This is a genomic window from Streptomyces sp. NPDC058001, assembly GCF_042886315.1.
In the GTDB taxonomy this organism is placed as follows: Bacteria; Actinomycetota; Actinomycetes; order Streptomycetales; family Streptomycetaceae; genus Streptomyces.
In genome coordinates this window covers 227,893-340,461 of record NZ_JBHVQT010000001.1, presented here as the reverse complement: position 1 = coordinate 340,461, position 112,569 = coordinate 227,893, and the positions used below count along the sequence as shown (strand labels likewise).

The window sequence follows — 112,569 nt, the reverse complement described above, 5'->3', positions numbered from 1 at the left end:
AACGTGACTCCGCTGTCACAAGGGAGGCGTACACGGTGACCGGCACGCGGCATGTCCGTCTCGCAGGTTATCGCCGCGGGCCCGGCGACCCTAAATCACGGGTGGCACGGGAGCGGTGATAACAGTCACAAACCCACCGTGCCCTGGCGGGCAGCCCAACCAGAACACTCCCGCACCCGGAACGAACCCCTGGCGGGGAGCTTGCCCCGGGGTACCCCGGAACCCCGGAGGGACCCCCTGGCGGTGAGCTTGACAGGGCTGCCCCCGCACCCCTGAGGGAGACCCTGGCGGGGAACTTCACCGGTGGCCCGGGGCGGGCCCCTGGCGGGGAACGTGACGGGGGTGCCTGTGTGCCCCGGGCGGGCCCCCGGGCGGGGAAGCCTCACCGGTAGACCCGGAACGGACCCCTGGCGGTCTGTCCCGCGGGCTCTCCGTGTCCCGGACGGACCCCTGGGCGGGGAGCCCCACCCGGCGCTCCGGGCGGCACCCTGACGGGGCGCTTGGCCGGGTGCCCCCGTGGCCCTGAGGGCTCCCCGGCGGGAGGCACGACCCGAAGAGCTTTGTGCCCCGGACGGACCCCCTGAGCTGGGAGGGCGTCCACCCAGCGGGGAGCTTCACCGGTGGCCCGGGGCGGAACCCTGGCGGGGAGCCTGACGGGGGTGCCCATGTGCCCCGGACGGGCCCCAGCGCGGGGAGCCCCACCAGCGCACCGGGCGAACCCCCGGCGGGGAGCCGCCCTCCGGGGTACCCCCGCACCCCAGAGGGATCCCCTGGCCGAGAGCTTGACCGGGGTGCCCCCGCGCCCCTGAGGGACCCCCCCTGGCCGGGAGTTTCACCGGTGGCCCGGGACGGACCCCCCGGCGGAGCTTCACTCGGGGGTTCTCCCTGCCCCGGACGGACCCCCGGCCAGGGAGGGGCACCGGCGATCCGGCGACGGTTCCGGCGGACGGGCTGGGCGTGAGCAGGGGTGTCGGGGCGGCTGGGGGCGGTGATCAGCGCCTCGTACCTACCCACCTCGGCAGCCCCGGCAGGGGCTGTCAGCGGCCTCTGGAGCCGTCGGTCTGTTCGCGGAGGATGTCCGCGTGGCCTGCGTGGCGGGCGGTTTCTTCGATCATGTGGGTCAGGACCCATCGCATGGAGGGTGCCGACCCCCGGCGCGGGGCGCGTGGGGCGGGAAGGGTCAGGTCCGGGCAGGCGTCGATGACCTGGTTCGCCCGGTCGACCGTCGTCCGGTAGTCGGCGAGTACGCCGTCGACGGTGTCGGTCGCGGTCGGCCGCATCGTCGTACGCCAGTCGCCGGGTTCCTCGCCGAGGAAGTAGAACCGTTCGACGAACGCCAGATGCTTGAGCAGCCCCAGCAGGTTCGTGCCCGAGGGCACTCCGCCCGTGCGGACCTGCGGTTCCGACACTCCCGTGACCTTGTCCGCGATCGCGTTCCGCAGATAGTCCAGGAAGCCCCGCAGAGTCGCCTTCTCGTCCGCGCCGGTCTGCGGCGGCCCGGTGTCCCGCACACGATTTCCTCGCATCGATTCGCTCCGTTCAGGCGGTCATACGGCTGTTCGCTGGACCAGCAGGACGTTGTCGATGACCGTGGCGGTCTCGCCGGTGGGTCCGGTGGCCCGGCGGTGGGGCATGTCGGCGCGCAGGACGGACCAGTGCGCGGGGTCGAGATCGAGTTCGGCCGCGACCTCGGTGGGCGTGGGGTAGTGGATGTCGGGGTCCTGGTCCCATGACCAGGGCGCGGTGGAACCGTGATCGACGATCAGCAGGAGCCCGCCGCGCCGCAGGGCCCCCGCGGCCGTACGCAGGACTCGGCCACGGAGCAGTGGGAACGGCGTCTGGAAGTACTGCGCGGAGATGAGATCGAACTCGCCGGCCGGGAAGCTGTCGGCCAGATCGTGCCGTTCTGTGACGACCCGGTCCGCGAGGCCGAGTTCGCCGGCGCGTTCCCGTACCCGTTCGACGGCTGTGGTGGAGATGTCCACGGCGGTGACGTGCCAACCCTGTTGCGCGAGCCACAGGGTGTCGCCGCCGGTGCCGCAGCCCAGATCCAGGGCGGCACCGGGCCGCAGCGGTGCGGCGGTCTCGGCGAGCAGCGGATTGACGCGTGCGTCCCAGGCGCGCCGGGTGCGGTAGTGCTGCTCCCAGAACTGCTCCGCGTCCGCGGCGGCCGGTCGTCGGCCTCGGGTGGAATCCATCTGAGCTGCCCCTTCGTCGGTCGCCGTGCCTCGTCGCCGGTGATGTACCGACAGCATCGCCACCGCCGTTTCACCCTTGCAAGAAAAGTTGCGGATCCGCATGATCGAGGCCATGGGCAACCCCACGGACAACCGCACCGGCATTCCCACCGGCAACCCCACGGACAATCCCGCAGGAGACGTGCTGGCCGGCGTCGGGCCCCGTCTGCGCTCCCTGCGCCGCGCACGGAGCGCCACGCTGGCGGCGCTGGCAGCCGAAACCGGCCTCACCGCCAGCACCCTGTCCCGTCTTGAGAACGGCAAGCTCCGCCCCACGCTGGAACAGCTACTGCCCCTGGCCCGCGCGCACGGCGTCCCGCTCGACGACCTCGTCGCAGCGCCACCCACCGGCGACCCCCGCGTCCATCTGCGGCCGGTACGGCGATCCGGCCTGGTGATGGTGCCGCTGACCACACGGGCCGGCGGTATTCAGGCGTACAAGGTGATCTATCCGCCCGCCGGCCGATCACCCTCGATGAAGCTCCGGACCCATGAGGGATACGAGTGGTTCTACGTCCTCGACGGACACGTCAGGTTCGTGCTCGGCGAGCGGGAGTTCCAGCTCGGCGTCGGCGAGGCCGCCGAGTTCGACACCCGCGTACCGCACTGGATCGGCAGCGCCGACAGCCGGCCCGCGGAGCTGCTCGCCCTGTTCGGCGCACAGGGCGAGCGCGCCCATCTGGAACCGTCCGGGCACTGACCGTCCCGGGGAACCTCGACCACGAGCCGACCAGGTTTCCCGGCCAGGTTCCCCGGTCGCGCCGGGTCAGGTCAGCGTGGGGTGTCCGGGTCCGGTATCGGCAGGGGACGGCGTTCTATCGCCGCTGCCATGACCTCCGGGAACAGATCCGGTGTGCAGGCGAACGCCGGGGCGTCCAGGGCAGCGAGGGCCGCCGCGTGCTCCCGGTCGTACGCCGGCGCCCCCTCGTCCGACAGCGCGAGCAGCGTCACGAACTGCACCCCGGACGCCTTCATCGCGGCCACCCGCTTCAGCATCTCGTCCCGTATCCCCCCTTCGTACAGGTCCGAGATGAGGACCACGACCGTGTCCGCGGGGCGGGTGATCTGGGACTGGCAGTACGCCAGGGCGCGGTTGATGTCCGTGCCGCCGCCGAGCTGGGTGCCGAAGAGGACGTCGACCGGGTCGTCCAGCTGGTCGGTGAGGTCGACCACGGCCGTGTCGAAGACGACGAGCCGGGTCGAGATCGACCGCATCGACGCCAGCACGGCCCCGAACACCGACGCGTACACGACCGACGCCGCCATCGAACCCGACTGGTCGATGCAGAGGATCACGTCCTTCTTCACCGACTGCGACGCCCTGCCGTACCCGATCAGCCGTTCCGGGACGACCGTCCGGTGCTCTGGGAGATAGTTCTTCAGGTTGGCCGCGATGGTGCGGTTCCAGTCGATGTCGCGGTGGCGCGGCCGGTTGATCCGGGCGCTGCGGTCCAGGGCGCCGGTCAGGGTGGCCCGGGTCCGGGTCGCGAGCCGCTTCTCCAGGTCGTCGACCACCTTGCGGACGACGGCCCGCGCGGTCTCCTTCGTCGTCTCCGGCATCGCCTTGTTGAGCGAGAGCAGGGTGCCCACGAGGTGTACGTCCGCCTCGACGGCCTCCAGCATCTCCGGCTCCAGGAGCAGCGCGGAAAGACCGAGCCGGTCGATCGCGTCCCGCTGCATGACCTGGACGACGGAGGACGGGAAGTAGGTACGGATGTCGCCGAGCCAGCGCGCCACCGAGGGCGCCGAGGCGCCGAGCCCCGCCGACCGGTCGCGCCCCCGTCCGGCCCGGTCCCCCTTCCCGTACAGCGCGGTCAACGCCCCGTCCATGGCGCCGTCCTGCCCCTGAAGGCCGTACCCGGTACCGTCCGCCTCGCCGCCGCCCAGGACCAGCCGCCACCGCCGGACCCGCTCATCGGCGACCCGCTCATCGGCCACCCGTCCGTCGGTCACCGGTCCGCCGGCCACCCCCCGCCCGTCACCGTCACGCGTACTCATGCGACCCCTCCCTCGGCTTCTCAAGGTGTTCCTCAAGGCCCAACAGCGCAGCCAGTACCGGCAGTACGGCGTCCGCACGGGGCGCGTCCGGGCGCGGTGCGAAACCGGGGGGCGCGGCGGACCCGGTCGGCGTCACGCGTGCGGTCGCGGCGGGGCCCCGCCTGATCAGTTCGCCCAGGGTGCGCCGTACGCCCGTCTCGTACGCCGAGAAGGTGCGGCGCAGCAGCGGCAGTACGTCCGTGAAGGCGTCCGCCGGGACCCCGCTCAGCCAGCCGTCGACCAGCGCGAGCAGCCGCTCGTCGTGCACCAGGAGCATCCCGCCGCCCGATCCGCCGCCGACGAACCCCTCGATCCACGCCGCCGCTTCGGCCGGTGGCGTCCCTGGTGACAGCGCGAGCCCCATGAGTCGTGCCGCCTCCTCCTCGCTCAACTCGCCGTCGTCCAGCAGCAGACGCGCGCACCGCCCCTGGATGACACCGGGCACGGTGTCCCGCGCGGACAGCACCCGCAGCACCCGGTGCCAGCGGCCCCGTATCCCCTCCGGCCCGGAACCGGCTCCGGCCCCAGCTCCGGCTCCAGCTCCGGCTCCAGCTCGGGAGTCCGTGCCCTCCTTGCCTCCCGACAGCGACTCGGCGAGCAGGCCCACCGCGCCGTGCACCGCGTCGACATGGCCGCGCATCTCCGCCGCCGCGTCCGCGTCCAACCGCGCGCAGGCGGGCGGAAGTCCGACGAAGACCCGCTCCGCGAGGCCCGCCGCGACGCCGGTCAGCGCCCGGGTGTCCGTACCGCGCACGTCTCCGTACCGCAGGGAGCGGACCAGGGCGGGGAGCGCCTGCGCGAGGTGGCCGACCTCGGTGGACAGGGCCGCGCGGTCGGCGAGGATCCGCATCACCACCGGGAGGGCGTCGGTGAGTTCGGCGAGGAGGCACCGCTCGGCGAGGCCCGTCACCTCGGCGAGTGCCCGCGCGCCGGCCGCGTCCGCCTCGGCCTTCGCGGTCGCCGCGGCGAGCACGGTGGTGCCCCACACACCGGCCTCGGCGACCCGCACGGACAGCTCCGGCTCCCACCGCACCCGCCAGGTCTCGCGGAACGTACCGGTACTCCCCCGGGCCGAGCGTGCCGGCTCGCCCCAGTCGACGCCGAGCAGCCGCAGCCGGTGCAGCAGCCTGCCGCGCGCGGCGTCGGTGTCCTTGCGCAGATCCAGCTCGACCTCACGCTCCAGGGCCTCCGGCTTGAACCGGAGTGTCCGCTGCAACCGGGTGAGATCCCGCTGCAACGGCACCGCCGGCGCCGACTCCGGCACGTCCCCGAGCACATCACCGACGACCAGCCGGTCCCGTACGAGAGCGAGCGGTACGTCCGATCCGTCGCACATCACCGCCCGTACGGCGTCGGTCGTCTCGGTGAGTCCGGGCAGCGGGCGCCCGCGCATCGCGGCTAGTGACCCGGCGAGCCGGACCGCCTCGATGACATGCGCCGACGACACGATCCGGTCCTCCTCGCGGAAGAGTCCGGCGACCTTCGTCATCCACCGCTCTACGGGACGGTCCACGGCGTGGAAAAGGTGTCCGTACCACCCGGGGGACTCGATGCCCGCGCCGTACCCGCTCGCGCGGGACAGGCGGCGGTGGGTCCACGGCACCCAGGTCATGTCGGCCTTGGCCTTGGGCAGGCCCTTGAGCAGGGCCCGGTCGGCCGTCACGGTGGTCCGGCGCCGCAGCGCGGGCACATGCCAGGCACCGCAGACCACAGCGATGTCGTCCCCGAACTCCCGCTGTGCGGCGCGCAGTTGGAGCCGCATATGGGCTTCGCGTACGAGATCACGGTCGTGGCCCCCGTCGCCGTATGTCTCGCGGAGCGCCTCCATCGCCTCGCCCAGCGCGTCGAACGGCGCGAACACGTCGCCCGCCGTGGCGCGGTGCTCGATCACGTCCTCCCACCAGCGCTCCGGATCGTCGTACCCGGCGGTCTCCGCCAGGACGGCCAGCGGGTCGATCCGCAGCCGCCGCGACGCCTCTTCGGGGTCGTCGCCCCCGGTGTCCTGAGGGTCGGTGTCGTTCGGGGCGCCGTCCTGTGGGGCGGTGTCGTGTGGGGCGCCGTCCCGCTCGGCCGTGTCGCGCTGCCAGGCCAGGGTGTGCGCCGCCGGAATGTCGATGAACCGCGCCGGTACGCCCTGGCGCAGGGCCCAGCGGAGCGCCACCCACTCCGGCGAGAACGCGGCGAAGGGCCAGAACGCGGACCGGCCCGGCTCGTCCACGACATGGGCGAGCAGCGCGACGGGCGGTCGCATCTCCGGGTCCGCGACCAACGGAATCAACGCGTCCGCCTCCGGTGGGCCCTCGATCAGGACCACGCGGGGCGCGGCGGCGTCCAGCGCGGCGGCCACCGCCCGCGCCGAGCCCGGTCCGTGGTGCCGCACGCCGAGCAGCAACGGCCCGCGGCGCGCGGTCTCCTTCGGCGTCACGCGCTCACCTCCCGGCACGCGCGGTAGAAGTCCTTCCACCCGTCGCGCTCACGGACGACGGCCTCCAGATACTCCTGCCAGACCACCCGGTCGGCCGCCGGGTCCCGGACGACGGCACCCAGGATGCCGGCGGCGACATCGCCGGGCCGCAGCACCCCGTCGCCGAAGTGTGCGGCGAGGGCCAGGCCGCTGGTGACGACCGAGATCGCCTCGGCCGTGGACAGGGTGCCGCTCGGGGACTTGATCTTCGTACGGCCGTCGGTCGTGACGCCGTCGCGCAGTTCGCGGAAGACCGTGACGACGCGCCGGATCTCCTCGATGCCCTCGGGCACGGCCGGCAGGTCCAGGGAGCGGCCGATCTGGTCGACGCGGCGGGACACGATCTCCACCTCGGCGTCGGCGCTCTCCGGGAGCGGCAGCACCACCGTGTTGAAGCGGCGGCGCAGGGCGCTCGACAGGTCGTTCACCCCCCGGTCGCGGTCATTGGCCGTGGCGATCAGGTTGAACCCGCGCACGGCCTGTGCCTCAGAGCCCAACTCCGGGATGGGCAGGGTCTTTTCGGACAGGATCGTGATCAGGCTGTCCTGTACGTCCGCCGGGATACGGGTCAGTTCCTCGACGCGCGCCGTCATTCCCTCGGCCATCGCCCGCATCACGGGACTCGGCACCAGCGCGGCCCGGCTCGGGCCGTTGGCCAGCAACTCCGCGTAGTTCCAGCCGTACCGGACGGCCTCCTCCGGGGTGCCCGCCGTGCCCTGCACGAGCAGCGTCGAGTCCCCGCTGACGGCCGCCGCGAGGTGCTCGGACACCCAGGTCTTCGCGGTGCCGGGCACCCCGAGCAGCAGCAGCGCCCGGTCGGTCGCGAGCGTGGTGACGGCGACCTCGACGATGCGGCGCGGACCCACGTACTTCGGGGAGATCACCGTGCCGTCCGGCAGTGTGCCGCCGAGGAGATACGTGGCGACCGCCCAGGGTGAGAGGCGCCAGCGGGCCGGCCTCGGGCGGTCGTCCTGGGCGGCCAGCGCGGCGAGTTCACCGGCGAACGCCTCCTCGGCGTGCGGCCTCAGCGCCTCCGCCTCCGCCCCCGTCTCCGCTTCCCGCGCAGGGCTCGTGGTCGGTGCGACGGACGCCGTGGCGGCGTGCGTCGGGTCGATGGACGCCGGGTCGACGGACGTCGGATCGATGGACACGGACATGAGGCTTCCCCCTCCAGCTGAGCCGGTTCTGATCTGGTGTCCACCGTGCACCACGCCACTGACAATCCGGCCTGACCTGTGCAAACGCCGACGCGACGGCCGATTGTCAGTGGGGGGATCTACCTTCGAAGCATGACTCAGCAGGGGGTGCGCTGGACGGCGGATCAGGTGCTGGCACTGGCTCCTGACCCCGCGTCACGCAAAGCGGGAAGCAGGCTCGGCGGTGCCGGGCCGTGGTCGGACGCGGGCTGTTCGGGAGAGGGGGCGGTGTGGGGCCTGTGCAAGGGCAGCGGGAGCAGGCCGTATCAGACGGTGGTGGACATCGCGGATGTCACGGGCCCGGCGTACAAGTGCAGTTGTCCGAGCCGGAAGTTCCCGTGCAAGCACGCGCTCGGGCTGCTGCTGCTCTGGGCGGGCGGGGACGGCGCGGTGCCGGACGGGCCGACTCCGGAGTGGGCCGACGAGTGGGTGGCGGGACGCAGAAAGCGGAGCGAGGAGAAGAAGCAGCCGGCCGCGGCGCCGGCGGCGGGCGCCGATCCGGAGGCGGCGCGGCGGCGCGCGGAAAGACGGGCCGAGCGGGTCACGGCGGGTGCGACCGAGCTGGAGCAGCGGCTCACGGACCTGCTGCGGAGCGGCCTGGCCACGGCGGAGCAGGCGGGGTACGGACTGTGGGAGGAGACGGCGGCCCGCATGGTGGACGCCCAGGCGCCCGGACTGGCCGCGCGGGTGCGGGAGTTGGGGGCGATACCGGGATCGGGGCCCGGCTGGCCGGTGCGGTTGCTTGAGGAGTGCGCGCTGCTCCATCTCCTCGACCAGGGGTGGTTGCGGCGGGACGCGCTGCCGGGCGGCCTGGCGGCGACGGTCCGCTCCCGGGTCGGCCTGCCCGCGTCTGCGGACGGGCCGCCGCTGCGGGACCGTTGGCTGGTTCTCGCCCAGTACGACACGGCGGACGGCCATCTGACGACCCGCCGGATATGGCTGTACGGGACGGAGTCGGGGCGTACGGCGCTGCTGCTGTCGTTCGGGGCGGCGGGCAGGGCCCCCGCGCTGGCCCTGCCGGTGGGGCTCGCGCTGGACGCCGAGCTGTCCGCGTATCCCGGTGCCGGGCAGCCGCGGGCCGATCTGCGGGAGCAGTTCGCGGCGCCGGTGCCGTCGACGGCGCGCCCGCCCGGGACGAGTACGGAGGGGGCGGCGGCGCGGTACGGGGAGGCGCTGCGCGACGACCCGTGGCTGGACGCCTGGCCGGTCACGCTGGCCCGGGTGGTGCCGACACCGGCGGATGGCACCTGGCAGTTGGCCGAGGCGGACGGGACGACGGCGCTGCCGCTCGCTCCCTCGGCCCTGTCGTCGCCGGGTCTGTGGCGTCTCGTGGCGCTGTCGGGCGGTGCCCCGGTGACGGTGTTCGGGGAGTGCGGTCACCGGGGCTTCACGCCGCTCACGGCCTGGGCGGAGGGGGCGTCGGCGGAGGCGGTAACGCTGACTTAACGGGGCGGCGGAGAAGGTAAGGCGGCGTGAGCGCGTGACGCGTATGCGGATGCGCGCCCTGGAGATGGCCAGGGCGCGGGACCGGCGCCTTGACTGACGGACATGACGGCACACGGCAGGAGAGTGACGAGGACGACGGGCACGGCGGGGCCGACGAGAACGATGAGAACGGCAGGACCGACCACTTCGGAACCGGACGAACGGCGGTGGACGATGCGACGGATACGACGGACACGACGGACCGGAACAGGGACCAACGGCGGCACCACGGGCGACGAGGACACCGGCTGGGGTCGGACCCGACCGGGACCACGCGGTACGCGACGGGCGGAGGCGGCATGACGGGGGCGGAACCGGCGAGGGACATCGCCACGGACATGGGGCTGGGGGGACCTGCGGCGGTGGGCACGATGGCTGAACTGACGGACGCCTCCTGGGACGAGCTGGTGACGGCGGCGTTGCTCGGGACCGAGCGGCGGCGGCCCGATGTGGCGGTCGAGGGGCGGAGCGCGCCGGCGGCGCTGCTGGACGCGGCGGCCGTCCAGACGGTGCGGCGCAGGGCCGGGTCGCGGCCCGCGCCGGCCGCGCCGCTCCTGGAGCGGGCCGCACCGGATCCGCGGCCCGCGCTGCCGCCCGCCGCCGGGCGACGCCTCGCCCGGCTCCTCGCCGACCGGCACGGCACGGGCGGCGGCAACAGACGCGGGACGGCACCCGATCTGACGGAACTGCTGCCCCAGTGGCTGACCACGGCCAACTCCCTCGGTTACGCGGCCCCGTCGGAGCAGTTGCCCGCGCTGCTCGACGCGGCCCGGGGGCGAACGGATCTGCGTCCGCAGGTACTGGCGTTCGCGGGTGCGCGCGCGCTGTGGCTGGCGCGGCTGAATCCGGACTGGCGGTTCGCACTGCGGGCGACGCCCGGCGGCGGCGCGGCGCTGCCCGCGCCTGACGAGACCGCCGATGTCGAACGGCTATGGCAGGAGGGGCTGTTCGCGGAGCGGATCGCGCTGCTCGGGGCGGTCCGGGCGCGGGACGCGGAGGCCGCGCGGGATCTGCTCGCCACGACCTGGTCGACGGAGCGGGCCGAGGACCGGCTGATGTTCCTGGACTCGTTGCGTACGGGGCTCGGCGCGGCGGACGAGCCGTTCCTGGAGCGGGCGTTGGCGGACCGCAGTCGGAATGTACGGGCGACCGCGGCGGAGTTGCTGTCGGCGCTGCCCGGTTCGGCGCTGGCCGGGCGGATGGCGGAGCGGGCGGCTTCGTGCGTGGCGCTGGACCGTACGCGGGGGGTGCCGACGATCGTGGTGGAGGCGCCGCACGAGTGCGATCCGGGAATGGAGCGGGACGGGGTGGTACCGAAGCCGCCGGCCGGTCGGGGTGAACGGTCGTGGTGGCTGGGTCAGTTGGTGGAGGCGGCGCCGCTCGGGCGGTGGTCGGAACGGTTCGGGGGGCGGACGCCGGAGGAGATGATCGCGCTGCCCGTCACGGACGACTGGCAGGGCGAGGTCCACGCGGCGTGGTGCCGGGCCGCCGTCCGGCAGCGGGACGTGGCGTGGTCGCGGGCCCTGCTCGGGCAGCCCGCCGCGCCCGGGGCCGGGGGGCCGGGGGCCGTGTCGCTGGCGGAACGGGCGAAGCTGCTCGCGGCGCTGCCCGGGGACGAACGGGCCGTGTGGGTCGCCGGGTTCATAGCGGCACACGGTCTGTCGGAGGCGTTCCAGCTGCTCGGCGGCTGCGCGGTGCCCTGGGCCGAGCCGCTCGGAGGGGCGGTGGTCGACGCATTGAACATCGCGCGGGACGCCGGGAGTTACCCGTGGAGCTTCAGTGGCGTGATGGGGCTGGCGGAGCGCTGCCTCGACCCTGTGGCAGCCGACCGCCTGGAGTCACTGACAGGAACCCCGGACGAGCCGGAGGACGCGGCGCCGGGTGCCGGCGGCTATTGGGCAGAGGCGTTCCAACGCCTCCTCACCACGTTGCGGCTACGAGCCGCGATGACCCAAGAACTGACCGCCCCGTAGGGGGCGACCCCCCACCGGGCCGGGGTGGCACCGCCGGGCCCCCGGCGGGGGGCGGGTCGGAGGAGGGAATCCGGCCCTACGGGCCAGCACCGCCCACCGGGCCGGATGGCACCGCCGAACACCCCGGCCGGGGGCGGAGCGCCGCGGCGGCGGAAGGAAGGACACGGCCCTGCGGGCCAGCATCGCCCACTGGGCCGGGATGGCACCGCCGGACACCCCGGCGAGGGCGGCGCGCCGCTGCGGCGGAAGGAGGATCCCGCCCTGCGGGCCAGCACCGCCGGAGGCCGGGCGCCGCAGCGGCGAAAGGAAGAACCCGGCCCAGCGGGTCAACACCGCCCACCAAGCCCAGATGACACCGCCGAACACCCCGGCCGGGGCGATGCACCGCAGCGGCGGAAAGAGAATCCGGCCTTGGCGGCCAACACCGCCGGAGGCTAAGCGCCGCTGCGACGGAACGAAGAGCCTGGCCCTGCGGGCCAGCACCGCCGGAGGCTAAGCGCCGCTGCGGCGAAAGGAAGAACCCGGCCCAGCAGGCCAGCACCACCCACCGGGCCCGGATGGCACCGCCAAACACCCCAGCGAGGGCGGAGCGCCGCAGCGGCGGAAAAGGCGGGTCGTGCCCTGTCACTGGGTCGGCATGTCGAGGCTGTATTCCGTCGGCAGCCGGACTGTCTCACTCGCGGCCGGGCGGGCGACTGGCTGGCCGAGCCGGTCGTCGTTGATCACTGCGGGCCCCGGGCCGCCGCGCATACCCCGGGGCCCGGTTTCGCCCGCGGCGCGTCCCGCTCGAAAAAGCCCCTGTAACCCAGCGCACCAAAGCGCCCAGAAAGCCCCCACGTGCCACCCTCCGGGATTTTCCTGCCACGTGAGCAGGGGGGATTGACTGGCAGGCGGATCGGCCGCCAGGTGGGCGTCTGAGCGGCTTCTTGGCCTAGGTTCGCGTTGGGCTTTCGGTATTCTGGAAACGTCTCGTCGCCTTCCTGGGCGTCGAGATCTGCGGGCCCAGAGGGTCTTCTTTGGTTTGTCCGCGACACGTTTTCCGTCCAGCGATCCGACCGCTCTCGCGCCGTGGTGTGCGGGAGCGCGGTTTGCCGTGCCCGAAAAGAGAGTATTTTGACTACTTCCGGCACTCACGCCGCCTCCGACATCTCCGGCGCCGAGCAGAACGGCCACGTCGGCTCTGCCACGTATGACGCCACCGCGATCACCGTCCTGGACGGGCTGGACGCCGTACGCAAGCGGCCCGGCATGTACATCGGCTCCACGGGCGAGCGGGGTCTGCACCATCTGGTACAGGAGATCGTGGACAACTCCGTCGACGAGGCGCTGGCCGGGGTGGCCGACCGGATCGACGTGACGATCCTGGCGGACGGCGGCGTACGGGTGATCGACAACGGGCGCGGCATCCCGGTCGACATGCATCCAACGAAGAAGAGGCCGGCCGTCGAGGTGGTGCTGACGGTGCTGCACGCGGGCGGCAAGTTCGGGGGCGGCGGGTACGCGGTCTCCGGCGGTCTGCACGGTGTGGGCCTGTCGGTGGTCAACGCACTCTCGACCAGGCTGTCGGCGGAGATCTGGACCGACGGCTACCGGTGGACCCAGGAGTACAAGGATGGGGCGCCGGCCGCGCCGCTGGCCCGGCACGAGGCCACCTCGCGGACGGGCACGTCGCTGACGTTCTGGGCGGACGGCGGCATTTTCGAGACCACCGAGTACTCCTTCGAGACGCTGGCCCGGCGGTTCCAGGAGATGGCCTTCCTCAACCGCGGGTTGACCCTGACCCTCACCGATGAGCGTGCGTCGGCCCGTGCGACGGCCGCGGCCGACGAAACGGGTCCGGACACCGCCGGGGAGCAGGCGGCGAAGACGGTCTCCTACCGCTACGACGGCGGCATCACCGACTTCGTCGCCTACCTCAATGCCCGTAAGGGGGAGCCGGTCCACCCCTCCGTCGTCTCCATCGCCGCCGAGGAGACCGAGCGGCTGCTGTCGGTGGAGGTCGCACTGCAGTGGAACAGCCAGTTCGCCGACAGCGTCTACTCCTACGCCAACACCATCCACACCCACGAGGGCGGCACCCACGAGGAGGGCTTCCGCACGGCGTTGACCACGGTCGTCAACCGGTACGCGCGCGAGAAGAAGCTGCTGCGTGAGAAGGACGGCAACCTCACGGGTGAGGACATTCGCGAGGGTCTGACGGCGATCATCTCGGTCAAGCTGGGGGAGCCGCAGTTCGAGGGCCAGACCAAGACCAAGCTGGGCAACAGCGAGGCCAGGACGTTCGTACTGAAGGTCGTGCACGAGCATCTGACGGACTGGTTCGACAGCAACCCCAACGAGGCGGCGGACATCGTCCGCAAGGCGACGCAGGCTGCCACCGCCCGGCTGGCGGCCCGCAAGGCTCGGGACCTGACCCGCCGCAAGGGCCTGCTGGAGCCAGCGGCCCTGCCGGGCAAGCTGTCCGACTGCCAGTCCAACGATCCGGCGAAGAGCGAGATCTTCATCGTCGAGGGCGACTCCGCCGGCGGCTCGGCCAAGTCCGGCCGCAACCCCCAGTACCAGGCGATCCTTCCCATCCGAGGCAAGATCCTCAACGTCGAGAAGGCCCGTATCGACAAGATCCTGCACAACCAGGAGATCCAGGCGCTGATCTCGGCCTTCGGCACCGGTGTGCACGAGGACTTCGACATCGAGAAGCTCCGTTATCACAAGATCATCCTGATGGCGGACGCCGACGTCGACGGCCAGCACATCAACACCCTGCTGCTGACCTTCCTGTTCCGCTTCATGCGGCCACTGATCGAGCACGGGCACGTCTACCTCTCCCGCCCGCCCCTCTACAAGATCAAGTGGAGCCGGGACCACGTGGAGTACGCCTACTCCGACCGCGAACGCGACGTACTGCTGGAACGGGGCCGGCAGGACGGCCGCCGGGTCAGGGACGACTCCATCCAGCGGTTCAAGGGCCTGGGTGAGATGAACGCCGAGGAGCTGCGCATCACGACCATGGACCAGGAGCACCGCGTACTCGGCCAGGTCACCCTCGATGACGCGGCCGTTGCCGACGCCCTCTTCTCCGTCCTGATGGGTGAGGACGTCGAGGCCCGGCGCTCCTTCATCCAACGCAACGCCAAGGACGTCCGCTTCCTCGACATCTGATCGCGCCCCCTCGCCCTGGCCACGCCCCCTCGCCCTGGCCGCGCGCCTCCTCGCCCAGGCCGCGCGCTCCCTCGCCCAGGCCGCGCCCGCGCCTGGGTGATCCGCCCTTGCCCGTCCGCAGCCGAAGAGAGCACTGCGTGAGCACGTTCCCCGTCCCGTCCCTCGGCAGCCGCGTCCAGGACGGCTCCGACTACACCGCGCGGCACCTGATGGTCCTCGAAGGACTTGAGGCCGTGCGTAAACGCCCCGGCATGTACATCGGCTCCAGCGACAGCCGCGGCCTGATGCACTGCCTGTGGGAGATCATCGACAACGCCGTCGACGAGGCTCTGGTCGGCGTCTGCACCCGTATCGAGGTCATCCTCCACAACGACGGGTCGGTGGAGGTGAGCGACAACGGCCGCGGCATCCCCGTGGACACCGAGCCCCGCACCGGTCTGTCCGGCGTCGAGGTCGCCTACACCAAACTCCACGCCGGCGGAAAGTTCGGCGGCGGCTCCTACGCCGCTTCCGGCGGTCTGCACGGCGTCGGCGCCACTGTGGTCAACGCTCTCTCCGCCCGGCTCGACATCGAGGTCGACCACCACGGCCACACCCACGCCATCAGCTTCCGCCGCGGCGTCCCCGGCACCTACACCGCCCCCGGACCCGATGCCCCCTTCACCCCCGCCCAGGGCCTGCGCCGAACGGCCGAGATCCCCACGTCGCGTACCGGCACGCGCGTGCGCTACTGGGCCGACCGCCAGATCTTCCTCAGGGAGGCCAGGCTCTCCCTGGACACGTTGCACCAGCGCGCTCGCCAGACCGCGTTCCTGGTACCCGGGCTGACCATCGTCGTCCGCGACGAGTACGGTCTCGGCGCAGGCGGCAGCAAGGGCGAAGAGGTCTTCCGCTTCGACGGCGGCATCAGTGAGTTCTGCGCGTACCTGGCCGGCGACAGAGGCATCTGCGACGTCCTGCGCTTCAGCGGGCAGGGCAGCTTCAAGGAAACCGTCCCGGTACTCGACGGGCACGGCCAGATGTCCCCCACCGACGTCACCCGGGAACTCGACGTCGACGTCGCGATGCGCTGGGGCACCGGCTACGACACCACCGTCAAGTCCTTCGTCAACATCATCGCCACCCCCAAGGGCGGCACCCATCTCGCCGGCTTCGAACGGTCGGTGGCCAAGACCGTCAACGAGGCCCTGCGCGCCACCAAGCTGCTGCGGGTCGCCGAGGACGACGTCGTCAAGGACGACGCGATGGAGGGCCTGACCGCGGTCGTCACCGTCCGGCTCGCGGAACCGCAGTTCGAGGGGCAGACCAAGGAGGTGCTGGGCACCTCGGCCGCCTCCCGCATCGTCGCGCAGGTCGTGGCCAAGGAGCTCAGGGCGTTTCTGACCTCCACCAAGCGCGACGCCAAACAGCAGGCCCGCGCCGTCCTCGACAAGATCGTGGCGGCGGCCCGCACCCGCATCGCGGCCCGCCGGCACAAGGAGGCCCAGCGCCGTAAGACGGCCCTGGAATCGTCCTCGCTGCCCGCCAAGCTGGCCGACTGCCGCAGCGACGACGTCGAGCGCGGCGAACTGTTCATCGTCGAGGGCGACTCCGCGCTGGGCACCGCCAAGCTGGCGCGCGACTCCGAGTTCCAGGCGCTGCTGCCGATCCGCGGCAAGATCCTCAACGTCCAGAAGGCTTCGGTGACCGACATGCTCAAGAACGCCGAGTGCGGCGCGATCATCCAGGTCGTGGGGGCCGGGTCCGGCCGTACCTTCGACCTCGGCCAGGCCCGCTACGGCAAGATCATCATGATGACCGACGCCGATGTGGACGGCTCCCACATCCGCACCCTGCTGTTGACCCTGTTCCACCGTTACCTGCGGCCCATGGTCGAGGCCGGCCGGGTCTTCAGCGCGGTGCCACCACTCCACCGGATCGAGCTGGTCCAGCCCAAGAAGGGCGAGGACAAGTACGTCTATACCTACTCCGACCGCGAACTGCGCGACACGCTCGCGGAGTTCCGGAGTACGGGCGTCCGGTACAAGGACTCCATCCAGCGCTACAAGGGCCTTGGCGAGATGGACGCCGACCAGCTTGCCGAGACCACGATGGTCCCGCGGCGCCGCACCCTGCGCCGCATCAACCTCACCGACCTGGAGGCCGCCGAGCGGGTCTTCGACCTCCTGATGGGCAACGACGTCGCGCCCCGCAAGAAGTTCATCTCACGCTCCGCCGCGGCACTCGACCGCTCCCGACTCGACCTCTGAACCACCGCCACACCCGACCCTGCGGGCCAGGACGCCCTCGGCGTGGGGGGTGGGATCCGGTTGCGGTAAGGGGCAGGGGGGAACTGACCTCACGGCCGGTTGTTTTCGCCCCGTGCCTTATGGGGGTCTGGCCCGAGGGGCCGGTTGTTCTTCCGCCCCAGCGGTGCTCAGCCGGTTCGGCGGGGCCATACGCCCGGCAGGGATGCCGGTCTTCCGCCGCAGCGGGCGCTCCACCCCGACAGGTGGTCCGGCCCGCAAGGCCGGTTGCTTCTTCCCGCCGCAGCGCCGCAACACCCCCGGCAGGTGGTCCGGCGGCGGCACCCGCGCCCGGTACGGAACCCGGGCCCGCAGAGCCGGTAGCTTCTTCCCGCCGCAGCCACGCCCCGCCCCCGGCTGACGCTCCGGCGATGCCACCCGCGCCCGGCAGGGAGCCTGGCCCGCAGAGCCGACCGTTTCTTTCCGCCGCAGCCGCGCCCCGCCCCGGCAGGCAGTCCGGCGGGACCATCCGCACCCGGTACGGAGCCCGGCCCGCGGAGCCAGCCTTCCGGCGCAGCGGCGCTCCACCCCCCGACAGGGGGTCCGGCCCGCAGAGCCGATTGTTTCTTCCGCCCGCGGCGGCGGACCACCCTCGGCGGATGGTCCGGCGGTGCCATCCGCGTCCCGCAGGGAGCCTGGCCCGCAGAGCCGACGGTTTCTTCCCGCCGCAGCCACGCTCCACCCCCGGCAGGTAGACCGGCGGGACCACCCGCGCCGCCAATGGGGAGCCTGGCCCGCAGGGCCGATTGTTTCTTTCCGCCGCAGCCCCGCCCCCGGCAAGGGGTGCCCGCAGGGGCAATCCTGTGCTGAAGGGGCGTTCAACCAGTGTTCTGTTGCGCCCGGGGCACCACGTTTGTGCGGACCCACGTCACGATCGATGCCGTCGTCGCTCCAGGGGTGAAGATTTCTGCCACGCCCTGGTCCTTGAGCGGAGCGATGTCCGAGTCGGGGATGATGCCGCCGCCGAAGACCTTGATGTCCTCGGCGTCGCGTTCCTTGAGGAGTTCCAGGACCCGGGCGAACAGGGTGTTGTGGGCGCCCGACAGGATGGACATGCCGATCGCGTCCGCGTCCTCCTGGATCGCCGTGTCCACGATCTGCTCGGGCGTCTGGTGCAGACCGGTGTAGATGACCTCCATACCGGCGTCCCGCAGCGCCCGCGCGATCACCTTGGCCCCACGGTCGTGCCCGTCGAGCCCCGGCTTGGCGACCACCACACGGATCGGTCCGGCTGACACACCCATCACTGCCTCCCTGCACCGACCTGTACCGACCTGTACCGGCCTGTACCCGCTCCATCTACTCAACGTGACGATGCCATTGTCCGCCCGGCCGCGCCCCTCAAACCGCACCCAGAAGTGAACGGACGTTACCGCCGGCATCCCGCAACCAGGCAGTTTCGCGTCGTTGACCATGGGGGAAAATCACCTATAGCGCAAGGGAGCCGCGACGAGGTCGCCGCACCACCGGGTCGCTGGGCGAGCGGCAGGGTGGGGCGGTGCGTCGGTGACGGTTCCGGCCGCACCGACCCAGGTGCTGACCGGACTCTTCCCCGGACCGACCCCACCACGACTTCCATGAGGGCACGCGGGGGACAGAGACGTCCTCCGGTGTGCCGACGAGGAGGTCGGCCGCATGAAGGTCCCGAGGGTCCTGCCCGTCCTGCCCCTTCTACAGCTGTGGGAGCGCCTGCTCCCGACCCGGCTGTCCGACCTGCCGGCGCTGGCCGCCGGACGGGCCGTCGGACTCTCCGCCGCACTGTTCAAGGCGACGATCCTGGAGTGCGCGATCCTCGCCGGGCATGTCGTCCTCTACCCCACCGGGATGATCCAGGAGCGCCACCCCACCCCGCGCCCCCGTACCCCCGACGACGACACGGCACCCGCGTCAGCACCCGGTTCGGCATCCGCGTCCGACGGCCACCCCACCCCCGTACCGGACCCCACTCGGCTACCGACCGCGACATTATCGCTACCACCCGTAATGCTGCTGCACGGCTTCATCGACAACCGTTCCGTGTTCGTGCTGCTGCGGCGTGCGCTGGCCCAGGGCGGGCGGGAGCACATCGAGTCGTTGAACTACTCCCCGCTGACCGGCGACATCCGCGCCGCCGCCGAGCTGCTCGGACGGCACATCGAGGAGCTGTGCGAGCGGACGGGCCGTGACGAGGTGGACATCGTCGGACACAGCCTCGGCGGACTGATCGCCCGGTACTACGTGCAGCGACTGGGCGGTGACCTGCGGGTACGGACACTCGTCACGCTCGGCACCCCGCATGCCGGCACCCGCGTCGCCCCGCTGCTGAACGCCCACCCGATCGTCCGGCAGATGCGCCCCGGCTCGGACGTGATCAAGGAGCTGGCCGAGCCCGCGCCGGAGTGCCGGACGCGTTTCGTCAGCTTCTGGAGCGACCTCGACCATTGGATGGAACCGCTGGAGACGGCATCCCTGGAGCACCCGGACCTGGTCGCGGAGAACGTCCGGGTCACCGGCATCGGCCATCTCGCGCTCCCCGTGCACCCGGCGGTCGCCGCCGGAATCCGCCAGGCACTGGACCACGACCTCCACCACACCGAAGTCGCCCGGACAGCCGCCACCGCCAACACCAGGACACGCGCGGGACGCGGAAGGCAGGGCCCGGTAAAGAGTTCGAGTTCCAGCGGCCTGACCGTCGCCTGATCCCCCCACCTTTTCTCGAACGACTCTCGAACACACGGCCAAGGCTCTGCCCATAGTCCGCCGAAAGACGGCCGAATGCCCGTTTCCCGAGAGCGCGAAACCAGCGGAAGATTGTCGCGCCCGCATACCGCCGGGTACAGTCGCCGCACTGCTCCGCCCCCTGGGACCGCAACTTCAGCGGCAGCCGCCGTCAGGACCCAGACCCAGCTCCTGCTGTCGAGGCGAAAGAGAAGTTGGTGAACGACCCTCACCCGTCGGGGACCGCGACTCCCCCGGCACCCACTCCGGACACCGCCTCCGCGCACTACGCGCAGTACGACCACAGCACGCAGCACGGCGGTTACACGGGGTACGAGGGCTATGACGCCTACGGCACCGGCTCGTTCACGACGACGACCGCGACGGCCACCGGCTCCTTCGAGTCGGACCCCCTCTTCGGTGACATGCCCGGCAACGCCACAGCGGCGCCGAACACCCCGTACGACAGCGGACAGTGGCCCACCGCGGGGGCGCAGTACACGACCGGTACGCACCAGACCCTGAACTACGACGGGTACGCCGCCCAGCATCACGCCGCGTACGACACCGGGGCCTACGACACCACCGGGGTCTGGGAGTCGACCGGGTATCAACACCTCGGCGGGATCCCCGCGCAGGGGCATCCGTCGGACGTCTCCGGGCAGTGGGACGCGCAGCAATTCGCGGCGCCGAACGCCTTCGACGCGCAGGCTTTCCAGACGCAGCCGCAGACGCAGACGTTCCAGGGCCAGACCTTCGAGACCCAGACCTTCGAAGCGCAGAGTTTCGAGGCCCAGACCTTCGAGACGCAGACCTTCGACACCGGCGCCTATGACGCCACCGCGTGGAACTCCGACGGCAGTTCACCGTCGTACGAGACCCCGGCGGCGACGTACGAGAACGGGACACCGTACGAAGAGGCCGCGCCCTACGAGGAGTCGGCCCCGTACGACGAACCGGCGTCCTACGCCGAGGACGAACCCGACGGCGAGCCGGACGCCCAGCACGAGTACGAGTACGACCGCGCATACGACCAGGACCACGAGCACGAGCACGACCACCCGGACGAAACCGTCGTCCCGTTGCATCACCCGGCGCCCCGATCCCGCTCCCGCGCCCGTCGCCGCTCCCCCGCGAAGCGTTCCGCGCTGCTCACCGTCGCGGTGCCGTCCGCGTGTGTGATGGGCGTCGCCGGAATCGCCGCCGCGTCCGTCGGGATGACCGACAACGGGGACAAGGACACCTCGGCGGCGGCGCCGGATCCGACCGCCGTGGAGCCGTCCGTCGCGAACAGCAAGTTGGACACCCAACTGGCGAACCTGTCGGCGGACGCCGGTGACTTCGCGGATCGCGCCAGCCGTACGCAGGAGCGCATCGACCTCAAGGCCAAGCAGGAACAGGCCCGCAAGGAGGCGGCGGAGGAAGCGGCGCGCAAGGAGCGGCTGCGGCCCAAGTTCATGCTGCCGGTCAAACAGCAGGGTCTCAGCGCCTACTTCGGGCAGGCCGGCGCCAACTGGATGTCCCTGCACACCGGTATCGACTTCCCCGTCTCCTACGGCACCCCCGTGATGGCGGCGACCGACGGCACCGTACGCACCCAACTGAACAGCGCCTACGGCACGATGGCGATCGTGACCGCCGCGGACGGTACCGAGACGTGGTACTGCCATCTCTCCACGTACAAGATCATGAGCGGCACCGTGAAGGCGGGCGACGTCATCGCCTACTCCGGGGACTCCGGCAAGTCCACGGGGCCGCACCTGCACTTCGAGGTCCGCCCCGGGGGCGGTGCCGCGATTGATCCCTTGCCGTGGTTGCGCAGCCACGGGATCGACCCGACCTAGCGGTTGCCCGGCGGCGCCTTACGGTGGCCTCAAACGCCGGCCGGGCTGAATAAGGTTTCCCTTACAACTTCTCCACCGGCGCATACCGCAGCAGCAACCGCTTCGGCTTCGGTTCGCCGAAGTCGACCGTCGCCTCGGCGTTCGCCCCCGTGCCCTTGACTCCGACCACCGTGCCCAGGCCGAACTGGTCATGTGTCACGCGGTCACCCACCGCGAGGGCGACGACCGGCTTCTCCATCGCTCGGCGCGTGGCGAAGCCCGAGGAACCCGAAGCGGCCGTGCGCGACCGGGTCGAGGAGAGCGAGCCCGCGATACCGGCGGCCGGACCCGACGCGGACATCGGGGCCGAGCCACCCTTCCGCTTCCATCGCAGATGGGTGTCCGGGATCTCTTCGAGGAACCGTGACGGCGGGTTGTACGAGGGCTGGCCCCAGGCGCTGCGCAGCGCGGAACGGGTGAGGTAGAGCCGTTCACGGGCGCGGGTGATGCCGACGTACGCGAGGCGGCGTTCCTCTTCCAGTTCCTTGGTCTGGCCGAGGGCACGCATGTGCGGGAAGACGCCGTCCTCCATGCCGGTGAGGAAGACCACCGGGAATTCGAGGCCCTTGGCGGTGTGCAGGGTCATCAGGGTGATGACCCCGGAGCCGTCGTCCTCGTCGGGGATCTGGTCCGAGTCCGCTACAAGCGCGACCCGTTCGAGGAAGTCGGAGAGCGTGCCCGCGATACCGGCGGCTGCCGCTCCCTCGGCCTCCCCGCGCTCCTGCTCGAACTCCAGTGCCACGGCGGCGAGTTCCTGAAGGTTTTCGATGCGGGTCTCGTCCTGCGGGTCGGTCGAGGACTGCAACTCGGCCAGATACCCGGTGCGTTCGAGTACGGCCTCCAGGACCGTCGCAGGACCGGCGCCGGACTCCACGATGGTGCGCAGGTCCTCCATGAGGGTGTTGAACCGCTGCACGGCGTTGGTGGAGCGGGCCGCCATGCCGTACGCCTCGTCCACGCGGCGCAGTGCCTGCGGGAAGCTGATCTTCTCGCGCTGCGCGAGGGCGTCGATCATCGCCTCGGCGCGCTCGCCGATGCCCCGCTTGGGCACGTTGAGGATACGGCGCAGCGGAACGGAGTCCTCCGGGTTGGCCAGGACACGCAGATACGCGAGGACGTCCCGGACCTCCTTGCGCTCGTAGAACCGGACGCCGCCGACGACCTTGTACGGAAGGCCGACCCGGATGAAGATCTCCTCGAAGACACGGGACTGGGCGTTGGTGCGGTAGAAGACGGCGACGTCGCCCGCCTTCGCCTCGCTCGCGTCCGTGAGCCGGTCGATCTCGTCGGCGACGAACTGTGCCTCGTCGTGCTCGGTGTCGGCGACATAGCCGGTGATCTGGGCGCCCGCGCCGGCGTTGGTCCAGAGGTTCTTGGGGCGACGGCCCTCATTGCGCTCGATGACGGCGTTGGCCGCGCTGAGGATCGTCTGCGTGGAGCGGTAGTTCTGCTCCAGGAGGATCGTGGTCGCGTCCGGGTAGTCCTCCTCGAACTGGAGGATGTTGCGGATGGTGGCGCCACGGAACGCATAGATGGACTGGTCCGCGTCACCGACGACGCACAGCTCGGCGGGCGGCAGGTCGTCCGGGCCCGGCGGTACATCCACCGGGTGCGCGGCGGTGCCGACCAGTTCGCGTACGAGCGAGTACTGGGCGTGGTTCGTGTCCTGGTACTCATCGACCAGGACGTGCCGGAAGCGGCGGCGGTAGTGCTCGGCGACGTCCGGGAAGGCGCGCAGCAGATTGACCGTCGTCATGATCAGGTCGTCGAAGTCGAGGGCGTTGGCCTCGCGGAGCCGGGACTGGTACATCGCGTACGCCTGCGCGACGGTCTTCTCGAAGCCGTCGCTGGCCTGACCGGCGAAGTCCTCTTCGTCGATCAGCTCGTTCTTCAGGTTGGAGATCTTCGCGCTGAACGACTTCGGCGGATAGCGCTTGGGGTCCAGGTCGAGATCGCGGCAGACCAGGGCCATCAGGCGCTTGGAGTCCGCCGCGTCATAGATCGAGAACGACGAGGTGAACCCGAGCTTCTTGGATTCGCGGCGCAGTATCCGTACACACGCGCTGTGGAAGGTCATCACCCACATCGCGTTGGCGCGCGGTCCCACCAGGTGCTCGACGCGCTCCTTCATCTCGCCGGCGGCCTTGTTCGTGAAGGTGATCGCGAGGATCTGGCCCGGGTGGACCCCGCGCTCGGCGAGCAGATGCGCGATGCGGTGCGTGAGGACCCGGGTCTTGCCGGAGCCGGCGCCGGCCACGATGAGCAGCGGTGAACCGGCGTGGGTTACGGCGGCCCTCTGCTGTTCGTTCAGCCCGTCGAGCAGCGCCGCCGGGTCCAGGACGGGGCGCGGGGCGCCGTCCCGGTAGTACGCGTCCCGGGGCGGCGGTGTGTCGAACTTCCCGCCGAACAGATCGTCCGGAATCTCCTCCGGGGCCTGGTGCTCGGGGTCCTCATGGGCCCCCGGGTCCTCATGGGGCGCCAGGTCGTCGGAGCGGGGCGGGTGGTCCTCATGGGCGGCGCGGGGCGCCTTGAGGTTCGCCAGGAAGCTGTCGTCAAAGAGGCTGCTCATCGCCTCCCGAGTCTAGGCCGCCCCACCGACAACCGGTCCCGGTTCCCCCTCCTTGGGCCCCGAACCATAAACGGAGCGAATCCGTCCGCTCACCCAGTGAGAAAGTCACGAAAATGTATCGGGCATATCGCACATCAACCTTCACAGGCTTCACAGGAGTTGGCTAGCGTGCCGGGCAGGCGACCCGACCCCCGCCGGCGAACGACGCCGGGACGGGTGGCCTCCGCTCAATCCGGTGCGCCGCGAGGCAGCCGGAGCCGGGGACCCACTCAGTACCTGGGGTGAATCGGTCCCGTACCCGTGACAGGCGTACGGAGCCGTAGGGCAGCCTTCCGAACCACCCGCCCGAACCCGACAGCTAACCCGGTAGGCGGTCCACGGAAGGAGCGCGTCCGTTGGCGTCGCACCGCAGAGAACGGCAGCCGGGCACACGTGTCGCCGGGCTCCGTACATCCCCCGCCCTCGGGATCACGACGGCGGCCCTGACCTCCGTCGCCCTCCTGTCGCAGAGCGCGCAGGCCGCGCCCGTGAACGACAAGCCGAGCCTCGAAGAGGTCCAGCGCAAGGTGGACGACCTCTACCACGAGGCCGGCGTGGCCACCGAGAAGTACAACGGGGCCAAGGAGCGCACCACCCAGCAGAAGAGGAAGGTCGACGGCCTGCTCGACCAGGTGGCGCGCGGCACCGAGAAACTGAACGAGGCACGGCGGGCCATGGGGTCCTTCGCCGCCGCGCAGTACCGCACCGGCGCGGTCTCGGACACGGCGACCCTGCTGCTCGCGGACAATCCGCAGGACTACTTCGACCAGCGCCAACTGTCGTCACGGCTCACCGAGCGGCAGAAGGAGGTCGTCGACGAGTACCAGACGCAGCAGGTCGCGACGGCCAAGAAGCGGGAGCAGGCGGCGAAGAGCCTGACGAAGCTGACGACCTCGCAGACGGCGCTGCGCAGCAGCAAGCAGGATGTGCAGACGAAGCTGGGCGAGGCGCGTGATCTGCTGTCGAAGCTGACCGCCGAGGAGAAGGCGCGGCTGGCGGCGATCGAGAAGAAGAAGCAGGAGGAGGCGCGCCGCAAGGCGGAGGAACTGGCGCGGAAGCAGGCGGCGGAGGAGAAGAAGCGGCAGGAGGCGGCGGCGCAGGACTCTTCGTCGGGTACGGGGTCCGGCACGGGCACCGGCTCCGGCTCCGGTTCTGGCACTGGCTCTGGCTCTGGCACTGGCTCTGGCTCTGGCTCCGGCACATCGGCGGGTGCGTCCACGCAGACCGCCAAGGTGATCGCCTTCGCCGAGGCCCAGTTGGGCAAGCCGTATGTGTGGGGGGCCACGGGGCCCGGTTCGTACGACTGCTCGGGTCTCACGCAGGCCGCGTGGAAGGCGGCCGGTGTGACACTGCCGCGGACCACCTGGGACCAGGTGAAGGTGGGTACGACGGTGTCGACGGCCGACGCCCGCCCCGGTGACCTGGTCTTCTTCTACGACGACATCAGCCATGTCGGCATCTACACGGGCGACGGCAAGATGATCCACGCCCCGAAGCCGGGTGCGAACGTACGCGTCGAGTCGATCTACTACATGCCCATCCACAGCGTGGTGCGCCCGGCGTAACGGCCCCTCTCATGGGCACCGATATCGACGGCGCGATCGAGATCCGTACGGCGCGCGGGCGGTGGGAGGTCGCGAACGACCTGGCCGACTTCGGTCTCGGCCGGGACCACGACGCGTGGGACTGCCTCTTCGGGGTCAGCGGGGCGTGGGGCGTGGACCGGCCGCTCTTCCCCTACCGGGGTCTACCCGACGACGTCTCGGCCCCGGTACGGGAGACCGGTACCGGCGACTGGACGCACAGCCATACCTACGCCACCTGGGCCGAGGTCGCCGCCGTCGACTGGGACGCGCCGCTCGCCGACGCGCCCGCCTGGTCCTGGGTGGGCGCCTGGCGACCCGGGCGGGACGGGACGTTGGTCCTGGACGAGGTCGTGGCGGTGACGCCCGAGCTGTCCGAGGCGGCGGCGGACATCTTCGGCGGGTCGGTGCTTCCGGCGCCGCCGGAGTGGCCCGCGGGTGGCGAGGTACGGCGGGACGGCGCGGTGTACCGGCCGGTGGTCCTCACGGCACGGATGCTCGCGCCACCGGACGGGGGCCGCTGGGGGCCGGTGTGGACGGCGATGCGGGGGCTTGCCGCCGGGCACGGGGACGAACGGGTACGGCTGGTGGCCTGGTTCGGCTGACGCGCCCGGTTCGGCTGAGGCCCTCGGGACTCAGGTCCAGAGGACCGCGATGAAGATGTTCGCCGTCGTCAGGCCGCCCACGGTGGCGAACAGGCCCTTGTCGACGGTCTCTTCGTCACGCTTCACGTAGACGAGGCCCAGGATCACGATCAGCAGGGCGAGCTTCACGCCGATCTTGATGTTGTTGACGGTGTTGTCGTCGGCCTGGTTGAGACCGACCAGGGCGACGCCGGTGACCAGCATGGTCAGGGCGCCGTGCAGCATCGCGGGGCTGAACCGGGCGGTGCCGGAGCCCATGGCCTTCATCTGGGTGAGAAATCCACCCAGAAGGGAGGCTATGCCGATGATGTGAAGACCGACGAAGAGATGGATGACTACGTCCATACCCCGGACCTTAGCCCGGCCCCTTCCCCGTGCCGGCGCCCGGGGTCCCGTCGGAGCACACCTCTTCAGGGGAGCCGTCGCAGTCACGGTCCTCCAGGAACTCCAAGACCCGACGAACGAAGGGGTAGCAAAGAGACCCGCTGTGCGTGCGGGGAACGTGGGGATCGGTCGGAGTGGGGAGCGAAGAGGGCCCCCGTGGGTTACGGGTGGTCCCATGTGATCGCCCTGGGGTGAGTGGGCGGGCAGTTTCTTGCATGGGGGCACCAACCCGTCGCCTTGCCGCATAGCGTCCTGCGTCAGGTGACCGGCACCCGCCGGTACCGGATCAGGAAAGGACGTGACTCCGTGGCCGCGCATCGGAGACCCCGGCAGCGTTCCCTCGGTGGGCGCACCGTCCGCGGCGCCGCGACGCTCGCCCTCGCCGGCGCCGCCACGGCAACCGCCTTCGACGGCACCGGCCACGCCGAACCCGGACTCACCCCGGCCCAGGTGAAGGCCAAGGTCGACAAGCTGTACCACGAGGCCGAGGTCGCCACCGAGAAGTACAACGGCGCCAAGGAGAGGGCGGACGCGGCCGGAAAGGCGTACGCCGCGTTGCAGGACGAGGCCGCCCGCAGGACGGAGAAGCTCAACACGGCACGCGACGCGCTGGGTTCGGTCGCCAAGGACCAGTACCGCACCGGCGGCCTCGACCCCTCCGTGCAACTCGCGCTCTCCGCCGACCCGGACCAGTACCTGGAGGGCGCGGCACTCGCCGAACGCATCGGCGACCGCCAGGCGCACGCCGTCACCGGTGTCCGCCAGGACCTCGCCGAGATCGAACGGCTACGCGCCAGGGCCGCCGACGAACGCACCCACCTCGCCGAACGTCAGGCCCAACTCCGGGCCCACAAGAAGACCGTCACCGGCAAGCTCGCCGACGCCAAGCGGCTCCTCGATCAACTCACCGCCGACCAGCGCACCCGTGTCATCGACACAGCGGACAGCACTCCCCGCGCCTCCCGGTCCAGCGAGCGCGGCGCCTCCGCCCCCAACTCCCGTGCCGCCGCAGCCGTCTCCTACGCCTACGCCGCCCTCGGCAGCCCCTACGTCTGGGGCGCCGCCGGGCCGAACGCCTTCGACTGTTCCGGCCTCACCCAGGCCGCGTACCGCGCGGCGGGCGTCGCGCTGCCGCGCACCACGTACGCCCAGATCAACGCAGGACCACGGGTCTCACGCGCCCAACTCCAGCCCGGCGACCTGGTGTTCTTCTACTCCGGCATCAGCCACGTCGGCATCTACGTCGGCAACGGGCAGATGATCCACGCCCCCAACCCGAGCGCGCCCGTGCGCCTCGCGCCGGTCGACCAGATGCCCTTCGCCGGAGCGGCCCGCGTCGCCTAGGCCAAGCAAAGGCGCCCTCAGACCAGTCGCCGTGCCGTCGCCCACCGGGTCAGTTCATGGCGGTTCGAGAGCTGGAGTTTGCGCAGGACCGCCGAGACATGGGACTCGACCGTCTTGACGGAGATGAAGAGCTGCTTGGCGATCTCCTTGTACGCGTACCCGCGCGCGATGAGCCGCAGTACCTCCCGCTCCCGCTGGGTGAGCCGGTCCAGGTCCTCGTCCACCGGCGGCGCGTCCGTCGAGGCGAAGGCGTCGAGCACGAATCCGGCGAGGCGGGGCGAGAACACCGCGTCGCCGTCCTGCACCCGGAAGATCGAGTCGACGAGATCCGTACCGGTGATCGTCTTGGTGACATAGCCCCGGGCCCCGCCCCGGATCACCCCGATGACATCCTCGGCGGCGTCCGACACGGACAGCGCGAGGAACCGTACGGGCTGCTCGGGGTCCGCCATCAGCGGCGCGCACCGGCGCAGCACCTCGACGCCACCGCCACCGGGCAGGTGTACGTCGAGGAGGACGACCTCGGGCCGGGTGGCGGTGATGACGGTGACGGCCTGGTCGACGTCGGCGGCCTCGCCGACCACCTCCACACCGGTACGGTCGGTCTGTCCGATCTCGGCCTGGACCCCGGTACGGAACATGCGGTGGTCGTCCACCAGGACGACCCGCGCCCGCCGCCCCACCGGCTCGCTCGCGCCTGTCGTGTCGGTCACGCCGGTCGCGTCGCTCATGACGTTGTCTCCGCCCTCTCCATGGTCAGCTCGACCTCCGTACCGCCGTCGGGCACCGCGCGCAGCCGGGCCGTGCCGCCGTTGCGCTGCATACGGCCGATGATCGATTCTCGTACGCCCATGCGGTCGGCGGGTACCGCGTCCAGATCGAAGCCGGGGCCTCGGTCGCGTACCGACACGAAGACGGTGTCCGACTCGACCTCGGCGAAGACCTGTACGGCGCCGCCCTCGCCACCGTACTTGGCGGCGTTCACCATCGCTTCCCTCGCGGCCTGCATCTGTGCGCCCAGGCGGTCGTCGAGCGGGCAGTCGCCGACGACGACGACCTCGATCGGGACGCCGTGCTTGTCCTCGACCTCGGCCGCGTGCAGCCGTACCGCCTCGGCGACCGTTTCCGGGCCCTCGTCGCCGTCCTCGGTGGACTTGCCGGTGCCGTCCGGCTTGTACAGCCAGGCCCGCAGGTCGCGCTCCTGGGCGCGGGCGAGCCTGCGCACCTCGCCCGCGTTCTCCGCGTTGCGCTGGATCAGGGTGAGGGTGTGCAGGACGGAGTCATGGACGTGGGCGGCGACCTCGGCGCGTTCCTGGGCGCGGATCCGCATCAGCCGTTCCTCGGACAGGTCCTGCGTCATCCGCACGAGATAGGGGCCGGCGAGCAGCGCGATCCCGACGATGACGGCGAGCGCGGCCTGAAGGATCGAGCCGAGGTGGGCGGCCGAACCCTGGAGTACGAAGATGCCGGTGACGCCCGCGCCGACCAGGACGACACCGGCCGCGGACCGCAGCAGCGTCAGGGTCCGGCGGCGCCGCCCGACCTCCATCCAGCGGGCCCGCCGAGCGTTGTCCGCCTGCCGCCACACCAGGGCGACACCCGCGGCGACCAGCAGCGTCGGCCAGAGGTACGCCTGGGCCGCGCCGCCGACGTTCACATTGCCGACGAACACCATGGCGACGACGACCATGGCGAGCAGCGCGACGATCTGTCCCTTGTCCGGTTTACGGGCCACCAGGCGGCGCCGTCCGTCGGGCGCGGTCTCACTGGTGAGCACGGAGTGCCGCTCGCCGCCGACACCGCCGACGCCGAGGGGTACGAAGAACCAGAACGCCGCGTAGAGCAGGGCGCCGAGCCCGTCCGCCATGAAGAGCCCGACGAACACCAGCCGCACCCACACCACCGGCAGCCCGAGATGCCCGGCGAGTCCGCGCGCCACTCCGCCGAGCCAGCGACCGTCGCTGCTCCGGTAGAGCTTGCGCGGAGCCCAGGTCTGGTCAACAGGTGCGGCGAAGGCTTCCGGCATGCCCCGATGGTCACACGCCGACCCCGGTACCCACATCAGGGTCGGACCCGGAACTACCCCTGACGGCACCACCCCCAAGGCACCCCCAAGGGCCACCTCGCCCCGAATTCAGGGTCGGACCAGGGTCGTCCCCGGTCCCGCCGACGCGCGCGCCCCGTCACCATGGACCCATGACAGACCAGCAGCCGCAGCCGCCGCCGGCCGCCGAGCGGACCGACGGTGGCCTCCCTCCGGCACCGGAGCCGAGCGCATCCCCGCCGGAGAAGCCCCGCAGGGACCGGCACCACAAGGTCCTCGGCGGGGTCTGCTCCGGGCTTGGCCGGCACTGCGACATGGACCCGGTGATCTTCCGGATCGTGCTCGTGGTGCTCTCCGCCACAGGCGGGATCGGTCTGCTCTTCTACGGCTTCGTCTGGCTGTTCGTCCCGCTGGACGGCGAGGACGAGAACGAGGCGCGCAAGGCGCTGACCGGCCGGGTGACGGGCGCCGCGCTGACGGCGGTCCTGTTCGCCCTGGTCGGCTGCGGCCTGTTCCTGTCGATGCTCGGCAACGGCGGTGTCCTCACCTTCGGCTGGGTCGTCGCCCTGCTCCTGGCGGGCGCGGGCTACTGGTCGCGGCAGCGCGACACCGCCGATCCCGATCCCCTGACGGCGCAGGCGTCGGCCGACGCGCCACCGGAGGCCAAGGCACCGCCCGCCCCGCACGCGTACCCGTCCTGGTGGCGGGAGCCCATCGTCAAGGACGGCACACACGACGGTGACACCGGCTATCTCTGGGGGCCCGAGGGCATGACGGGCAGCAGCGCGGCGCGGGTGCCGCACCGCACGGCGTGGCAGCAGGCCCGGGTGCCGTGGACCCCCGAGCCCCGGCCGCGCGGCCCCCGCTGGATCGGCGGCTGGGTGTTCCTGCTCGCGCTGGCGGCGGGCGCCGTAGGCACCGGACTCACCTGGGACCACCTGGCCCTGGGGCAGAGCCTCCAGACGGGCCTGGCGTGCGCGCTGGGCGTCCTCGGCCTGGGCATCGCGGTCAGCGCGTTCCTGGGGCGTACGGGCGCGGGCTCGATCGTCCTCGCGGTGATCACGGCGGGCCTGCTGGCGGGCGCGACCGCGCTGCCGGAGAACATCAGCACCCACTGGATGCGCACCGACTGGACCCCGCCGACAGCGGCGGCCGTCCAGGACCGCTACCAACTGGGCTCCGGCATCGGCACCCTCGACCTGAGCAAGGTGAAACCCGCGAAGGGCACCACGGTCACCAGCCGGATCGAGGTCGGCGCGGGGCAGCTCAAGATGGTCGTACCGAACAACACCACGGTGAAGCTCCGTATCGAGATCGGCATCGGCGACATCCGGCTGCCGGGCGACCGCAGCGGCGACGTGGACATCGCGCCGGCCAAGGAGAAGACGGTGACCCTGCCCCCCACGGACGGCTCGAAGAACCCGGGCACCCTCGACCTCCGGGTCCAGGTCGGTCTCGGACAGGCGGTGGTGACCCGTGCTGCGTCATGAGGTCCAGCCGGGACGGCTGGTCGCGGGCGTCGCCCTGCTCGCCGCCGGAGTGCTGTACGCGCTGGACGGCGCCCTCGGCTGGAGCGTCCCGTGGTTCGTGGTCGGGCCCGTGGTCGGCGGCGGGCTGTGCCTGGCCGCGGTGGCCTCGGGCACGGTCGCCGCGGTCCGGCACCGCCGACCCAAACGGGCCACAGCGGCGGGAGTGACGGGGAAGGACGACTGAGCCGACCGCCGCCTCTCGCTACGGAATCCGCCGCGCCCCTGGTGAGCCGGGACACCTTCGCGTACGTATGGTCTCGTGAAGGGTCCCCCGACCAGGCGCGCGAGAGGCGGCGGAGCGATGGCTCACGGCATGCGAACGGACCTGCACACCGGCTATGTCGACGAGGGCAGAAGAGGTGACTGGCGGGACACCGCCACCCGGTACGCGCTGGTGCCGCTGAGGCTCTTCCTCGGCGCGACGTTCATCTACGCGGGCATCGACAAGCTCACCGACAGCGCGTTTCTCTCCGCGTCCGGTGCCGGTTCGATCGGCGATCTGCTGCGGGCGGTGCACGACAGCGCGGCGATACCCGCCATGATCGACCTCGCCCAGAAGAGCCCGGTCGGCTTCGGGTACGCCATCGCGTTCGGTGAACTCGCCGTCGGCATCGGCGCGTTGCTCGGACTGTTCACCCGGCTCGCCGCGTTCGGCGGGGCCCTGATCTCGCTCAGCCTGTGGCTGACGGTGAGCTGGACGACGTCGCCGTACTACTACGGCAACGACCTCGCGTACCTCATCGCATGGACCCCGCTGGTCCTCGCGGGCGCGTCGGTCCTGTCGGTCGACGCCCGGATCAAGGGGCGCCGGCACAGGAACCGCGACCAATACGCGTAACAGGCCACGACGGTCAGACGGTCAGTCCGTCACCACATCGATCGCCCGGCTGTTGGTCTCCAGGCCCGCTGCCGTGACCACCTGTACCTCCACCCGGCCCGGCTCCACATCGACCGGTACGGGCACGGTCAGTACGGTGTCGGACGGGTTGGTGAAGCCGCCCGGCACCGGTACCAGCGGCACATGGACATGGACCGGACCGATCCGTACCACGAGCCGTGCCAGCAGATCGGCGCTTCCCGCGCCCGGCGGGACGAAACCGGCGCCCCGGATCTCGATGTCGTCGCCGGTGCGGATCGGCGCGTCCAGGTCCCCCGCCTCACGCGCCCGGACGACGGAGAGGATCACCGGCCGGCCGCCCTCCGCGTACTTGCCCGCGAGATAGGTGAGCGCCGACACGACGACGAGCAGCGCCAGGGTCCACGGCAGATCGGGCACCTGCTCGGGCCGCCGCGCCAGCCGTACCGCCGCGAAGACGAGGGTCACCGCGCAGACGAGGACGTACTGCACATCCGTGAAGGTGGCGCGTCCCGCGTCGTCGGTGAGCAGGTCGGCGGCGCGCGGCCGGTCCGCGGGGACCTTCTGGAGCCGCTGCCCAAGGACCCGTACGGCGACGACCCGGCGGACCAGGACGGCGACCGCGCACACCACCGCGAGCACGGTCACGGCGCCCGCGCCGCGCGCGAGGTCCAGCCCGGCGATCAGCTCGTCCCGCCGGGCGTGCCCGGAGGCCCCGGCGAGTTCACCCGCGAGGACCAGGACCGTGAACACGGTGAACAGCACCCAGGCGATGGCGACGCCGCGCGAGGTCGACAGGCGGTTGTCCTCGCCGATCAGCGGCGCGAGGACACCGCCCCGGGCGCGGTGCAGCCACGCGGCGGCCGTCAGCAGCCCGGCCGAGACGACCGCGGCGACAAGTCCCGCCGTACGGGCGGTCGTCCAGCCTGCGCCGAGCGCGGTGAGCGCCTGTACGACGAGGAGCACTCCGGTGGCGGCCCACACCGTGTACATCGTGCGGGGCCACAGCGCGGTGCGCCATGCCTCGCCCTCGGCCCGGCCGCGCGCGGCGACCAGGCCCGCGGACTGGGTGAGTTCGTCGGAGACCCACTGCCGGGTCGCGCCCGCCGAGTACGCGACGGCGGCGGGCAGCCCTTCGCCCGCGGCCAGTTCGTCACGCCGGGCGAGGAACGCGGCGACCGCGCGCCGGTGCCCCTCGCGCGCGCCGTACGGACAGTCCCCGCACGTGCACCCGCCCTCGTGCGTGTCCCGCCCCTCCACCTGCACCGCCACCGCGCCCACTCCCGATAGGTCCCGCTGTACCCGCCGCCGGTCCCGCCCGTGCCGGGCCGGGGCCGAACTCCCCGCCGTGAGAGCGCATTGTGCCGTACGGACATGGTCTCCTGACAAATACTGACCGGACGGCTCTGTTCGGTAACCGTGAAGGGGCCGACCCCGAGTTGACCGGCCTGCGAGAATTCCCTTATGGCCGAGATCATCCAGCGCGACGGGACCTGGGCCTTCGACGGCACCACGGTCCGGATCACGCCGGGGCTGCACCGCTCCGTACCGCTGTTCCGGCAGACGTACGGCGAGGTGGCCGTTCCGTTGCGGGCGATCGCGGGCATCGCTCTCGAACCCGAACGCAAGCGCGGGCGGCTCCGGTTGCGGCTGCGGGAGGGCGCCGATCCCCTCCTGCACGCGACCGGCGGACGGCTGCCGGACAACGCCGATCCGTACCGGCTCCTGGTCGACGGGGACCGCGCGGGCGTCGCCGACTACCTCGCCGACGAGATCCGGCAGGCGCTGCTCCTGGAGGAGGTCCCGTCGGCGCCGACCACGGGGTATCTCCTCACGGGACCGCAGGTGCCGGTGTCGGTGCGCTCCAGCGACGGCACGGTCTCCTTCGACGGGACCCGGGCCCGCATCGACTGGAGCGAGACATCGGACCGGGTGAAACGCGCGACCGGGCCCCGCATCATCGAGCTGGGCGATCTCGTCGGCGTCGAGTGGCTGCCCAACTCCGGTTACGAGAACGGTTTCCTGCGGTTCCTCACCCGGGAGACCGCGCTGTCGAAGCTGCCGCCCGAGAAGGACCCGTACACCCTGGATCTGTGGGGCAGCGCGCGCCGCGATCTGCTGACGGCGCTGGTCGCGACCGCCGTCATGGCCCGGCTGCCGCATCCGTCCACCCGGGTCGGCGAGTTGACGGCCAACGGGATGCGCACCGGGCCCGAACCGGCCGACCGCGTTCCGGTGCCGGCACCGGAGCCGGTGGCCGAGAATCACGACGTGCTGCTGCGCCGGCTGCGGGAGTTGGGGGAACTGCACCGCGAAGGGGTCCTCACGGACGAGGAGTTCACGGAGACCAAGCGGGCCGTCCTGCGCGGGTTCTGACTCACCAGGTTCTGACTCACGAGGTGCCGGCTCAGGAGAGCAGGTCGGGCTCGGCACGGCTGATCATCTGCCACTGCGCCTGGTAGTTGATCCACGCCACCAGATCGCTGCCGAGCTGATCGCGGGTCGCGACCGCCTGCCGGTGGCCGATGATTACCGGGCGTCCGGCGGCCCGTGCGGCGAGCTGGACGCGGCTGCACCGTTCCATCGACAGGAACCACCAGGCCGCCGCGTCGACCGAGGCCCCGACGGTCAACAGGCCGTGGTTGCGCAGGATCACCGCTTTCTGCGCGCCGAGCGCGTCCGCGATCCTGCGGCCCTCGTCGGCGTCCACGGAGACCCCGGTGTACGCGTCGTAGAGGGCATGGTCCTCGTAGAAGGCGCACGCCTCCTGGGTGATGGGTTCGAGGAGTTCCCCGAGGGCGGACAGGGCGCCGCCGTGCGGGGTGTGGCAGTGGGCGACCGCGACGACGTCGGGCCGGGCCCGGTGCACCTCGGCGTGCACGGTGAACGCGGCCTGGTTGACATGGTGGCGGCCCTCGACGACCTGCCCCTCACTGTTGACGAGGATGAGGTCGCCGACCGTCACATGCGCGAAGGGCATGCCGAACGGGTTGACCCAGGCGCAGTCCGTGAACTCCGGGTCCCGCGCGGTGACATGGCCCGATACGCCGTCCTCGAAGCCGAGCCGCCCGAAGATCCGCAGCGCGCCCGCGAGCCGTTCACGCCGGTGGCGGCGCTCGTCCTCGACGGTGGTGTGCGTGGGCGGATAGGCGAACTGGAGCTGATCGGTCGGTACCGGCGCGGGCCCGTGCATACGCGTCTCCATCCCTGACATCCCTGGGTCGTTCTCCGATGGCCTGCTCATCCCTGGCATCGGACCGGAAGGTACCTCTGCCGGGTCCAGGCCACCAGAGAAAGCCCCGGCGAATGCAACCGTGCTGCCGGGACGGGAGTCTGGATGGTTGGTTCGCCTTCCGGTTCGCCTCTCGTTCACCGACAGGAGCCCCTGTGCGTCATCTTCCCCTCACGCTCGCCGCGCGCTGCGCCGCGATAGCCGCACTCCTGACCGCTCCCGTCGTGGCGCTCGCCGCCCCGGCGTCCGCCGCCGCCCCGGCCGCACCGCGCGCGGCGGGCGGCGCGCCCGTGGCCGACTTCGACGGCGACGGGTACGCGGACATCGCCACGACGGCCCCCGGCAAGGGCTACGCGGCCCTCCGGTACGGCGGCCCCGGGGTCCGCCAGCAGACGCCGGCCGCTCCCGACCAGCCCCGTACGGTCGCCCGCGACCTGGACGGCGACGGCTACACCGACCTGGTGGCCGGGACCACGATCCGCTGGGGCTCCAAGACGGGCCTGACCGCCACGCCCACCGCCATCCCCGCGTCCGTGGCGTTCAACGGTCTCGACCTCACGGCCGGTGACTTCAACGGCGACGGACACCCGGACCTGATCGGCGGCAAGACGGACGGCGAGTGGGACGAACTGACCATCCTGTACGGGCCGTTCCAGCGCTCCGGCACCCCGGCCTCCGCGTCCACGATGTCGACGGGACGCACCTTCGACCCGGTCGACACGGTGGTGGGCGACCTCACGGGCGACGGCAAGGACGACCTGGTCACGCTGCACGCGTTCGAGGAGATGTCCGAGACCTCGCAGCTGTGGAAGGGCACCGCGAGCGGTCTCTCCACGACGTCCACCCGGCTTCCGGCCGCCGCGTCCGCCGCGATCGGCGACGTCGACAAGGACGGCCACCAGGACCTCGTGATCCGTACCGTGCCGGGCGGTATCGCGGAGGAACTGCCGTACGACCCGGGCACCATCCAGGTCCTCTACGGCACCGCGTCGGGCCCGTCGACCACCCGCACCAAGACGCTCACGCAGAACTCGGCCGGGGTGCCGGGCGTCAGCGAGAAGGGCGACCAGTTCGGGTACCGGCTCGCGGCGGGCGATGTCAACGGCGACGGGTACGCGGACATCGTCGCCGGAGTGCCGGGCGAGGACCTGACGGTGAACGGCAAGAACGTCAAGGACGCGGGCTCGGTCGTGCTGCTGAAGGGCGGCGCGGGCGGTCTGTCCGGCACCGGAGCGCAGGCGTTCCACCAGAACACGGCGGGCGTTCCCGGTGTCGCCGAGGCGGGCGACGCGTTCGGTTCGGCGGTGTCCCTGGCCGACACCAACGGCGACGGCCGCGCGGACCTGGCGGTCGGCGCGCCCGGCGAGGACACCACGGAGAACGGTGCGGCGGCCGTCGACTCGGGCGCCGTCTGGCTGCTGCGGGGCGTGAAGGGCGGCCTCACGGCGACCGGCGGATTCGCGTTCAACCCCGGTGACCTGGGCGCACCGGCCAAGGGTGCCCGACTGGGCGCGGCGTTCGCGCGCTGAGCCCACGGGGTCCGGCGGGTCCCGGGGATACCTGACAGAAGGTGACGGGTATCCCCGGCAGACTCGCCGTATGACATCGAACTGGACGGCTTCGAACGGGTCCGCCTCGAACTGGTCCGCTCTCGCCGCCGCGCAGCCGCTCCTCGCCACGATCGTCGAGGACCGGTTCGCCGCCTTCACGCACCACGTCCTGGCGACCCTCCGCAAGGACGGGTCGCCGCGTACGTCAGGGCTCGAAGTGCGGTTTCTCGACGGCGAGTTGTGGCTCGGCATGATGCCGGACTCGGTCAAGGCGCTCGATCTGCGCCGCGATCCGCGCTTCGCGCTTCAGGCCAACCCGGGCGCCGGTACGCGGGTGGCGGGCGGGGACGTACGGATCGCGGGCCGCGCGGTCGAGGTCACGGACCCGGAGACGGTCGCCAGGTATGTGCGGAAGGTGAAACCGCCGGAGCCGTTCCACCTCTTCCGCACCGAGCTGACGGAGGTCGTCCGTACGCATGTCGAGGACGACCGGTATCTCGTCGTGGACATCTGGCAGCCGGGCAGGGAGCTGCGCACGATCAAGCGGACATGACCGCGCGCCGGGCCTGTGCGGTGGCGGGGACTACTCGGTGACGGGGACTACTCCCACTCGATGGTGCCCGGCGGCTTGCTCGTCACGTCGAGGACGACCCGGTTGACGTCGGCGACCTCGTTGGTGATCCGGGTGGAGATCTTCGCGAGCACGTCGTACGGCATCCGCGTCCAGTCGGCGGTCATCGCGTCCTCGGACGAGACCGGGCGCAGCACGATCGGGTGGCCGTAGGTGCGGCCGTCGCCCTGGACGCCGACGCTGCGGACATCGGCGAGCAGCACCACCGGGCACTGCCAGATGTCCCGGTCGAGCCCGGCGGCGGTCAGTTCCTCGCGGGCGATGGCGTCGGCCTCGCGCAGCAGGTCGAGCCGGTCGCGGGTGACCTCGCCGACGATGCGGATACCGAGTCCCGGGCCGGGGAAGGGCTGGCGCTGGACGATCTCGTCGGGCAGGCCCAGCTCGGAGCCGACCATCCGGACCTCGTCCTTGAACAGCATCCGCAGCGGTTCGATCAGCTGGAATTCGAGGTCGTCGGGGAGGCCGCCGACATTGTGGTGGGACTTGATGTTGGCGGTGCCGGTGCCGCCGCCGGACTCCACGACGTCCGGGTAGAGGGTGCCCTGGACCAGGAACTCGACGGGCTGGTCGTTCGGCGCCTCGGCGACGATCTCGGCCTGCGCCTGCTCGAAGACCCGGATGAACTCGCGGCCGATGACCTTCCGCTTCTCCTCGGGGTCCGAGATCCCCTCCAGGGCGGTGAGGAACCGCTCCTGCGCGTCGACCACCTTGAGCTGGACGCCTGTCGCGGCGACGAAGTCCTTCTCGACCTGCTCGGTCTCACCCTTGCGCATCAGTCCGTGGTCGACGTAGACGCAGGTGAGCTGGGCGCCGATGGCCTTCTGTACGAGGGCAGCCGCGACGGCGGAGTCCACGCCTCCGGAGAGTCCGCAGATGGCCCGCCGGGTGCCGACGCGCTCGCGGATCGCGGTGACCTGCTCCTCGATGACATTGCCGGTGGTCCAGGACGGCGTCAGGCCCGCGCCCCGGTACAGGAAGTGCTCCAGGACCTGCTGGCCGTGCGTGGAGTGCATGACCTCCGGGTGGTACTGGACTCCGTACAGCCTCTTCTCGTCGTTCTCGAAGGCGGCGACCGGGACGACGTCCGTGGACGCGGTGACGGTGAAGCCCTCGGGGGCGGCGGAGCAGGCGTCGCCGTGGGACATCCACACGGGCTGCTCGGCGGGGGTGCCCTCGAAGAGGGTCGACGCGGACCTGCTGACGTGCAGCGGCGTACGGCCGTACTCACGGGCGCCGGTGTTGTCGACGGTGCCGCCGAGGGTGGTCGCCATCAACTGGAAGCCGTAGCACATCCCGAACACCGGGACGCCCGCCTCGAACAGGGCGCGGTCGACGCTCGGGGCGCCGTCCGCGTACACCGACGAGGGGCCGCCGGACAGGATGATCGCCGCCGGGTTCTTGGCGAGGATCTCGGCGACCGGCATGGTGCTCGGCACGATCTCGCTGTAGACCCGGGCCTCACGGACGCGACGGGCGATGAGCTGGGCGTACTGCGCACCGAAGTCGACGACCAGGACGGTGTCGGGGGTGGTGGCGGGGGACGCTGAGGGCACGGCGGCGGCCTTCCGGCATGGAACGGGAGGGAACGAGGGTCCAACGGGAGGGAACGAGGGTCTGCGGGGCGCAGGGGGGCTTTGCCTCGATTCTAACGGGGGCCCGTCGGAGAGTTTCCGTCTCACCATCCGAACCGTCCCGGACCCCGGATTGACCCCGGCGGCGCGGCTGTGGCCATACTGGGCCCGTGACCCAGCACATGACCTTCGTCTTTACCTATGGCACCCGGCCCGCCGGCTGCCATGGTTGTGCTGCTTGATCATCTGACAAGCGACTTCCCAGGCGCCCCGGGCCGACAAGGCCCGGGGCGTTCTGGCATTCCGGGCCTTGCCGCTCCGGGGCACCGACCGAACCAGAGGAGCCCCGCGATGACCATGACGACCGGCACGGAACAGTCCGGTACCGAGAAGACCGGCGCCCGTACGGAGGAGGCGGCCGGTGTGATCGCCGGTGCCCGGGACCGTATCGACGCGCTGGACGACCGGATCATCGGTCTCGTCCAGGAGCGGATGGCGATCTCGGCGGTGATCCAGGAGGCCCGGATCTCCTCCGGCGGGCGCCGGGTGAACCTCTCCCGCGAGATGGAGGTGCTCGGTCACTACCGGGACGCGCTCGGCAAGCCGGGCACCACGCTCGCGATGACGCTGCTGGAACTGTGCCGGGGCCGTATCTGAGGGTCGTATCTGAGTTCGGGCCCGCTCTCACCCGTACGGCGCGTGACCGGGGCACCGCGGGCTTCGTTGGTCCCGGTGTCCGTGTCAGCCAGGGGCGGCCGAAACAACCACGCGTGGCTTCACTGGAGCGATGAGACGTACGGATCGTGCCGTGTGTCGTGGGACCTCGCTCCAGTATCTGTGACCGGACGGCAGGGGACAGCAGCCCGGTCACCCAAGTGAACGGTCGGCTCCGGGGACGCCCGGGGCCGACCGTATCCGCGGAGGAAAGGCCCAAGTCCCGCTCCGCAACCGGCAGTACACAACTCCATGACCTCATCGGCGGCGCAACCCCCCGGCGCCACCGCCCCCGAGGCCCCGACGCCGCCCTGACGTCGGTGCCGACAACGAAGGGCCCCGCGGCTCCGTCCCGCGGGGCCCTTCGTCACGGTGGCATCCCTTGGTTGAGCAGGACTCTCCGGCGGGCGAACGTCAACGCACATCCGCGCCGCGCCCTCGCGGAGGGCACACGGTTTCTGGCGGGACATGACAAGTGACACAGGCCACATAAGAATTCTGTGAGTTTTTGGACAACCATTTGCGGGCTCGGTGTGTCACACCTGCTGAATCAACCGCCACAACCGCGCCCCCACACGCGGAGGCTTCCGCATCTCGTACCGTCTGATCGCGGTACGACGGACTCTTCGAGGTCTTCTATGAAGCTTCGCCGCGCCATGGTCGCAGCGGCAGCGACGGCTGTCATCGGTCCGCTGGCGCTCCTGTCGGCACCGGCCGCGTTCGCGACCGACGCACCGAGCGAGACGCCCAGCACTTCGGCGCCCGAATCCACCCCCGAGTCGACTCCGCCGTCCTCACCGCCGGAGTCGTCCCCGGGCACGTCGCAGCCGGAGACGACCCCCGGCACCACCCCGCCCAGCACCACGCCGCCCGTGTCGACCTCGCCGTCGGGCGACCCGTCCAGCACCGCGACCACGTCGCCGGAGCCGACGGGCAAGCCGACCGAGCCGTCCGGCTGGTGCGAGGACGACGAGAACTACAAGCACCCCCTGAAGGTCGGCCTGTCCGGTCTGCCCGGCAAGATCGTCGCGGGCAGCGGCTGGCACCCCTTCACGCTGTCGGTCAAGAACTCCTCGGACGTCACCTTCGAGGACGTCATCTTCTACGCGGGCGTCGGCCCGAACGACGAAGAGGCCGAGAACGCCTTCCGCGCCAGCCAGGTGCGCCTCCAGGCGAAGGTCGGCGGCGTCTGGGAGGACGTCGTGGACGAGGAGGGCTACTCCATGAACTTCCTCGATCTGTCGACCATCCCCGCCGGCAAGACGCTCAACTACCAGCTCCGTCTGGACGTCAGGTCGAACGCCCCGATCGGCTCCGCGCTGACCATCGGCGGCGGCTTCTACCTGGACGAGGCCGCGCAGTGCGTCGGCTCCGAGCAGGTCGGTTACGTCATCGAGATCGTCAAGCCCGGCACGGGCACCGACGGCACGAAGCCGCAGGAAGGCGGCAAGGCGCCGATCCCGACGGAGAAGCCGAACTCCGGCAACACCCAGAAGGTGACCGGCAACCTCGCCGAGACCGGTTCCTCCTCGGCCCTCCCGGTCATCGGGCTCGTCGGCGGCATCGCCGTCGTCGCCGGTGCCGGTGCGGTGTTCGTCGTCCGGCGCCGCAAGTCGGACGCGGGCGTCCCGGCGTAACGCTTCACGCGTCACGGCCGGCCGGCGTCGGGAAGGACCCGCACTCGGAGGGGGGTGCGGGTCCTTCCGCGTGTCCGGGTCCGTCCCGCACGCCAGGAGTCCGTCCCGCACGCCGGGAGTCCGTCCCACGTGGTCGCGCGCTCAGGCCGGTTACGGTCATCCGCTCAGCCCGGTGGTGCCACCAGGCCCATCTCGTACGCCGTGATCACCAGGTGCACCCGGTCGCGGGCGCCGAGTTTCGTGAACAGGCGCGCCACATGCGACTTGGTGGTGGCGACCGAGATGAAGAGTTCCTCGGCGATCTCGCTGTTGGTGCGGCCCCGGCCGACCAGGACCAGGACCTCACGTTCGCGTTCGGTGATGCCCTCGACCGGCCGGTGCGGGCGGCGCGTCCCGGGGGCCCGGTGCTTCACGAAGTCCGCGATCAGCCGACGCGTGACACCCGGCGCGATCAGGGCGTCCCCGGCGGCCACCACACGGATCGCCCCGAGGATGTCGTCCAGGGCCATGTCCTTGACGGCGAATCCGCTCGCGCCCGCGCGCAGCGCCCCGTACACATGGTCGTCCTCGTCGAAGGTCGTCAGGACGAGGACCCTGGTCGGGCCAGGGTCGGCCATGATGCGGCCGGTCGCCTCGATACCGTCCACGCCGGGCATACGGATGTCCATCACGACGACGTCCGGGCGGATCTCCCGGGCCAGCCGGACGGCCTCCGTACCGTCGGCGGCCTCCCCGACGACCTCCAGATCGGGCTGGTCGGCGATCAGGACGCGCAGCCCGGAGCGTACGAGGGGCTGGTCGTCGGCGAGGACGACACGGATCGTCATCGGGCGGCCTCCCCTTTCCCGGCACGGTCCGATTCCCCGGCACGGTCCGGTCCCACAGCACGGTCCCGTTCCCCGGCCCGGTCCGGTCTCCCGGCGCGCTCCGGCAGCGGCACCCTCGCCCTCACCCGGAACCCGCCCCCGGGACGCGGCCCGGCACTGAACTCGCCGTGCAGCAAGCTGATCCGCTCCCGCATCCCGGTCAGTCCGAATCCCTCACCCAAAGCGCCACCCGGCACCGCCTTGCCGTCGTCGGTGATCTCCAGGACGAGTTCGTCGGCGCCCTGGTCGACGGTGACCAGGCAGTGCCGGGTGCCCGCGTGCCGCACCACATTGGTCAGCGCCTCCTGGACGATGCGGTACGCGGACAGGTCGATGTCGGACGGCAGCGGGTACCGCTCACCGGTCCTGACCACCTCGACCTCGATGCCCGCGTCCCCGGTGGCCACCGCGAGCCGGTCCAGGTCCGCGAGGCCCGGCGCCGGGGCACGGCCCGCCCGCTCCCCGTCCCGCGTGACCGGTTCCCCCGTGACCGGTTCGGCCTGCCGCAGCGCGACCAGGGTGCGCCGAAGCCCCGACAGGGTCTCCCTGCTGGTGGTCTCGATGGCCCGCAGCGCCTCCCTGGCCTCGGCGGGCTGGGTGTCGATGACCCGGCGGCCCACGCCCGCCTGGATCGCGATGATGCCGATGCTGTGCGCGACCATGTCGTGCAACTCGCGGGCGATCCGCAGCCGTTCGGCGGTGATCGCCTGCTCGGTGGCCCGCGCGTGCGAGGCCACGGCGAACGCGCGCTCACGGCGGATCGAGTCGCCGATCAGCCAGGCGAGGACAACGGCCGGGAGCTGGATCTGGTCGAGCAGCGTCGGACCGTCGTGCCCCGGCCTGCCGAGCTGCGTGACGATCAACTCCAGCACGGTGAAGCAGGCGACCGGCACCGCGACCCGGCGGCTCCTGGTACCCGCGATCCGGCCGAGCGCGACGGCGGCCGGCAGCATCTGCGCGATCGTGAGCTGAGGCGTCACCGTCAGGAACACGAGGGTCTGCTGGATGAGCAGCAGCAGGACGAGCGTCGTCAGCGGGAACCGCCACAGCAGCACCCCGGCGAGCACGACACCGGCCATCGCGAGCAGCGGCCCCGGCTGCAAGGCCGTGTCCCCGAGACCGATCGGGACCCGCAGCACCAGGTTGGACAGGATCAGCGTGAGCAGCGCGGCCGAGGCCCACAGCAGCACCGTGCGCCCGCGACGCACGGCGTGCGGTCGCCCGGTGGCGGAGGGGGTGGCATCCATGGCGCGAGCGTATCCAGGCCCTGGTGGGCGGGGCATCGGCCCGTGGGCGTAAACCCCTGGGCCCATGCACTCCCCGGCCGACCGCCCCCGGCGGCCCGGTCACTTCTTGGGCGGCACCGCCGGCATCCCCAGGAACGGCAGCCTCAGCTCCCCGAACGCCCCTTCCGGCACGGCCGGTGTCCGGGGCGCGACCGCCGCGACCCGCTCGTACCCGGCGCCCTGCGCGGGACGCGTATCGGGCTTGCCCTTGTTCGGCCAGTACGCCATGGCCCGCTCGGCCTGCGCGGTGATCGTGAGGGACGGGTTCACGCCGAGGTTCGCGGAGACCGCCGAGCCGTCCACGACGGAGATCCCGGGGTGCCCGTAGAGACGGTGGTACGGGTCGATCACACCGGTCTCGGGTGAGGCGCCGATCGGGCAGCCGCCGAGGAAGTGCGCGGTGAGCGGAGTGCCCATCAGCTCACCGATGTTGGAGCCCGCGAAGCCGTTGATCTCCTCGGCGAGCAGGGTCGCGGCGCGGGTCGCCTCCGGGATCTGGTCCGGGTTGGGGGCCCCATGCCCCTGACGTGCCGTCAGTAGCCCTTTGCCGATGCCGGATGTCTTGCGGTACGTCGTCAGGGAGTTGTCGAGTGACTGCATCACCAGCGCGATGATGGTCCGCTCCGACCAGCGCCGACTGGACAGCGACCGCAGGGCGAGCAGCGGATGCCGGGCCATCGAACCGAGCCAGCCGGCCACCCGGTGCCCCTGGGCGTACGGCACCTGAAGGATCGTCAGCCCGCTCATCGCGTTGGAGCCTTTGCCGTAGCGCACCGGTTCGATGTGGGTGTGGGCGTCGGAGTGGACGGAGGAGGTGATGGCCACGCCCTGGGTGAAGTCGACCTTCGCCGCGCCGTGCTTCTTGCGGTAGCGCCGGTTGTCGGTCTGCGCGCCCACCAGGGCCTCGGAGTTGGTCCGGGTCAGGGTGCCGAGCCGGTCCGGGATCCGGGGCAGCAGACCGCTGTCCTTCATACGGTGCAGCAGGGTCTGGGTGCCGTAGGTACCGGCCGCCACGACGACGCGGTGGGCGGTGACCGTACGGCCCTCGCTCTTGCGTTTCCCGTCCGTGGGCAGGGTTTTGACCGCGAAGCCGCCCCGGGAGTCCTCGGTGATCGCGACGACGGAGGTCATCGGGTGGATGACGGCGCCCGCCCGTTCGGCGAGGTGCAGATAGTTCTCGTTGAGCGTGTTCTTCGCGCCGTGCCGGCACCCGGTCATGCACTCACCGCACTCGGTGCACGCCTTGCGGGACGGCCCCGCGCCGCCGAAGTAGGGGTCGGCGACCTCCTCGCCGGGTTTCGCCCCGCACGTCCCGTCGGCATCGTCACCGTCGCCGAAGAACACGCCCACCGGCGCCATATGGAAGCTGTCGCCCACGCCCATCGCCTGCGCGGTCGCCTTGAGGTGGACGTCCGAGGGGGTCATCGTCGGATTCAGCCGCACCCCGAGCATCCGCCGCGCCTGGTCGTAGTACGGCTTCAACTCGTCCTGCCAGTCGGTGATGTCCTTCCACTGCGGGTCCTCGAAGAACGCGGCGGGCGGTACGTACAGCGTGTTGGCGTAGTTGAGCGATCCGCCGCCGACTCCGGCGCCCGCGAGGACCATCACCTTGCCGAGGAGATGGATGCGCTGGATGCCGTAGAGGCCGAGGGACGGGGCCCAGAGGTAGTTCCTCAAGTCCCAGGAGGTGCGGGGGAGTTCCTCGCGGGTGAAGCGGCGCCCGGCCTCCAGGACGCCGACCCGGTAGCCCTTCTCGGTCAGCCGCAGCGCCGACACCGCACCGCCGAATCCGGAGCCCACGACGACCACGTCATAGTCGTAGCCAGGGCCCTCGGTGTGGTCGTACGCGTCCTGACGGTCGTCCCGGCCGGGGACAGACTTGTCCTGTGACACCGATACCTCCGTAGAGAAGTGCTGGTCAGCGCAGTCGAAGGGCCTTCATCGCGCGCAGGCTGCGGCTCATGAAAGCGGCGTACTTGGCGTCGTCCATGCCGAACGCGGGCGCCATCGGCATGACGCGCTGCTGGGCGACGGTCTGCGCCTCCGTGTACTTGAGGATGCCCTCGGAGCCGTGCCGCCTGCCGAGCCCGGAGTCCTTCATGCCGCCCATCGGCGCCTGGACACTGCCGTACGCCGACGCGTAGCCCTCGTTGACGTTGACCGTGCCGGAGCGCAGCCGGGCGGCGATCGCGCGACCGCGTCGGCCGTCCTTCGTCCACACTGAGGAATTCAGCCCGTACGAGGTGGCGTTGGCGCGCTCGATCGCGTCGTCCTCGTCCGTGAAGCGGTACACGGACACGACGGGTCCGAAGGTCTCCTCGCCGCACACGGCCATCGGCGCCTCGACGCCGTCGAGGATGGTCGGCTCGTAGAAGTACGGGCCGATGTCCGGGCGCGCGACCCCACCCGCGAGGACCGTGGCACCCTTGGCGACCGCCTCGTCCACATGCCGGGTGACCGTCTCCAACTGCCGTGCGCCGACGAGCGATCCCATCTCGGCGCCGTACGCGAGGGAACGGCCCAGGCGCATCGCCTTCGTCCGGGCCGCGAACCGCTCCACGAACGCGTCGGCGACCGACTCGTGGACATACAACCGCTCGATGGAGATGCACAGTTGACCCGCCGACGAGAAGCAGGCACGGACCGCACCCGCCGCCGCCTTGTCGAGGTCGGCGTCCGCCAGGACCAGCATCGCGTTCTTGCCGCCGAGTTCGAGCGACACACCGACCAGGCGGGCCGCCGCGCCCTGGGCGACCTCGCGCCCGGTGCGGGTCGAGCCGGTGAAGGAGACGTAGTCCGCGTGCCGCACCACCTCGGGCCCGACGACCGGGCCCTCACCGAGCACGACCTGGAACACACCCGCCGGAAGTCCGGCCTCGATGAGCAGGTCACGGGCCCACAGGGCGGTCAGCGCGGTCTCGGTGTCGGGCTTCATCACGACGGCGTTGCCCGCGACGAAGGCGGGCAACGCGTCCCCGACGGACAGTTCGAGGGGGTAGTTCCAGGGCGCGATCTGCCCGACGACGCCGCGCGGCTGACGCAGCTCGGTGACCTTGGTGAGCGTCGGCACTGCGCCGGCGTGCCGCTTGGGCCGCAGATACGCGGGCGCCTTGCGGCCGTAGTGGCGCGCGGCCACCGCGACGGCCTGCACCTCCTCGTGCGCGTGCAGCCGGGCCTTGCCGGTCTCCAACTGGATGAGGTCGAGCACCTCGGCCTGCCGGGCGAGCACCAGGTCGTGGAAGCGCAGCAGGACGGCGGCGCGCTGCCGTACGGGGATGGCGGCCCACACGGTCTGCGCGGCGCGGGCCCGCTCGAAGGCGGTGGCCACGTCCTCGGGCGTCGACTCGGGCAGGTCGGCCAGTTTCTCGCCGGTGAACGGGGTGTGGTTCGCGGTACGGCCGGAGCCGACGACGTCCCGGGTGAGCTGGGCGACCAGCTCGGGCGTCACCACGTCCACCGCGGTGCGGGCACCGGCCGGGGCGGGGGCGAGCGGGTTGGTGCCGATCGGGTCCGGGGTGGCGCCGTGCGGGGCAGCGGTGGCCTGCGAGTCCGTCATGGGCGTGAGCGTAAGCCCCTGTCCCACTTTTGGGTACCCGTCGGTAACGAGCTTTCACCGACCGCACACACGACGCCAGCGATCACTGGCAAAAAGCCGCTGATCAGCAGGTTGTCACAGCCCTGGCAGGTGTTCTCACAGCCCTTGAAGCTCCAGATGGGCCACGACGTCCCGGTACAGCCGCTCCCCCGCCGGATGCGCCCAGCCCTCGGCCGGCATATAGATCTGCAACCGCCAGTACGTCCCGCTGTCGCCGCCCTGGGGGATCAACAGATCGTGGTAGCGGTAGCGGTACGGGTTGTCCTCCGTGCTGCTGTAGGGGGTCCAGTCGACAACGGTCTCGTAGGCCGTGGCGCCCTGGTGCGAGGTGGTCCGGCTGGTCACCCGCTCGTCCTTGATCTGGGTGCCGTCCGTCCCGCCGTCGCGGTAGAACTTGGCCCAGGCGGCGCCCTTGAGCCAGCTCTTTCCGGTGCCCGAGACCGTCCGGCGCTCCACGTAGATCTGGAAGACATTGCTCGGGTCGTAGAACCTCACGTTGTCGCCGGATTCTCCCTCGGAGCGCTCGTAGTCGTCGGGCACCGCGAGCGACGCCCGTACGGTCTCCTGCTCGGGCCGCACCAGCCAGCCGTCCGGCAGGTCGTCGCCGCTGAACGGGTTCACGATCAGCAGCGTCAGCGCGAGTACCACGGCCAGCACGCCCGCGCCGAGCCCATACCGCGCCCGCCGGCTGCCGACCAGGACCGGCGGCACCCAGCGGGCGGCGCGGGACAGCCGACCGGGCCCCACCCGGGTGGACGCGAGCCCGGCCACCGACGCCAGGGCCTCGCGCACCTCGGCCGCCGGGGGACGCGCCCCGGGCTCCTTGCGCAGCAGTTGCATGATCACGGTGGCGAGCGGGCCCTCCGCGCGCGCGGGCACCTGCGGCTCGGCGGACAGCACGGCTTGCAGCGTCGCCGGGGTGTGCGAGCGGCGGAACGGCGACACGCCCTCGACGGCCGCGTACAGCACCACCCCGAGTGACCACAGGTCGGACGCGGGCCCTGGGCGCTGCCCGAGGACCCGTTCCGGCGCGATGAACTCCGGGGAGCCGATGAACTCGCCCGTCTCGGTGAGCTGCTGCTCGCCCTCCACCTGCGCGATGCCGAAGTCGGTGAGCACGACCCGGTCGCCCCGGCCGAGCAGTACGTTGTCGGGCTTGACGTCGCGGTGCAGGACACCCGCCTCGTGCGCGGCCCTGAGCGCGTCCAGGACGGCGAGTCCGACCTCGGCGGCCTCGCGGGGGTCGAGGGTGCCCTCGTGGAGCCGATCGGCGAGCGACTGCCCCCGCACCAGCTCCATCACGATCCACGGCCGCCCGTCCTCCACGACCACGTCGTGCACGGTCACCACCGACGGATGGTCGATCCGCGCCGCCGCCCGTGCCTCCCGCTGCATCCGCTCGTACGCGGTCGCGCGCTGCCGCTCGCCCCACTCGCCGGGCAGCCGGGGCTCCTTGACGGCGATCTCCCGCTCCACGACCTCGTCCCTGGCCCGCCATACGGTGCCCATACCGCCGTGGCCGAGCCGGGCGACGAGCCGGTAGCGGCCACCGATGAGCCGCCCGCCGTCCTGTCGCTCGCCGTCGTGGTGGTGGTGCGTGGGCTCGTGGGCTGCGGGTCCCGGGGCGGACGGCTGGTACGGCACCGTCTCCTGAGCGGTCTCCTGGGCTGCCTCCTGGGCCTGCGGTGGCCTGAGCCCGTAGCTGGTGGGCTCGTCCCGGTCTCCCCCGTGGTTCGTCATCTCCCCATCCTGGCGAACCGGCCCCGCACCCCACCACCGGCCGGGATCAGCGGATGCAGCACCGTGACAAAGGAGTTGGGGTACGGGGAGGGGGTCCCGGTGAGGGTCCCGGTGGGGGTCAGCGAGGGGCGCCCGGCGTGAAGAAGTCCACCGCAGTGTCGAAGTACGCGCGGGCCTCCGCCGTCCTGGCGACCGGGGCCGAGACCCAGATGTCGTACATCCGGCCGCCCTCCTCCCAGCACAGGTCGAAGGTGTGCCGGGGTCCCTCGGCCTTCGTGAAGCCGTTCCAGGTGAACTCCCACAGCGCCGCCGTACGGCCGTCGTGCGTGGTCGGCGTGACCTCGCCGTCGCGGTAACCCGGGTTGTTGTCCGGTCCCTTGGCGGCCGAGCGCCGCATCACGGCGACCGGTCCGCCCGCCTCCGGGTCGGCCGTCTTGATGCCGATACGGAACTCGTAGTCCGGCGAGATGTAGAAGATCCGTGGGCCTTCCGGGCTGCGCCTGAACCCGTCGGGGACGGCGACCGAGAATCCGTCGGGGTCCTGGGCCACGCGGTAACCGGCGGGCGCGGTAGGGGTGTTGGGGGTGACGAAAGTCGAATCGGTGGGCGTCGGATTCGTGGCCGTCGGCTTGGTGGTGGCGGGCTTTGCCCCCGCCGCACCCGCGTGCCGGTCGCCCCGGTCCATCAGCAGCACGGCGGCGGACACCCCGGCGCCCGCGACGGCGGCGACCAACGCGGCCGTGATCAGCAGCCGCCGCGCCGAACGCCCGTTCCCCACAGGCTTCTTGGGCACCCCGAACGCCTCGGCCGGAGGCGTCCCGGATCCGCGCGGCGCCGGGGTGCTGGGCACATCGCGCTGAGTCGGCGTGTACGCGGGGTGGGGCGCGGCGGCGTTACGGTCCCCCGGGCGCTCGTCCACCCGGTCGGCGACGGTGCCCCCGGCCACGTAATCCCGCAGCAGTGCCTCCGCGCCGGCCGCGTCCAGGCGGGTGTCCGGGTCGCGGTCGAGGAGCCCCCGTACGACGGGCAGCAGGGGCGCCGCCTCGGCGGGCGGGTGGATCTCGTCGTGGACGACGGCGTGCAGGATGCCGCCGAGCGAGTCCCTGCGGAACGGCGACGCACCGCTCAGCGCCGCGCACAGCAGCGCCCCCAGCGACCACAGATCGGCCTCGGGCCCGGTCCGTACGCCGGACATCCGCTCGGGCGCGGTGTACTCGGGTGAGCCGACGAACTGCCCGCTCTCGGTGAGCGTCGTGGCGCCCGCGACCCGGGCGATCCCGAAGTCGGTGAGCACGACCCGGCCGGTGTCGGCCTCCAGGAGGACGTTCGCCGGTTTCAGGTCGCGGTGCAGGACCCCCGCCGTGTGCGCGGCGCGGAGCGCGCCGAGCAGGGCGAGACCGATCCGCGCGGCCTCGTCCGCGTCCACCGGGCCGGAGCGCGCGAGCCGATCCGCCAGCGAGCCGCCCTCGATCAACTCCATGACGATGTACGGGCGTTCCTCGTGCTCCACGACATCGTGCACGACGACCAGGTGCGGATGCCGCAGCCGGGCGACGGCTCGGGCCTCGCGCAGGGTCCGGTCACGCTGCTGACGCGCGTCCTCCTCGGACAGCGACAGGTCGAGGATCAGCTCCTTGACGGCGACATCGCGGTCGAGGAGCTGGTCGGCGGCGCGCCACACGATGCCCATACCGCCCCGGCCGAGCCGCTCCTGAAGACGGTAACGCCCCGCGATGACACGGACGTTCTCCCCCGTGGTCCCCATGCGACCCATCATGCCGCACCCCGTCAGGGCTGCCAGCCTCGCAGCATCGCGTCGAACTGCTCCCGTGTGGTGTCCCAGTCGGCGGCGGGCGACGACATGTAGAGGGCGTACTCGACGCCGTCACGGTCGACGTACGTCTGCTCGATGGCGCGGCGCGGGCCCGGGAACGGGTCCTTCTCGGCGGCCGTCCAGGTGAACTCCCAGAGGGAGCCCGGCAGGTCGCGGAAGAAGTTGGAGCGCAGTCCGAGGCGCTTGTAGTCGGGCAGCCGGGCGAGTTGCTTGTCGAGGTCGATCTGGTGGAGATAGGCGTTCTCGAAGTCGGGGCTCTTGTCGATGGCGATCCGTATGAAGTGGTCGCCGTTGTCCGGTGTGTAGTCGATCTGGTTGCCGAAGACCTGCCGCTTCCAGCCCTTCGGGACGGCGAGGCTGAAGCCCTCGGCGTCGTGGACCCGTATCCAGTCGTCGGGTATGGACCCGGCGGGCTGTTGGGAGGGGCCTCCGGTGGATGGCTGGGTTTCGCCGGGGGCCGATACGGACGGGCTGCCCTGGTCACCGCGCTGCCCGTCCGCGTACCGCAGCGCCAGGGCGCCACCGCCGCCGAGGAGCGCGGCGGCGACCAGCACGGAGACGACAAGGGGCCAGCGGCGGCGATGTGTAGGGGTGGGGGCGGCGGGGTGGGTGGGGTACGTGCCGGAGCCGGAGCCCGGTGTCCCGGGCGCTGTCGCGCGTACCGCGGTGACCTCGTCCGGAGTCACGGCCCGTGTGGGCACATACGCCTGTGCCGTCTGCGGACGGCGCCCCTCCGCGGCCTCGGCGAGCATCTGCTCGGCCTCGTCGGGCGTCGGGCGGGCCTCGGGGTCCTTGCGGAGCAGCGCGGTAATCACGGGGCCGAGCGCGCCGGCGTGGACGGGTTCCTCGGGCTCCTCGTCCACCACGGCCTGCATCGTCGTCAGCGGTGTGGTCCTGCGGAACGGGGACACGCCCTCGACCGCCGTGTACAGCGTCGCGCCGAGCGCCCAGAGGTCGGATGCGGGCCCGGGGTCGGCGCCCCGCACACGCTCGGGAGCCAGGTAATCCACCGACCCGACGATCTCGCCGGTCTTGGTGATGGTGGTGTCGCCCTCGACCTGGGCGATACCGAAGTCCGTGAGGAGAACACGGCCGTCCCGGGCGAGCAGGACGTTGCCGGGTTTCACGTCCCGGTGCAGGACGCCGGCGGCGTGCGCGGCACGGAGCGCGCGCAGCACCCAGAGTCCGGTCCTGGCGACCTCGGCGGGCTCGATCCGCGCCGGTTGCCGTTCCTTGACGGCGTCGGCGAGGGAGGGGCCCTCGATGAGTTCCATGACGATCCAGGGGCGGTCGTCGTGTTCGAGTACGTCGTGGACGGTGACGACGGCGGGGTGCGTGATTCTGGCGGCGGCGCGGGCCTCCGCGCGGGTGCGGGCGAGCAGGACGGCGCGCTCGCTCTCCGGCGCGTACAGAGCGGCCGTCAACTCCTTGACGGCCACCGCCCGGTGCAGCACTTCGTCGTGGGCCCGCCACACCCGGCCCATCCCACCGCGCCCGATGGACTCACCGAGCCGGTACCGGCCGGCCAGCAGCAGGCCCTGCATCTGATTCACGTTCCCCCGCAATGGTCTTGGGCACGGCCCAGCGTAGCGCTGCGCTGACTTGACCCGCGCCCCTGTGCGGACGCCAGTTCCCGACGCGACCGTGCCCCACCACGGGGGTGGTCATCCGGCCCAACCCGGGCCGATCGGGGGTGGCTTCAGCCCGCGACGGCGGGAAATGGTCCTGGTACGACCGGACCGGCCGGGATCTCTTCCGCCCGCAGCGGCGGGCCGCCGGCCTGATGCGATCACACATTCCGCCGAACCCTCAACGTCGTGGCGCACCACGGCTACGGCGGGAAAGGAACCGGCCCAGCCGGGCCGGACCCGCACCGACGAGAGTCGGCTTCCAGCCCCAACCCGCCACCAGCAGAAGCGGCACGCCCACATGGCGAATGACCAGGCCCAACCGCCTGACGCAGCCACAGATTCCGCCGAACTCTCAACGCCGTGGCGCACCACGGCTGCGGCGGAAAAGAACCGGCCCTGCCGGGCCGGACCCGCACCGACGAAATTCGCTTCCAGCCCCCAACCCGCCACCGCCAGAAGCCTCTTCCCACCGCAGCGGCGGCGCGCCCGCACGGCGAATGGCCAGGCTCAACCGCCTGACGCAGACACACATTCCGCCGAACCCTCACCGGTGCGGCCCAGCCGGGCCGGAACCGCACCCCACCACCCCCGTACCAACAGCCGGACACCCGCCGGAAGTCGCAACCCGCCCCAACCCACCACCAGCCGCCTCTTCCCGCCGCGACGGCGGCGCGCTCGCACGGCGAGTGTTCGGCGGAATGACCGAGGCCCCGCCACCTGACACATTCACGAACTCCACCGAACTCTCACCGCCGGCAGGCGAATCTTCCCACCGCAGCCGCGGCACCCCTCCGGGCAGGACCCCGTCCCCGTTACGGGGTCAGTTCGTGGGCTCGTAAGTGGCGGACGCCTGTTCGTACAGGCGGGATACCTCGTCCCGTTCCGCGTCCGGGCCCCTTACCTGGAGGACGTGGTAGCGGCCGGCGATGTTCATCGCGATGTTGCGGACGTACGTCGTGCGGCCCTGAGCGTCCTGCCAGGTGAACTGGCCCTCGGCCATCGCGCGCCCGCCCACCTCGATCCGCCGCATCCCGCTCGACGTGGCCCACGTCGAGTCCCGGAACGGCTGCAACTCGGCCTCCCGCTCCCGCTGATACGTCATCGGGTCGGATCCGTACACCTTGGTGCTGTCGCGCCCGGGGACGACGATGAGTTCGAAGTCGCCCTTGCTGTAGACCACTTGGCCCTGGCCGTTCTTGGGCGACCGGTCCCAGCCGGAGGCCACCGCGACCTGGAATCCCTCACTGTCCTTGCGCAGCGTGAAACCCCGGGGCAGATCAGGCCCGGTGGTCTGCGGCTTCTGCGACCCGGGACTCTTCGACGGCTTCGCGTCACCGCCCCCGTCACCGGCGGGAGTCTCACCGGCACCCGCACCCGCACCCGTACCGCTGTCCGACGAGCGACCCGGCGTAGGGCTCACGCCCCCCGTCGCACCGGTCGCCCCGGTCCGTTCACTCGTATCGGCCTTCGGCATGAACACCACCGCATACGCCACGGCCGCCACCAGCCCGAGCAGAATCAGCACGAGGAGGGTCCGGCCCAGCTTGGCGGGCCCACTCCGACCGGTCCCACTCCGACCGCCGCCCCCACGCATACCGGCATCCGCACGCGTACCGGCCCGCTTGTGCCGCCCATGGTGCCCCGCGCCGGCGGACGCACGGGACGCACGGGACCGGCGCCGGCGCACCAGCTCCCCCCGCCGCCGCAGAATCGGCAACCGGCGCGGGTCGGCCGGCGGAGCCACGATCACCTCGTTCCCCGCCTCGGCCTCCGGCGCCGACCGCACCAACGACCGCAGCCAGCCCCGCAGTTCCTCGAAGTCGGGGCGCTCGGTGGGGTCCTGACGCAGCAGCGACTCGACCACAGGCCGCAGCGGCCCGCACTCCTCGGCGAACGCGGGCGGCTCGGCGCACACGAGCTGCACCAACTCGGTGGTGCTGTCCTCCGGATACGGGGCATGCCCCTGCACCGCGCGAAACAGCAGCGCGCCCAGCGCCCACAGATCCGTCGCGGGACCGATCGGCGCGGCGAGCTGCCAGTTGTCGTGCACGGGCCCGGCCTGTTCGGGCGCCCACCGCTCGGTGACGGGCCCCACGACGGCCATCCGCGCCTGCCGGGCCCGGTCGGCGGCGAGCGCGGTGGCGGGACCACGACGGGGGTTGGGGACGTCCCACTGCGGCACCGGACCGCCGGCCGGTACGGAAGCGGGCGGTACAGGGACAGGCGCGGGCCCATTGCCCCCGGCCGAACCCGGCACCGCCGAACCCGGCGGCAGCGCGGCGGCCGACCCACCCCGGGGCAGCGCCCCGTGCCACGTACCCGGCGGTCGGCGCACCCCGTACGGATCGGTGATCCGGCCATGCGGATCGGCACGGTCGGGCTCCGGCGACGGCGTCGGCGTCAGCCCCTCGGGCAGCCCACCGGAACCGCCGCCGCGCTGCTCCTCGTTGACCCGGGCGGCGGCCCTGGCCCCGGCGCGGTACGCGGCGATGGCGCCCGCACGCGCGGCACGGGCGTCGGACTCGGGCGACGGAAGCCGCGGTGTCAGAGCGCCGCCCCCGGCCCCCCGCGCCGCCGGCAGTGAACCCCCTGGCGTCGGCGGCGCGTTGACCTGCGAGGGCCCCGCGTCGGGCACCCCGTCGGCGTCCGTCTCGGGCCGCGGGTCGTACCCGCACAGCGCCTCCTCGGCCGCCCCCGCCGCGAGCCCGGTGAGCATCACACGCCCGTCGTCGCAGATCAGCACGGTCCGGACGGTGATGTTGCGGTGCACCCAGCCGTGCGCGTGCAGTACCCGCAGCGCGGTGAGCACATCGGCGGCGACCTCGGCCGCGCGGTACGGCGTCAGCGGCGCGTCGGTGAGCAGCGCGGACAGCGGCCGGGCGGGCACCAGTTCGCTGACGATCCACAGCGAACCGCCCTCGGCGAACACGTCGAAGACCTGGTCGAGCCGGGGATGGTCGGGGATCTGCGCGGCGGCCTGCGCGGCCTCGATCGCGCGCCGCACCGCCGGATCACCGGACCGCCCGGCAGTGCCTGGGCCCCCGCGCCACGCCCCGCGCCCGGCCCCGCCTCCCGGTGGCACACCGTCACGGTGCACGAACCCCTCGGGCAGCCCGTCCGCGTCGAGCACCTCGGCCTCGACGATCTCCGGCAGCGGCACCTGCCGGACATGGACCTCCTGACCGCTGTACGTGTCGAAGGCCCGGGTGTACGACGGCTCGTACGCGTCGGACGGCGGCAGCGGCAGGCGGTAGCGGTCCGCGAGCACGCGCCCCGCGTAGTCGTCCACGACACCTTCCCCCTGTCCGCCCGGCGGTCAATTCCGTTCGTCACGCGACCTGTTACGGCTGCGTACGGTCGGCAACCACTCACGATACGTGCCTAATGCGTGCCCGTACGGAGGGATGCCGGAACTCACCGAGAGTGACGGTTTCAGGACTTCGGCTGGAAGGTCCGTGTGAACGTCTGCCACGTGGCGCGCCGTTCCTCGTCGTCCCAGTTGTCCGCCTTCGACGTGTACATCAGCGCATAACCGAGCTTCGCGCCGACCACGAAGCCACGGTCTATCGACCGGTACTTGGTACCGCCGTCGACGTAGGTGAACTCCCAGTCGGCGGCCTCCCAGTCCCGGAAGTCCACCTTCTCGATCCGGATCCGCTCGTACTGGGCCCGGCGCATGCCCTTCTCCTGGTTCTTCCAGTCGGCCACCGCGTCGTCCTTGGGCGCGGACGTCCAGCCGACGAGCAGCCGCTGATCGTCGGGCCCGGTGAACCGGGCGCCGGCCGCGTCCGTGGACGCGTACTTCCACCCCTTGGGCAGCCCGATCGAGAAGCCCTGCGCATGGCGGTACGTGCTCTCGGCGCCGGTTCCGGTGCTGCTGTCGGGACTGGGGTCGGCGGGGTTGTTCCCGACACCGGACCCGGGGCTGGAACTGGCCCCGGTCTCCTTGTCGGACCCCTTGTCCTTGCCCTTGTCGCCGGAGTCCCCGGAACCGCTGCCGCTGTTGTCGTCCTTGCCCTGGTCCCCGCCGGCGGTGGCCCCGCTGGACGCGGACGGCTTCCCGCCGGTGCCGCCGTCGGCCGCCGTGTCGTCGCCCCCGCCCCGGAGCACGATCGCCAGGACCGTACCGAGCACGGCCAGCGCGACGACGACGGCGATGACGACGAGGGTGCGGCGCGGGACGACGTCCGTGAGGGACGCCTTGGCGGCGGGAGGTGAGGTGGGCGGGGCGGGCGGGGCGGCCACGGAGGCGTTCGCGGCAACGGGCGCCGCGGTCTTCGGCGAGGCTTTCGGCACCGGAGGCGTGGGCGGCACGGGCGGCAGCGGGACGACCCGGGTCGCGTCGGCCGGGGGCTCCGGCGTGGCCTCGGGCGCGTTGATGACACCGAGCAGCATGGTCCGGGTCGCCGCGTCGTCGAGCCGCTGCTCGGGGTCCTTGGCGAGCAGCCCGTAGATGACCTCTTCCAACGGGCCCGCGTTCTTGGGCTGTTCGACCGGTTCCGTCATCACCGCGGTGAGCGTCGCGATGGCAGATCCCTTGTCGTACGGCGGAACGCCTTCCACCGCCGCGTAGAGCAGTCCGCCGAGCGACCACAGGTCGGCGGCGGGTCCCGGCCGGTGGCCGCGCGCCCGCTCCGGCGAGATGTACGAGGGCGCGCCGACGAGCATGCCGGTCGAGGTGATGGACGGGTCGCCCTCGACCTGGGCGATACCGAAGTCGGTGAGGACGACACGGCCGTCGTCGGAGATGAGGACGTTCGACGGTTTGACGTCGCGGTGCAGGATGCCCTCGCGGTGGGCGGCGCGCAGCACGTCGAGGATCGCGAGTCCCACCTCGGCGGCGCGGCGGGGCTCCAGGAGTCCGTCCTCGCGGATGGCCTCGGCGAGGGACTTGCCCTCGACGAGTTCCATGACGATCCACGGCCGGTCGTCCTCGTCCACGACATCGAAGACGGTGACCGCGCTGTTGTTGCGGATCCGCGCGATCGCCTTGGCCTCGCGCAGGGTACGGGTGATCAGGCGGCGCTTCTCGTCCTCGTCGATGCTGTTGGGGAACCGGAGTTCCTTGACGGCGACGGTCCTGCCGAGCATCTCGTCCTTGGCCCGCCAGACGGTGCCCATACCGCCCCGCCCGAGCACGTCCCCGAGCCGATACCGCCCGGCGAGCAGCCGATCGGTCCGCGCGCCGGGAGCGGCGGCCTTGTTCTGGGGGGCCTTCCGAGGAGGTTCCGACCGATCGGACCGAGAGGGTTCGGAGCGAGGGGAATCCGACGGAGAGGGTTCCGACCGAGGATCTTCCGGCTCCTTGTCGGCAGCCTTGCCCGTGCCGGTACGGATGTCGTCCTCCGGCGCGGGAGCGTCCTCGTCGGCCGCCTCGGCCGCCCGGTCCGCCCCTTGATCCGGCACCCGATCTCGATCCGGCACCTGATCCGCCACCTGATCCGGCCGAGCCTGCCGCGGATCCGAACCGGACACACCGTCCCCCTTGTCCGAACCGGTCACACCGTCACGGCTGTCCGAGCCACCGGCACCGCCGCCCCCGGCCTCCGTGCTCAGGTCAGCCCCGGCGTCGTCGCGCCCACCGGCCCCCCGGTCCCGCTCCGCCTCCGACATGCGTCCCCTCATGCAACCCGCCCTGACAGAGCCTTCATTGTCCCTTACCCGGGGACCGGTCGGCGCTCAGGGTCCGCCGTCGCGCATGATGTTCCGCACACTGGGAAGGACCCCGATGCCCGTACGCCCCGCGCTTCTGGCCCTGCCGCTGGCCTTGGCCCTGCTCTTCCTGGCCCCGGGCAGCTCACCGGCTCACGTACCCCCGATCTCGAAGGCCACCCTTCCTTTGTTCACGGGCAAGGGCAAGGCCCGTACGGCCGCGCTCCTGTCCGGCGGCCGGTTCGCCCGTACCGGTACGGGCATCCGCCGCGCCGACCGCTTCCGCGCGGGCAGTGTCACCAAGACCTTCATAGCGACGGTCGTCCTTCAACTCGCCGCCGCACACCGCCTCTCCCTCTCCGACCCCGTCGACCGCCACCTCCCCGGACTGATACAGGGTCACGGCAACGACGGCCGCGCGCTCACCCTGCGGTCCCTGCTCACCCACACCAGTGGTCTGCGCGACTTCGCCGCCGACACCCGGGGCAGGGTCCCCCTGACACCCCGCCAGGCGATAAGTCTCGCCGTGGCCCACCCGCCGTCATCCCGGGGCCGGTTCGCGTATTCCAACACCAACTACGTCGTACTGGGCCTGGTGATCGAGCAGGTCACCGGACACTCGTACGCCGAGGAGGCCGAGCGCCGCGTGATCCGCCCGCTGCGGCTGACCGGCACGTCCTTCCCCGGGTCCCGCACCACCCTCCCCACACCGCACGGCGTGTCCTACACCGCCGGTGGGCGCGAGGTCACCGAGGTCGATCCGCGGGTGGCGGGCGCGGCGGGCGAACTCGTCTCCACGCTGGACGACCTGAACCGCTTCTACGCGGCCCTCCTCGGCGGCGACCTCCTGCCGACCGCGCAACTGCGCGCGATGCTCGACACGACCGCCACGGACGGCACGTACGGCATGGGCCTCGACGCGGTGACGCTGCCGTGCGGTACGACCGTCTGGGGCCATGACGGCCGTATCGCCGGCAGTTACGTCCGGGTGGCCGCCTCCCGCGACGGCCACCACGTCCTCACCTACCGCACCGACTCCGACGCCCTGCTCGCCCCGAGCGCGGAACGGGCCCTGCTGACGGCCGAGTTCTGCCCGAACGGTTCCGGACCATGAGCGGCCGGGGTCAGCCCAGCGGGACGATGTCCGGTGCGCCGAGCCGCGCCGCGTCCGCCGTCAGGTCGTCCGGCTGCCGCTGCGACTCCCGCTCCGCCTCCACCCGCTTCTCGTAGTGCTGCACCTCCCGCTCGATCTGGTCCTTGTCCCAGCCCAGCGCGGGCGCCATCAGCTCCGCGACCTCCCGCGCGCACCGCGTACCCCGGTCGAAGGTCTCGATCGAGATGCGGGTCCGCCGGGTGAGGACGTCGTCCAGATGACGGGCGCCCTCGTGCGTCGCCGCGTACACCGCCTCGGCGCGCAGATAGTCCTCGGCGCCCTGCAAGGGTTCGCCGAGGGTCGGGTCGGCGGCGATCAGGTCGAGCACCTCTTCGCTGAGCGATCCGTACCGGTTCAGCAGGTGCTCCACGCGGACGACATGGATTCCGGTGCGCGCGGCGGTCCGCGCGCGGGCGTTCCACAGCGCGTGGTAACCGTCCGCGCCGAGCAGCGGCGTCTCCTCCGTGACACAGTCGGCGACGCGCTGATCCAGGCCGTGCACCGCCTCGTCCACGGCGTCCTTCGCCATCACCCGGTACGTCGTGTACTTACCGCCCGCGACGACCACCAGGCCCGGCACCGGGTGCGCCACCGTGTGTTCCCGGGAGAGCTTGCTGGTGGCGTCCGACTCACCGGCGAGCAGGGGCCGCAGGCCCGCGTACACGCCCTGCACGTCGTCACGCGTGAGGGGCACCGCGAGCACCGAGTTGACGTGCTCCAGGAGGTAGTCGATGTCGGCGCTCGACGCCGCCGGGTGGGCCTTGTCGAGGTCCCAGTCGGTGTCGGTGGTGCCGACGATCCAGTGCCGGCCCCACGGGATGACGAACAGCACGCTCTTCTCGGTCCGCAGGATCAGCCCGGTCGTCGAGTGGATGCGGTCCTTCGGTACGACCAGATGGATGCCCTTGGACGCGCGGACATGGAACTGGCCGCGCTCGCCGACCATCGCCTGCGTGTCGTCGGTCCACACACCCGTGGCGTTGACGACCTGCTTCGCCCTGATCTCGTACTCACCGCCGCCCTCCATGTCCTGCACGCGCGCGCCGACGACCCGCTCGCCCTCACGGAGGAAACCGGTGACCCGCGCGCCGTTGGCGGCCTTCGCGCCGTACGCCACCGCCGTGCGCACCAGCGTGGCCACATAGCGGGCGTCGTCCATCTGCGCGTCGTAGTACTGAAGGGCGCCCGTCAGCGCGTCCTTCTTGAGGCAGGGGGCGACCCGCAGGGCATGACGGCGGGTCAGATGCCGGTGCCTGGGCAGACCCCTGCCGTGGCCGCGCGCCATCGACATCGCGTCGTACAGGGCGACGCCCGAGCCCGCGTACAGCCGCTCCCAGCCCTTGTGCTGCAAGGGGTACAGGAACGGCACCGGTTTCACGAGGTGCGGGGCGAGGCGCTCCAGGAGGAGTCCGCGCTCCTTGAGTGCCTCGCGGACCAGCGCGAAGTCGAGCATCTCCAGATAGCGCAGCCCGCCGTGGATCAGTTTGCTCGACCGGCTCGACGTGCCCGACGCCCAGTCGCGGGCCTCGACGATTCCGGTACTCAGGCCCCGGGTCGCGGCGTCGAGGGCGGTACCCGCACCCACCACACCCGCGCCCACGACCAGGATGTCCAGCTCCCGCTCGGCCATGGCCGCGAGTGCCTCGGCGCGCTCCTCCGGCCCCAGTGTCGCTGTCCTCACCGCTGCCTCCCGTCACAGGCGAGTCGGCCGCACCGATCGGTGCCCGTACTCACTCCCCCTCTTTCCCAGTCTTTTCCGATTCTTGCCGGACCGCCCGACTTCAGCCACCACGCATGGCTGGACTGTGGACAACACTCGGTGAATCTCGGGCACCCAATACCGCATAACGGTCATATTTACTCCTAGTCTGACATTGCGCTGGTCCACCTTGTCCACAGGACTTGCGTGATCCTCCCGCTCCGGCTATTGGGAAGGACGGCCCACCGCCATGCCCGCAGATCTCGCCGTCATCGGACTCGGCCACCTCGGACTGCCTCTCGCCCAGGCAGCCGTGGCCGCCGGCATCGACACGCTCGGTTACGACCCGGGGCTCTCGCCCGACCGCCCGGTGGCCCGCTTCCCGGCGGACGCCGTGGACGGCGGCGTCCTGACCTCGGCCGATCTGCGCCGGATGCTCTCGGGGGGCTTCCGGCCGACGGCGGACCCGACAGGGCTCGGCCGGGTCCGTACGGCCGTCATCTGCGCCCCGACACCACGGGGCGCCGACGGTTCGCCGGAACTGGGCCAAGTGGGCGACGCGGCACGCGCCCTCGCCACACGGCTGCGCCCCCACACCACCGTCATCCTGGAGTCACCGGTATCCCCCGGCACCACCGAGGAGTTCCTGCTGCCCCTCCTGGAACAGGGCTCGGGACTGCGGGCGGGCCGTGACTTCCACCTCGCGTACTCGCCGAGCCGGGTCGACCCCGGCAACCGCGCCCACCGCTACGCCGCGACGCCCAAGGTCATCGGCGGCCTCACCCCCGCCTGCACCGAATCGGCCGCCGCCTTCTACGGGCGCCTCACCGACAAGGTCGTCCGCGCGCGGGGGCTGCGCGAGGCGGAGACGGTGCAGCTCCTGGAGACCAACTTCCGACACGTCAACATCGCGCTCGTCAACGAAATGGCCGTCCTCTGCCAGGACTTGGGCGTCGACCTGTGGGACGTCATCCGCTGCGCGGAGACCAAGCCGTTCGGCTTCCAGGCGTTCCGGCCGGGCCCGGGAGTCGGCGGCCACGGCGTCCCCCAGGACCTCTCGGGCCCGCACCACACGGTCCGCCCCCTCCGCATGGTCGAACTGGCGCAGCAGGTCAACAGCCATATGCCGCAGTACGTCATCCAGCGAGCGGCGACCCTGCTCAACGAACACGGCAAGTCCGCGCGGGGCGCCCGCGTGCTGCTCCTCGGCGTCACGTACAAGCCCGACCTCGCGGACCAACAGAACTCCCCCGCACGGGAGATCGCCACCCGCCTGATGGAACTCGGCGCCTCCGTCAGCTACCACGACCCGTACGTCCCCGCCTGGAACATCCTGGACCGCCCGGTCCCCCGCGCGGACTCCCTCTACGAAGCGGCAGCGGAAGCCGACTTGACCCTGTTGCTGCAACACCACCGGACCTACGACTTGCAGGGCCTGTCGGTAAAGGCCCAACTCCTGCTGGACACAAGGGGGGCAACCCCCACGGGGGCGGCGCACAGGTTGTGAAGGGGGGCGCGCGGAACAGCCCGAGCATCTGAGACTGGTGGCGCACGGAAGGGCCCCGAAGCTACCGTGGAAACAGGTGGGGCCTACCGCAGCGGGTAATGCAGTACTGCGGCAGGCTCCTGATGGTTCGCAGAGTGTCCACCCCTAATCTCTGTAGGGGTGGCCGCTCACCATCCAAAAATCCATCCCCTCCGGCACCGCACCGTCCCTCGACGGATCGGGTACCGTACAAATAGGTGGAGCCCACCGCAGTGGGTGCTGCGGCAGGCTCCTGGTTGATTCACGGGTGTCCGCCCCTAGTCTCTGTGGGGGCGGCCGCTCACCATCCAAAAATCCGCAAAATCCACCTCCTCCAGCACTGCACCGTCCGCAGACGGATACGGTCCCAGCGGGTGGGCTTGCGGTGGCGACCCATGGTGCGCCCCCTTCCACATCGCCACCCATTGACCCGGTAGGCGGCATGTTCAGAACTCGGGCCGGGCCCCGAGGGCCGGGGTCCGGAACGACGTCCTTGGAAGGGGGCGCCCCCTGAGAACTGGGGCGCCGGACACCGACACTAGCGACCCGACACGGCCATTCGGCCCACATTCGCCCCGAACGCAACCGTGCGCCCCCTGGCGCACAACGCGCCCCCCACCAGGGCCGTTTGGGTAAGCCGGACAACACGAAGGGGCCCGGTCACCCACCTGTGTGAGTGACCGGGCCCCTTCGTGCGGTCGGACGCGGTCGAGCCGAGCGCAGCGTCCCGCTACCTCTTGTGCTGCGAGTCCGCCACCGTGACCTCGACGCGCTGGAACTCCTTGAGTTCGCTGTAGCCGGTCGTCGCCATCGCGCGGCGCAGGGCGCCGAAGAAGTTCATCGAGCCGTCGGGAATGTGCGAGGGACCGGTGAGGATCTCCTCCGTGGTACCGACCACGCCCAGGTCGACGCGAGTGCCGCGCGGCACGTCCTCATGGACGGCCTCCATGCCCCAGTGGTGCCCCTGACCCGGCGCGTCCGTCGCACGGGCGAGCGGCGACCCCATCATCACGGCGTCCGCACCGCAGGCGATGGCCTTGGGCAGGTCACCGGACCAGCCGACACCACCGTCGGCGATGACGTGGACGTAGCGACCGCCGGACTCGTCCATGTAGTCCCGCCGGGCCGCCGCCACATCCGCCACCGCCGTGGCCATCGGCACCTGGATACCGAGGACATTGCGCGTGGTGTGCGCGGCGCCGCCGCCGAACCCGACGAGCACACCGGCGGCACCGGTCCGCATCAGGTGCAGCGCCGCCGTGTACGTGGCACAGCCGCCGACGATCACCGGTACGTCGAGTTCGTAGATGAACTGCTTGAGGTTGAGCGGCTCGGCGGCACCCGAGACATGCTCGGCGGAGACCGTGGTCCCGCGGATCACGAAGATGTCGACACCGGCGTCCACGACGGCCTTCGAGAACTGGGCCGTACGCTGCGGCGAGAGCGCGGCGGCGGTGACGACGCCCGAGTCCCGCACCTCCTTGATGCGCTGCCCGATCAGCTCTTCCTTGATCGGCGCCTCGTAGATCTCCTGAAGGCGACGGGTCGCGCCGTCGGCCGGCAGCTCCCCGATCTCGTCGAGCAGCGGCTGCGGGTCCTCGTACCGGGTCCAGAGACCTTCGAGGTTGAGCACGCCGAGGCCGCCCAGCTCGCCGATGCGGATGGCGGTACGCGGCGACACGACCGAGTCCATGGGGGCGGCCAGGAACGGCAGCTCGAAGCGGTAGGCGTCGATCTGCCAGGCGATCGAGACCTCCTTCGGGTCGCGCGTACGACGGCTCGGGACGACGGCGATGTCGTCGAAGGCATACGCCCGCCGGCCGCGCTTGCCGCGCCCGATCTCGATCTCAGTCACGTGTGTGGCCTTTCCCTCTGCGCTTCAGCGCCTTCCAGTATCCCCGACCCAAGCGACGAGGGCGGCCCCGGACCTCCGGAACCGCCCTCCACGCGCGCGTACGGATCACTCGCGGCTGTTGCTTACGGCTACTTACGGCTGTAGTTGGGTGCCTCGACCGTCATCTGGATGTCGTGCGGGTGGCTCTCCTTGAGGCCCGCCGAGGTGATCCGGACGAAACGGCCGCGGTCCTGGAGTTCGGGGACGGTGCGTCCGCCGACATAGAACATCGACTGACGCAGTCCGCCGACGAGCTGGTGCACGACGGCCGAGAGCGGGCCGCGGTACGGCACCTGGCCCTCAATACCCTCGGGCACGATCTTCTCGTCGGACGCGACGCCCTCCTGGAAGTACCGGTCCTTGGAAAACGACTTCCGCTCGCCCCGGGTCTGCATCGCGCCGAGCGAGCCCATACCGCGGTACGACTTGAACTGCTTGCCGTTGATGAACAGCAGCTCACCCGGCGACTCCTCGCAGCCCGCGAGCAGCGAACCGAGCATCACGGTGTCGGCGCCGGCGACCAGGGCCTTGGCGATGTCACCGGAGTACTGGAGGCCGCCGTCGCCGATCACCGGGATGCCGGCGGCCTTCGCGGCGAGCGAGGCTTCGTAGATCGCGGTGACCTGCGGTACGCCGATACCTGCGACGACCCGGGTGGTGCAGATGGAACCGGGGCCCACGCCGACCTTGATGCCGTCGACTCCGGCGTCGATCAGGGCCTGGGCGCCGTCCCGGGTGGCGATGTTGCCGCCGATGACGTCGATGCCCGACGAATTCGACTTGATCTTGGCGACCATGTCGCCGACCAGCCGGGAATGGCCGTGCGCGGTGTCGACCACGATGAAGTCGACGCCCGCCTCGATCAGGGCCTGGGCCCGCTCGAAGGAGTCCCCGGCGACCCCGACGGCCGCGCCGACGAGGAGCCTGCCCTCGGCGTCCTTCGCGGCGTTCGGATACTTCTCGGCCTTGACGAAGTCCTTGACCGTGATCAGGCCCTTGAGGATGCCCCCGTCGTCGACGAGCGGCAGCTTCTCGATCTTGTGCCGGCGCAGCAGCTCCATGGCGTCCACGCCGGAGATGCCGACCTTGCCGGTGACCAGGGGCATCGGGGTCATGACCTCGCGCACCTGACGGGTACGGTCCGCCTCGAAGGCCATGTCACGGTTGGTGACGATGCCGAGCAGCTTGCCGCCACCGTCGGTGACCGGTACGCCACTGATACGGAACTTGGCGCAGATCGCGTCGGCCTCGCCCAGCGTCGCGTCCGGGTGGACGGTGATCGGGTCGGTGACCATGCCGGACTCGGACCGCTTCACCAGGTCGACCTGGTTGGCCTGGTCGGCGATGGACAGATTGCGGTGCAGGACACCGACGCCGCCCTGCCGTGCCATGGCGATGGCCATCCGGGACTCGGTGACCTTGTCCATGGCGGCGGACAGCAGCGGGATGTTCACCCGCACGTTCTTCGAGATGTGCGAGGCGGTGTCGATCTGGTCGGGCGCCATGTCGGACGCGCCCGGCAGCAGCAGCACGTCGTCGTAGGTCAGCCCGAGTGTCGCGAATTTCTCGGGCACTCCGTCGACGTTGGCAGTCATGACACCTTCCCCAAATGGCCTTGATCGGTGCGGATGTCCATGCTACGGGAACATTGGGCACCGTTGCCCCGCCCAGTCAACCGAACCAGACAGGGGCCGCGCCCCCGTCACCCCCGGCCCGGGAGGCTCGGCACCGCCGAACCCCACCACCCCGCGTCCCACCGCTGCGGCGGAAAAGAAATGGGACTGCGCCCCAAACCCCCAGGGACCTCCACCCCCACCTCGTTGTGGGCACAGGGCGGGTGGGTGGGGGTTACTGCTCTGCCAAGGCGCGTAGGCGGCTCAAGGCCCGGTGCTGGGCAACCCGTACCGCCCCCGGTGACATCCCCAGCATCTGGCCCGTTTCCTCGGCCGTGAGGCCCACCGCGATGCGCAGGAGAAGGAGTTCCCGCTGGTTCTCGGGCAGGTTGGCGAGGAGTTTCTTGGCCCATTCGGCGTCGCTGCTGAGCAGCGCCCGTTCCTCGGGACCGAGGGAGTCGTCGGGGCGCTCGGGCATCTCGTCCGAGGGCACCGCGGTCGACCCGGGACGCCGCATCGCCGCCCGCTGAAGGTCGGCGACCTTGTGCGCGGCGATGGCGAAGACGAACGCTTCGAAGGGCCTGCCCGTGTCCTTGTAGCGCGGCAGAGCCAGCAGCACCGCCACACACACCTCCTGCGCCAGGTCCTCCACGAAATGCCGCGCGTCACCGGGCAGTCGGGACAGCCGGGTGCGGCAGTACCGCAGGGCAAGAGGGTGGACATGGGCGAGCAGGTCGTGCGTGGCCTGCTCGTCGCCGTCGACAGCACGATGGACGAGCGCACCGATCACCGTCGTCCCGTCGTCGCGCATCGAACCATGGTGCCTTGGCGTCCCGCGCTCCGCGGCACCTGGTCCGTAGTTGTGCACCGAAGCGTTATGAGCAGGTGCGCCGGAACTCATCTCCTGCGCCCTCCCCTTCCGCTCGTCCGACTCGTCCCCAGGGAACTCCACACCTCAAGGATGCGGCATCCGACGGGAAACGAGCGGCGGGCACCGCAGGAACCGCCCCGCCCGCCCTCCGGCGGGCGGGGATCACCGAACCCCCGCGGCGGCTCACCTGCTCACCTAACGGACCAGGCCCCAGCGGAAACCGAGCGCCACAGCGTGCGCGCGGTCCGAGGCGCCGAGCTTCTTGAAGAGCCGCCGTGCGTGGGTCTTCACGGTGTCCTCGGACAGGAACAGCTCACGGCCGATCTCCGCGTTGGAGCGGCCGTGGCTCATGCCTTCGAGGACCTGGATCTCACGCGCCGTGAGCGTGGGGGCGGCCCCCATCTCGGCCGACCGCAGCCGGCGCGGGGCGAGCCGCCAGGTGGGGTCGGCGAGCGCCTGGGTGACGGTCGCGCGCAGTTCGGCGCGCGAGGCGTCCTTGTGCAGATAGCCGCGGGCACCGGCGGCGACCGCGAGCGCGACCCCGTCGAGATCCTCGGCGACCGTCAGCATGATGATGCGGGCGCCGGGGTCCGCCGAGAGCAGCCGGCGTACCGTCTCCACGCCGCCCAGGCCGGGCATGCGCACGTCCATCAGAATCAGGTCCGAACGGTCGGCCCCCCAGCGGCGGAGGACTTCCTCACCGTTGGCCGCCGTCGTCACCCGCTCGACACCGGGCACGGTCGCGACCGCGCGACGGAGCGCTTCTCGGGCAAGCGGGGAGTCGTCGCAGACGAGGACGGATGTCATGACCGCCCTCCGCAGCTGATGCGCGTCACCTTGAGCCTCCAGGCTGGTACGAATCGTCACCTGTGCGATTGACGCACTCGGACATGTGCCCGAGCACTTCTCTCTTCAACCGCCTCCGGCACTCTCAACGATGGTCACCCGAAAGAGTTACGGGTCACTCAGCCACCTTCGGCACTCTACGTGAGGGAGCGGACACACCCCAGGCACCGCGCGTGACTGAAAGTTTTCACCAAGAGCTACGCCCCATTTGGCGGCTTTTCTTCCCATTACTTGGTGTCTGAGGCTAGATTCCTAAAGAGTCATATTTTCATCTCCTTAGACAGTAGATGTACGGTCGTGGGCACTGTCCGCGTCAGAACGGCTACAAGGGGACAAGCAATGGCAGATTTCTCCCGCCTTCCCGGACCGAACGCAGATCTGTGGGACTGGCAGCTCCTCGCGGCATGCCGCGGGGTCGACAGCTCGCTCTTCTTCCACCCGGAGGGCGAGCGCGGTGCGGCACGGAGCGCACGTGAGAACTCGGCCAAGGAGGTCTGCATGAGGTGCCCGGTGCGCGCCGAGTGCGCGGCCCACGCACTGTCGGTGCGGGAGCCGTACGGCGTCTGGGGCGGGCTGACCGAGGACGAGCGCGAAGAGCTGATGGGCCGCGCCCGCAACCGGCTCGTCACGGCCTCGACGTCGAGCGCCGCGGCAGCTCCACATCACTGAAGGAACGTTTCTGCAAAAACCCTCCCCCAGGCGCGCACCCCCTACGCGTCGGCGGCCCGCGTCAGATGGTGGAGGGTGGCCGAGACTGCCGGGACCTGGGCCAGGTCCGGCAGCGTGAGCGCGACGATCTCGCGCCGCACGGCCGGTTCCACCGTCACGGTTCTGGCCCGCTTCGGCCGCACCGACTCCAGCGCGAGTTCGGGCAGAACGGCCACGCCGAGACCGGCGCCGACCAGGCCGATCACGGCCGGGTAGTCGTCGGTCGCGAAGTCGATCCGGGGCTCGAAGCCCGCGCTCGCACAGACCTCGACCAGTTGCCGCCGGCAGCGCGGGCAACCCGCGATCCACGGTTCCCCCGCCAGTTCCCCTATGCCCACAGAACCGGCCCTGGCCAGCGGATGCCCTTCGGGTACGAGACCCACGAGACGGTCGGCGAGCAGGGGGCGCACCACCAGATCGGACCAGTCGTCGGTGATCGAAGCGCCCTCGTACCGGAACGCGAGCGCGATGTCGCAGTCGCCCTCGCGGAGCATCTCGACCGAGCGCGGCGGCTCGGCCTCCACCAGCGAGACCCGGGTGCCGGGATGCGCGGCGCGCAGGGCCGCGAGCGCGGTGGGTACAAGGGTGGAGCTGCCGCTTGGGAAGGAGACCAGGCGGACCCGGCCCGCGCGCAGTCCGGCGATGGCGGCGACCTCCTCCTCGGCGGCCGTGAGCCCGGAAAGGATGCCCGCGGCATGCCGGACCAGGGCTTCTCCCGCCTGGGTCAGCCGGGTCTCGCGGCCCGCGCGGATCAGCAGCGGGGTTCCCGCGGAGGCTTCGAGCGCCTTCATCTGCTGGCTGACGGCGGGCTGGGTGCAGCCCAGCTCACGGGCCGCCGCCGAGAAGGAACCGGTGGCGGCGACGGCACGCAGGACACGGAGGTGTCGGGCCTCGATCACTCTTTGAGCATAAGCGAATCTTGGACAGTCCGGACAATATTGCGTCGACGCTTTGACCCTGTATCGCCTAGCGTGCCGTCATGAAGCTTCTGTCTGTGAGTCTCGGACGCCCCCGGTCCGCCCCGTACACCGATCAGCGGGACGGCATCACGGGCATCGACAAGCGGCCGGCCGACGGGCCTGTGCGGATCACGGCTCCGGGACCCAAGGGGATCGGCGCGAGCGGGGTCGCGGGCGACGCGGTGTGCGACACCCGCCACCACGGCGGGAACGACCAGGCGGTGTACGCGTTCGCGCGCGAGGACCTGGACGACTGGGAGCGCGAGTTGGGCCGGCCCCTGGCGAACGGCGCGTTCGGCGAGAACCTCACCACCTCGGGTGTCGATGTCACCGGCGCCCTGATCGGCGAGCGCTGGCGGATCGGCGCCGATGTGCTCCTGGAGGTCACCTCGTCCCGCATCCCGTGCCGTACGTTCGCCGGCGCCATCGGTGAGCGGGGCTGGGTGCGGCGGTTCACCGAGAAGGGCGTACCGGGCGCGTATCTGCGGGTGATCGAACCCGGCGAGATCCAGGCCGGCGACCCGGTCACGCTGGTGCACCGGCCCGCGCACGATGTGACGGTCGGCTTCCAGTTCCGCGCCGTGACCACCCGCCGTGAGCTGCTGCCCCGGCTCCTCGCGGCCGGTGACGCACTGCACCCCGAGTCGATCGAGCAGGCCAGGACATACATGGAGAAGTACGCCTCGTAGCACAACCGTTGGTGACCGTCCCGGGGACGGCTGAAGGATCACTAACCTTGGCGCATGACTACGGCTCTGATTACGGGATCCACCGCCGGTATCGGCGCCGCGTTCGCGCGCCGGCTCGCGGCCGACGGCCACGACCTCGTCCTCGTGGCACGCGACACCGAGCGGCTGCGTGACCAGGCCACCGAACTGCACGACCGGCACCGTGTGGAGGCCGAGGTACTGACGGCCGACCTGTCGACGGACGCCGGCATCGAGGCGGTCGCCACCCGCCTCACGGACCCCCGCCGTCCCGTCGACCTCCTGGTCAACAACGCGGGCTTCGGCAACAAGGGCCGCTATCTGGAAGTCCCCCTCGAAGATGAGCTGACCATGCTCAAGGTGCACTGCGAGGCGGTCCTGCGCCTGACGTCGGCGGCGACCGGGGCGATGCGGGAGCGGAGGCGCGGCAGCGTGATCAACCTCGCGTCGGTGGCGGCCTTCGTCCCACGCGGCACCTACGGCGCGTCAAAAGCGTGGGTCGTCCAGTTCACCCAGGGCGTGGCGAAAGACCTGGCCGGTACGGGCGTCCGTCTGATGGTCCTGTGCCCCGGCTTCGTCCGCACCGAATTCCACCAGCGCGCGGGCATGGGCACGGACAACATCCCCAAGTGGATGTGGCTCGACGCGGACAAGGTGGTCACAGCGGCCCTGTCAGACCTCACCCGAGGCAAAACCGTCTCCATCCCGGACCCGAGATACAAGGCCCTGATGGGAGTGGCAAAGGTGACCCCGAGATCACTACTGACCGGAGTCACCTCCAAAACGGGCCGCAAGTACGGCCCACAGTAGACAACCGACCCGCCCCTTCAAGGGGCGCGGGGAACTGCGCAACAAGCCACGGCGGACCGGCGGCCGAAAAACGAGCCCGACCACCCCTCATCAGGGGCGCGGGGAACTGCGCAACGAGCCCCGCAGGGGCGAGAAAAGCCGAGGTCCGGCTCCCCGGACAACAGGGGAACCGGACCTCGGTCAGGCCACACGCCTAGTGAGAGTGACCGTGGCCATGCCCCGCGGCGTCGGCCTCTTCCTCCGCCGGCTTCTCGACAACCAAGGTCTCAGTCGTCAACAGCAGCGAAGCGATGGAGGCGGCGTTCTCCAGCGCGGACCGAGTCACCTTGACCGGGTCGATGACACCGGCCTTGACCAGGTCCCCGTACTCCCCGGTCGCGGCGTTGTAGCCGTTGCCCTGCTCCAGCTCGGCGACCTTGGAGACGATGACGTAGCCCTCCAGGCCGGCGTTCTCGGCGATCCAGCGCAGCGGCTCGACGGCGGCGCGGCGGACGACGGCGACACCGGTGGCCTCGTCACCCACCTTGCCGAGGTTGCCGTCCAGCACCTTGACGGCGTGGACGAGCGCGGAGCCACCACCGGAGACGATGCCCTCCTCGACCGCGGCGCGGGTCGCGGAGATGGCGTCCTCCAGACGGTGCTTCTTCTCCTTCAGCTCCACCTCGGTGGCGGCGCCGACCTTGATCACGCACACGCCGCCGGCCAGCTTCGCGAGGCGCTCCTGGAGCTTCTCGCGGTCCCAGTCGGAGTCGGTGTTCTCGATCTCGGCCTTGATCTGGTTGATGCGACCGGCCACGTTGTCCGAGTTGCCGCCACCGTCGACGATGGTGGTGTCGTCCTTGGTGACCGTCACACGGCGGGCGGAGCCGAGCACGTCCAGGCCGACCTGGTCGAGCTTGAGGCCGACCTCCTCGGCGATGACCTCGCCACCGGTGAGGGCGGCCATGTCGCCGAGCATCGCCTTGCGGCGGTCGCCGAAGCCGGGGGCCTTCACCGCGACGGCGTTGAAGGTGCCGCGGATCTTGTTGACGACGAGCGTCGACAGGGCCTCGCCCTCGACGTCCTCGGCGATGATCAGCAGCGGCTTCGAGGAGTTCGTCTGAATGATCTTCTCAAGCAGCGGCAGAAGGTCCTGGATGGAGGAGATCTTGCCCTGGTGGATGAGGATGTACGGGTCCTCCAGGACGGCCTCCATGCGCTCCTGGTCCGTCACGAAGTACGGCGACAGGTAGCCCTTGTCGAAGGCCATGCCCTCGGTGAAGTCCAGCTCCAGACCGAAGGTGTTGGACTCTTCGACGGTGATGACACCGTCCTTGCCGACCTTGTCCATGGCCTCGCCGATCAGCTCGCCGACCTGCTGGTCCTGGGCGGAGAGCGCGGCGACGGCGGCGATGTCGGACTTGTCGTCGATCGGGCGGGCGGTGGCGAGGAGTTCGTCGGACACGGCCTTGACGGCGGCGTCGATGCCCTTCTTCAGGGCGGCCGGGGAAGCGCCCGCGGCGACGTTGCGCAGGCCCTCCTTGACCAGAGCCTGGGCGAGCACGGTGGCGGTGGTGGTGCCGTCACCCGCGATGTCGTTGGTCTTGGTCGCCACCTCCTTCACGAGCTGCGCGCCGAGGTTCTCGTACGGGTCGTCCAGCTCGACCTCGCGGGCGATGGTGACACCGTCGTTGGTGATGGTGGGTGCGCCGAACTTCTTGTCGATGACGACATTGCGGCCCTTGGGGCCGATCGTCACCTTGACCGTGTCGGCAAGCTTGTTGACGCCGCGCTCAAGGGCGCGACGGGCGTCCTCGTCGAACTTCAGAATCTTCGCCATGGGAGCGTTCCAGCCCTCTCGGGAACGGTGGTGAACGAACTACGCCCCGGACTCCCGGCTTCCTTGGGGTCGCGGGGGGCCAGGGGCGCAGCTCACATGCAAAAGTGGTGAATTACTTCTCGATGATCGCGAGCACGTCGCGGGCCGAGAGGACGAGGTACTCCTCGCCGTTGTACTTCACCTCGGTGCCGCCGTACTTGCTGTAGAGCACGACATCGCCGACGGTGACGTCGAGTTCGACGCGCTTGCCGTCCTCGATACGGCCCGGACCAGTGGCCAGGACAACGCCCTCCTGGGGCTTCTCCTTGGCCGTGTCCGGAATGACCAGGCCCGAAGCCGTGGTCTGCTCGGCGTCGAGCGGCTGGACCACAATGCGGTCCTCGAGCGGCTTGATGGCAACCTTGGAGCTGGCGGTCGTCACGATCCGACCTCCCCCTTCGGAGATCTCACGGGGTTAACTGTCTGAGGTGGCGACCAGGTCGATCCGTCGTCGCGGGTGCCGGACCTGCCCGTCGCTATTGGCACTCTCCAGTGGGGAGTGCCAGAGCCGAGACTATGACTGCGATTAGCACTCGGTCAAGCGGAGTGCCAACGCGCCACCCTCTCGGCTGGACCGCGACGTCCGAGCGGGGCCCCTACGGCGCTGCGCGCCCGCCTAGTCCGGGGCACCCGGTACTTGGGGCTGTGCCCACCCGTCCCGCCCTGCGGGACGCCTGCCCACAGCGGGTTCTGGCCTGCCGCCGGCCGCCAGCAGGTTCGTCGCCGCTCGCCGGTGCGGCTACAAGTAATCCTCCAAGCGGGCCACCGTGAGGCCGTCCGCGTGGATTCGGCGTAGTAGTGCCGGGGTCGTGTTCGCGTGGGACAGGAGGATGTCGCCCCGGTGGAGGGGCGTGCCGGGGGTGGGGGTGCGCCATAGGACGATCGCTGACGCTCCGCAGGACGCCGCTGCCCGTACCGTTTCCCCGTCGTACGCGTTGTGGGGTGGCCGGAACAAGCGGGGCCGTACGCCGAACCGTGCCAGCACCTTGTCCCGTTGCCCGCAGATCTCGGCCCGCTGTCCGGCGTACGGCATTCCCGGCAGGTACGGATGGTGCAGCGTGTGGTTCTGCACGGTCGCGCCCACCGCCCGCAACCGGGCGAACTGGGCGTATCCCGGGCCGACCACGCTCTCGGTGAGGAACAGGCTGACCGGCAGCCGTAGTTCCCGCACCATGTCCACGAACCGGGGTTCCTTCTCGGCGCCGTCGTCGAAGGTGAGGAAGACGACCTTGTCGGTGGTGCGGACCCGGTCGACCACGGGCGGCAGCGCTGCGGCATCCCCGGCGCCTCCGGCACCGGCAGCCCCCGTCCCCTTGCCACCGGCCCGTTTCGCACCCGGCGCCCCCGCCCCCGGCGGACGCGCGGGCGGACTCGGCGCCGGGGCCAGCGGCCCCGGCAGACCCCAGCGGCGGTACGTCTCGGCGCTCGGCCGCTTCGCGTGCGGCCCGACCTTCTGCGCGGCCTTGCGGCTGAGCCGTTCGATCGGGTCGACGGACTGCGCGCAGCCGCCGAGCAGCGCGGGCGCGAGTACCCCGGCCACCAGCACCCCGGCCAGCGACCGGCGTAGCTGCGCCCGGCGGGTCACAGATAGTCCTCCAGCTTCGCCACCGCGTACCCCTTGTCGGTGATCAGCTTCATGAACTGGCGGATGTCGTCCGGCATGGTGCCCTTCCAGTCGTTCTTGCCCCGGAAGTGGGTGAGGACGATGTCGCCGGGACGCAGTTTCTGGTCCCACTCGCGGTACTCCCAGTGGTCGACGAAGACCTCTTCGTTCCACAGCGGTACGGCCTTGATGCCGCAGGACTTGGCGGCGCGCAGCGTGTCCTGGTTGTAATTGCCGTACGGCGGCCGGAACACCTCGGGCCGCTTGCCGAACTCCTTGCGCATGACGTCCTGCATACCGCAGATCTCACGCTTCTGCTGGTCGTAGTCGAGGCCGGGCAGGTAAGGGTGCGTGAGGGTGTGGTTGTTGAGCGTGACGCCCTGGTCGCGCATCTTGCGGAAGTAGCCGTAGTCCTCCTTCGCCAGGTAGTTACTGAGGAAGGCGGTGTACGGGATCTTCAGGTCGTCCATCATCCGAAGCAGCGCCGGGTCCTTGTCGGCGCCGTCGTCGATGGTCAGGAAGACGATCTTGTCCTTGGTGGGGATCGTGGTGAAGACCGGCGGCAACTCGTCCTGGTCCTCGACCTCGAAGCCCGCGCGCGGGGTGATTTGCGGCTTCTTCGCGGGCGGCGGCGGCGCGGGCAGCGGGGTCTTGTCCAGGCCCCAGCGCTTGGCGGCGGCGGCGCGGGCCGTCTGCTCGGCGCGCTGCTTGGCGGCGGCCTCCTCCTTGGTCAGCGGGCGCTGCTGGCCGGACACGCCCTTGACCTTGTCCGCGCCCGCGGCCTCGCCGGCCTCGGTGTCACCGCAGCCCGAGGCGACAGCGGCGACGGCGACGGCGAGCAGGGCCGCGCAGACCACGCGGGTACGGGTACGGCTGCGCGCCCGTCCCGCCCCGACCGTAACTTGTTCCTTTTGTCCTACTAGTTGCATGGTGCCGCATCCTGTCAGCGCCCCTCCGCGGTGCGGCGGCGACACCGCCGCCCGGCGCCGACCATCCATCGACTGGCCCACAGCGGCCCGGTGCGCGGCCTGGTGAACAATGGGCCTGGTGAACGCCCCTGGTCAGCTCTCCCCGCTCGACGCCTTCGCCGCGCTGCTCACGGACGAGGGCCGCGCCCTCCTGGACGAGGTGCGGGACACCGACCCCGCCCAGGAGCTGGCCGTGGCGACCCGGCTGCGCCGCGACCATCCCGCGGGTCTGGTGTCGGCGGCGCTCGGTCAAGCGCGGCTGCGGCAGCGGGCGGTGGCCAAGTTCGGCGCCGGGGACGCGGGCCGGATGTTCTTCACACCGAACGGGGTCGAGCAGGCGACCCGGACCAGCGTGGCCACGTATCGCGCGCGGCGGATACGGGAGCAGGGGGTCCGGTCGGTCGCCGATCTGTGCTGCGGCATCGGCGGGGACGCGGTCGCCCTCGCACGGGCCGGGATCACCGTCCTCGCCGTCGACCGCGACCCGCTGACCTGCGCGGTGGCCCGAGCCAACGCCGGGGTGCTCGGGCTCGCCGACCTGATCGAGGTGCGCGAGGCCGATGTCACCGAGGTCGACACGGCGCCGTACGACGCGGTGTTCGTGGACCCGGCGCGGCGCGGCGGACGGGGCCGGGTCTTCGATCCGGAGGCGTACTCGCCGCCGCTGTCCTGGGCCGTGGAGGCCGCCCGGCGGGCGCCGCGTGCCGCGCTGAAGATCGCGCCGGGGGTGCCGCACGAGGCGATTCCCGACGGTGTCGAGACCGAGTGGATCTCGGACGGCGGTGACGTCAAGGAGGCGGTGCTGTGGTTCGGCACCGCCGGGCCCGACGCCCGCCGGGCCACCCTCCTGCCCGGCGGCGCCTCGCTCTTCTCGCCCCTCGCGACCCTGCCCCCCGATCCGGCGGTGCGCCCGGTGGGGCGGTATCTGTACGAGCCGGACGGTGCCGTCATCCGCGCGCATCTCGTGGCCGAGGTGGCCCGTGAGGTGTCCGGCGGCCTGCTGGACGAGACGATCGCGTACGTCACCTCCGACACCCTGCGCCCGACCCCGTACGCCACGGCCTACGAGATCACGGACCATCTGCCCTTCAACGTCAAGCGCCTCAAGGCCCTGCTGAGGCAGCGCGAGGTCGGCATCCTCACCGTGAAGAAACGCGGCTCACCGGTGGAACCGGAAGAGCTGCGCCGCAAGGTGAAACCCCAGGGCCCGCACGCCGCCACCGTCTTCCTGACCAGGGTCCACAACGCCCCGGCCATGCTCCTGGGCCACCCGGCGGCACGGTAGGAAAAGGGTCCCGAAGAAAGTTCCCGGAGAAAGTCCCGGAAAAATTCTCCGGACGTGTCGATCCCGGCGCCTCCCGTTCGACGCGTGCGTGAGAGGCGGAGAGAAGACTCCGCCCCCCAGCGAAGTGGAGAGGCTCATGCCGCGCTATCTGTCCATGATCCGGATCGACGAGAACAACGCGCCCGCCGAGGGGCCCAGCGAGGCCCTGATGGGGCGCATGGGTGAGCTGATCGAGGAGATGACCAAGGCCGGGGTCCTGCTGGACACCGCCGGTCTCACGCCGACCTCGGACGGTGTGCGGGTGCACTGGGAGGGCGGGAAGACATCCGTGACGGACGGCCCGTTCACCGAGAGCAAGGAGGTCATCGGCGGGTACGCGCTGCTCCAGGCCAAGGACAAGGCCGAGGCGGTCGAGTGGACCAAGCGGTTCCTCCAGGTGCACGAGCCGTTCTGGACGGTGACCTGCGAGGTGCGGGAGGTCGTGGAGGGCTGACCTCCCTCAGCCGGGCCGACGTCACCGGACCCGCGCCCGACTTGGCGGCTCGCGCGCGGGGGTGTCTGATGGTGGGCCGTGAGCACCCCACCCACGGCCGCCACCACCCATGCCGTCGAGACGGTCTTCCGGATCGAGTCGCCGCGCATCATCGCGGGCGTCGCCCGGATCGTGCGGGACGTCGGCATCGCGGAGGAACTGGCGCAGGACGCCCTGGTCGCCGCGTTGGAGCAGTGGCCGGGATCGGGTGTCCCGGACAACCCGGGCGCCTGGCTCATGGCCACGGCCAAGCGGCGCGCGATCGATCTCGTACGCCGCCGGGAGACGTACGCGCGCAAGCTCGCCGAGGTCGGCCGCGACCTGGAGAGCGCGCCGCACGCCCCCGACCCGGGTGACCTGGTCGACGATCCGGACGCCATCGACGACGACCTGCTGCGGCTCGTGTTCACGGCCTGCCATCCCGTGCTGTCCGCCGAGGCCAGGACCACGCTGACGCTACGGCTGCTCGGCGGTCTGACCACCGCCGAGATCGCCCGCGCCTATCTGACGGCCGAGGCGACCGTCGCCCAGCGCATCGTCCGCGCCAAACGCACCCTCGCCACCAAGGGGGTGCCCTTCGAGGTACCGACAGGACCGGAGCGGGACGCCCGGCTGGGATCGGTCCTCGACGTCATCTACCTGATCTTCAACGAGGGGTACGCGGCGACGGCCGGCGACGACTGGCTGCGGCCCGCGCTCTGCGAGGACGCGCTGCGCCTCGCCCGGGTCCTCGCGGGACTGATGCCGAAGGAGCCCGAGGTGCACGGGCTCGCCGCGCTCCTGGAGATCCAGTCCGCGCGGGCCGCCGCCCGCACCGGACCCGACGGCGAGCCGGTACTCCTCGCCAACCAGAACCGGTCCCGGTGGAACCAGCTGCTGATCCGGCGCGGATACGAGGCGCTGACCCGCGCGGAGGCCGTGACCGGCGAGGGAGTGCCGGGGCCGTACGTCCTCCAGGCCGCCATCGCCGCGTGTCATGTGCGGGCGGTGCGGTACGAGGACACCGACTGGGGGCAGATCGCCACGCTGTACGCGGTACTGGCCCTGCGGGCACCCTCACCGGTCGTGGAGCTGAACCGTGCGGTCGCCGTCTCCATGGCACAGGGCCCCGAGGCCGGACTCGCCCTGGTCGACGCCCTCGCCACCGAACCGGCCCTGAAGGACTACCACTTGCTGCCGAGCGTACGGGCCGACCTGCTGGCACGGCTGGGACGTACGGAGGAGGCGCGTGCGGAACTGGAACGGGCGATCGCACTCGCACGCAACGAACCCGAACGGGCGCTTCTGCGCGCGCGGTTGACCAGCCTCTAGCCCCGGCGGTGCTGCCGCCTACTCCACCCCCGCCGACTCGAAGCGCCAGCGGTGCACCGGGCGCCGGATCATCGCCTCGTCCGGTTCCGGGAACTCCGGGAGTTCGGCCTCGTACGGGGCGTGCCACCAGGTGATGGTCAGGACTCGGTCACCCGGGGCCGTGAAGGTCTCGCGGCGGACCGGTTCGGCGGCCAACCGTTGCTCCCGTACCCAGGCGAGGAGTTCGGCGCCCCGGCCCGGTGCCGCCGCGGCCTCCCACATCAGTGCGACCGTCATGAGTACAGGTTGTCCTTCGCCACCTCGTGCACATGGTCGTGGTCGTGCGTGTGACCGCGGCCGGGTACGTGCGGGTCCGTCACCGGGAGCGACGAGTCCGCCGACAGGTCCCAGTCGGACGGCGCCCGGCCCCGCGCGACCATCTCGGCGCCGAGCGCGGCGACCATCGCGCCGTTGTCCGTGCACAGCTTGGGCCGGGGCACCCGCAGCCGGATCCCGGCCGCCTCGCACCGCTCCGCGGCCAGCGCCCGCAGCCGTGAGTTCGCCGCGACGCCGCCGCCGATCATCAGATGGTCCACGCCCTCGTCCTTGCAGGCGCGGACCGCCTTGCGGGTCAGCACGTCGACCACGGCCTCCTGGAAGGACGCGGAGACGTCCCGTACCGGCACGTCCTCGCCGGCGGCACGCTTCGCCTCGATCCAGCGCGCCACGGACGTCTTCAGGCCGGAGAAGGAGAAGTCGTACGGGGCGTCACGCGGCCCGGTGAGACCGCGCGGGAAGGTGATGGCGGTCGGGTCACCCTCGCGCGCGTACCGGTCGATGACGGGACCGCCGGGGAAGCCCAGGTTCAGTACGCGGGCGATCTTGTCGAACGCCTCGCCCGCCGCGTCGTCGATGGTCGCGCCCAGCGGCCGGACGTCCGAGGTGATGTCGGTGGACAGCAGCAGCGACGAGTGCCCGCCGCTCACCAAAAGCGCCATCGTCGGCTCGGGCAGGGCGCCGTGTTCGAGCTGGTCGACGCAGATGTGCGAGGCGAGGTGGTTGACGCCGTACAGCGGCTTCCCGAGCGCGTACGCGTACGCCTTTGCCGCCGACACGCCCACCAGGAGCGCGCCCGCGAGTCCGGGACCCGCCGTCACGGAGATGCCGTCCAGGTCGGACGCGGCGACCCCGGCGTCCTTCAGGGCGCGCTCGATGGTCGGCACCATCGCCTCCAGATGCGCGCGCGACGCGACCTCCGGTACGACACCGCCGAAGCGGGCGTGTTCGTCGACGCTGGAGGCGATCGCGTCAGCGAGGAGCGTGGTGCCGCGCACGATGCCGACACCGGTCTCGTCGCAGGAGGTCTCGATGCCGAGGACGAGCGGTTCGTCAGCCATGGGTCGCGGTTCCTTGTACGTCGGTGCCGGACGCCGTGGTCAGGCGCATGACCAGGGCGTCCACATTGCCGGGCTGGTAGTAGCCGCGCCGGAAGCCGATGGGTTCGAAGCCGAAGCGTTCGTAGAGCCGCTGGGCGCGCGTGTTGTCGACACGCACCTCCAGCATCACCTCGGCGCACTCGAAGGCCGTGGCGTACTTCAGCAGATCCGTGAGCAGCAGCGACCCGAGCCCGGTGCCCCAGTGCTCCTGGGCGACGGCGATGGTCTGGACGTCCCCCACGGCGGCGGGCCCGTCCTCGGTGCCGGTCCCGGCGGCGGCGAAGCCCGCGTATCCGACGAGCCGGTCACCGGACTCGGCGACGACATAGTGGCGCGTGGCGCCCGCCCCGCGCGCGTGGGCCAGCTCGGACCAGAACATGCCGCGGGACCAGGCGTCGTCGGGGAACAGGACGCGTTCCAGTGCGAGTACCGGGTCGATGTCCCACCAGCGCATCTCGCGCAGTACGACGGTCACTTCGGGGTGACCACCTTGTAGTTCTTGGGTACCTGCGCGTCCGGGCGGCGCAGATAGAGCGGGCGCGGCGGCGGCAGGTCGTCCCCGGCGCGCAGCCGCTCGGCGGCGAGTGAGGCGAGCGCGGCGGCCGACACATGCTCGGGCCCGCGCGCGTCCGGGAAGGTGTCCGGGTACAGCAGCGCGCCCGCGCCGACCGCGGGCAGCCCCGCGACCTCGGCCGCGATGTCGGCGGGCCGGTCGACGGCCGGCCCCGACACGCGGGTGCGGGCGTCCGCGTACCGCGCCCAGTAGACCTCCTTGCGGCGCGCGTCGGTCGCGACGACGAACGGTCCGTCAAGACCGTCCGGGCCGTCGAGCCCTGCCGCGTACGCGAGCGCGTCGAGCGTGCACAGGCCGTGCACCGGCACGCCCAGGGCGAGCCCGAAGGTGTCGGCGGTCATCAGCCCGACCCGCAGCCCGGTGTACGGACCGGGGCCCGTACCGACGACGACGGCGGTGACCGAGGACAGTTTCAGCCCGGCGTCGGCGAGCACCTGGTCGACGGCCGGAAGGAGGAGTTCCCCGTGTCGGCGGGCGTCCACCTGATTCGACGCGGCGACGACGGACGCACCGTCGTGCAGGGCGACGGTGACGGCGGGAGTGGCGGTATCCAGAGCGAGCAACAACACACAAACAGCCTACGGCTCCGGCGGCGGGGGCACGGCCGCCCCGGGATGCTCCGTACTGGCTGCTACCGTCGGCGCTGACGGGCAGCAGGTGCGGTACGGGAACGGTTCGAGAGGTGGGCGCGGTGGCAAGGAGCAGCTCGGGATTCGTGGCCGTGCTCACCGCGGCGGCACTCGCCGCGGTCGCCTTCCTCGCCTATCAGGCGTCGGCCCAGGTGCCGCACAATCTCGGCAAACCGAACGCCGGCAAGTCGCCGTCGGCGACCGCGTCCCGGCCGGCCAAGGACAAGAAGAACCCGAAGGCGCTGCCCGCCCAGTCCGGCGTCGGCGAGCGGGTCGTGTACGCGCTGGACAACGACCGGGTGTGGCTGGTCGGCGGGAACGGCAAGGTCCGGCGCACCTTCGAGGTCCAGCCGAGCACGGTCGACCCACCGGCCGGCACCTACAGCGTCACCTCGCGCTCGGGCTCCGGCGCCGGGTCCGACGGCACGCCGATCGAGCACGTGGTGCGGTTCGCGTCGGTCAACGGGATCGCGATCGGGTTCAGCGCGGCGGTCGACGGCTCGACGCCGAAGCCGGACCCGGACAAGAAGACGGGCGGCGTCCGCCAGACCCGTGAGAACGGCGACGCGATGTGGGAGTTCGCGGGCATCGGCGTGAAGATCGTCGTGATCCCGTAAGCACGCGTATGGCCACGCGTACGCGTCCGTAAGTCATCCGCGATTCATGCCGTAGGTCATCCGTAAGTCATGCGTACGGATGACCTCACCGGCCGTGCGGCTGGGCGGTTACGCGGCTTCGGGGTGCTCCTGCGGGCTCTCCCGGCGCTCGGCCGCCTCTTCCCGCTCCGGCGCCGGTTCGGGCTCGGGGCGTCGCGCCGGGGGCGTCGACACCTCTTTCGCGGCGGCACAGGACGCCAGCAGCTCGCTCATCGCCACGCCGGACGGCGCGGTGTGTTCTGTGGCCGACATGGGCGCCTCCTGGAGCTGAGGGGGCAGACCTGGTTAGGTAGACCTAACCCAGGTACCGGTCTCCATGTGACCACGCCCGACCGCCGCAATGCAAGAATTTGCCGACGCCTTGTCGGAACGTTCGGGTGAACGGACCAACCGCGAGGGCTCAGCCGGCGAGTGCGCCCAGGTCACCGGCGGTCCACCGGGTGCCGAACCCCTTGAGGGTGACCTCGCGCACCTCGTCCACCGTGTCCGCCATGTCCGCTGTATCGGCCGCAGCGCCCGTGCCGCCGACGGTCCGCCCGATAACGACGTGCAGCCGGTCGTCCGACAGGTCCTCGACCTTGCCGTCGCCCCACTCGACCACGATCACGGACTCGGGCAGCGACACATCGAGGTCGAGGTCCTCCATCTCGTCGAGCCCGCCGCCCAGCCGGTACGCGTCCACGTGCACCAGGGGCGGCCCGTCGCCGAGCGGGGGGTGTACGCGCGCGATGACGAAGGTCGGCGAGGTGACGGCACCGCGTACGTTCAGGCCCTCGCCGATGCCCCGGGTCAGCGTGGTCTTGCCCGCGCCCAGCTCACCGGTGAGCATCACCAGGTCACCGGGGCGCAGCACCTTCGCGAGCCGGCGGCCGAGCGCGCTCATCCGCTCCGGCGAGTCGACGGTGAGCCGCACGGACTCGGGGACGGCGACGGGGGCCGCGAGGGCGTCAGGGGCGGCGGGGTCAGCCGCCGGGTGTGCTGGACGTTCCATAACCGCCCACGGTAGCCCCCGCCGGGACCGCGCCGACGCGCGTCAGCAGGTCCGCGAGCCGGTCCGTGACCACCTCGGGGTGCTCCAGCATCACCAGATGCCCGCCGTCCGGTACGAGGACCAGCTCGGCGTCCGGCAGCAGATCCGCGATCGCCTCGCTGTGTTCACTCGGCGTGACGAGGTCCTTGTCCCCGGCGAGCACCAGCACGGGCAGCTCCACGAAGTGCGCGAGGGCGGCCGTCTTGTCGTGGTCGGTGAAGGCCGGATAGAACTCGGCGACCACGTCGATGGGGGTGCCCTCGATCATCCGCTCCGCGAACCGCGCGACCGCCGGATCGACGTCGCGGGACGCGAACGAGTACCGCTTGATGACGCCCGCGAACAGCTCGGCCGTGGCCCGCCGCCCCCGCTCCACCAGCTCGGCCCGCTGCCCCAGCGCCTTGAGCACCCCGGGCAGCACCCACCGCACGGCGTTGACGCCCGCCATGGGCAGCCCGTAATTGACCTCGCCGAGACGCCCGGACGAGGTACCGACGAGGGCCACGCCGACGACCCGCTCGCGTACGAGATCGGGGTACTGGTCGGCCAGCGCCATCATCGTCATGCCGCCCATGGAGTGGCCGACCAGCACGAGCGGGCCCTCGGGGGCCGCCGCGTCGATGACGGCCTTGAGGTCGCGGCCGAGCTGGTCGATGGTGAGCGGGACCGCCGACGCCTTGTGACTGGTCTGCGCCACCCCGCGCGCGGAGCGGCCGTGACTGCGCTGGTCCCAGTGGACCGTACGGACGACTCCGCGCAGGGCCGCCCGCTGGAAGTGCCAGGAGTCCTGGTTCAGGCAGTAGCCGTGGCTGAAGACGACGGTGACCGGCGCGGGCGAGCGGCGGCCGAACAGGCGTCGGCGGCGCGGGGCGAGTCCGGCGTCGGGCTCGACCTCGTCCACCTCGTAGGACAGTTCGGTGCCGTCGTCGGCGATCGCCTTGCCGGGAGTGCCGCGCAGCGATCCGTAGGGCCCGGTCGAGTCGAGCGCGAGCTGTGCCTTGCGGCGTATGCCGCGCCCCACGGTCATCCGCTCCAGCGCCACACCGGCCGCCGCGCCCGCCGCGACCACACCGATCGCGGCGCCCGCGATACCGGCCCGGCGCCAGTTCCCGGCCGCCGAAGCCACCGCCGTGGCCGCCCCCGCGACGGCATCCGCACCGCTCTCGCTCATCTGCCGCTCACCTGCCGCTCCCCTTCGCCACCGGTCCGCCCTCGTCGACGTAGACGCGCGGCACGCGGGATCCGATGCGCGTGACGATCTCGTACGCGATGGTGCCCGCCGCCTGGGCCCAGTCCTCGGCGGTCGGCTCGCCCCGGTCGCCGGGTCCGAACAGCACCGCTTCGGCGCCGACCGGGGGCTCGTCGCCGCCGAGGTCGACCACGAACTGGTCCATCGCGATCCGCCCGGCGACGGTACGCCACTTGCCGCCGACGAGTACGGGGCCCGTGCCGGAGGCGTGGCGGGGGACTCCGTCGCCGTAGCCGAGGGGGATCAGGCCGAGGGTCGTGGCGCCCGGGGTCACGTAGTGGTGGCCGTAACTCACGCCGTGCCCGCCGGGTACGTGCTTCACCAGGGCGAGGGACGCCCGCAGGGTCATCACCGGGCGCAGCCCGAAGTCGGCCGGGGTGCCGCACTCGGGGCTCGGTGAGATCCCGTACATCGCGATCCCCGGGCGGACCAGGTCGAAGTGGGTGTCGGGCCGGGTCAGCGTGCCCGGCGAGTTCGCGATGTGCCGCACATCGGGCCGGGCGCCCTGCTCCTCGGCGTATGCCACCAGTTCGCGGAACAGGGTGAGTTGGGCGTCGATCGAGTCGTGGCCCGGCTCGTCGGCGCAGGCGAAGTGCGACCACAGTCCGGTGATCCGCAGCAGCCCCGCCGACTCGGCGCGCAGGGCCTCGGTGACCAGTTCGGGCCAGTCGGCGGGCTGGCAGCCGTTACGTCCGAGGCCCGTGTCGGCCTTGAGCTGGACCTTCGCCGGGCGCCCCGCGGCGCGCGCGGCGGCCTCGACCTCACGCAGCGCCCACAGACCGCTCACGGAGATGTCGAGGTCGGCCTCGATGCCCTCGCGGAAGGGGCCGCCCGGGGTCCACAGCCAGCACATGACGCGGGCGCGGTCGGGGCCGATGCCTCCGGCGCGCAGGGCGAGTGCCTCCTCCGGGGTCGCCGTACCGACCCAGGTCGCACCGGCCTCGACGGCCGCCCGCGCGCACGGCAGTATGCCGTGGCCATAGGCGTCCGCCTTGACCACGGCCATGAAGGCCGCGCCGGACGCGTGCGCGCGCAGCGCCCGCACATTGCCCCGCAAGGCCCCCAGATCGATCAAAGCCCCAGCACGCAAACTCCCACTCCCACTCATCTCCCCCAGTCTCTCAGAGCCCACCACCCCATGCCCGTACCCGTTGTGCGCACGTGCCGGGCGCCCGGAGCACAGCTCAGTCCCGTACGTCCCGCCACGCGCGCGGGAGGGCGTCAGCCACGTCATGGGCCCCGACAGGCGCCCCGTCGGCGGCGAGGCGACCGGCGAGCCCATGCAGATACGCCGCCGCGGCCCCCGCTTCCCCCGCTTCCATTCCCGCGGCCAGCAAAGACCCCGCAAGCCCCGACAGCACGTCCCCGCTCCCCGCCGTCGCCAACCACGCCGTCCCCGTCGGATTCACCCGCACCACGCCGGTTCCGCCGACCCCCACCACCAAGGTCGTCGATCCCTTCAACAACACCGCCGCCCCATACCGCCCCGCCAACTCCCGCACCGCCCCCAGCCGAGCCCCTTCGACCTCCGCCCGCTCCACGCCGAGCAGAGCCGCCGCCTCCCCGGCATGAGGGGTGAGCAAGGTCGGCGCCGTACGCCCCCGTACCACCGCCCGGTCCGCGAGCCGCAATCCGTCCGCGTCGACCAGCACCGGCACATCCGCCGCCAGCACTTCCGCCACGGCATCGGCGTCGTCCCCGATCCCGGGCCCCACGACCCATGCCTGGACGCGCCCGGCCTTCGACGGCGGCCCCTCGGACACCAGCGCCTCGGGGAACCGCGCGATCACCGCGTCGGCCCGCGACCCCACGTACCGCACGGCGCCGGCCCCTCCCCGCAGCGCACCCGCCACGGCGAGTACCGCGGCGCCGGGATACCTGGCCGAACCCGCGACGATGCCCACGACACCGCGCCGGTACTTGTCGCTCTCGGCCCCCGGCACCGGCAGCAGCCGCGCCACATCCGCGTACTGGAACGCCGCCAGCTCCGGTTCGGCCGGCAGGTCGAGTCCGATCTCGACCAGCCGCACGGCGCCCGCGTACTCGCGCGCCGGATCGATCAGCAGCGCCGGCTTGTACGTCCCGAAGGTCACCGTCACATCGGCCCGTACCGCGTCACCGTGGACCTCGCCGGTGTCCGCCTCGACGCCGCTCGGCAGGTCCACGGCGACGACGACGGCGTCCGACCGGTGGGCCGCGTGGGCGAGTTCGGCCGCGCGGGGGCGCAGGCCGCCCTTGCCTCCGATACCGACGATGCCGTCCAGGACGAGGCCGGCCGCCGCGATGTCGGATTCCGGGTCCGTGGAGACGCGGCCTCCGGCGCGGAGGAACGCCGTGAGGGCGGGGGTGTGGGTGCGGTCGGGGGTGAGGAGGGCGGCGGTGACGGCCGCGCCGCGCCGCGCCAGGCGGGCTCCGGCGTACAGGGCGTCGCCGCCGTTGTCGCCGGAGCCTACGAGGAGGGTGGTTCTGGTGCCGTACACGCCGCCCTGGAGATCGGCGCAGGTCGCGGCGAGACCCGCCGCCGCGCGCTGCATGAGGGCCCCTTCGGGAAGCCGCCCCATCAACTCCCGCTCGGCCGCCCGAACCGTCTCAACGCTGTACGCAGTCCGCATGCCCCGAGTCTCCCGTACCTGGGCGGGACTTGCCTTCCCGGGCACGGTGCCGGGAAAAGGGGCGGTGGGTAGGAAATCAAGCCTCCGCGATGACCACCGCCGACGCCACCCCGGCATCGTGACTCAACGACACATGCCACGACGTCACCCCCAACGCCGCCGCGCGCGCGGCCACCGTGCCGCTCACCCGGAGCCGAGGTTGTCCCGACTCCTCGACCCACACCTCGGCGTCCGTCCAATGCAGACCCGCCGGCGCCCCGAGGGCCTTCGCCAACGCCTCCTTCGCGGCGAACCGGGCGGCGAGCGACGCGATTCCGCGCCGCTCCCCGCTCGGCAGCAGCAACTCCCGCTCCACGAAGAGGCGTTCCGCCATCCCGGGCGTACGCTCCAGCGCCGCCCGGAACCGGTCGATCTCCGCCACATCGATCCCCACACCGATGATCACCGCGTCACTCCACCGTCACCGACTTGGCGAGGTTGCGCGGCTGGTCGACCTCATTGCCCCGGGCGGTGGCGAGTTCGCAGGCGAACACCTGGAGCGGCACCGTCGACACCAGCGGCTGGAGCAGTGTCGGCGTCACGGGGATACGGATGAGGTGGTCGGCGTAGGGCACGACCGTCTCGTCGCCCTCCTCCGCGATGACGATGGTGCGGGCACCCCGCGCCCGGATCTCCTGGATATTGGAGACGATCTTGTCGTGCAGGACGGAGCGCCCGCGCGGTGACGGCACCACGACCACCACCGGCAGGTCCTCCTCGATCAGCGCGATCGGCCCGTGCTTCAACTCCCCCGCCGCGAAGCCCTCGGCGTGCATATAGGCGAGTTCCTTGAGCTTCAGAGCACCCTCAAGGGCGACCGGATAGCCCACATGGCGGCCCAGGAACAGGACGGTGTCCTTGTCGGCGAGCGACCGCGCCAGGGCCCGGACCGGTTCCATCGTCTCCAGGACCCGCTCGACCTCGTCGGCGATCTTCGCGAGGTCCCGGATGACGGCCTGGATCTCGTCGCCCCACTTGGTGCCGCGCACCTGACCCAAATACAGCGCCACGAGATAGCAGGCGACGAGCTGGGTCAGGAACGCCTTGGTGGAGGCGACGGCGACCTCGGGACCGGCGTGCGTGTACAGCACGGCATCCGACTCGCGGGGAATCGTCGACCCGTTGGTGTTGCAGATCGCCAGCACCTTGGAGCCCTGCTCGCGGGCGTGCCGCAGGGCCATCAGGGTGTCCATGGTCTCGCCGGACTGCGAGATGGCGATGGTGAGGGTGCGCGGGTCGAGGATCGGGTCGCGGTAGCGGAACTCGCTGGCCAGCTCGACCTCGCAGGGCATCCTCGTCCAGTGCTCGATCGCGTACTTGGCGATCAGCCCGGCGTGGAAGGCGGTCCCGCAGGCCACGATGACGACCTTGTCGACCTCGCGGAGCACCCCGGTCGCGATCCGCACCTCGTCCAGGGTCAGCGAGCCCGACGCGTCGATCCGCCCCAGCAACGTATCGGCCACGGCCTTGGGCTGCTCGGCGATCTCCTTGAGCATGAAATAGTCATAACCCCCCTTTTCGGCCGCCGAGGCGTCCCAGTCCACGTGGTAGGACCGCACATCGGCGGGCCTACCGTCGAAGTCGGTGACCGTCACTCCGTCCCGCCGAAGCTCGACCACCTGGTCCTGGCCCAGCTCGATCGCCGACCGCGTGTGGGCGATGAACGCGGCGACGTCCGACGCCAGGAAGGACTCACCCTCTCCAACGCCCACCACCAGCGGTGAGTTCCGGCGCGCCCCGACCACCACATCGGGTTCGTCGGCGTGCACCGCGACCAGTGTGAACGCGCCTTCAAGGCGCCGGCAGACCAGCCGCATCGCCTCCGCGAGGTCCGCGCAGCCGGAGAACTCCTCGGCGAGCAGATGCGCGACGACCTCGGTGTCCGTCTCGGAGAGCAGTTCGTGTCCCCGCTCCGCCAACTCGGCGCGCAGCGCGGCGAAGTTCTCGATGATGCCGTTGTGGACGACCGACACCCGGCCCGCGTTGTCGAGGTGCGGGTGCGCGTTGAGGTCGGTCGGACCGCCATGGGTGGCCCACCGAGTGTGCCCGATGGCCGTGGAACCGGCCGGCAAGGGCCGTTCGAGGAGGTCCTTCTCCAGATTGACGAGCTTGCCCGCCTTCTTCGCCGCGGCCAGACCCCCGTCCGCGAGGACGGCGACGCCCGCCGAGTCGTAGCCCCGGTACTCCAGCCGTTTCAGGCCCGCGAGTACGACATCGAGTGCCGACTGCGACCCCACGTATCCCACGATTCCGCACATGGCCCGCAGCCTACGGCGCCGCTCAGCGCTCCTCGGCGATCCGGTCGAGCGCGTCCCGCAGCAGCGCGAGGTACTCCACCTCTTCGCACCGCGGCTTACTGCCCATCACATACAGGTCGAGACAGTCGCCGAGGTGCTCCCCCAGGTCCTCGTCCGGCAGTTCGACGGCCAGTTCGCTGTACACGAGCCCGGCGGGGTCCGGGGCGCGGGCCCCGGCGACGGGTCTGCGGCGTACGAGGTCACGCAGGCGTACGGGCATGGCGCCCCCTCCCAGAGGTCCGGGGGCGGCTCTGGCCCCGGCTCCGGGGAAGGTATCCCCCATCCCCGGGCCCGACCACCCCCCGGGCGGGTCGGAAACACCTGTCCCCATCGATGCGGTGAACACCGATTCGACACCGATGCGGCACCGAGCCACCACGGAAACACCGCCGCGTGGGCACCGGGTGGGCACAGTTCGGCCATAAGCGTCGGCACCGAGTGACATAACCCACCCTGCCGTCCCGCCATACAGCCGTAACAATGAAGTGTGATCTCCCCGGTCTCTTCGCCGCCACGAAGCGCCCACCGGCCCCGGCCGGAGGCGACTCCCTACGTCGATCTCACCCGGGCGGAGTGGAGCGCGCTGCGCGACAAGACGCCCCAGCCGCTCACCGCCGCGGAGGTGGAGCGGCTGCGCGGTCTCGGCGATGTCATCGACCTCGACGAGGTGCGGGACATCTATCTGCCGCTGTCCCGTCTCCTCAATCTGTACGTGGGCGCCACCGACGGGCTGCGCGGCGCGCTGAACACGTTCCTCGGCGAGCAGGGCTCCCAGTCCGGGACCCCGTTCGTCATAGGGGTCGCGGGTTCCGTCGCCGTCGGCAAGTCCACGGTCGCCCGACTGCTCCAGGCACTCCTGTCCCGCTGGCCGGAGCATCCACGGGTCGAACGGGTCACCACGGACGGCTTCCTGCTGCCCATGAAGGAGCTCCAGGCCCGCGGTCTGATGTCCCGCAAGGGCTTCCCCGAGTCGTACGACCGCCGTGCGCTGACGCGTTTCGTCGCGGACGTCAAGGCCGGCAAGAGCGAGGTCACCGCGCCGGTGTACTCGCACCTCATCTACGACATCGTCCCCGGTGAGCGGCTGACCGTGCGCCGCCCCGACATCCTCATCGTGGAGGGCATCAACGTCCTCCAGCCCGCGCTGCCCGGCAAGGACGGCCGCACCCGCGTCGGTCTCGCGGACTACTTCGACTTCAGTGTGTACGTGGACGCGCGGCCCGAGGACATCGAGCGCTGGTACCTGAATCGTTTCCGCAAGCTCCGGCTGACGGCGTTCCAGGACCCGTCCTCGTACTTCCGTAAGTACACCCAGGTCTCCGAGGAGGAGGCCATGGAGTACGCGCGCACGACCTGGCGGACCATCAACAAGCCCAACCTGCTGGAGAATGTCGCGCCCACCCGCGGCCGGGCCACGCTTGTGGTCCGCAAGGGCCCGGACCACAAGGTGCAACGGCTGAGCCTGCGCAAACTGTGACAAGCATGTCGGGTCCGGGGCAAGGCCCTACGCTGCCCCCATGCTGCATCTGCGTCTGATCACCCCGGCGAACCGCACCGACGAGGTGGTCCGACTGATCGAGGACACCGTCGGTACGGCCCATCTCGCGGTGCTCCCGGGGGCCGCCCGCAATCCGTCGGGCGACGTGGTGATGTGCGATGTCGCGCGCGAGGCGGGCGACGAACTCATCGGCGGTCTGCGCGCGTTGGGCATCGACGACGTCGGGTCGATCGCCGTCGAGTCGATCGATCTGACGCTGTCGAAGCGGGCCGACGAGGCGGAGGAGGAAGCGCCGGGCGAGGGCGCGGACGCGGTGCTGTGGGAGCAGTTGCGCGAGGTGACGCACGAGGAGTCGACGCTGACCGTCACCTATGTGGCGTTCCTCTCGGTCGCGACGATGCTCGCCGCGTGCGGTGTGATGCTCGACAACGCGATCCTGATCGTCGGCGCGATGGCCGTGGGGCCGGAGTTCGGGCCCCTCGCGGGCATCTCGACGGCGCTGGTGCAGCGGGCCCCGCAACTGGTGAAACGGTCGCTGTGGGCGCTGCTCGCCGGGTTCGCCGCGGCGATGGTGGTGACCGTCGGGTTCAGCTGGCTGATGGACCTGTTCGGTCTTTTCACCCGATCGATGGTGGAGGCGCCCCGGCCGAACACGGCGTTCATCTGGCAGCCGGACTGGATGTCGTTCGTGGTGGCGCTGCTCGCCGGTATCGCCGGGACGCTCTCGCTGACCTCGGCGAAGTCGGGGGCGCTGATCGGCGTCGCGATCTCGGTGACGACGGTCCCGGCCGCGGCGAACGCGGCGGTGGCCTTCAGCTACCGCGACTACGACCAGACGCTCGGCTCCACCCAGCAGCTCCTGGCGAACCTGGGCGGCATCGTGGTCGCCGGAACCTTGACGCTGCTGGCGCAGAAGGCGTTCTGGGCGCGCCAGCGGTCGCGCGCCGTCAAACACGAGGCGTGAGGCGCGCGGGATGAGGTGAGCGCCGCCGCGGCGGGACGGAGTCCCTGTGCGACGGCGCTCGCTGCTCTGAGGGCGCTTACTGCTGTGAGGGCGTGTCAGCCGAGGGCCGACTTCACCACATCCGCCAGCCGCCCGGCGACCGACCGGGCCTGGTCGATGTCGGCGGCCTCCACCATGACGCGGACCAGCGGCTCGGTGCCCGAGGGACGGAGCAGGACGCGTCCGGTGGAGCCCAGTTCCCGCTCGGCCTCGGCGACGGCGACAGCCAGTTCGGCGGAGGTCTTGACGCGGGCCCTGTCGACATCGGGGACGTTGATGAGGACCTGCGGCAGCCGCTGCATGACGGCGGCGAGATCGGCGAGCGTACGGCCCGTGGCCACGACCCGGGCCGCGAGCAGCATCCCGGTCAGGGTGCCGTCGCCGGTCGTCGCGTGGTCGAGGACGATGACGTGCCCGGACTGTTCGCCGCCGAGCGCGTACCCGTGCTCCTTCATCTCCTCCAGGACATACCGGTCACCGACCGCGGTCTGGACGAGTGCCAGGCCCTCGCGCTCCATGGCGAGTTTGAAGCCCAGGTTGGACATGACGGTGGCCACGACGGTGTCGGAGCGCAGTTCGCCCCGCTCCCGCATCGCCAGCGCGAGTACGGCGAGGATCTGGTCCCCGTCGACCTCGGCACCGGTGTGGTCGACGGCGAGGCACCGGTCGGCGTCGCCGTCGTGCGCGATCCCGAGGGCGGCGCCGTGTTCGCGTACGGCGTCCTTCAGCAGGCCGAGGTGGGTGGAGCCGCAGCCGTCGTTGATGTTGAGGCCGTCGGGTTCGGCGCCGATCGTGATGACCTCGGCACCGGCGCGCGCGAACGCCTCGGGCGAGACCCGGGCGGCGGCGCCGTGCGCCTCGTCGAGGACGACCTTGAGCCCGTCGAGCCGGTTCGGCAGGACACCGATGAGATGGGCGACGTACTGGTCGAAGCCCTCGCCGTAGTCCTTCACCCGGCCGACGCCCGCGCCGGTGGGCCGCTGCCACGGCTCACCCGTACGGTTGACCGACTGATTGGCGTACTCGGCCTCGATCCGGTCCTCCAGCTCATCGGCGAGCTTGTGACCGCCGCGGGCGAAGAACTTGATGCCGTTGTCGGGCATCGCGTTGTGACTGGCGGAGAGCATCACACCGAGGTCGGCGCCCAGGGCACCGGTGAGATACGCCACCGCGGGGGTGGGCAGCACACCGACGCGCAGCACGTCGACGCCGGCGCTCGCGAGGCCCGCGACGACGGCGGCCTCCAGGAACTCCCCGGACGCTCGCGGATCCCTGCCGACCACCGCTGTCGGGCGATGCCCTTCGAAGCTGCCCGCCTCGGCGAGTACATGTGCCGCTGCCACGGAGAGCCCGAGCGCCAGCTCGGCCGTCAGATCCGCGTTGGCGACACCGCGCACGCCGTCCGTGCCGAAGAGTCGTCCCACTGGTGTCCTCCGAACTTTCGCAATCCTCGAAGAAGCGTCGGAAATCATCCGAGCATGCAAAACTTTGAGCGCCTTGTGCCGTTATACGCCCACAGCCCCCATAAACGAACGCCCCGACAGCACACAGCGTGCCGCCGGGGCGAGCGAGTGAAGCATTCGGATGCACGGGGCGCCCCGAAGGGGCGCGGGGAACTGCGCGACAAGCCACAGCGCACCCGCAGCCGACCGACAACATCGGCCGACCCAAATACCGCGCAACCAAGCGGAGCGTTACCGCTTGCTGTACTGCGGAGCCTTACGCGCCTTCTTCAGACCGGCCTTCTTACGCTCGACCGCACGGTCGTCGCGACGGAGGAAGCCGGCCTTCTTGAGGGCGCCGCGGTTGTTCTCGACGTCGGCCTCGTTCAGCGCGCGGGCCACGCCGAGGCGCAGGGCACCGGCCTGACCGGAGACGCCGCCACCGGAGATACGGGCGACCACGTCGTAGCGGTCGTCCAGCTCCAGGACCTTGAACGGCTCGTTGACTTCCTGCTGGTGCACCTTGTTGGGGAAGTAGTCCTCAAGGGTGCGACCGTTGATCTTCCACTTGCCGGAGCCCGGGACGATCCGGACGCGGGCGATGGCGTTCTTGCGACGGCCAAGGCCGGCGGCGGGCTGCGGGTCGCCGAAGCGGCCCGCGAGGTCCCCGGACTCAGAGGTGTACTCGCCCTCAAGGGGCACCTCGGTCTCGGTGGTGTACTGCTCTACGTCGACAGTCTCGTCAACGGTCTCGTCGAGAGGCTGCTCGGCGGTGGTCTCGGCCACGATTCTCCTCAGATTCTGTTCAGTCTTAGGGGGTGGCCGGACTTACTGCGCGACCTGGGTGATCTCGAACGGCACCGGCTGCTGGGCAGCGTGCGGGTGCGTGTCGCCCGAGTAGACCTTCAGCTTCGAGAGCATCTGACGGCCCAGGGTGTTCTTGGGGAGCATGCCCTTGACGGCCTTCTCGACGGCCTTCTCGGGGTTCTTGTCGAGCAGCTCGTCGTAACGCACGGAGCGCAGACCACCCGGGTAGCCGGAGTGGCGGTACGCCATCTTCTGGGTGCGCTTGTTGCCGGACAGGTGGACCTTGTCCGCGTTGATGATGATGACGAAGTCACCAGTGTCGACGTGGGGCGCGTAGATCGGCTTGTGCTTGCCCCGGAGAAGGGTGGCGGCAGTAGTCGCCAGACGGCCCAGGACGACGTCCCGGGCATCGATGACGTGCCACTGGCGCGTGACATCGCCGGGCTTGGGGCTGTACGTACGCACGGTTCGTAGCCTTCGCTTCTTCAGTGAGTGGGTCCTGACAAGGCCACCACGGACGATCACGACAGCCCTGGCCGCACGTCGGTGACGCAACCGAGTGCTTGCCGCTGGTCATCGGCCCGGTGGACCGGTGTAAGGGCCCCTCACGTGAGAATGAGAAAGCCAATACACATAACGAACAGGCAGAATACCCGCGCTACACCGTACGGGTCAAAACGCACGGTCGCGGGCAACCTCTACCGCCCACCAGGGTAACGCCACCGCCGTGGACGGACGTCCCGCCGGGCGATGGGTCACGTCGACCAGCGCACCCCGTACCGGTACACCCGGACGTCCCCGACCGCCCGTACCGCCACCGTGACGGCCAGTACGCAGAGCGTCACCGCGTCCCGGAAGGCCCGCCGCGTCCCCGGTTCCAGCCACGGCCAGGAGACCCCCGGCACCTGCGGAACCAGCGCCAGCCAGAACCACGGCGACCGGGCCACGGCCCCCTCCCGCGACACCCCGGCCACCAGCAGCGGCACCACGACCAGCAGATAGTGGTCGTACGAGGGCCGCGACACCAGAAACGCGGAGAGCATCAGCAGCGCCCCGGTCTCCGCGAGGCGCTGCGCCCCGTCCCCACCCCGCCGCCACCGGCACCACGCGCACCACACCCCGGCCCCCGCGCAGACGACCGCCACCAGACCCGCCCCGGCCTCCGGCATTCCCAGGCGCGGCAGCACCGCGGCGGGCGACGCCTCGTAGAGCCGTACGAACTCGTCACGGCCGCTCAGCAGAAACGGCAGGGTCCGGGTGAGGAACCCGGCGGGATCCGGCATCACGAGCGACGCGAGGACCGAACCGACGACCGGCACCCCCACCATCGCGGCCAGCGCCCGTGGCCGACGCGCGAACACGAACAGCAACGCGACCGGCAGCAGCAGCGGCTTGAAGGCCATCGACACCCCGATCAGCACCCCGGCGGCCGTCCACCGCCCCCGGTCCGCGAGCAGCAGCGCGCACGGCAGCACCGCGGCGGCGGCCACCGTCCAGTTCCCCAGGGCCACCAGATGCCCGAACGGCGCGAAGCCGACGGCCAGCCCGAACAGTCCGAGCACCGCGAACCGGCTGCGCGGCGCGACCCCGTACAACCGCAGCGCGCACCCCCACCCGAACACGAGCCCGGCGACGACCCCGGCCGGCACCGCGTACCGCAACACCTCCCCGGGCAGCAGCGCCTGCGGTACGGCGGCGAGCACGGCGGCGGGGAGATAGAGGAAGTGCCGGTCGGCGTACGGGGATCCGCCGTCGAGCCAGGTCCGCGCGGCGTGCACGACGATCGCGTTGTCCATCCCGCCGTCCGATGTCACCCGCCCCACGTGCACGACGAAGGCGGCAAGCACCGCCGCGAGCGCCACCCACAGATGCCAACTCGCATCACCGTCCCACCACTTTCGCCTGCCACTTACCAAATCATCCGAATCGTCCGCATACATACGGCTCACGCTAGGCAGCACGGCGAGACGAGTTCAAGGACCCGGCCCGGTCGGCCAGTTCGAGCCGGTCCGGGCGGCTCACGGCGTGAACGGGCGGCGCGCGGCCCGTCTAAGATGCGCCCCATGAGCTTTGGGCAGGGGGGACCCGAGTGGGGTCCCGGCGGAACCGGAGGCCGGTCGCCCCAGTGGGGTTCAGGGCCCGGCGCGGGCGGCACCCCGGACTGGGCGGCGCTGGCCGACGCCTCGGCGGCGCGTGCCCGCCGCCGGAGAATGCTGTTCATCGGCGGCGGCGCGCTCGCCACCGTCGCCGTCGCGGCGGCCGTCGCGATCGCCGTCGTCTCGGCGAACGGCGACGACAAGGCGTCCAACAAGCCGTCCGACCAGTTGCCGACGGCCGCGGACATCCCGAGCGACACCACCGAGCCCGGCCCGTCCTTCGCGGCGACGACCCCGCCACCGCCACCGGATCCCAAGGAGTTCATCTCCAGCGCGGACAAGGACAAGGCGCCGCTCAGCCAGGACACGCTCTACCCGGGCTCCACGCTGACCATGGGCGACGCGGTCTACAAGAAGGGCGCGACGGGCAGTTCCCCGAGCTGCGCCGACGTCACCCGGGGCGATCTGAGCAAGGTCCTGAAGTCCAACGGCTGCACCCGTATGATCCGCGCCACCTACTCCAAGGACGGCATCGCGGTGACGGTCGGCGTCGCCCTGTTCGACACCGAGGCGAAGGCCACGAAGGCCAAGAGCCAGGCGGACAAGGGCAATGTCATCTCGCTGACCGGCTCCGGCGTCCCCACCTTCTGCCGTACGTCGATCTGCCGCACGACCATCAACTCCTACGGCCGCTACGCCTACTTCACGATCGCCGGCTTCACCAACGGCAAGAACGTGACGGAGAAGGACAGCTCGGTCTACAAGGTGGGCGACGACATCGCCACATTCACGTTCCGTCAGATCACCCGGCGCGGCGAGGCCCAGGCGTCGGCGGCGGCCAACGCCCCGTAACAGCCCCTCGGTACAACGGTCAGCAGGGACATCCGGCACCGGGCAGGGTCCGCTTGTTACGGGCCTCCCTGCCCCGTGCGGCGAGCAACTCGTCGGCGGGGTAACCGACTTCCTCCAGGGTCAGCCCATGGGGCCGCACGACATGAACGGCGGAGTCCCGCACCCCGGCGGCGAGCACCTTGCCCGGCCAGTCGGGCGCCCGATGGCCGTCCCCGACGAACAGCAGTGCCCCGATCAGGGACCGCACCATGTTGTGGCAGAAGGCATCGGCGCGCACGGTCGCGGTGATGATCCCGTCGGCGCCCCGCTCCAGACTGAGTTCCTGAAGCGTACGGATGGTCGTGGCACCCTCACGCTTCTTGCAGTACGCGGCGAAGTCGTGCTCCCCGACGAGGGCCCGCGCCGCCTCGTTCATGGCGTCGACGTCCAACGGCCAGTCGTGCCACAGCACATGACCCCGCAGCAGCGGGTCGACGCCGCCGGGATGGTCGGTGACGCGATAGGCGTAGCGCCGCCAGATCGCCGAGAACCGGGCGTCGAACCCGTCCGGCGCCTCGGTGACCGACCAGATCCGGACATCCTTCGACAGCCGCCCGGCCAACCGCTTCAGCAACTTCTCGCCGTGATCCGCCCACAACTCCTCGGGCACATCCACATGCGCCACCTGCCCCCGCGCATGCACCCCGGCATCGGTCCGCCCGGCAACGGTCAACTCGAAGCCCACGTCCCGCGACCGTGTAACGGTCCGCAACGCCTCCTCAATCTCCCCCTGAACAGTCCGCCGCCCCCCGGCCTGCTTGGCCCACCCGGAAAAAGCGGTCCCGTCATAAGAAAGATCAAGCCGAACCCGAACACTCATTGGCATCTCCGACCACTACCGGACACGAAAGCGGGCCCGCCCCCGCAGGGGGCAGACCCGCTCAAGCACAGCGCAAGCGTCACGCGTCCTTGGACTCCGGCTTGGCGTCTTCGACAACCTCGTCCGCAGCCGCAGCGTCAACCGGGGCGTCGTCCTTCTTCAGGACGTCATCCTTCTTGACGGCGTCTTCCTTGACGGCACGCTTGGTCGCCGCCTCGGCCTCGCCCGTGGCCTGCTGCGCCACGGTCAGCGCCTCCACCAGCTCGATGACGGCCATGGGCGCGTTGTCGCCCCGGCGGTTACCGATCTTGGTGATACGGGTGTAGCCACCCGGACGGTTCTCGTAGCGCGGGCCGATCTCCGTGAAGAGCGTGTGGACGATGCTCTTGTCGGTGATGACCTGAAGCACCTGGCGACGGTTGTGAAGGTCACCCTTCTTCGCCTTGGTGACCAGACGCTCCGCGTAGGGACGCAGACGACGGGCCTTCGCCTCGGTGGTGGTGATGCGGCCGTGCTCGAAGAGCGAGCGGGCGAGGTTCGCCAGCAGCAGCTTCTCGTGCGCGGCACTGCCGCCCAGTCGGGCACCCTTGGTGGGCCTCGGCATGGTGTTTCTCCTCGATGTCTGCCCCGGCCGTATCAGGTACCGGGGTCAGTTCCCGCAGAGCGGCTGCCCTACGGAAGTGTGTGGGTGGCGGGCCACGGACCCGCCACCACTTTCAGCCCGTCCGGCGTTTGAGGACGAGGCCGCAGGCCGACAAAGACCTCAGCCACCCTCAACCGCCAGACCGCGACTAATACTGCTCGGTCTCAACGAACCCGGCATCCGCGTCGTCATCCGCGCCGAAGGCATCGGCGGCAGCGGTCGGGTCGAATCCGGGCGGGCTGTCCTTGAGGGCCAGGCCCATGCCGGCCAGCTTCGCCTTGACCTCGTCGATCGACTTGGCACCGAAGTTACGGATGTCGAGCAGGTCCGCCTCGGAACGCGCGACGAGTTCACCCACGGAGTGGATGCCCTCACGCTTGAGGCAGTTGTAGGAGCGGACGGTGAGTTCCAGCTCCTCGATCGGCAGCGCCAGATCGGCGGCGAGCGCGGCGTCCGTCGGGGACGGACCCATGTCGATGCCCTCGGCGTCGATGTTCAGCTCACGGGCCAGACCGAACAGCTCGACCAGGGTCTTACCGGCCGACGCCATGGCGTCACGCGGACGCATGGCCTGCTTGGTCTCGACGTCGACGATCAGCTTGTCGAAGTCGGTGCGCTGCTCGACACGCGTGGCCTCGACCTTGTACGTGACCTTGAGGACCGGCGAGTAGATCGAGTCGACCGGGATACGGCCGATCTCCTGGCCGACCTGCTTGTTCTGCACGGCGGAGACATAGCCGCGACCGCGCTCGACGGTCAGCTCCATCTCCAGCTTGCCCTTGCCATTGAGCGTGGCGAGGACCAGGTCGGGGTTGTGCACCTCGACACCGGCGGGCGGGGCGATGTCGGCGGCGGTCACGAGGCCCGGACCCTGCTTGCGCAGGTACATCACGACGGGCTCGTCGTGCTCGCTGGACACGACCAGCTGCTTGATGTTGAGGATGAGGTCGGTGACGTCCTCCTTGACGCCCGGCACGGTGGTGAACTCGTGCAGGACACCGTCGACGCGGATGGACGTGACCGCCGCACCCGGGATCGAGGAGAGGAGCGTACGGCGCAGGGAGTTACCGAGGGTGTAACCGAAGCCCGGCTCCAGCGGCTCGATCACGAACCGGGAGCGGAATTCGTCGACGACCTCTTCGGTCAACGAGGGACGCTGAGCGATCAGCATGTGTTCAGATCCTTCAGTCGTGGACGCCCGCTATTTGACGTCCTACGGGTACTGCGTACAGCAAGGGTACGGGCGGCACGGCCCGAAAGGGGACGTACCGCCCGACAAACCGGCCACAGGCGGCCGGGCCCGTGCGTCAAACGCGACGACGCGGATCACCCCCGCTTACGCGGGGAAGGTCGCCGCACCAAATCAGACGCGACGACGCTTCGGCGGGCGGCAGCCGTTGTGCGGGGTGGGCGTGACGTCCTGGATCGAGCCGACCTCAAGGCCGGTGGCCTGGAGGGAGCGGATCGCGGTCTCACGGCCGGAGCCGGGACCCTTCACAAAGACGTCGACCTTGCGCATGCCGTGCTCCTGCGCGCGACGCGCGGCCGACTCGGCGGCCATCTGCGCGGCGAACGGGGTCGACTTGCGCGAGCCCTTGAAGCCGACGTGGCCGGCGGAGGCCCAGGAGATCACGTTGCCCGAGGGGTCGGTGATCGAGACGATGGTGTTGTTGAACGTGCTCTTGATGTGCGCGTGGCCGTGAGCGACGTTCTTCTTTTCCTTGCGGCGCACCTTCTTGGCAGCGCCCTGACGACCCTTGGGGGGCATCTATTTCTCCTACGGGAGGTGGTCGGTCCTACAGCGAAGACCGCTGACGAGCGTCCGCTGCGGACTACTTCTTGCCCGGCTTCTTCTTGCCGGCGATGGCGCGACGCGGACCCTTGCGGGTACGGGCGTTGGTGCTGGTGCGCTGACCGTGGACGGGCAGGCCACGGCGGTGACGCAGACCCTGGTAGCAGCCGATCTCCACCTTGCGGCGAATGTCGGCCTGAATCTCACGACGGAGGTCACCCTCGGTCTTGAGGTGGGCGTCCACGTACTCGCGGATCTTGACCAGCTCCTCCTCGGAGAGGTCACGAACGCGCGTGTCGGGGTTCACGCCGGTCTCGGCCAGCGTCTGCTGGGAAAGCGTCCGGCCGATGCCGAACACATAGGTGAGGGCGACCTCCACGCGCTTTTCGCGCGGGATGTCAACACCGGAAACGCGTGCCATTCAATGGCTCCAGTTGATTCTCGGAGGTCTTCCACGGAGCCATTCCCGCCCGCCGACCCCGAGGGGTGGTACGAACCGGGTCCCCGGCCTCCGACCGGGGGTGTCGGACCATGATCGGTCCGGACTCCGCGTATGTACATGTGTGCTGCGTCGCGCGAAGTTCTGCGGGTGCAGAAGGTGCGGTCCTGCGTCAGCCCTGGCGCTGCTTGTGGCGCGGGTTGTCGCAGATGACCATGACCCGGCCGTGACGGCGGATCACCCTGCACTTGTCGCAGATCTTCTTGACGCTCGGCTTGACCTTCATGGGTGAGGTTCTCCGGGTCAGTGCCATCGCCCCACGGGATGCGGGGCGCGGGCAAGATCTACTTGTAGCGGTAGACGATCCGGCCACGCGTGAGGTCGTACGGAGACAGCTCCACCACGACCCGGTCGTCAGGGAGGATGCGGATGTAGTGCATACGCATCTTGCCGCTGATGTGTGCCAGGACCTGGTGGCCGTTCTGGAGCTCGACCTTGAACATGGCGTTCGGAAGAGACTCGACGACAGTGCCCTCGATCTCGATGGCACCTTGCTTCTTGGCCACGCTTCGCCCTTCGAATCGACTACCTTGATCGACCCCGACACGGGCATGCAGGCATGCGAGTGCACGAGAGCCGACGAGTCAGTCTACGTCAGGGCCCTCGGAAAGACGAATCGAGGGAGGATGCCCCGGATCGGAGATTTTTAAGCCGGACCGCCCGCAAACCACCCGACAAAACACCCGTTACTTCACGCCAGCGGGTCCGGCGCCGCAGTGATCCCGTACTCGGCGAGCTTCGCCTTTCCGCAGTCCGGGGCGGTGAGGACCAGGGGGCCCTGTTCGGTCAGTGCGATGGAGTGCTCCCAGTGCGAGGACCAGGTGCCGTCGGTGGTGATGACCGTCCACTCGTCGCTCAGGACCTCGGTCTTCGGGGTGCCCAGCGAGACCATCGGCTCGATGGCGAGACAGAAACCGGGGACCAGCTTGGGGCCCTTGCCCCGCTTGCGCTCCACATAGTTCAGCAGATGCGGGTCCATGTGCATCTCGGTGCCGATGCCGTGCCCGCCGTAGTCCTCGATGATCCCGTACCGCCCGCCGCCGGGCTTGGGCTGCCGGCGGATGTACGTCTCGATGGCGCGGGACACGTCGACCAGCCGGTTGCCGCTCTTCATGGCGGCGATCCCGGCCCACATGGACTCCTCGGTCACCCGGGACAGCTCGATCAGCTCCGGAGCGTGACCGCTGCCCACGAAGGCGGTGTACGCGGCGTCGCCGTGCCAGCCGTCGATGATCGCGCCGGCGTCGATCGAGATGATGTCGCCGTCCTGGAGAACGACATCCTCACCGGGGATGCCATGGACGACCACCTGGTTGACGGAGGTGCAGATGGTGGCGGGGAAACCGCCGTACCCGAGGAAGTTCGACTTGGCGTCGTGGTCGGCGAGTACCTTGCGGGCCACGTCGTCCAGGTCCTTGGTGGTGGCGCCCGGCACCGCCGCCTCACGGGTCGCCGCGTGCACCGCGGCCACGACCAGCCCCGCCCGCCGCATCGTGGCGATCTGCTCGGGGGTTTTGATCTGCACCATGACGGCGGGGGCCTTTCTGGACCGGTGACGGGTTACTCGCACAACGATACGGCCGCGACACCCGGGGGGGTGGCGCGACCGTATACGCGGGGTCCGGGAGCCGGTCCCGGATGGGTTGCCTAGGCTGCGGCGTCGTCCTTGAGGGCCGCCATCGCGCGGCCCGTGACGTCCTCCACCTTGCCGAGCGCCGAGATCGTCACGACCAGGCCCTGGGCCCGGTAGTAGTCGATGATCGGCTCGGTCTGGGTGTGGTAGACCTCCAGGCGCTTGCGCACCGTCTCCTCGCTGTCGTCCTCGCGCTGGTACAGCTCCCCGCCGCAGATGTCACAGACACCCTCGACCTTGGGCTGCTTGTACTGCACGTGGAAGACATGGCTGGACTCGTTGCGGCAGGTGCGGCGGCCCGCGATGCGCTTGACCACCTCGTCCTCGGGGACCTCCAGGTCGAGCACCGCGTCCAGCTTCATGGACTCGGCCTTGAGCATCTCGTCCAGCGCCTCGGCCTGCGACACATTCCGCGGGAAGCCGTCGAGCAGGAAGCCGTTCACGGCGTCCGGCTGCTCCATACGGTCCTTGGCCATGCCGATGGTGACCTGGTCCGGGACCAGGTTGCCCTCGTCCATGTACGCCTTCGCCTGCTTGCCCAGGTCGGTGCCCTGACTGATGTTGGCGCGGAACAGGTCACCCGTGGAGATGTGCGGGATGGACAAGTTCTTCGCCAGGAACGCGGCCTGCGTTCCCTTACCTGCACCGGGCGGCCCGACGAGGACGATTCGCATCAGCGGAGGAACCCTTCGTAATTGCGCTGCTGAAGCTGGCTCTCGATCTGCTTCACCGTCTCAAGACCCACACCCACGATGATCAGGATGCTTGTCCCGCCGAAGGGGAAGTTCGCGTTCGCCCCGAATCCCACCAACGCCATTGTTGGCACGAGAGCGATCAGCCCCAGATACAGCGACCCCGGCCAGGTGATCCGGTTGAGTACGTAGCTCAGGTACTCAGCGGTCGGTCGGCCAGCCCGGATGCCCGGGATGAAGCCACCATACTTCTTCATGTTGTCCGCGACTTCCTCGGGGTTGAACGAGATCGCCACGTAGAAGAACGCGAAGAAAACGATCAGGAGGAAGTACATGGCGATGTAAATCGGGTGGTCACCCTTGGTCAGGTTCTGATCGATCCAGGTTTTCCAGCCCGCGTTACCGCCGGAGAACTGCGCGATGAGTGCCGGGATGTAGAGCAGCGAGGACGCGAAGATGACGGGGATCACACCCGCCTGGTTGACCTTCAGCGGGATGTAGGTCGACGTACCGCCGTAGGAACGGCGGCCGATCATCCGCTTCGCGTACTGGACCGGGATGCGTCGCTGCGCCTGCTCGACGAAGACGACCAGGCCGACCATGACGAGTCCGACGAGGATGACGGTGCCGAACTCGATCCAGCCGTCGGCCAGCGTGCCCTGCTTCTTGATGGCCCACAGCGCGCTCGGGAAGGTGGCGGCGATCGAGATGAACATCAGGATCGACATGCCGTTACCGATGCCGCGGTCGGTGATCAGCTCACCGAGCCACATGACGATCGCCGTACCGGCGGTCATGGTGATGACCATCGTGGTGGTGATGAAGATCGACTGGTCGGGCACGATCTGACCGGCGACCGGGCAGCCCTGGAAGAGCGCGCCGGTACGGGCGGTGGCGACGAGGCCGGTGCCCTGGAGGATCGCCAGGGCGACGGTGAGATAGCGGGTGTACTGCGTGATCTTCGCCGTACCGGCCTGGCCCTCCTTCTTGAGGGCTTCGAGCCGTGGGATCACGACGGTGAGCAGCTGAAGAATGATGCTCGCCGTGATGTACGGCATGATGCCGAGCGCGAAGACCGTGATCTGCAACAGCGCGCCACCACTGAACATGTTGACCAGACCGAACAGGCCCTGGTTCGCACTGGCCTGGTCCATACAGATCTGGACGTTCTTGTAGCTGACGCCGGGGATCGGGATATGGGTACCGATCCGGTAGATCACGATGATGGCAAGCGTGAAGAGCAGCTTCTTGCGCAGGTCGGGCGTCCTGAACGCCCGGGCGAACGCGGTGAGCACGGTGCCTCCTGCGACCCCCGCGCAGAGCGAAGAGGTGACGGTCTTGAGGATCGACGGGTAAGTGAAGAACAGACAACAGCGCACGCCACCTTACCGGCGACCTGCCCCCCCTTGGAACGACCAACCGGGGATACCCCTTTTGTGGAGTATCCCCGGTGGGACGTTCACATCATCGTGCTCAGACGAGCTCGGTGACGGTGCCGCCGGCGGCGGCGATCTTCTCCTTGGCGGACCCGGAGACGGCGTCGACCGTCACCTGGAGCGCCACGGTGATCTCGCCCTGGCCGAGGACCTTGACGAGGCTGTTCTTGCGGACGGCACCCTTGTCGACCAGGTCGGCAACGGTGACCTCCCCACCCTCGGGGTAGAGGGCGCCGAGCTTGTCCAGGTTCACGACCTGGTACTCGGTCCGGAACGGGTTCTTGAAGCCCTTGAGCTTCGGGAGTCGCATGTGGAGGGGCATCTGCCCGCCCTCGAAGCGCTCCGGAACCTGGTAACGGGCCTTGGTGCCCTTGGTACCACGACCGGCCGTCTTACCCTTCGACGCCTCACCACGACCCACACGGGTCTTGGCGGTCTTGGCGCCCGGGGCGGGACGGAGGTTGTGGATCTTGAGCGGCTTCTGCTCCGCCATGATCAGTCGACCTCCTCGACCGACACGAGGTGGCGGACGGTGTGCACCATGCCGCGGAACTCGGGGCGGTCCTCCTTGACGACCACGTCGTTCAGGCGCTTGAGCCCGAGCGAACGCAGGGTGTCACGGTGGTTCTGCTTGCTGCCGATGTAGGACTTCGTCTGCGTGATCTTGAGACGGGCCATCACGCACCCGCTCCCGCACGCGCCCGCAGCAGAGCCGCGGGGGCGACGTCCTCAAGCGGCAGACCGCGGCGCGCCGCGATCTCCTCGGGACGCTGGAGACCCTTGAGGGCCGCCACCGTCGCGTGCACGATGTTGATCGCGTTGGACGAGCCGAGCGACTTCGACAGGATGTCGTGCACTCCCGCGCACTCCAGGACGGCACGCACCGGGCCACCGGCGATAACGCCGGTACCGGGGGAAGCAGGCTTGAGCAGGACGACGCCCGCGGCCTTCTCGCCCGTGATCGGGTGCGGGATGGTGCCCTGGATGCGGGGGACCTTGAAGAAGTGCTTCTTGGCCTCCTCCACACCCTTGGCGATGGCGGCCGGCACCTCCTTGGCCTTGCCGTAACCGACACCCACGGTGCCGTCACCATCGCCCACCACGACCAGCGCGGTGAAGCTGAAGCGACGACCACCCTTCACAACCTTGGCGACGCGGTTGATCGCGACAACGCGCTCAACGTACGCGGTCTTCTCGGCGGCGGCAGCGCCACCGTCACGGCCCTTCCGGTCCCGCCGCTCGCCGCCACCGGCACCGCTTCCGCGGCGCTGGGGTCCAGCCATTGGAATTACCTCTCTCTGTTTCCGCTAGCTACGGAGGCTCAGAACTTGAGCCCGGCCTCGCGGGCGGCATCCGCCAGGGCGGCGATGCGCCCGGCGTACTGATTGCCACCACGGTCGAATACGACGGCCTCGACACCCGCGGCCTTGGCGCGCTCGGCGACCAGGGCGCCGACCTTGCCGGCCTGAGCGGACTTGTTGTCGCCGTCGACTCCACGGATGGCGGTGTCCAGGGTCGACGCCGACGCCAGGGTGTGACCCTTGATGTCGTCGATGACCTGGGCCACGATGTGGCGGTTCGAACGCGTCACGACCAGGCGCGGACGCTCGGCCGTACCCGCGACCTTCTTGCGGATCCGGATGTGACGGCGCTTGATGGCGGCACGCTTGTAAGCGTCGCCCTTAGCGATCTTCGTTCCGTATGCCATGGCTTACTTACCCGCCTTTCCGACCTTGCGGCGGATGACTTCGCCCTCGTACTTGACACCCTTGGCCTTGTACGGGTCGGGCTTGCGCAGCTTGCGGATGTTGGCGGCGACCTCGCCGACCTTCTGCTTGTCGATGCCCTCGACCGAGAGACGGGTCGGGGACTCCACCTTGAAGCTGATGCCCTCGGGTGCCTCGACCGTGATCGGGTGGCTGTAGCCCAGCGCGAACTCCAGGTTGGAGCCCTTGGCCTGGACGCGGTAACCGACACCGCTGATTTCGAGCTTCTTCACGTAACCCTGGGTCACGCCGGTGATCATGTTCGCCACCAGCGTGCGGGACAGGCCGTGCAGGGCCTTGTTCTGACGCTCGTCGTTGGGGCGGGTGACGTTGAGTACGCCGTCCTCGCCCTTAGCGATCTCGATCGGCGCGACAACGGTGTGGGAGAGAGCGCCCTTGGGGCCCTTCACCTGAACCGTGCGGCCATCGATGGTGACGTCCACGCCGGCGGGAACCGTGATGGGGAGCTTGCCAATACGCGACATAGCTGTTTCCTCCGTTCCCTTCCGCTACCAGACGTAGGCGAGGACTTCCCCGCCCACGCCCTTCTTGCCGGCCTGCTTGTCGGTGAGGAGCCCGTGGGACGTGGAGATGATCGCCACGCCGAGGCCGCCGAGCACCTTCGGCAATCCGGTGGACTTCGCGTACACCCGGAGACCGGGCTTGGAGATCCGCTTGATCCCCGCGATGGAGCGCTCACGGTTGGGGCCGAACTTCAGCTCCAGGACGAGGTTCTTGCCGACCTCGGCTTCCTCGACCTTCCAGCCCGTGATGAAGCCCTCCTGCTGGAGGATCTCCGCGATGTGCGACTTGATCTTGCTGTGCGGCATTCCCACGGAGTCGTGGTACGCCGAGTTCGCGTTCCGCAGACGGGTGAGCATGTCTGCGATCGGATCAGTCATGGTCATGAATTGGCCTTCGGCCTCTCTCGCCGGGGTTTCCTGTATGCGCCATCCCTCTCCCCACACAGGGGCGGGACGGGTGCGGCGCGGGGACCTACGGCGTAGTAAGTCATTTCAGGCGACGGGCGCCCAACCCTCCTAGCCTAAGCCATGGAAGGCAGGGCTCCCGCCCACCCTTTGCTTACCGAGAGACTCCGGTCATTCCCAAGTAGGGAATTACCAGGAGCTCTTGGTCACGCCCGGCAGCTCGCCACGGTGAGCCATCTCACGAAGGCAGACGCGGCACAGGCCGAACTTGCGGTACACGGAGTGCGGACGGCCGCAGCGCTGGCAGCGGGTGTACGCGCGCACACCGAACTTGGGCTTGCGGGCGGCCTTGGCAATAAGAGCCTTCTTCGCCATCTCGCTTACGCCTCCTTGAAGGGGAAGCCGAGGTGACGAAGGAGCGCGCGGCCCTCAGCGTCGTTGGTCGCCGTGGTGACCACGGTGATGTCCATACCCCGGACGCGGTCGATCTTGTCCTGGTCGATCTCGTGGAACATGACCTGCTCCGTGAGACCGAAGGTGTAGTTGCCACGGCCGTCGAACTGCTTGGGGGACAGACCGCGGAAGTCACGGATGCGCGGAAGCGCCAGCGACAGGGTGCGGTCCAGGAACTCCCACATGCGGTCGCCACGAAGTGTGACGTGGGCACCGATGGGCTGGCCCTCACGCAGCTTGAACTGCGCGATGGACTTACGGGCCTTGGTGACGGCCGGCTTCTGGCCGGTGATCGTGGTGAGGTCCTTGATGGCACCCTCGATCAGCTTGGAGTCGCGGGCGGCGTCGCCCACACCCATGTTGACCACGATCTTGACGAGGCCCGGCACCTGCATGATGTTCTCGTACGAGAACTCCTCACGCAGCTTGCCGATGATCTCCTCGCGGTACTTCGTCTTGAGACGCGGGATGATGGTGGTGGTCGTCATCAGATGTCCTCACCGGTCCGCTTGGCAACGCGGATCTTGTTGCCCTCGTCGTCGAAGCGGTAGCCGACGCGGGTCACGACCTTGTTGCCGTCCTTCTCCACGACGAGCTGAACGTTGCTCACGTGGATCGGGGCCTCGGTGGTGACGATGCCGCCGGCCTGCGAGCCGCGGGCCGTCGGGCCGGCCTTGGTGTGCTTCTTGACCCGGTTGACACCCTCGACCAGGACACGCTCGTCGCGCGGGTAAGAGGCGATGACCTTGCCCTGCTTGCCCTTGTCCTTACCGGTGATGACCTGGACCAGGTCGCCCTTCTTGATCTTCATGCTTACAGCACCTCCGGCGCGAGCGAGATGATCTTCATGAACTTCTTCTCGCGCAGCTCCCGGCCCACCGGGCCGAAGATACGGGTGCCACGAGGGTCGCCGTCGTTCTTCAGAATGACGGCGGCGTTCTCGTCGAAGCGGATGTACGAGCCGTCCGGACGGCGGCGCTCCTTGACGGTGCGAACGATGACCGCCTTGACGACGTCACCCTTCTTCACGTTGCCGCCGGGGATCGCGTCCTTGACGGTGGCGACAATGACATCGCCGATGCCCGCGTAGCGGCGACCGGAGCCACCGAGAACACGGATGCAAAGGATCTCCTTGGCACCAGTGTTGTCGGCGACCCGCAGCCGCGACTCCTGCTGGATCACGTCTATCTCCTGATCGTCTGCCGGTTCCCTCCGGGGGTTGACCCGGAGAGCCTGGCGGAACTATGTGCTGGGTGCCCGCCCCGGACCCGGGGGTCCGGGGGCGGAGCCCCCAGCGGGGGGCTTGCGGGGGGCGAAGGCCCCCCGCGGGATTACTTGGCCTTCTCCAGGATCTCCACGACGCGCCAGCGCTTCGTCGCCGAGAGCGGGCGGGTCTCCATCAGGAGGACCCGGTCACCGACACCGGCGGCGTTCTGCTCGTCGTGCGCCTTGAGCTTGTTCGTACGGCGGATGACCTTGCCGTACAGCGCGTGCTTCACGCGGTCCTCGACGGCGACGACGACGGTCTTGTCCATCTTGTCGCTGACGACGAGACCCTCACGGGTCTTGCGGAAGCCGCGCGCGGCCGTGGTCTCTTCAGTCACATTGCTCTCGCTCATCAGGCGCTCTCCACCGTCTCGATGCCCAGCTCGCGCTCACGCATCAGGGTGTAGATCCGGGCGATGTCCTTGCGGACGGCCTTCAGCCGGCCGTGGTTCTCAAGCTGGCCCGTCGCCGCCTGGAAGCGGAGGTTGAACAGCTCTTCCTTGGCCTCGCGGAGCTTGTTCAGCAGCTCCTCGTTGCCCAGCTCGCGCAGCTCGGACGCCTTGGTACCGGCCGACATCACGCTTCACCTGCCTCGCGCCGGACAATGCGGCACTTCATCGGAAGCTTGTGAGCAGCGCGGGTGAGCGCCTCACGAGCAATCTTCTCGTTCGGGTAGGACAGCTCGAACATCACCCGACCGGGGTGAACGTTCGCGACCCACCACTCCGGGGAACCCTTACCGGAACCCATGCGGGTCTCGGCGGGCTTCTTCGTCAGCGGGCGGTCCGGGTAGATGTTGATCCAGACCTTGCCGCCACGCTTGATGTGACGGGTCATCGCGATACGAGCGGCCTCGATCTGACGGTTCGTCACATACGCCGGAGTGACGGCCTGGATGCCGTACTCGCCGAACGCGACGGTGGTGCCGCCCTTGGCCTGACCACGCCGCTTCGGGTGGTGCTGCTTACGGTGCTTGACCCTACGGGGGATCAGCATTTCGGTCAGACCTCCGTTCCGCCTGTAGTAGAGGGAGCGCCCTCGGCCGGAGCGGCAGCGGCCGGAGCCTCGGCCCGGGGGGCTTCGGACGACTGCTGCTGCTGCGGCTTGCGACCGCGACCGCCACGCTCGCCACCACGGCCACCACGGGCCGGGCGGTCGGCGCCGCCGCCACCGCCACCACCACGGGCCGGACGGTTGCCGGCACGGGCCGCGGCGTTCTCGGCGCGGACCTCGGCGATGTTCTTGACGTCGCCCTTGTAGATCCAGACCTTCACGCCGATCCGGCCGAAGGTCGTCTTGGCCTCGAAGAAGCCGTAGTCGACGTTCGCGCGGAGCGTGTGCAGGGGCACGCGGCCCTCGCGGTAGAACTCCGAGCGGGACATCTCGGCGCCGCCGAGACGGCCACCGCACTGGATCTTGATGCCCTTGGCGCCGGCCTTCATCGCCGACTGCATGCTCTTACGCATGGCACGACGGAAGGAGACACGCGAGGACAGCTGCTCGGCGACGGCCTGGGCCACCAGCTGAGCGTCCGTCTCCGGGTTCTTGACCTCAAGGATGTTCAGCTGGACCTGCTTGCCGGTCAGCTTCTCCAGGTCACCGCGGATACGGTCGGCCTCGGCGCCGCGGCGGCCGATGACGATGCCGGGACGCGCGGTGTGGATGTCCACCCGCACACGGTCACGGGTGCGCTCGATCTCCACCTTCGAGATGCCGGCGCGCTCCATGCCGGACGTCATCATCCGACGGATGGCGACGTCTTCCTTGACGTAGTCCTTGTACAGCTTGTCGGCGTACCACCGGGACTTGAAGTCCGTGGTGATGCCGAGCCGGAACCCATGCGGGTTAACCTTCTGGCCCATTACCGGGTTCCTTCCTTGCTGCTGACGACCACGGTGATGTGGCTGGTCCGCTTGCGGATCCGGTAGGCACGGCCCTGGGCGCGCGGCCGGAACCGCTTCAGGGTCGGACCCTCGTCCACGAACGCCTCGCTGATGACCAGCGAGGAAGCGTCGGTGTGGTCGTAGTTGTGCGCGGCGTTGGCGATGGCGCTGTCCAGCACCTTGCCGACCGGCACGCTCGCGGCCTGCGGGGCGAAACGCAGGACCGCCTGAGCCTCCGTGGCGTCCATGCCACGGATGAGGTCCACCACGCGGCGGGCCTTCATGGGCGTGACGCGGATGTACCGCGCCTGGGCCCTGGCTTCCATGGTTGTCCCTTCAGTGTTCGTCACTTGTGTCGAAGTCATCTCGCGCCCCGCTAGCGGCGCTTGGACTTGCGGTCGTCCTTGACGTGGCCGCGGAAGGTGCGGGTCGGCGAGAACTCGCCGAGCTTGTGGCCGACCATCGACTCGGTGACGAACACCGGGATGTGGATCTTGCCGTTGTGCACCGCGATCGTGTGGCCGAGCATGGCCGGGACGATCATCGAGCGACGGGACCAGGTCTTGATGACGTTCTTGGAGCCCGCTTCGTTCTGTACGTCCACCTTCTTGATCAGGTGGTCGTCGACGAAGGGCCCCTTCTTGAGACTGCGCGGCATCTGAACCCGCTCCTAGCGCTTCTTGTTCGTCTTGCGGCGGCGGACGATGTACTTGTTCGATGCCTTCTTCGGCGAACGCGTACGACCCTCCTTCTGACCCCACGGCGAGACCGGGTGGCGACCACCGGAGGTCTTGCCCTCACCACCACCGTGCGGGTGGTCAACCGGGTTCATCGCCACACCGCGGACGGTCGGGCGGACACCCAGCCAGCGCTTACGGCCGGCCTTGCCCCAGTTGATGTTCGACTGCTCGGCGTTGCCGACCTCGCCGACGGTGGCGCGGCAGCGCACGTCGACCAGGCGGATCTCACCGGACGGCATACGAAGGTGGGCCATCGAGCCCTCCTTCGCGAGCAGTTGCACGGAGGCACCGGCGGAGCGGGCGAACTTGGCGCCGCCGCCCGGACGGAGCTCGATCGCGTGGATCGTGGTACCGACCGGGATGTTGCGGAGCGCCAGGTTGTTACCGGGCTTGATGTCGGCCCCGGGGCCGTTCTCGACCCGGTCACCCTGCGTCAGGCCGCGCGGCGCGATGATGTAGCGCTTCTCGCCGTCGGCGTAGTGCAGCAGCGCGATGCGCGCGGTGCGGTTGGGGTCGTACTCGATGTGCGCGACCTTCGCCGGCACGCCGTCCTTGTCGTGCCGACGGAAGTCGATCACTCGGTAGGCGCGCTTGTGTCCGCCACCCTGGTGGCGAACGGTCACACGACCGGCGTTGTTACGGCCGCCCTTGCTGTGCAGCGGGCGGACCAGCGACTTCTCCGGCGTGGACCGCGTGACCTCGACGAAGTCGGCGACGCTGGAGCCACGACGGCCCGGAGTCGTCGGCTTGTACTTGCGGATACCCATTTCTCAGTCCTCGTCCGATATCGGACCAGGGCGCTCCGTTAGGAGGCCTGGCCGAAGATGTCGATACGGTCGCCCTCGGCGAGGGTCACGATCGCGCGCTTGCTGTCGGCACGCTTGCCGAAGCCCGTGCGGGTCCGCTTGCGCTTGCCCTGGCGGTTGATCGTGTTGACCCCGGTGACCTTGACCGAGAAGACCGCCTGGACGGCCTGCTTGATCTGGGTCTTGTTGGCACGCGGGTCGACGACGAACGTGTACTTGTTCTCGTCGAGCAGCGCGTAGCTCTTCTCCGAGACGACCGGCTTGAGGAGCACGTCACGGGGGTC

Annotated in this window: 106 protein-coding genes and 1 riboswitch (1 of these 107 only partly in view); of the genes, 30 read left to right on the top strand and 76 right to left on the bottom strand. The window is 70.6% G+C overall.

The genetic code is table 11. The features are described from left to right. Positions 1–1,037: 1,037 nt before the first annotated feature. Entirely contained in the window at positions 1,038–1,526 is a 489-nt protein-coding gene (locus tag ACFVT5_RS01590) for a DinB family protein (protein ID WP_389880256.1), read from the bottom strand. 21 nt (positions 1,527–1,547) lie between these two features. Further along, complete coding sequence (locus ACFVT5_RS01585; protein ID WP_389880254.1) at positions 1,548–2,198, bottom strand: SAM-dependent methyltransferase; 651 nt, start codon at positions 2,196–2,198, stop codon at positions 1,548–1,550. A gap of 112 nt (positions 2,199–2,310) precedes the next feature. On the opposite strand from ACFVT5_RS01585, the gene ACFVT5_RS01580 reads away from it, so the two are divergent. Then, positions 2,311–2,937 (top strand): helix-turn-helix domain-containing protein, encoded by a 627-nt coding sequence (locus ACFVT5_RS01580; protein ID WP_389880252.1) that lies wholly within the window; start codon positions 2,311–2,313, stop codon positions 2,935–2,937. Positions 2,938–3,008: 71 nt separating this feature from the next. Here the strand turns inward: ACFVT5_RS01580 and ACFVT5_RS01575 are convergent, their stop codons facing one another. Genes ACFVT5_RS01575 through ACFVT5_RS01565 form a run of 3 tightly spaced genes read right to left on the bottom strand, consistent with a single transcriptional unit; the run spans position 3,009 to position 7,895 of the window. After that, positions 3,009–4,235: a VWA domain-containing protein gene (locus ACFVT5_RS01575; protein ID WP_389880250.1), complete on the bottom strand. Its 1,227-nt coding sequence runs from the start codon at positions 4,233–4,235 to the stop codon at positions 3,009–3,011. Next, complete coding sequence (locus ACFVT5_RS01570; protein WP_389880248.1) at positions 4,222–6,699, bottom strand: DUF5682 family protein; 2,478 nt, start codon at positions 6,697–6,699, stop codon at positions 4,222–4,224. Before ACFVT5_RS01570 ends, ACFVT5_RS01575 begins: the two co-directional genes overlap by 14 nt. Further along, complete coding sequence (locus ACFVT5_RS01565; protein ID WP_389880246.1) at positions 6,696–7,895, bottom strand: AAA family ATPase; 1,200 nt, start codon at positions 7,893–7,895, stop codon at positions 6,696–6,698. Before ACFVT5_RS01565 ends, ACFVT5_RS01570 begins: the two co-directional genes overlap by 4 nt. A gap of 132 nt (positions 7,896–8,027) precedes the next feature. Here ACFVT5_RS01565 and ACFVT5_RS01560 point away from each other — a divergent pair, with 132 nt between their 5' ends. From ACFVT5_RS01560 to ACFVT5_RS01545, 4 genes are all read left to right on the top strand, one after another. Continuing rightward, a complete protein-coding gene (locus ACFVT5_RS01560) occupies positions 8,028–9,380 on the top strand; it encodes an SWIM zinc finger family protein (RefSeq protein ID WP_389880244.1) in 1,353 nt (450 codons plus the stop codon). Positions 9,381–9,790: 410 nt separating this feature from the next. Beyond that, positions 9,791–11,392 (top strand): DUF5691 domain-containing protein, encoded by a 1,602-nt coding sequence (locus tag ACFVT5_RS01555; RefSeq protein WP_389880242.1) that lies wholly within the window; start codon positions 9,791–9,793, stop codon positions 11,390–11,392. A gap of 1,113 nt (positions 11,393–12,505) precedes the next feature. Next, entirely contained in the window at positions 12,506–14,551 is a 2,046-nt protein-coding gene (gene gyrB / locus ACFVT5_RS01550; RefSeq protein ID WP_389880240.1) for a DNA topoisomerase (ATP-hydrolyzing) subunit B, read from the top strand. 137 nt (positions 14,552–14,688) lie between these two features. After that, the gene (locus tag ACFVT5_RS01545) at positions 14,689–16,800 is read left to right on the top strand and encodes a type IIA DNA topoisomerase subunit B (RefSeq protein WP_389880239.1); all 2,112 of its coding nucleotides are present in this window, start codon (positions 14,689–14,691) and stop codon (positions 16,798–16,800) included. An 854-nt stretch (positions 16,801–17,654) separates the two neighbouring features. Here ACFVT5_RS01545 and ACFVT5_RS01540 read toward each other — a convergent pair. After that, entirely contained in the window at positions 17,655–18,080 is a 426-nt protein-coding gene (locus tag ACFVT5_RS01540) for a cobalamin B12-binding domain-containing protein (RefSeq protein WP_389880237.1), read from the bottom strand. 391 nt (positions 18,081–18,471) lie between these two features. Here ACFVT5_RS01540 and ACFVT5_RS01535 point away from each other — a divergent pair, with 391 nt between their 5' ends. Continuing rightward, the gene (locus tag ACFVT5_RS01535) at positions 18,472–19,515 is read left to right on the top strand and encodes an esterase/lipase family protein (RefSeq protein WP_389880235.1); all 1,044 of its coding nucleotides are present in this window, start codon (positions 18,472–18,474) and stop codon (positions 19,513–19,515) included. A gap of 236 nt (positions 19,516–19,751) precedes the next feature. Further along, positions 19,752–21,377, top strand: a complete 1,626-nt coding sequence (locus tag ACFVT5_RS01530) for a M23 family metallopeptidase (RefSeq protein ID WP_389880233.1) — start codon at positions 19,752–19,754, stop codon at positions 21,375–21,377. 61 nt (positions 21,378–21,438) lie between these two features. Here ACFVT5_RS01530 and pcrA read toward each other — a convergent pair whose 3' ends face one another. Then, the gene (pcrA, locus tag ACFVT5_RS01525) at positions 21,439–23,985 is read right to left on the bottom strand and encodes a DNA helicase PcrA (protein WP_389880230.1); all 2,547 of its coding nucleotides are present in this window, start codon (positions 23,983–23,985) and stop codon (positions 21,439–21,441) included. A gap of 214 nt (positions 23,986–24,199) precedes the next feature. Then, positions 24,200–24,374: riboswitch (cyclic di-AMP (ydaO/yuaA leader) on the top strand. 6 nt (positions 24,375–24,380) lie between these two features. On the opposite strand from pcrA, the gene ACFVT5_RS01520 reads away from it, so the two are divergent. Both ACFVT5_RS01520 and ACFVT5_RS01515 read left to right on the top strand, forming a co-directional pair. Then, on the top strand, positions 24,381–25,589 hold the full coding sequence (locus ACFVT5_RS01520; RefSeq protein ID WP_389880229.1) for an NlpC/P60 family protein: 1,209 nt from the start codon (positions 24,381–24,383) through the stop codon (positions 25,587–25,589). 11 nt (positions 25,590–25,600) lie between these two features. Beyond that, entirely contained in the window at positions 25,601–26,212 is a 612-nt protein-coding gene (locus tag ACFVT5_RS01515; RefSeq protein ID WP_389880227.1) for a hypothetical protein, read from the top strand. 30 nt (positions 26,213–26,242) lie between these two features. On the opposite strand, the gene ACFVT5_RS01510 is transcribed toward ACFVT5_RS01515, so the two are convergent. Further along, the gene (locus tag ACFVT5_RS01510) at positions 26,243–26,596 is read right to left on the bottom strand and encodes a hypothetical protein (protein ID WP_389880225.1); all 354 of its coding nucleotides are present in this window, start codon (positions 26,594–26,596) and stop codon (positions 26,243–26,245) included. A 345-nt stretch (positions 26,597–26,941) separates the two neighbouring features. Between ACFVT5_RS01510 and ACFVT5_RS01505 the strand changes: the two genes are divergently transcribed. After that, positions 26,942–27,979, top strand: coding sequence for an NlpC/P60 family protein (locus ACFVT5_RS01505; protein WP_389880223.1), 1,038 nt, complete (start codon positions 26,942–26,944; stop codon positions 27,977–27,979). Between the two features lie 17 nt (positions 27,980–27,996). On the opposite strand, the gene ACFVT5_RS01500 is transcribed toward ACFVT5_RS01505, so the two are convergent. Continuing rightward, entirely contained in the window at positions 27,997–28,710 is a 714-nt protein-coding gene (locus tag ACFVT5_RS01500; RefSeq protein WP_389880221.1) for a LuxR C-terminal-related transcriptional regulator, read from the bottom strand. Next, positions 28,707–30,005, bottom strand: coding sequence for a PspC domain-containing protein (locus ACFVT5_RS01495; RefSeq protein ID WP_389880219.1), 1,299 nt, complete (start codon positions 30,003–30,005; stop codon positions 28,707–28,709). The genes ACFVT5_RS01500 and ACFVT5_RS01495 overlap by 4 nt, the downstream gene beginning before the upstream one ends. Before the next feature lie 170 nt (positions 30,006–30,175). Here ACFVT5_RS01495 and ACFVT5_RS01490 point away from each other — a divergent pair, with 170 nt between their 5' ends. The 3 genes from ACFVT5_RS01490 to ACFVT5_RS01480 all read left to right on the top strand — a co-directional run bounded on the left by ACFVT5_RS01490 (position 30,176) and on the right by ACFVT5_RS01480 (position 32,390). After that, entirely contained in the window at positions 30,176–31,513 is a 1,338-nt protein-coding gene (locus tag ACFVT5_RS01490) for a PspC domain-containing protein (protein ID WP_389880217.1), read from the top strand. After that, complete coding sequence (locus tag ACFVT5_RS01485; RefSeq protein WP_389880216.1) at positions 31,500–31,736, top strand: hypothetical protein; 237 nt, start codon at positions 31,500–31,502, stop codon at positions 31,734–31,736. The genes ACFVT5_RS01490 and ACFVT5_RS01485 overlap by 14 nt, the downstream gene beginning before the upstream one ends. 117 nt (positions 31,737–31,853) lie before the next feature. Next, complete coding sequence (locus tag ACFVT5_RS01480) at positions 31,854–32,390, top strand: DoxX family protein (protein ID WP_389880214.1); 537 nt, start codon at positions 31,854–31,856, stop codon at positions 32,388–32,390. Between the two features lie 21 nt (positions 32,391–32,411). On the opposite strand, the gene ACFVT5_RS01475 is transcribed toward ACFVT5_RS01480, so the two are convergent. Then, positions 32,412–33,680, bottom strand: a complete 1,269-nt coding sequence (locus tag ACFVT5_RS01475; protein WP_389880212.1) for a hypothetical protein — start codon at positions 33,678–33,680, stop codon at positions 32,412–32,414. 192 nt (positions 33,681–33,872) lie between these two features. Between ACFVT5_RS01475 and ACFVT5_RS01470 the strand changes: the two genes are divergently transcribed. Continuing rightward, the gene (locus tag ACFVT5_RS01470; RefSeq protein WP_389880211.1) at positions 33,873–34,784 is read left to right on the top strand and encodes a DUF4429 domain-containing protein; all 912 of its coding nucleotides are present in this window, start codon (positions 33,873–33,875) and stop codon (positions 34,782–34,784) included. Between the two features lie 31 nt (positions 34,785–34,815). On the opposite strand, the gene ACFVT5_RS01465 is transcribed toward ACFVT5_RS01470, so the two are convergent. Then, positions 34,816–35,601 carry a class II aldolase/adducin family protein gene (locus ACFVT5_RS01465; RefSeq protein WP_389880210.1) on the bottom strand — a complete coding sequence of 262 codons (786 nt, stop codon included), beginning with the start codon at positions 35,599–35,601 and terminating at the stop codon, positions 34,816–34,818. 194 nt (positions 35,602–35,795) lie between these two features. Between ACFVT5_RS01465 and ACFVT5_RS01460 the strand changes: the two genes are divergently transcribed. Together ACFVT5_RS01460 and ACFVT5_RS01455 are read left to right on the top strand one after the other, a co-directional pair. Continuing rightward, the gene (locus ACFVT5_RS01460) at positions 35,796–37,169 is read left to right on the top strand and encodes an FG-GAP and VCBS repeat-containing protein (RefSeq protein WP_389880208.1); all 1,374 of its coding nucleotides are present in this window, start codon (positions 35,796–35,798) and stop codon (positions 37,167–37,169) included. Between the two features lie 70 nt (positions 37,170–37,239). Further along, positions 37,240–37,743 (top strand): pyridoxamine 5'-phosphate oxidase family protein, encoded by a 504-nt coding sequence (locus ACFVT5_RS01455; RefSeq protein WP_389880207.1) that lies wholly within the window; start codon positions 37,240–37,242, stop codon positions 37,741–37,743. Positions 37,744–37,790: 47 nt separating this feature from the next. Here the strand turns inward: ACFVT5_RS01455 and guaA are convergent, their stop codons facing one another. Next, positions 37,791–39,374 (bottom strand): glutamine-hydrolyzing GMP synthase, encoded by a 1,584-nt coding sequence (gene guaA / locus ACFVT5_RS01450; protein WP_389880205.1) that lies wholly within the window; start codon positions 39,372–39,374, stop codon positions 37,791–37,793. Positions 39,375–39,749: 375 nt separating this feature from the next. Between guaA and ACFVT5_RS01445 the strand changes: the two genes are divergently transcribed. Both ACFVT5_RS01445 and ACFVT5_RS01440 read left to right on the top strand, forming a co-directional pair. Further along, entirely contained in the window at positions 39,750–40,049 is a 300-nt protein-coding gene (locus ACFVT5_RS01445; RefSeq protein WP_389880964.1) for a chorismate mutase, read from the top strand. A 695-nt stretch (positions 40,050–40,744) separates the two neighbouring features. Further along, the gene (locus ACFVT5_RS01440; protein ID WP_389880203.1) at positions 40,745–41,743 is read left to right on the top strand and encodes an LAETG motif-containing sortase-dependent surface protein; all 999 of its coding nucleotides are present in this window, start codon (positions 40,745–40,747) and stop codon (positions 41,741–41,743) included. Between the two features lie 164 nt (positions 41,744–41,907). On the opposite strand, the gene ACFVT5_RS01435 is transcribed toward ACFVT5_RS01440, so the two are convergent. From ACFVT5_RS01435 to ACFVT5_RS01395, 9 genes are all read right to left on the bottom strand, one after another. Beyond that, positions 41,908–42,570: a response regulator gene (locus tag ACFVT5_RS01435; RefSeq protein ID WP_389880201.1), complete on the bottom strand. Its 663-nt coding sequence runs from the start codon at positions 42,568–42,570 to the stop codon at positions 41,908–41,910. Next, the gene (locus ACFVT5_RS01430; RefSeq protein WP_389880199.1) at positions 42,567–43,856 is read right to left on the bottom strand and encodes a sensor histidine kinase; all 1,290 of its coding nucleotides are present in this window, start codon (positions 43,854–43,856) and stop codon (positions 42,567–42,569) included. The genes ACFVT5_RS01435 and ACFVT5_RS01430 overlap by 4 nt, the downstream gene beginning before the upstream one ends. A 99-nt stretch (positions 43,857–43,955) precedes the next feature. Then, entirely contained in the window at positions 43,956–45,788 is a 1,833-nt protein-coding gene (locus tag ACFVT5_RS01425; protein WP_389880197.1) for a GMC oxidoreductase, read from the bottom strand. A gap of 25 nt (positions 45,789–45,813) precedes the next feature. After that, positions 45,814–47,451 (bottom strand): succinic semialdehyde dehydrogenase, encoded by a 1,638-nt coding sequence (locus ACFVT5_RS01420; RefSeq protein ID WP_389880195.1) that lies wholly within the window; start codon positions 47,449–47,451, stop codon positions 45,814–45,816. A 135-nt stretch (positions 47,452–47,586) separates the two neighbouring features. Continuing rightward, positions 47,587–49,230, bottom strand: coding sequence for a serine/threonine-protein kinase (locus ACFVT5_RS01415; protein WP_389880194.1), 1,644 nt, complete (start codon positions 49,228–49,230; stop codon positions 47,587–47,589). 118 nt (positions 49,231–49,348) lie between these two features. Continuing rightward, entirely contained in the window at positions 49,349–50,995 is a 1,647-nt protein-coding gene (locus tag ACFVT5_RS01410) for a serine/threonine-protein kinase (protein ID WP_389880192.1), read from the bottom strand. Positions 50,996–51,018: 23 nt separating this feature from the next. Further along, the gene (locus ACFVT5_RS01405) at positions 51,019–52,608 is read right to left on the bottom strand and encodes a serine/threonine-protein kinase (protein ID WP_389880962.1); all 1,590 of its coding nucleotides are present in this window, start codon (positions 52,606–52,608) and stop codon (positions 51,019–51,021) included. A gap of 907 nt (positions 52,609–53,515) precedes the next feature. Further along, on the bottom strand, positions 53,516–55,984 hold the full coding sequence (locus ACFVT5_RS01400; RefSeq protein WP_389880190.1) for a protein kinase: 2,469 nt from the start codon (positions 55,982–55,984) through the stop codon (positions 53,516–53,518). Between the two features lie 143 nt (positions 55,985–56,127). After that, positions 56,128–57,834 (bottom strand): serine/threonine-protein kinase, encoded by a 1,707-nt coding sequence (locus ACFVT5_RS01395; RefSeq protein WP_389880188.1) that lies wholly within the window; start codon positions 57,832–57,834, stop codon positions 56,128–56,130. Positions 57,835–58,423: 589 nt separating this feature from the next. Between ACFVT5_RS01395 and ACFVT5_RS01390 the strand changes: the two genes are divergently transcribed. Further along, a complete protein-coding gene (locus ACFVT5_RS01390) occupies positions 58,424–59,461 on the top strand; it encodes a serine hydrolase domain-containing protein (protein ID WP_389880186.1) in 1,038 nt (345 codons plus the stop codon). A gap of 10 nt (positions 59,462–59,471) precedes the next feature. On the opposite strand, the gene ACFVT5_RS01385 is transcribed toward ACFVT5_RS01390, so the two are convergent. Next, on the bottom strand, positions 59,472–61,181 hold the full coding sequence (locus ACFVT5_RS01385) for a glycerol-3-phosphate dehydrogenase/oxidase (protein ID WP_389880184.1): 1,710 nt from the start codon (positions 61,179–61,181) through the stop codon (positions 59,472–59,474). A 268-nt stretch (positions 61,182–61,449) separates the two neighbouring features. Here ACFVT5_RS01385 and ACFVT5_RS01380 point away from each other — a divergent pair, with 268 nt between their 5' ends. Beyond that, positions 61,450–62,706 carry a nucleotide sugar dehydrogenase gene (locus ACFVT5_RS01380; protein WP_389880182.1) on the top strand — a complete coding sequence of 419 codons (1,257 nt, stop codon included), beginning with the start codon at positions 61,450–61,452 and terminating at the stop codon, positions 62,704–62,706. Between the two features lie 748 nt (positions 62,707–63,454). Here the strand turns inward: ACFVT5_RS01380 and ACFVT5_RS01375 are convergent. From ACFVT5_RS01375 to ACFVT5_RS01360, 4 genes are all read right to left on the bottom strand, one after another. Then, the gene (locus ACFVT5_RS01375; protein WP_389880180.1) at positions 63,455–64,579 is read right to left on the bottom strand and encodes a GuaB3 family IMP dehydrogenase-related protein; all 1,125 of its coding nucleotides are present in this window, start codon (positions 64,577–64,579) and stop codon (positions 63,455–63,457) included. 128 nt (positions 64,580–64,707) lie between these two features. Further along, positions 64,708–66,213, bottom strand: coding sequence for an IMP dehydrogenase (gene guaB / locus ACFVT5_RS01370; protein WP_389880178.1), 1,506 nt, complete (start codon positions 66,211–66,213; stop codon positions 64,708–64,710). A gap of 253 nt (positions 66,214–66,466) precedes the next feature. Next, positions 66,467–67,042 (bottom strand): sigma-70 family RNA polymerase sigma factor, encoded by a 576-nt coding sequence (locus ACFVT5_RS01365; protein WP_389880176.1) that lies wholly within the window; start codon positions 67,040–67,042, stop codon positions 66,467–66,469. Positions 67,043–67,297: 255 nt separating this feature from the next. Continuing rightward, complete coding sequence (locus ACFVT5_RS01360) at positions 67,298–67,909, bottom strand: response regulator transcription factor (protein WP_003948568.1); 612 nt, start codon at positions 67,907–67,909, stop codon at positions 67,298–67,300. 378 nt (positions 67,910–68,287) lie between these two features. Here ACFVT5_RS01360 and ACFVT5_RS01355 point away from each other — a divergent pair, with 378 nt between their 5' ends. Continuing rightward, on the top strand, positions 68,288–68,617 hold the full coding sequence (locus ACFVT5_RS01355) for a WhiB family transcriptional regulator (RefSeq protein WP_389880174.1): 330 nt from the start codon (positions 68,288–68,290) through the stop codon (positions 68,615–68,617). Positions 68,618–68,658: 41 nt separating this feature from the next. Here the strand turns inward: ACFVT5_RS01355 and ACFVT5_RS01350 are convergent, their stop codons facing one another. Continuing rightward, a complete protein-coding gene (locus tag ACFVT5_RS01350) occupies positions 68,659–69,555 on the bottom strand; it encodes a LysR family transcriptional regulator (protein WP_389880172.1) in 897 nt (298 codons plus the stop codon). A gap of 80 nt (positions 69,556–69,635) precedes the next feature. On the opposite strand from ACFVT5_RS01350, the gene ACFVT5_RS01345 reads away from it, so the two are divergent. Together ACFVT5_RS01345 and ACFVT5_RS01340 are read left to right on the top strand one after the other, a co-directional pair. Then, on the top strand, positions 69,636–70,304 hold the full coding sequence (locus tag ACFVT5_RS01345) for an MOSC domain-containing protein (RefSeq protein ID WP_389880170.1): 669 nt from the start codon (positions 69,636–69,638) through the stop codon (positions 70,302–70,304). 54 nt (positions 70,305–70,358) lie between these two features. Next, on the top strand, positions 70,359–71,132 hold the full coding sequence (locus ACFVT5_RS01340; RefSeq protein WP_389880168.1) for an SDR family NAD(P)-dependent oxidoreductase: 774 nt from the start codon (positions 70,359–70,361) through the stop codon (positions 71,130–71,132). Positions 71,133–71,325: 193 nt separating this feature from the next. Here ACFVT5_RS01340 and groL read toward each other — a convergent pair whose 3' ends face one another. The 4 genes from groL to ACFVT5_RS01320 all read right to left on the bottom strand — a co-directional run bounded on the left by groL (position 71,326) and on the right by ACFVT5_RS01320 (position 75,522). Then, complete coding sequence (gene groL, locus ACFVT5_RS01335) at positions 71,326–72,951, bottom strand: chaperonin GroEL (protein ID WP_389880166.1); 1,626 nt, start codon at positions 72,949–72,951, stop codon at positions 71,326–71,328. A gap of 112 nt (positions 72,952–73,063) precedes the next feature. Then, positions 73,064–73,372 (bottom strand): co-chaperone GroES, encoded by a 309-nt coding sequence (gene groES, locus ACFVT5_RS01330; RefSeq protein WP_055609712.1) that lies wholly within the window; start codon positions 73,370–73,372, stop codon positions 73,064–73,066. A gap of 357 nt (positions 73,373–73,729) precedes the next feature. Further along, positions 73,730–74,575, bottom strand: coding sequence for a polysaccharide deacetylase family protein (locus ACFVT5_RS01325; protein WP_389880163.1), 846 nt, complete (start codon positions 74,573–74,575; stop codon positions 73,730–73,732). Next, positions 74,572–75,522, bottom strand: a complete 951-nt coding sequence (locus ACFVT5_RS01320) for a polysaccharide deacetylase family protein (protein WP_389880161.1) — start codon at positions 75,520–75,522, stop codon at positions 74,572–74,574. The genes ACFVT5_RS01325 and ACFVT5_RS01320 overlap by 4 nt, the downstream gene beginning before the upstream one ends. Before the next feature lie 109 nt (positions 75,523–75,631). On the opposite strand from ACFVT5_RS01320, the gene ACFVT5_RS01315 reads away from it, so the two are divergent. From ACFVT5_RS01315 to ACFVT5_RS01305, 3 genes are all read left to right on the top strand, one after another. Beyond that, the gene (locus tag ACFVT5_RS01315) at positions 75,632–76,846 is read left to right on the top strand and encodes a methyltransferase domain-containing protein (protein WP_389880159.1); all 1,215 of its coding nucleotides are present in this window, start codon (positions 75,632–75,634) and stop codon (positions 76,844–76,846) included. 136 nt (positions 76,847–76,982) lie between these two features. Further along, positions 76,983–77,339 carry a YciI family protein gene (locus ACFVT5_RS01310; protein ID WP_389880158.1) on the top strand — a complete coding sequence of 119 codons (357 nt, stop codon included), beginning with the start codon at positions 76,983–76,985 and terminating at the stop codon, positions 77,337–77,339. Between the two features lie 78 nt (positions 77,340–77,417). Beyond that, on the top strand, positions 77,418–78,689 hold the full coding sequence (locus ACFVT5_RS01305) for an RNA polymerase sigma factor (RefSeq protein WP_389880156.1): 1,272 nt from the start codon (positions 77,418–77,420) through the stop codon (positions 78,687–78,689). Positions 78,690–78,707: 18 nt separating this feature from the next. Here the strand turns inward: ACFVT5_RS01305 and ACFVT5_RS01300 are convergent, their stop codons facing one another. The 4 genes from ACFVT5_RS01300 to tsaB are packed head-to-tail and all read right to left on the bottom strand — an operon-like array spanning position 78,708 to position 81,247. Then, positions 78,708–78,965 carry a hypothetical protein gene (locus tag ACFVT5_RS01300; protein WP_389880154.1) on the bottom strand — a complete coding sequence of 86 codons (258 nt, stop codon included), beginning with the start codon at positions 78,963–78,965 and terminating at the stop codon, positions 78,708–78,710. After that, positions 78,962–80,065 carry a tRNA (adenosine(37)-N6)-threonylcarbamoyltransferase complex transferase subunit TsaD gene (tsaD, locus tag ACFVT5_RS01295; protein ID WP_389880152.1) on the bottom strand — a complete coding sequence of 368 codons (1,104 nt, stop codon included), beginning with the start codon at positions 80,063–80,065 and terminating at the stop codon, positions 78,962–78,964. The genes ACFVT5_RS01300 and tsaD overlap by 4 nt, the downstream gene beginning before the upstream one ends. Then, positions 80,058–80,558, bottom strand: coding sequence for a ribosomal protein S18-alanine N-acetyltransferase (gene rimI / locus ACFVT5_RS01290; RefSeq protein ID WP_389880960.1), 501 nt, complete (start codon positions 80,556–80,558; stop codon positions 80,058–80,060). Before rimI ends, tsaD begins: the two co-directional genes overlap by 8 nt. Before the next feature lie 17 nt (positions 80,559–80,575). Then, on the bottom strand, positions 80,576–81,247 hold the full coding sequence (gene tsaB, locus ACFVT5_RS01285; RefSeq protein ID WP_389880150.1) for a tRNA (adenosine(37)-N6)-threonylcarbamoyltransferase complex dimerization subunit type 1 TsaB: 672 nt from the start codon (positions 81,245–81,247) through the stop codon (positions 80,576–80,578). Positions 81,248–81,369: 122 nt separating this feature from the next. On the opposite strand from tsaB, the gene ACFVT5_RS01280 reads away from it, so the two are divergent. Then, positions 81,370–81,924 (top strand): hypothetical protein, encoded by a 555-nt coding sequence (locus ACFVT5_RS01280; RefSeq protein ID WP_389880148.1) that lies wholly within the window; start codon positions 81,370–81,372, stop codon positions 81,922–81,924. 108 nt (positions 81,925–82,032) lie between these two features. On the opposite strand, the gene ACFVT5_RS01275 is transcribed toward ACFVT5_RS01280, so the two are convergent. From ACFVT5_RS01275 to ACFVT5_RS01240, 8 genes are all read right to left on the bottom strand, one after another. Further along, complete coding sequence (locus ACFVT5_RS01275) at positions 82,033–82,215, bottom strand: hypothetical protein (protein WP_389880146.1); 183 nt, start codon at positions 82,213–82,215, stop codon at positions 82,033–82,035. 148 nt (positions 82,216–82,363) lie between these two features. Further along, the gene (gene tsaE, locus ACFVT5_RS01270; protein ID WP_389880144.1) at positions 82,364–82,954 is read right to left on the bottom strand and encodes a tRNA (adenosine(37)-N6)-threonylcarbamoyltransferase complex ATPase subunit type 1 TsaE; all 591 of its coding nucleotides are present in this window, start codon (positions 82,952–82,954) and stop codon (positions 82,364–82,366) included. Further along, the gene (locus ACFVT5_RS01265; RefSeq protein ID WP_389880142.1) at positions 82,926–84,164 is read right to left on the bottom strand and encodes an alpha/beta fold hydrolase; all 1,239 of its coding nucleotides are present in this window, start codon (positions 84,162–84,164) and stop codon (positions 82,926–82,928) included. Before ACFVT5_RS01265 ends, tsaE begins: the two co-directional genes overlap by 29 nt. A 7-nt stretch (positions 84,165–84,171) precedes the next feature. Further along, positions 84,172–85,350, bottom strand: a complete 1,179-nt coding sequence (alr, locus tag ACFVT5_RS01260; RefSeq protein WP_389880140.1) for an alanine racemase — start codon at positions 85,348–85,350, stop codon at positions 84,172–84,174. A 76-nt stretch (positions 85,351–85,426) separates the two neighbouring features. Further along, the gene (locus ACFVT5_RS01255; protein ID WP_389880138.1) at positions 85,427–86,854 is read right to left on the bottom strand and encodes an NAD(P)H-hydrate dehydratase; all 1,428 of its coding nucleotides are present in this window, start codon (positions 86,852–86,854) and stop codon (positions 85,427–85,429) included. Positions 86,855–86,930: 76 nt separating this feature from the next. Next, the gene (locus ACFVT5_RS01250; protein ID WP_389880136.1) at positions 86,931–87,299 is read right to left on the bottom strand and encodes a holo-ACP synthase; all 369 of its coding nucleotides are present in this window, start codon (positions 87,297–87,299) and stop codon (positions 86,931–86,933) included. A 4-nt stretch (positions 87,300–87,303) separates the two neighbouring features. After that, complete coding sequence (gene glmS, locus ACFVT5_RS01245; RefSeq protein WP_389880134.1) at positions 87,304–89,151, bottom strand: glutamine--fructose-6-phosphate transaminase (isomerizing); 1,848 nt, start codon at positions 89,149–89,151, stop codon at positions 87,304–87,306. 22 nt (positions 89,152–89,173) lie between these two features. Continuing rightward, a complete protein-coding gene (locus ACFVT5_RS01240; protein ID WP_389880132.1) occupies positions 89,174–89,410 on the bottom strand; it encodes a hypothetical protein in 237 nt (78 codons plus the stop codon). Positions 89,411–89,677: 267 nt separating this feature from the next. Between ACFVT5_RS01240 and coaA the strand changes: the two genes are divergently transcribed. Both coaA and ACFVT5_RS01230 read left to right on the top strand, forming a co-directional pair. Further along, entirely contained in the window at positions 89,678–90,667 is a 990-nt protein-coding gene (gene coaA / locus ACFVT5_RS01235; protein ID WP_389880130.1) for a type I pantothenate kinase, read from the top strand. A 40-nt stretch (positions 90,668–90,707) separates the two neighbouring features. After that, a complete protein-coding gene (locus ACFVT5_RS01230; RefSeq protein WP_389880126.1) occupies positions 90,708–91,652 on the top strand; it encodes a DUF389 domain-containing protein in 945 nt (314 codons plus the stop codon). 95 nt (positions 91,653–91,747) lie between these two features. Here ACFVT5_RS01230 and glmM read toward each other — a convergent pair whose 3' ends face one another. From glmM to ACFVT5_RS01210, 4 genes are all read right to left on the bottom strand, one after another. Further along, positions 91,748–93,115: a phosphoglucosamine mutase gene (gene glmM, locus ACFVT5_RS01225; protein ID WP_389880124.1), complete on the bottom strand. Its 1,368-nt coding sequence runs from the start codon at positions 93,113–93,115 to the stop codon at positions 91,748–91,750. A gap of 270 nt (positions 93,116–93,385) precedes the next feature. After that, on the bottom strand, positions 93,386–93,919 hold the full coding sequence (rpsI, locus tag ACFVT5_RS01220) for a 30S ribosomal protein S9 (RefSeq protein WP_389880122.1): 534 nt from the start codon (positions 93,917–93,919) through the stop codon (positions 93,386–93,388). A 42-nt stretch (positions 93,920–93,961) separates the two neighbouring features. Further along, the gene (gene rplM / locus ACFVT5_RS01215; RefSeq protein ID WP_389880120.1) at positions 93,962–94,405 is read right to left on the bottom strand and encodes a 50S ribosomal protein L13; all 444 of its coding nucleotides are present in this window, start codon (positions 94,403–94,405) and stop codon (positions 93,962–93,964) included. A 290-nt stretch (positions 94,406–94,695) separates the two neighbouring features. Then, positions 94,696–95,880 carry a glycosyltransferase family 87 protein gene (locus ACFVT5_RS01210; protein ID WP_389880118.1) on the bottom strand — a complete coding sequence of 395 codons (1,185 nt, stop codon included), beginning with the start codon at positions 95,878–95,880 and terminating at the stop codon, positions 94,696–94,698. A gap of 123 nt (positions 95,881–96,003) precedes the next feature. Between ACFVT5_RS01210 and ACFVT5_RS01205 the strand changes: the two genes are divergently transcribed. Beyond that, a complete protein-coding gene (locus ACFVT5_RS01205; RefSeq protein WP_389880116.1) occupies positions 96,004–96,888 on the top strand; it encodes a hypothetical protein in 885 nt (294 codons plus the stop codon). Positions 96,889–96,907: 19 nt separating this feature from the next. On the opposite strand, the gene truA is transcribed toward ACFVT5_RS01205, so the two are convergent. The 28 genes from truA to rplW form a co-directional block, all read right to left on the bottom strand. Beyond that, positions 96,908–97,753, bottom strand: coding sequence for a tRNA pseudouridine(38-40) synthase TruA (gene truA / locus ACFVT5_RS01200; RefSeq protein ID WP_389880114.1), 846 nt, complete (start codon positions 97,751–97,753; stop codon positions 96,908–96,910). Positions 97,754–97,826: 73 nt separating this feature from the next. Then, the gene (gene rplQ, locus ACFVT5_RS01195; RefSeq protein ID WP_389880112.1) at positions 97,827–98,351 is read right to left on the bottom strand and encodes a 50S ribosomal protein L17; all 525 of its coding nucleotides are present in this window, start codon (positions 98,349–98,351) and stop codon (positions 97,827–97,829) included. A gap of 187 nt (positions 98,352–98,538) precedes the next feature. Then, positions 98,539–99,561, bottom strand: coding sequence for a DNA-directed RNA polymerase subunit alpha (locus ACFVT5_RS01190; RefSeq protein WP_053661878.1), 1,023 nt, complete (start codon positions 99,559–99,561; stop codon positions 98,539–98,541). A 192-nt stretch (positions 99,562–99,753) separates the two neighbouring features. After that, on the bottom strand, positions 99,754–100,158 hold the full coding sequence (gene rpsK, locus ACFVT5_RS01185) for a 30S ribosomal protein S11 (protein ID WP_003956432.1): 405 nt from the start codon (positions 100,156–100,158) through the stop codon (positions 99,754–99,756). 64 nt (positions 100,159–100,222) lie between these two features. Then, entirely contained in the window at positions 100,223–100,603 is a 381-nt protein-coding gene (gene rpsM, locus ACFVT5_RS01180) for a 30S ribosomal protein S13 (protein ID WP_389880110.1), read from the bottom strand. Between the two features lie 190 nt (positions 100,604–100,793). After that, a complete protein-coding gene (gene rpmJ, locus ACFVT5_RS01175) occupies positions 100,794–100,907 on the bottom strand; it encodes a 50S ribosomal protein L36 (RefSeq protein WP_003974245.1) in 114 nt (37 codons plus the stop codon). A 58-nt stretch (positions 100,908–100,965) separates the two neighbouring features. After that, positions 100,966–101,187, bottom strand: coding sequence for a translation initiation factor IF-1 (gene infA / locus ACFVT5_RS01170; RefSeq protein WP_003948620.1), 222 nt, complete (start codon positions 101,185–101,187; stop codon positions 100,966–100,968). Between the two features lie 185 nt (positions 101,188–101,372). Then, positions 101,373–102,209 (bottom strand): type I methionyl aminopeptidase, encoded by an 837-nt coding sequence (gene map, locus ACFVT5_RS01165; RefSeq protein WP_389880108.1) that lies wholly within the window; start codon positions 102,207–102,209, stop codon positions 101,373–101,375. Between the two features lie 119 nt (positions 102,210–102,328). Next, positions 102,329–102,988 (bottom strand): adenylate kinase, encoded by a 660-nt coding sequence (locus ACFVT5_RS01160; RefSeq protein ID WP_389880107.1) that lies wholly within the window; start codon positions 102,986–102,988, stop codon positions 102,329–102,331. Beyond that, a complete protein-coding gene (secY, locus tag ACFVT5_RS01155) occupies positions 102,988–104,301 on the bottom strand; it encodes a preprotein translocase subunit SecY (protein WP_389880958.1) in 1,314 nt (437 codons plus the stop codon). Before secY ends, ACFVT5_RS01160 begins: the two co-directional genes overlap by 1 nt. Before the next feature lie 178 nt (positions 104,302–104,479). Further along, a complete protein-coding gene (rplO, locus tag ACFVT5_RS01150) occupies positions 104,480–104,935 on the bottom strand; it encodes a 50S ribosomal protein L15 (RefSeq protein WP_389880106.1) in 456 nt (151 codons plus the stop codon). Positions 104,936–104,937: 2 nt separating this feature from the next. Beyond that, positions 104,938–105,120: a 50S ribosomal protein L30 gene (gene rpmD, locus ACFVT5_RS01145; RefSeq protein ID WP_389880104.1), complete on the bottom strand. Its 183-nt coding sequence runs from the start codon at positions 105,118–105,120 to the stop codon at positions 104,938–104,940. Further along, positions 105,120–105,725 carry a 30S ribosomal protein S5 gene (gene rpsE / locus ACFVT5_RS01140; RefSeq protein WP_006376045.1) on the bottom strand — a complete coding sequence of 202 codons (606 nt, stop codon included), beginning with the start codon at positions 105,723–105,725 and terminating at the stop codon, positions 105,120–105,122. Before rpsE ends, rpmD begins: the two co-directional genes overlap by 1 nt. A 38-nt stretch (positions 105,726–105,763) precedes the next feature. After that, positions 105,764–106,150 (bottom strand): 50S ribosomal protein L18, encoded by a 387-nt coding sequence (rplR, locus tag ACFVT5_RS01135; RefSeq protein ID WP_389880101.1) that lies wholly within the window; start codon positions 106,148–106,150, stop codon positions 105,764–105,766. Between the two features lie 3 nt (positions 106,151–106,153). Then, positions 106,154–106,693, bottom strand: a complete 540-nt coding sequence (rplF, locus tag ACFVT5_RS01130) for a 50S ribosomal protein L6 (protein WP_389880099.1) — start codon at positions 106,691–106,693, stop codon at positions 106,154–106,156. A 24-nt stretch (positions 106,694–106,717) separates the two neighbouring features. After that, entirely contained in the window at positions 106,718–107,116 is a 399-nt protein-coding gene (gene rpsH, locus ACFVT5_RS01125; RefSeq protein ID WP_389880096.1) for a 30S ribosomal protein S8, read from the bottom strand. 210 nt (positions 107,117–107,326) lie between these two features. Next, complete coding sequence (locus tag ACFVT5_RS01120) at positions 107,327–107,512, bottom strand: type Z 30S ribosomal protein S14 (RefSeq protein ID WP_003956452.1); 186 nt, start codon at positions 107,510–107,512, stop codon at positions 107,327–107,329. A 5-nt stretch (positions 107,513–107,517) separates the two neighbouring features. Further along, complete coding sequence (gene rplE, locus ACFVT5_RS01115; RefSeq protein WP_389880095.1) at positions 107,518–108,078, bottom strand: 50S ribosomal protein L5; 561 nt, start codon at positions 108,076–108,078, stop codon at positions 107,518–107,520. Next, positions 108,078–108,401, bottom strand: coding sequence for a 50S ribosomal protein L24 (gene rplX, locus ACFVT5_RS01110; RefSeq protein ID WP_389880094.1), 324 nt, complete (start codon positions 108,399–108,401; stop codon positions 108,078–108,080). The genes rplE and rplX overlap by 1 nt, the downstream gene beginning before the upstream one ends. A 2-nt stretch (positions 108,402–108,403) precedes the next feature. Beyond that, on the bottom strand, positions 108,404–108,772 hold the full coding sequence (gene rplN / locus ACFVT5_RS01105) for a 50S ribosomal protein L14 (protein ID WP_003998823.1): 369 nt from the start codon (positions 108,770–108,772) through the stop codon (positions 108,404–108,406). A gap of 149 nt (positions 108,773–108,921) precedes the next feature. After that, entirely contained in the window at positions 108,922–109,209 is a 288-nt protein-coding gene (rpsQ, locus tag ACFVT5_RS01100; protein WP_389880092.1) for a 30S ribosomal protein S17, read from the bottom strand. Further along, positions 109,209–109,433, bottom strand: coding sequence for a 50S ribosomal protein L29 (gene rpmC, locus ACFVT5_RS01095; protein WP_010036720.1), 225 nt, complete (start codon positions 109,431–109,433; stop codon positions 109,209–109,211). Before rpmC ends, rpsQ begins: the two co-directional genes overlap by 1 nt. Continuing rightward, on the bottom strand, positions 109,433–109,852 hold the full coding sequence (gene rplP / locus ACFVT5_RS01090) for a 50S ribosomal protein L16 (protein WP_040252689.1): 420 nt from the start codon (positions 109,850–109,852) through the stop codon (positions 109,433–109,435). The genes rpmC and rplP overlap by 1 nt, the downstream gene beginning before the upstream one ends. 5 nt (positions 109,853–109,857) lie before the next feature. Beyond that, complete coding sequence (gene rpsC / locus ACFVT5_RS01085; protein ID WP_389880090.1) at positions 109,858–110,718, bottom strand: 30S ribosomal protein S3; 861 nt, start codon at positions 110,716–110,718, stop codon at positions 109,858–109,860. Then, the gene (rplV, locus tag ACFVT5_RS01080; RefSeq protein ID WP_056552397.1) at positions 110,718–111,065 is read right to left on the bottom strand and encodes a 50S ribosomal protein L22; all 348 of its coding nucleotides are present in this window, start codon (positions 111,063–111,065) and stop codon (positions 110,718–110,720) included. The genes rpsC and rplV overlap by 1 nt, the downstream gene beginning before the upstream one ends. 50 nt (positions 111,066–111,115) lie before the next feature. After that, positions 111,116–111,397: a 30S ribosomal protein S19 gene (rpsS, locus tag ACFVT5_RS01075; protein WP_389880088.1), complete on the bottom strand. Its 282-nt coding sequence runs from the start codon at positions 111,395–111,397 to the stop codon at positions 111,116–111,118. Positions 111,398–111,409: 12 nt separating this feature from the next. Then, the gene (gene rplB / locus ACFVT5_RS01070; RefSeq protein WP_389880085.1) at positions 111,410–112,246 is read right to left on the bottom strand and encodes a 50S ribosomal protein L2; all 837 of its coding nucleotides are present in this window, start codon (positions 112,244–112,246) and stop codon (positions 111,410–111,412) included. Between the two features lie 38 nt (positions 112,247–112,284). Continuing rightward, positions 112,285–112,569, bottom strand: partial view of a 50S ribosomal protein L23 gene (gene rplW / locus ACFVT5_RS01065; protein ID WP_389880083.1) — the 3' portion only. The gene runs 132 nt beyond the window's last position; only the last 285 of its 417 coding nucleotides appear in the window; its start codon lies beyond the right edge, outside the window — the gene reads right to left on this strand; its stop codon occupies positions 112,285–112,287.

Excerpts from the sequence above, each read along its gene's own strand:
- ACFVT5_RS01575 (WP_389880250.1), bottom strand. The coding sequence starts at position 4,235 with ATGAGTACGCGTGACGGTGACGGGCGGGGGGTGGCCGGCGGACCGGTG.
- ACFVT5_RS01120 (WP_003956452.1), bottom strand. The coding sequence starts at position 107,512 with ATGGCGAAGAAGGCTCTTATTGCCAAGGCCGCCCGCAAGCCCAAGTTC.
- rpmJ (WP_003974245.1), bottom strand. The coding sequence starts at position 100,907 with ATGAAGGTCAAGCCGAGCGTCAAGAAGATCTGCGACAAGTGCAGGGTG.
- map (WP_389880108.1), bottom strand. The coding sequence starts at position 102,209 with ATGGTGCAGATCAAAACCCCCGAGCAGATCGCCACGATGCGGCGGGCG.
- ACFVT5_RS01415 (WP_389880194.1), bottom strand. The coding sequence starts at position 49,230 with ATGACGAACCACGGGGGAGACCGGGACGAGCCCACCAGCTACGGGCTC.
- ACFVT5_RS01380 (WP_389880182.1), top strand. The coding sequence starts at position 61,450 with ATGCCCGCAGATCTCGCCGTCATCGGACTCGGCCACCTCGGACTGCCT.
- ACFVT5_RS01405 (WP_389880962.1), bottom strand. The coding sequence starts at position 52,608 with ATGCAGGGCCTGCTGCTGGCCGGCCGGTACCGGCTCGGTGAGTCCATC.
- truA (WP_389880114.1), bottom strand. The coding sequence starts at position 97,753 with ATGCCAATGAGTGTTCGGGTTCGGCTTGATCTTTCTTATGACGGGACC.
- ACFVT5_RS01490 (WP_389880217.1), top strand. The coding sequence starts at position 30,176 with ATGACAGACCAGCAGCCGCAGCCGCCGCCGGCCGCCGAGCGGACCGAC.
- ACFVT5_RS01555 (WP_389880242.1), top strand. The coding sequence starts at position 9,791 with ATGGCTGAACTGACGGACGCCTCCTGGGACGAGCTGGTGACGGCGGCG.
- pcrA (WP_389880230.1), bottom strand. The coding sequence starts at position 23,985 with ATGAGCAGCCTCTTTGACGACAGCTTCCTGGCGAACCTCAAGGCGCCC.
- ACFVT5_RS01470 (WP_389880211.1), top strand. The coding sequence starts at position 33,873 with ATGGCCGAGATCATCCAGCGCGACGGGACCTGGGCCTTCGACGGCACC.
- ACFVT5_RS01410 (WP_389880192.1), bottom strand. The coding sequence starts at position 50,995 with ATGGGGACCACGGGGGAGAACGTCCGTGTCATCGCGGGGCGTTACCGT.
- tsaE (WP_389880144.1), bottom strand. The coding sequence starts at position 82,954 with ATGGAACGTCCAGCACACCCGGCGGCTGACCCCGCCGCCCCTGACGCC.
- ACFVT5_RS01360 (WP_003948568.1), bottom strand. The coding sequence starts at position 67,909 with ATGACATCCGTCCTCGTCTGCGACGACTCCCCGCTTGCCCGAGAAGCG.
- rpsE (WP_006376045.1), bottom strand. The coding sequence starts at position 105,725 with ATGGCTGGACCCCAGCGCCGCGGAAGCGGTGCCGGTGGCGGCGAGCGG.
- rpsH (WP_389880096.1), bottom strand. The coding sequence starts at position 107,116 with ATGACCATGACTGATCCGATCGCAGACATGCTCACCCGTCTGCGGAAC.
- ACFVT5_RS01500 (WP_389880221.1), bottom strand. The coding sequence starts at position 28,710 with ATGAGCGACGCGACCGGCGTGACCGACACGACAGGCGCGAGCGAGCCG.
- ACFVT5_RS01560 (WP_389880244.1), top strand. The coding sequence starts at position 8,028 with ATGACTCAGCAGGGGGTGCGCTGGACGGCGGATCAGGTGCTGGCACTG.
- rplX (WP_389880094.1), bottom strand. The coding sequence starts at position 108,401 with ATGAAGATCAAGAAGGGCGACCTGGTCCAGGTCATCACCGGTAAGGAC.
- guaB (WP_389880178.1), bottom strand. The coding sequence starts at position 66,213 with ATGACTGCCAACGTCGACGGAGTGCCCGAGAAATTCGCGACACTCGGG.
- ACFVT5_RS01580 (WP_389880252.1), top strand. The coding sequence starts at position 2,311 with ATGGGCAACCCCACGGACAACCGCACCGGCATTCCCACCGGCAACCCC.
- rplV (WP_056552397.1), bottom strand. The coding sequence starts at position 111,065 with ATGGAAGCCAGGGCCCAGGCGCGGTACATCCGCGTCACGCCCATGAAG.
- rplE (WP_389880095.1), bottom strand. The coding sequence starts at position 108,078 with ATGACGACCACCACCATCATCCCGCGTCTCAAGACGAAGTACCGCGAG.
- rpsM (WP_389880110.1), bottom strand. The coding sequence starts at position 100,603 with ATGGCACGCGTTTCCGGTGTTGACATCCCGCGCGAAAAGCGCGTGGAG.
- alr (WP_389880140.1), bottom strand. The coding sequence starts at position 85,350 with ATGAGTGGGAGTGGGAGTTTGCGTGCTGGGGCTTTGATCGATCTGGGG.
- ACFVT5_RS01565 (WP_389880246.1), bottom strand. The coding sequence starts at position 7,895 with ATGTCCGTGTCCATCGATCCGACGTCCGTCGACCCGGCGTCCATCGAC.
- ACFVT5_RS01310 (WP_389880158.1), top strand. The coding sequence starts at position 76,983 with ATGCCGCGCTATCTGTCCATGATCCGGATCGACGAGAACAACGCGCCC.
- ACFVT5_RS01265 (WP_389880142.1), bottom strand. The coding sequence starts at position 84,164 with ATGAGCGAGAGCGGTGCGGATGCCGTCGCGGGGGCGGCCACGGCGGTG.
- rpmD (WP_389880104.1), bottom strand. The coding sequence starts at position 105,120 with ATGGCCCGTCTCAAGATCACGCAGACGAAGTCCTACATCGGCAGCAAG.
- ACFVT5_RS01535 (WP_389880235.1), top strand. The coding sequence starts at position 18,472 with ATGAAGGTCCCGAGGGTCCTGCCCGTCCTGCCCCTTCTACAGCTGTGG.
- ACFVT5_RS01365 (WP_389880176.1), bottom strand. The coding sequence starts at position 67,042 with ATGCGCGACGACGGGACGACGGTGATCGGTGCGCTCGTCCATCGTGCT.
- rpsS (WP_389880088.1), bottom strand. The coding sequence starts at position 111,397 with ATGCCGCGCAGTCTCAAGAAGGGGCCCTTCGTCGACGACCACCTGATC.
- ACFVT5_RS01355 (WP_389880174.1), top strand. The coding sequence starts at position 68,288 with ATGGCAGATTTCTCCCGCCTTCCCGGACCGAACGCAGATCTGTGGGAC.
- rpsQ (WP_389880092.1), bottom strand. The coding sequence starts at position 109,209 with ATGAGCGAGAGCAATGTGACTGAAGAGACCACGGCCGCGCGCGGCTTC.
- ACFVT5_RS01315 (WP_389880159.1), top strand. The coding sequence starts at position 75,632 with ATGGGCCTGGTGAACGCCCCTGGTCAGCTCTCCCCGCTCGACGCCTTC.
- rplO (WP_389880106.1), bottom strand. The coding sequence starts at position 104,935 with ATGGCGGAGCAGAAGCCGCTCAAGATCCACAACCTCCGTCCCGCCCCG.
- ACFVT5_RS01495 (WP_389880219.1), bottom strand. The coding sequence starts at position 30,005 with ATGCCGGAAGCCTTCGCCGCACCTGTTGACCAGACCTGGGCTCCGCGC.
- tsaD (WP_389880152.1), bottom strand. The coding sequence starts at position 80,065 with ATGGCTGACGAACCGCTCGTCCTCGGCATCGAGACCTCCTGCGACGAG.
- ACFVT5_RS01190 (WP_053661878.1), bottom strand. The coding sequence starts at position 99,561 with ATGCTGATCGCTCAGCGTCCCTCGTTGACCGAAGAGGTCGTCGACGAA.
- ACFVT5_RS01320 (WP_389880161.1), bottom strand. The coding sequence starts at position 75,522 with ATGCAACTAGTAGGACAAAAGGAACAAGTTACGGTCGGGGCGGGACGG.
- ACFVT5_RS01240 (WP_389880132.1), bottom strand. The coding sequence starts at position 89,410 with ATGCCCGTACGCCTGCGTGACCTCGTACGCCGCAGACCCGTCGCCGGG.
- ACFVT5_RS01590 (WP_389880256.1), bottom strand. The coding sequence starts at position 1,526 with ATGCGAGGAAATCGTGTGCGGGACACCGGGCCGCCGCAGACCGGCGCG.
- ACFVT5_RS01440 (WP_389880203.1), top strand. The coding sequence starts at position 40,745 with ATGAAGCTTCGCCGCGCCATGGTCGCAGCGGCAGCGACGGCTGTCATC.
- rplQ (WP_389880112.1), bottom strand. The coding sequence starts at position 98,351 with ATGCCGAGGCCCACCAAGGGTGCCCGACTGGGCGGCAGTGCCGCGCAC.
- glmS (WP_389880134.1), bottom strand. The coding sequence starts at position 89,151 with ATGTGCGGAATCGTGGGATACGTGGGGTCGCAGTCGGCACTCGATGTC.
- ACFVT5_RS01340 (WP_389880168.1), top strand. The coding sequence starts at position 70,359 with ATGACTACGGCTCTGATTACGGGATCCACCGCCGGTATCGGCGCCGCG.
- ACFVT5_RS01480 (WP_389880214.1), top strand. The coding sequence starts at position 31,854 with ATGGCTCACGGCATGCGAACGGACCTGCACACCGGCTATGTCGACGAG.
- ACFVT5_RS01210 (WP_389880118.1), bottom strand. The coding sequence starts at position 95,880 with ATGTATGCGGACGATTCGGATGATTTGGTAAGTGGCAGGCGAAAGTGG.
- ACFVT5_RS01430 (WP_389880199.1), bottom strand. The coding sequence starts at position 43,856 with ATGGATGCCACCCCCTCCGCCACCGGGCGACCGCACGCCGTGCGTCGC.
- rpsK (WP_003956432.1), bottom strand. The coding sequence starts at position 100,158 with ATGCCCCCCAAGGGTCGTCAGGGCGCTGCCAAGAAGGTGCGCCGCAAG.
- ACFVT5_RS01230 (WP_389880126.1), top strand. The coding sequence starts at position 90,708 with ATGCTGCATCTGCGTCTGATCACCCCGGCGAACCGCACCGACGAGGTG.
- ACFVT5_RS01515 (WP_389880227.1), top strand. The coding sequence starts at position 25,601 with ATGGGCACCGATATCGACGGCGCGATCGAGATCCGTACGGCGCGCGGG.
- ACFVT5_RS01585 (WP_389880254.1), bottom strand. The coding sequence starts at position 2,198 with ATGGATTCCACCCGAGGCCGACGACCGGCCGCCGCGGACGCGGAGCAG.
- ACFVT5_RS01420 (WP_389880195.1), bottom strand. The coding sequence starts at position 47,451 with ATGACGGACTCGCAGGCCACCGCTGCCCCGCACGGCGCCACCCCGGAC.
- rpsC (WP_389880090.1), bottom strand. The coding sequence starts at position 110,718 with ATGGGCCAGAAGGTTAACCCGCATGGGTTCCGGCTCGGCATCACCACG.
- ACFVT5_RS01300 (WP_389880154.1), bottom strand. The coding sequence starts at position 78,965 with ATGACGGTCGCACTGATGTGGGAGGCCGCGGCGGCACCGGGCCGGGGC.
- ACFVT5_RS01510 (WP_389880225.1), bottom strand. The coding sequence starts at position 26,596 with ATGGACGTAGTCATCCATCTCTTCGTCGGTCTTCACATCATCGGCATA.
- rplR (WP_389880101.1), bottom strand. The coding sequence starts at position 106,150 with ATGGCATACGGAACGAAGATCGCTAAGGGCGACGCTTACAAGCGTGCC.
- ACFVT5_RS01160 (WP_389880107.1), bottom strand. The coding sequence starts at position 102,988 with ATGCGAATCGTCCTCGTCGGGCCGCCCGGTGCAGGTAAGGGAACGCAG.
- rimI (WP_389880960.1), bottom strand. The coding sequence starts at position 80,558 with ATGCGCTGGTGGGACATCGACCCGGTACTCGCACTGGAACGCGTCCTG.
- ACFVT5_RS01255 (WP_389880138.1), bottom strand. The coding sequence starts at position 86,854 with ATGCGGACTGCGTACAGCGTTGAGACGGTTCGGGCGGCCGAGCGGGAG.
- ACFVT5_RS01465 (WP_389880210.1), bottom strand. The coding sequence starts at position 35,601 with ATGCACGGGCCCGCGCCGGTACCGACCGATCAGCTCCAGTTCGCCTAT.
- groL (WP_389880166.1), bottom strand. The coding sequence starts at position 72,951 with ATGGCGAAGATTCTGAAGTTCGACGAGGACGCCCGTCGCGCCCTTGAG.
- rplF (WP_389880099.1), bottom strand. The coding sequence starts at position 106,693 with ATGTCGCGTATTGGCAAGCTCCCCATCACGGTTCCCGCCGGCGTGGAC.
- ACFVT5_RS01345 (WP_389880170.1), top strand. The coding sequence starts at position 69,636 with ATGAAGCTTCTGTCTGTGAGTCTCGGACGCCCCCGGTCCGCCCCGTAC.
- rplP (WP_040252689.1), bottom strand. The coding sequence starts at position 109,852 with ATGCTGATCCCCCGTAGGGTCAAGCACCGTAAGCAGCACCACCCGAAG.
- ACFVT5_RS01390 (WP_389880186.1), top strand. The coding sequence starts at position 58,424 with ATGCCCGTACGCCCCGCGCTTCTGGCCCTGCCGCTGGCCTTGGCCCTG.
- ACFVT5_RS01455 (WP_389880207.1), top strand. The coding sequence starts at position 37,240 with ATGACATCGAACTGGACGGCTTCGAACGGGTCCGCCTCGAACTGGTCC.
- rplB (WP_389880085.1), bottom strand. The coding sequence starts at position 112,246 with ATGGGTATCCGCAAGTACAAGCCGACGACTCCGGGCCGTCGTGGCTCC.
- ACFVT5_RS01435 (WP_389880201.1), bottom strand. The coding sequence starts at position 42,570 with ATGACGATCCGTGTCGTCCTCGCCGACGACCAGCCCCTCGTACGCTCC.
- rpmC (WP_010036720.1), bottom strand. The coding sequence starts at position 109,433 with ATGTCGGCCGGTACCAAGGCGTCCGAGCTGCGCGAGCTGGGCAACGAG.
- ACFVT5_RS01205 (WP_389880116.1), top strand. The coding sequence starts at position 96,004 with ATGAGCTTTGGGCAGGGGGGACCCGAGTGGGGTCCCGGCGGAACCGGA.
- ACFVT5_RS01275 (WP_389880146.1), bottom strand. The coding sequence starts at position 82,215 with ATGTCGGCCACAGAACACACCGCGCCGTCCGGCGTGGCGATGAGCGAG.
- ACFVT5_RS01445 (WP_389880964.1), top strand. The coding sequence starts at position 39,750 with ATGACGACCGGCACGGAACAGTCCGGTACCGAGAAGACCGGCGCCCGT.
- ACFVT5_RS01540 (WP_389880237.1), bottom strand. The coding sequence starts at position 18,080 with ATGGGTGTGTCAGCCGGACCGATCCGTGTGGTGGTCGCCAAGCCGGGG.